The 94,262-nt window shown below is 63.5% G+C and carries 95 protein-coding genes and 1 tRNA gene; 43 read left to right on the top strand and 53 right to left on the bottom strand.

The features are described from left to right. Window positions 1-625: leucine efflux protein LeuE (leuE, locus tag M622_RS25870; RefSeq protein WP_021248490.1), on the bottom strand; the 625-nt coding region annotated here is incomplete at its 3' end. Window positions 626-799: 174 nt separating this feature from the next. Between leuE and guaD the strand changes: the two genes are divergently transcribed. The 11 genes from guaD to M622_RS25815 all read left to right on the top strand — a co-directional run bounded on the left by guaD (window position 800) and on the right by M622_RS25815 (window position 14,482). Further along, window positions 800-2,119 (top strand): guanine deaminase, encoded by a 1,320-nt coding sequence (gene guaD / locus M622_RS25865; RefSeq protein WP_021248489.1) that lies wholly within the window; start codon window positions 800-802, stop codon window positions 2,117-2,119. Between the two features lie 278 nt (window positions 2,120-2,397). Next, window positions 2,398-2,763 (top strand): response regulator, encoded by a 366-nt coding sequence (locus M622_RS25860; protein WP_021248488.1) that lies wholly within the window; start codon window positions 2,398-2,400, stop codon window positions 2,761-2,763. Between the two features lie 2 nt (window positions 2,764-2,765). Continuing rightward, on the top strand, window positions 2,766-4,037 hold the full coding sequence (locus M622_RS25855; protein WP_021248487.1) for a methyl-accepting chemotaxis protein: 1,272 nt from the start codon (window positions 2,766-2,768) through the stop codon (window positions 4,035-4,037). Between the two features lie 8 nt (window positions 4,038-4,045). After that, entirely contained in the window at window positions 4,046-4,363 is a 318-nt protein-coding gene (locus M622_RS25850) for an STAS domain-containing protein (protein WP_021248486.1), read from the top strand. 18 nt (window positions 4,364-4,381) lie between these two features. Further along, window positions 4,382-6,607, top strand: coding sequence for a chemotaxis protein CheA (locus M622_RS25845; RefSeq protein ID WP_021248485.1), 2,226 nt, complete (start codon window positions 4,382-4,384; stop codon window positions 6,605-6,607). A gap of 34 nt (window positions 6,608-6,641) precedes the next feature. Beyond that, a complete protein-coding gene (locus M622_RS25840; RefSeq protein WP_021248484.1) occupies window positions 6,642-8,840 on the top strand; it encodes a methyl-accepting chemotaxis protein in 2,199 nt (732 codons plus the stop codon). 28 nt (window positions 8,841-8,868) lie between these two features. Beyond that, on the top strand, window positions 8,869-9,411 hold the full coding sequence (locus tag M622_RS25835; protein WP_021248483.1) for a chemotaxis protein CheW: 543 nt from the start codon (window positions 8,869-8,871) through the stop codon (window positions 9,409-9,411). 28 nt (window positions 9,412-9,439) lie between these two features. Continuing rightward, the gene (locus M622_RS25830) at window positions 9,440-11,881 is read left to right on the top strand and encodes a nitrate- and nitrite sensing domain-containing protein (RefSeq protein ID WP_021248482.1); all 2,442 of its coding nucleotides are present in this window, start codon (window positions 9,440-9,442) and stop codon (window positions 11,879-11,881) included. 23 nt (window positions 11,882-11,904) lie between these two features. Beyond that, the gene (locus tag M622_RS25825) at window positions 11,905-12,495 is read left to right on the top strand and encodes a hypothetical protein (protein WP_021248481.1); all 591 of its coding nucleotides are present in this window, start codon (window positions 11,905-11,907) and stop codon (window positions 12,493-12,495) included. 20 nt (window positions 12,496-12,515) lie between these two features. Beyond that, a complete protein-coding gene (locus tag M622_RS25820; RefSeq protein WP_021248480.1) occupies window positions 12,516-13,403 on the top strand; it encodes a CheR family methyltransferase in 888 nt (295 codons plus the stop codon). After that, window positions 13,400-14,482 (top strand): protein-glutamate methylesterase/protein-glutamine glutaminase, encoded by a 1,083-nt coding sequence (locus M622_RS25815; RefSeq protein ID WP_021248479.1) that lies wholly within the window; start codon window positions 13,400-13,402, stop codon window positions 14,480-14,482. The genes M622_RS25820 and M622_RS25815 overlap by 4 nt, the downstream gene beginning before the upstream one ends. Window positions 14,483-14,525: 43 nt before the next feature. Here M622_RS25815 and M622_RS25810 read toward each other — a convergent pair whose 3' ends face one another. Continuing rightward, window positions 14,526-15,431 (bottom strand): DMT family transporter, encoded by a 906-nt coding sequence (locus M622_RS25810; RefSeq protein ID WP_021248478.1) that lies wholly within the window; start codon window positions 15,429-15,431, stop codon window positions 14,526-14,528. A gap of 275 nt (window positions 15,432-15,706) precedes the next feature. Here M622_RS25810 and M622_RS25805 point away from each other — a divergent pair, with 275 nt between their 5' ends. After that, the gene (locus M622_RS25805) at window positions 15,707-16,222 is read left to right on the top strand and encodes an AmiS/UreI family transporter (RefSeq protein ID WP_031346444.1); all 516 of its coding nucleotides are present in this window, start codon (window positions 15,707-15,709) and stop codon (window positions 16,220-16,222) included. 12 nt (window positions 16,223-16,234) lie between these two features. Here M622_RS25805 and M622_RS25800 read toward each other — a convergent pair whose 3' ends face one another. Further along, window positions 16,235-16,810, bottom strand: a complete 576-nt coding sequence (locus tag M622_RS25800; protein ID WP_021248476.1) for a DUF2478 domain-containing protein — start codon at window positions 16,808-16,810, stop codon at window positions 16,235-16,237. A 295-nt stretch (window positions 16,811-17,105) separates the two neighbouring features. On the opposite strand from M622_RS25800, the gene hyi reads away from it, so the two are divergent. From hyi to pyk, 4 genes are read left to right on the top strand one after another with little or no spacing between them, the layout of a single operon-like run. Next, on the top strand, window positions 17,106-17,885 hold the full coding sequence (hyi, locus tag M622_RS25795) for a hydroxypyruvate isomerase (RefSeq protein WP_021248475.1): 780 nt from the start codon (window positions 17,106-17,108) through the stop codon (window positions 17,883-17,885). A 51-nt stretch (window positions 17,886-17,936) separates the two neighbouring features. Further along, window positions 17,937-18,359, top strand: a complete 423-nt coding sequence (locus tag M622_RS25790) for a DUF3830 family protein (RefSeq protein WP_021248474.1) — start codon at window positions 17,937-17,939, stop codon at window positions 18,357-18,359. A gap of 2 nt (window positions 18,360-18,361) precedes the next feature. After that, window positions 18,362-18,805 carry a GlcG/HbpS family heme-binding protein gene (locus M622_RS25785; protein WP_021248473.1) on the top strand — a complete coding sequence of 148 codons (444 nt, stop codon included), beginning with the start codon at window positions 18,362-18,364 and terminating at the stop codon, window positions 18,803-18,805. Continuing rightward, window positions 18,802-20,220: a pyruvate kinase gene (gene pyk / locus M622_RS25780; protein ID WP_021248472.1), complete on the top strand. Its 1,419-nt coding sequence runs from the start codon at window positions 18,802-18,804 to the stop codon at window positions 20,218-20,220. The genes M622_RS25785 and pyk overlap by 4 nt, the downstream gene beginning before the upstream one ends. 83 nt (window positions 20,221-20,303) lie before the next feature. Here pyk and ppa read toward each other — a convergent pair whose 3' ends face one another. The 5 genes from ppa to hemN all read right to left on the bottom strand — a co-directional run bounded on the left by ppa (window position 20,304) and on the right by hemN (window position 25,806). Continuing rightward, window positions 20,304-20,831 carry an inorganic diphosphatase gene (gene ppa, locus M622_RS25775; RefSeq protein ID WP_021248471.1) on the bottom strand — a complete coding sequence of 176 codons (528 nt, stop codon included), beginning with the start codon at window positions 20,829-20,831 and terminating at the stop codon, window positions 20,304-20,306. Between the two features lie 92 nt (window positions 20,832-20,923). Then, complete coding sequence (locus M622_RS25770; RefSeq protein ID WP_021248470.1) at window positions 20,924-21,133, bottom strand: heavy-metal-associated domain-containing protein; 210 nt, start codon at window positions 21,131-21,133, stop codon at window positions 20,924-20,926. Window positions 21,134-21,179: 46 nt separating this feature from the next. Then, window positions 21,180-23,438, bottom strand: a complete 2,259-nt coding sequence (locus M622_RS25765) for a heavy metal translocating P-type ATPase (protein WP_052028684.1) — start codon at window positions 23,436-23,438, stop codon at window positions 21,180-21,182. 160 nt (window positions 23,439-23,598) lie between these two features. Further along, window positions 23,599-24,309, bottom strand: a complete 711-nt coding sequence (locus M622_RS25760; RefSeq protein WP_021248468.1) for a sulfite exporter TauE/SafE family protein — start codon at window positions 24,307-24,309, stop codon at window positions 23,599-23,601. Between the two features lie 105 nt (window positions 24,310-24,414). Further along, complete coding sequence (gene hemN / locus M622_RS25755; protein ID WP_021248467.1) at window positions 24,415-25,806, bottom strand: oxygen-independent coproporphyrinogen III oxidase; 1,392 nt, start codon at window positions 25,804-25,806, stop codon at window positions 24,415-24,417. Window positions 25,807-25,954: 148 nt separating this feature from the next. Here hemN and fnr point away from each other — a divergent pair, with 148 nt between their 5' ends. Beyond that, window positions 25,955-26,701 (top strand): fumarate/nitrate reduction transcriptional regulator Fnr, encoded by a 747-nt coding sequence (gene fnr / locus M622_RS25750; RefSeq protein WP_031346442.1) that lies wholly within the window; start codon window positions 25,955-25,957, stop codon window positions 26,699-26,701. Between the two features lie 46 nt (window positions 26,702-26,747). On the opposite strand, the gene M622_RS25745 is transcribed toward fnr, so the two are convergent. Continuing rightward, window positions 26,748-27,140 (bottom strand): SirB2 family protein, encoded by a 393-nt coding sequence (locus M622_RS25745; RefSeq protein ID WP_021248465.1) that lies wholly within the window; start codon window positions 27,138-27,140, stop codon window positions 26,748-26,750. A 104-nt stretch (window positions 27,141-27,244) separates the two neighbouring features. On the opposite strand from M622_RS25745, the gene M622_RS25740 reads away from it, so the two are divergent. Continuing rightward, window positions 27,245-27,925 (top strand): Crp/Fnr family transcriptional regulator, encoded by a 681-nt coding sequence (locus tag M622_RS25740; RefSeq protein WP_021248464.1) that lies wholly within the window; start codon window positions 27,245-27,247, stop codon window positions 27,923-27,925. A gap of 18 nt (window positions 27,926-27,943) precedes the next feature. On the opposite strand, the gene M622_RS25735 is transcribed toward M622_RS25740, so the two are convergent. Next, a complete protein-coding gene (locus tag M622_RS25735) occupies window positions 27,944-29,581 on the bottom strand; it encodes a PHA/PHB synthase family protein (RefSeq protein ID WP_052028685.1) in 1,638 nt (545 codons plus the stop codon). A gap of 151 nt (window positions 29,582-29,732) precedes the next feature. Beyond that, entirely contained in the window at window positions 29,733-31,142 is a 1,410-nt protein-coding gene (locus M622_RS25730; protein ID WP_021248462.1) for an MBL fold metallo-hydrolase RNA specificity domain-containing protein, read from the bottom strand. 128 nt (window positions 31,143-31,270) lie between these two features. On the opposite strand from M622_RS25730, the gene M622_RS25725 reads away from it, so the two are divergent. Next, window positions 31,271-31,714, top strand: coding sequence for a universal stress protein (locus M622_RS25725; protein WP_021248461.1), 444 nt, complete (start codon window positions 31,271-31,273; stop codon window positions 31,712-31,714). Window positions 31,715-31,773: 59 nt separating this feature from the next. Here the strand turns inward: M622_RS25725 and M622_RS0119955 are convergent, their stop codons facing one another. The 12 genes from M622_RS0119955 to M622_RS25675 form a co-directional block, all read right to left on the bottom strand. Further along, the gene (locus M622_RS0119955) at window positions 31,774-32,010 is read right to left on the bottom strand and encodes a hypothetical protein (protein ID WP_031346438.1); all 237 of its coding nucleotides are present in this window, start codon (window positions 32,008-32,010) and stop codon (window positions 31,774-31,776) included. Between the two features lie 43 nt (window positions 32,011-32,053). Continuing rightward, entirely contained in the window at window positions 32,054-32,197 is a 144-nt protein-coding gene (locus M622_RS39605) for a DUF3149 domain-containing protein (protein WP_021248460.1), read from the bottom strand. Between the two features lie 27 nt (window positions 32,198-32,224). After that, a complete protein-coding gene (locus M622_RS25720) occupies window positions 32,225-32,737 on the bottom strand; it encodes a FixH family protein (RefSeq protein ID WP_031346436.1) in 513 nt (170 codons plus the stop codon). Window position 32,738: 1 nt separating this feature from the next. Continuing rightward, entirely contained in the window at window positions 32,739-34,172 is a 1,434-nt protein-coding gene (gene ccoG / locus M622_RS25715) for a cytochrome c oxidase accessory protein CcoG (protein ID WP_021248458.1), read from the bottom strand. 95 nt (window positions 34,173-34,267) lie between these two features. Next, the gene (ccoP, locus tag M622_RS25710) at window positions 34,268-35,158 is read right to left on the bottom strand and encodes a cytochrome-c oxidase, cbb3-type subunit III (RefSeq protein WP_021248457.1); all 891 of its coding nucleotides are present in this window, start codon (window positions 35,156-35,158) and stop codon (window positions 34,268-34,270) included. Further along, window positions 35,151-35,339: a CcoQ/FixQ family Cbb3-type cytochrome c oxidase assembly chaperone gene (locus M622_RS25705; RefSeq protein WP_021248456.1), complete on the bottom strand. Its 189-nt coding sequence runs from the start codon at window positions 35,337-35,339 to the stop codon at window positions 35,151-35,153. The genes ccoP and M622_RS25705 overlap by 8 nt, the downstream gene beginning before the upstream one ends. A gap of 15 nt (window positions 35,340-35,354) precedes the next feature. Next, the gene (ccoO, locus tag M622_RS25700; protein WP_021248455.1) at window positions 35,355-35,990 is read right to left on the bottom strand and encodes a cytochrome-c oxidase, cbb3-type subunit II; all 636 of its coding nucleotides are present in this window, start codon (window positions 35,988-35,990) and stop codon (window positions 35,355-35,357) included. Between the two features lie 15 nt (window positions 35,991-36,005). Next, window positions 36,006-37,436: a cytochrome-c oxidase, cbb3-type subunit I gene (gene ccoN / locus M622_RS25695; RefSeq protein ID WP_031346435.1), complete on the bottom strand. Its 1,431-nt coding sequence runs from the start codon at window positions 37,434-37,436 to the stop codon at window positions 36,006-36,008. Between the two features lie 432 nt (window positions 37,437-37,868). Continuing rightward, window positions 37,869-38,084: a cbb3-type cytochrome oxidase assembly protein CcoS gene (gene ccoS, locus M622_RS25690; RefSeq protein ID WP_021248453.1), complete on the bottom strand. Its 216-nt coding sequence runs from the start codon at window positions 38,082-38,084 to the stop codon at window positions 37,869-37,871. A gap of 21 nt (window positions 38,085-38,105) precedes the next feature. Further along, window positions 38,106-40,595: a heavy metal translocating P-type ATPase gene (locus M622_RS25685; protein WP_021248452.1), complete on the bottom strand. Its 2,490-nt coding sequence runs from the start codon at window positions 40,593-40,595 to the stop codon at window positions 38,106-38,108. Window positions 40,596-40,757: 162 nt separating this feature from the next. After that, window positions 40,758-41,525, bottom strand: a complete 768-nt coding sequence (locus tag M622_RS25680) for a 3-hydroxyacyl-CoA dehydrogenase (protein WP_021248451.1) — start codon at window positions 41,523-41,525, stop codon at window positions 40,758-40,760. A 287-nt stretch (window positions 41,526-41,812) separates the two neighbouring features. Then, window positions 41,813-41,888, bottom strand: a tRNA-Thr gene (locus M622_RS25675). Between the two features lie 540 nt (window positions 41,889-42,428). Between M622_RS25675 and M622_RS25670 the strand changes: the two genes are divergently transcribed. From M622_RS25670 to M622_RS25640, 7 genes are all read left to right on the top strand, one after another. Continuing rightward, the gene (locus tag M622_RS25670; protein ID WP_021248450.1) at window positions 42,429-43,376 is read left to right on the top strand and encodes a DMT family transporter; all 948 of its coding nucleotides are present in this window, start codon (window positions 42,429-42,431) and stop codon (window positions 43,374-43,376) included. A gap of 113 nt (window positions 43,377-43,489) precedes the next feature. Then, on the top strand, window positions 43,490-44,431 hold the full coding sequence (locus M622_RS25665) for a phage tail tape measure protein (RefSeq protein WP_021248449.1): 942 nt from the start codon (window positions 43,490-43,492) through the stop codon (window positions 44,429-44,431). 47 nt (window positions 44,432-44,478) lie between these two features. Further along, the gene (locus M622_RS25660) at window positions 44,479-44,841 is read left to right on the top strand and encodes a CidA/LrgA family protein (RefSeq protein WP_021248448.1); all 363 of its coding nucleotides are present in this window, start codon (window positions 44,479-44,481) and stop codon (window positions 44,839-44,841) included. Next, entirely contained in the window at window positions 44,838-45,572 is a 735-nt protein-coding gene (locus M622_RS25655; RefSeq protein WP_021248447.1) for an LrgB family protein, read from the top strand. The genes M622_RS25660 and M622_RS25655 overlap by 4 nt, the downstream gene beginning before the upstream one ends. Before the next feature lie 84 nt (window positions 45,573-45,656). Beyond that, entirely contained in the window at window positions 45,657-47,282 is a 1,626-nt protein-coding gene (locus M622_RS25650) for an MFS transporter (RefSeq protein ID WP_021248446.1), read from the top strand. Between the two features lie 83 nt (window positions 47,283-47,365). Continuing rightward, window positions 47,366-49,417 carry an elongation factor G gene (fusA, locus tag M622_RS25645; protein ID WP_021248445.1) on the top strand — a complete coding sequence of 684 codons (2,052 nt, stop codon included), beginning with the start codon at window positions 47,366-47,368 and terminating at the stop codon, window positions 49,415-49,417. A 108-nt stretch (window positions 49,418-49,525) separates the two neighbouring features. After that, window positions 49,526-49,786 (top strand): DUF4212 domain-containing protein, encoded by a 261-nt coding sequence (locus M622_RS25640; RefSeq protein WP_021248444.1) that lies wholly within the window; start codon window positions 49,526-49,528, stop codon window positions 49,784-49,786. 61 nt (window positions 49,787-49,847) lie between these two features. Here M622_RS25640 and M622_RS25635 read toward each other — a convergent pair whose 3' ends face one another. The 12 genes from M622_RS25635 to M622_RS25580 form a co-directional block, all read right to left on the bottom strand. Further along, window positions 49,848-50,234, bottom strand: coding sequence for a hypothetical protein (locus tag M622_RS25635; protein WP_021248443.1), 387 nt, complete (start codon window positions 50,232-50,234; stop codon window positions 49,848-49,850). A 153-nt stretch (window positions 50,235-50,387) separates the two neighbouring features. Then, window positions 50,388-52,244, bottom strand: a complete 1,857-nt coding sequence (locus tag M622_RS25630; protein ID WP_021248442.1) for a sodium:solute symporter family protein — start codon at window positions 52,242-52,244, stop codon at window positions 50,388-50,390. A gap of 13 nt (window positions 52,245-52,257) precedes the next feature. Next, complete coding sequence (locus tag M622_RS25625) at window positions 52,258-52,512, bottom strand: DUF4212 domain-containing protein (RefSeq protein WP_021248441.1); 255 nt, start codon at window positions 52,510-52,512, stop codon at window positions 52,258-52,260. 264 nt (window positions 52,513-52,776) lie between these two features. After that, window positions 52,777-53,526, bottom strand: coding sequence for a PEP-CTERM sorting domain-containing protein (locus tag M622_RS25620; protein ID WP_021248440.1), 750 nt, complete (start codon window positions 53,524-53,526; stop codon window positions 52,777-52,779). A gap of 220 nt (window positions 53,527-53,746) precedes the next feature. Further along, window positions 53,747-55,471, bottom strand: coding sequence for a thiosulfohydrolase SoxB (gene soxB / locus M622_RS25615; protein ID WP_021248439.1), 1,725 nt, complete (start codon window positions 55,469-55,471; stop codon window positions 53,747-53,749). A gap of 147 nt (window positions 55,472-55,618) precedes the next feature. Then, a complete protein-coding gene (soxX, locus tag M622_RS25610) occupies window positions 55,619-56,218 on the bottom strand; it encodes a sulfur oxidation c-type cytochrome SoxX (protein WP_021248438.1) in 600 nt (199 codons plus the stop codon). 14 nt (window positions 56,219-56,232) lie between these two features. Beyond that, window positions 56,233-57,030 (bottom strand): sulfur oxidation c-type cytochrome SoxA, encoded by a 798-nt coding sequence (soxA, locus tag M622_RS25605; RefSeq protein ID WP_021248437.1) that lies wholly within the window; start codon window positions 57,028-57,030, stop codon window positions 56,233-56,235. A gap of 115 nt (window positions 57,031-57,145) precedes the next feature. Further along, the gene (soxZ, locus tag M622_RS25600; protein WP_021248436.1) at window positions 57,146-57,457 is read right to left on the bottom strand and encodes a thiosulfate oxidation carrier complex protein SoxZ; all 312 of its coding nucleotides are present in this window, start codon (window positions 57,455-57,457) and stop codon (window positions 57,146-57,148) included. Window positions 57,458-57,487: 30 nt separating this feature from the next. After that, entirely contained in the window at window positions 57,488-57,955 is a 468-nt protein-coding gene (gene soxY, locus M622_RS25595; protein WP_021248435.1) for a thiosulfate oxidation carrier protein SoxY, read from the bottom strand. 23 nt (window positions 57,956-57,978) lie between these two features. After that, the gene (locus tag M622_RS25590; RefSeq protein WP_031346432.1) at window positions 57,979-59,043 is read right to left on the bottom strand and encodes a c-type cytochrome; all 1,065 of its coding nucleotides are present in this window, start codon (window positions 59,041-59,043) and stop codon (window positions 57,979-57,981) included. Continuing rightward, window positions 59,027-60,364, bottom strand: a complete 1,338-nt coding sequence (gene soxC / locus M622_RS25585) for a sulfite dehydrogenase (RefSeq protein WP_021248433.1) — start codon at window positions 60,362-60,364, stop codon at window positions 59,027-59,029. Before soxC ends, M622_RS25590 begins: the two co-directional genes overlap by 17 nt. A 15-nt stretch (window positions 60,365-60,379) precedes the next feature. After that, on the bottom strand, window positions 60,380-60,781 hold the full coding sequence (locus M622_RS25580) for an ArsR/SmtB family transcription factor (protein WP_021248432.1): 402 nt from the start codon (window positions 60,779-60,781) through the stop codon (window positions 60,380-60,382). Between the two features lie 259 nt (window positions 60,782-61,040). On the opposite strand from M622_RS25580, the gene M622_RS0119950 reads away from it, so the two are divergent. Then, window positions 61,041-61,340 carry a c-type cytochrome gene (locus M622_RS0119950; protein ID WP_031346428.1) on the top strand — a complete coding sequence of 100 codons (300 nt, stop codon included), beginning with the start codon at window positions 61,041-61,043 and terminating at the stop codon, window positions 61,338-61,340. Between the two features lie 18 nt (window positions 61,341-61,358). After that, entirely contained in the window at window positions 61,359-62,639 is a 1,281-nt protein-coding gene (locus M622_RS25575; protein ID WP_021248430.1) for an NAD(P)/FAD-dependent oxidoreductase, read from the top strand. 71 nt (window positions 62,640-62,710) lie between these two features. Here M622_RS25575 and M622_RS0119945 read toward each other — a convergent pair whose 3' ends face one another. The 4 genes from M622_RS0119945 to coaBC all read right to left on the bottom strand — a co-directional run bounded on the left by M622_RS0119945 (window position 62,711) and on the right by coaBC (window position 65,657). Next, the gene (locus M622_RS0119945; protein WP_052028682.1) at window positions 62,711-63,289 is read right to left on the bottom strand and encodes a c-type cytochrome; all 579 of its coding nucleotides are present in this window, start codon (window positions 63,287-63,289) and stop codon (window positions 62,711-62,713) included. Between the two features lie 218 nt (window positions 63,290-63,507). After that, window positions 63,508-63,936, bottom strand: a complete 429-nt coding sequence (locus M622_RS25570) for an NUDIX domain-containing protein (protein WP_021248428.1) — start codon at window positions 63,934-63,936, stop codon at window positions 63,508-63,510. Continuing rightward, the gene (gene dut, locus M622_RS25565; RefSeq protein WP_021248427.1) at window positions 63,936-64,385 is read right to left on the bottom strand and encodes a dUTP diphosphatase; all 450 of its coding nucleotides are present in this window, start codon (window positions 64,383-64,385) and stop codon (window positions 63,936-63,938) included. Before dut ends, M622_RS25570 begins: the two co-directional genes overlap by 1 nt. Before the next feature lie 75 nt (window positions 64,386-64,460). After that, complete coding sequence (gene coaBC / locus M622_RS25560) at window positions 64,461-65,657, bottom strand: bifunctional phosphopantothenoylcysteine decarboxylase/phosphopantothenate--cysteine ligase CoaBC (protein ID WP_021248426.1); 1,197 nt, start codon at window positions 65,655-65,657, stop codon at window positions 64,461-64,463. A gap of 93 nt (window positions 65,658-65,750) precedes the next feature. Between coaBC and radC the strand changes: the two genes are divergently transcribed. The 3 genes from radC to rpmG all read left to right on the top strand — a co-directional run bounded on the left by radC (window position 65,751) and on the right by rpmG (window position 66,977). After that, entirely contained in the window at window positions 65,751-66,428 is a 678-nt protein-coding gene (gene radC, locus M622_RS25555; protein ID WP_021248425.1) for a RadC family protein, read from the top strand. 121 nt (window positions 66,429-66,549) lie between these two features. After that, window positions 66,550-66,786 carry a 50S ribosomal protein L28 gene (rpmB, locus tag M622_RS25550; RefSeq protein ID WP_021248424.1) on the top strand — a complete coding sequence of 79 codons (237 nt, stop codon included), beginning with the start codon at window positions 66,550-66,552 and terminating at the stop codon, window positions 66,784-66,786. Between the two features lie 23 nt (window positions 66,787-66,809). Next, complete coding sequence (gene rpmG / locus M622_RS25545) at window positions 66,810-66,977, top strand: 50S ribosomal protein L33 (RefSeq protein ID WP_021248423.1); 168 nt, start codon at window positions 66,810-66,812, stop codon at window positions 66,975-66,977. A gap of 150 nt (window positions 66,978-67,127) precedes the next feature. Here the strand turns inward: rpmG and M622_RS25540 are convergent, their stop codons facing one another. Beyond that, the gene (locus tag M622_RS25540) at window positions 67,128-67,331 is read right to left on the bottom strand and encodes a cold-shock protein (RefSeq protein ID WP_021248422.1); all 204 of its coding nucleotides are present in this window, start codon (window positions 67,329-67,331) and stop codon (window positions 67,128-67,130) included. A 392-nt stretch (window positions 67,332-67,723) separates the two neighbouring features. Here M622_RS25540 and clpS point away from each other — a divergent pair, with 392 nt between their 5' ends. The 4 genes from clpS (at window position 67,724) to aceA (ending at window position 72,605) form a co-directional block, all read left to right on the top strand. Beyond that, window positions 67,724-68,032 (top strand): ATP-dependent Clp protease adapter ClpS, encoded by a 309-nt coding sequence (clpS, locus tag M622_RS25535; RefSeq protein ID WP_021248421.1) that lies wholly within the window; start codon window positions 67,724-67,726, stop codon window positions 68,030-68,032. Beyond that, a complete protein-coding gene (clpA, locus tag M622_RS25530; protein ID WP_021248420.1) occupies window positions 68,033-70,309 on the top strand; it encodes an ATP-dependent Clp protease ATP-binding subunit ClpA in 2,277 nt (758 codons plus the stop codon). It begins immediately after the preceding gene. Between the two features lie 177 nt (window positions 70,310-70,486). After that, complete coding sequence (gene rraA, locus M622_RS25525; protein WP_021248419.1) at window positions 70,487-70,963, top strand: ribonuclease E activity regulator RraA; 477 nt, start codon at window positions 70,487-70,489, stop codon at window positions 70,961-70,963. Window positions 70,964-71,291: 328 nt separating this feature from the next. Continuing rightward, entirely contained in the window at window positions 71,292-72,605 is a 1,314-nt protein-coding gene (gene aceA / locus M622_RS25520) for an isocitrate lyase (RefSeq protein ID WP_021248418.1), read from the top strand. Between the two features lie 125 nt (window positions 72,606-72,730). On the opposite strand, the gene M622_RS25515 is transcribed toward aceA, so the two are convergent. Beyond that, window positions 72,731-73,294, bottom strand: coding sequence for a Spy/CpxP family protein refolding chaperone (locus M622_RS25515; RefSeq protein WP_021248417.1), 564 nt, complete (start codon window positions 73,292-73,294; stop codon window positions 72,731-72,733). Between the two features lie 196 nt (window positions 73,295-73,490). Between M622_RS25515 and M622_RS25510 the strand changes: the two genes are divergently transcribed. The 4 genes from M622_RS25510 to M622_RS25495 all read left to right on the top strand — a co-directional run bounded on the left by M622_RS25510 (window position 73,491) and on the right by M622_RS25495 (window position 77,040). Next, window positions 73,491-74,258 carry a response regulator gene (locus M622_RS25510; protein WP_021248416.1) on the top strand — a complete coding sequence of 256 codons (768 nt, stop codon included), beginning with the start codon at window positions 73,491-73,493 and terminating at the stop codon, window positions 74,256-74,258. After that, window positions 74,255-75,589, top strand: coding sequence for an ATP-binding protein (locus M622_RS25505; protein ID WP_021248415.1), 1,335 nt, complete (start codon window positions 74,255-74,257; stop codon window positions 75,587-75,589). The genes M622_RS25510 and M622_RS25505 overlap by 4 nt, the downstream gene beginning before the upstream one ends. Window positions 75,590-75,741: 152 nt before the next feature. Further along, window positions 75,742-76,584 carry a DMT family transporter gene (locus tag M622_RS25500; RefSeq protein ID WP_031346425.1) on the top strand — a complete coding sequence of 281 codons (843 nt, stop codon included), beginning with the start codon at window positions 75,742-75,744 and terminating at the stop codon, window positions 76,582-76,584. 93 nt (window positions 76,585-76,677) lie between these two features. Then, on the top strand, window positions 76,678-77,040 hold the full coding sequence (locus tag M622_RS25495; protein WP_021248413.1) for a SpoIIAA family protein: 363 nt from the start codon (window positions 76,678-76,680) through the stop codon (window positions 77,038-77,040). A 23-nt stretch (window positions 77,041-77,063) separates the two neighbouring features. Here the strand turns inward: M622_RS25495 and murI are convergent, their stop codons facing one another. Both murI and tyrS read right to left on the bottom strand, forming a co-directional pair. Further along, entirely contained in the window at window positions 77,064-77,897 is an 834-nt protein-coding gene (murI, locus tag M622_RS25490; RefSeq protein ID WP_021248412.1) for a glutamate racemase, read from the bottom strand. Window positions 77,898-77,907: 10 nt separating this feature from the next. Further along, the gene (gene tyrS, locus M622_RS25485; RefSeq protein WP_021248411.1) at window positions 77,908-79,107 is read right to left on the bottom strand and encodes a tyrosine--tRNA ligase; all 1,200 of its coding nucleotides are present in this window, start codon (window positions 79,105-79,107) and stop codon (window positions 77,908-77,910) included. An 88-nt stretch (window positions 79,108-79,195) separates the two neighbouring features. On the opposite strand from tyrS, the gene M622_RS25480 reads away from it, so the two are divergent. Then, on the top strand, window positions 79,196-80,521 hold the full coding sequence (locus M622_RS25480; protein WP_031346424.1) for a M23 family metallopeptidase: 1,326 nt from the start codon (window positions 79,196-79,198) through the stop codon (window positions 80,519-80,521). Between the two features lie 81 nt (window positions 80,522-80,602). On the opposite strand, the gene erpA is transcribed toward M622_RS25480, so the two are convergent. From erpA to rplM, 4 genes are all read right to left on the bottom strand, one after another. After that, window positions 80,603-80,953 carry an iron-sulfur cluster insertion protein ErpA gene (gene erpA, locus M622_RS25475; protein WP_021248409.1) on the bottom strand — a complete coding sequence of 117 codons (351 nt, stop codon included), beginning with the start codon at window positions 80,951-80,953 and terminating at the stop codon, window positions 80,603-80,605. A gap of 93 nt (window positions 80,954-81,046) precedes the next feature. Continuing rightward, window positions 81,047-82,084: an N-acetyl-gamma-glutamyl-phosphate reductase gene (gene argC, locus M622_RS25470; protein WP_021248408.1), complete on the bottom strand. Its 1,038-nt coding sequence runs from the start codon at window positions 82,082-82,084 to the stop codon at window positions 81,047-81,049. A gap of 164 nt (window positions 82,085-82,248) precedes the next feature. Beyond that, entirely contained in the window at window positions 82,249-82,641 is a 393-nt protein-coding gene (gene rpsI, locus M622_RS25465; RefSeq protein WP_021248407.1) for a 30S ribosomal protein S9, read from the bottom strand. Between the two features lie 13 nt (window positions 82,642-82,654). After that, a complete protein-coding gene (gene rplM, locus M622_RS25460) occupies window positions 82,655-83,083 on the bottom strand; it encodes a 50S ribosomal protein L13 (RefSeq protein WP_021248406.1) in 429 nt (142 codons plus the stop codon). A gap of 601 nt (window positions 83,084-83,684) precedes the next feature. Between rplM and M622_RS25455 the strand changes: the two genes are divergently transcribed. Beyond that, the gene (locus tag M622_RS25455) at window positions 83,685-84,104 is read left to right on the top strand and encodes an OsmC family protein (RefSeq protein ID WP_021248404.1); all 420 of its coding nucleotides are present in this window, start codon (window positions 83,685-83,687) and stop codon (window positions 84,102-84,104) included. Between the two features lie 62 nt (window positions 84,105-84,166). Here the strand turns inward: M622_RS25455 and coq7 are convergent, their stop codons facing one another. The 3 genes from coq7 to M622_RS25445 are packed head-to-tail and all read right to left on the bottom strand — an operon-like array spanning window position 84,167 to window position 85,918. Further along, complete coding sequence (gene coq7 / locus M622_RS25450; protein WP_021248403.1) at window positions 84,167-84,787, bottom strand: 2-polyprenyl-3-methyl-6-methoxy-1,4-benzoquinone monooxygenase; 621 nt, start codon at window positions 84,785-84,787, stop codon at window positions 84,167-84,169. Continuing rightward, a complete protein-coding gene (locus tag M622_RS0119940; RefSeq protein WP_031346423.1) occupies window positions 84,787-85,317 on the bottom strand; it encodes a CNP1-like family protein in 531 nt (176 codons plus the stop codon). Before M622_RS0119940 ends, coq7 begins: the two co-directional genes overlap by 1 nt. 43 nt (window positions 85,318-85,360) lie before the next feature. Next, the gene (locus M622_RS25445) at window positions 85,361-85,918 is read right to left on the bottom strand and encodes an RNA pyrophosphohydrolase (RefSeq protein ID WP_021248401.1); all 558 of its coding nucleotides are present in this window, start codon (window positions 85,916-85,918) and stop codon (window positions 85,361-85,363) included. Window positions 85,919-86,088: 170 nt separating this feature from the next. Here M622_RS25445 and M622_RS25440 point away from each other — a divergent pair, with 170 nt between their 5' ends. Then, on the top strand, window positions 86,089-87,837 hold the full coding sequence (locus tag M622_RS25440) for a proline--tRNA ligase (protein WP_021248400.1): 1,749 nt from the start codon (window positions 86,089-86,091) through the stop codon (window positions 87,835-87,837). 6 nt (window positions 87,838-87,843) lie between these two features. After that, the gene (locus M622_RS25435; protein ID WP_021248399.1) at window positions 87,844-88,494 is read left to right on the top strand and encodes a lytic transglycosylase domain-containing protein; all 651 of its coding nucleotides are present in this window, start codon (window positions 87,844-87,846) and stop codon (window positions 88,492-88,494) included. Between the two features lie 30 nt (window positions 88,495-88,524). On the opposite strand, the gene tldD is transcribed toward M622_RS25435, so the two are convergent. From tldD to M622_RS25420, 3 genes are all read right to left on the bottom strand, one after another. Further along, window positions 88,525-89,970 (bottom strand): metalloprotease TldD, encoded by a 1,446-nt coding sequence (gene tldD / locus M622_RS25430; RefSeq protein ID WP_021248398.1) that lies wholly within the window; start codon window positions 89,968-89,970, stop codon window positions 88,525-88,527. Window positions 89,971-90,047: 77 nt separating this feature from the next. Then, entirely contained in the window at window positions 90,048-90,908 is an 861-nt protein-coding gene (locus M622_RS25425) for a carbon-nitrogen hydrolase family protein (protein WP_031346422.1), read from the bottom strand. Between the two features lie 79 nt (window positions 90,909-90,987). Further along, a complete protein-coding gene (locus tag M622_RS25420; RefSeq protein ID WP_084520676.1) occupies window positions 90,988-94,191 on the bottom strand; it encodes a YhdP family protein in 3,204 nt (1,067 codons plus the stop codon). Window positions 94,192-94,262: the final 71 nt, after the last annotated feature.

Raw genomic sequence — 94,262 nt, 5'->3', positions numbered from 1 at the left:
CCCCCCCCCCCCCCGCCGTCCCCCCCGCCGCAAGGCGGCGGTGACGGCGGAACTGGGCGGCCAGGCGTACACCGGCAAAGATCAGCACCGACAGATAAAGCACGCTGCACACCTGCACGATGAGACCGAGGATGAGGAAGGACAGACCGGGATGGGCATAGCCGGGATCGACGAACTGGATGAAGAACGACACAAAGAACAAAATCGCCTTGGGATTCATCAGGCTGATCACAAGCGCGCTGCGAAAGGGGTGCGGCATGCCGCGCAGCGCCGGGTAGTGAGGGCGGCCGTCGCCGACCTGCGCGGCCGTTTCGTCTCCACGTCGCCAGGTCGTGAGCGCGCTACGCATGAGGCTCAAACCCATCCACGCCAGATAGCCTGCCCCAGCGTACTTGATCGCCATGAACAGTTCGGGCGTGGTGCGCAGCAGCGAGGCGGCGCCGGTGACCGCGAGCAGCATGAGGATGGTGTCGCCGACGACGATGCCCAGCGCACCGCGATAACCCGCACTCACCCCCCAGCGCGAGGCCGCAGCCATGACGTAAAGTGAATTGGGCCCGGGCAGCAAGACGATGAAGACGGTGCCGAGAATGAAGGTGGTGAGGTCGGTGATGCCGTAGAACATCGGAGTTTCCGCGCGCGCTGTTTGATCGGGTGCTCACTGTGCCATGCAGAGCACCCGCCTTCCAGCCCGAGGCCTCCGTTACCATGGCATCGAGCTTCGTCGCCAGACCTCGCCACGCTCTCGCGCGCCCGGCCACGAGCCCACCTGCCCACCCTCAAGCATGAGGCGACCGTCATGAACCCCAAGCCCTCCTTGCGTGCCGTGCGCGGCGAAATCCTGCACTTCCTGTCCGACCCTGCGGTTGCCGGCGCGGCAGCGCTGCAACACTTCAGCGACGGCATCCTCGCCATCCGCGACGGCCACGTCGTCGAGCTCGGCCCCGCCGACGACATGCTGGCCAAGCTGCCCTCCGACATCGTGCACGACGACTATCGCGGCCAGCTCATCCTGCCCGGCTTTGTCGACACCCACACCCACTACGCCCAGACCGACATCATCGCCAGCCACGGCGAGCAGCTGCTGGCCTGGCTGGAGAAATACACTTTCCCCGCCGAGGCGCGCTTTGCCGACCCCGCGCATGCGGCCACGGTGGCGAATTTCTTCTGCGACGAATTGCTCCGCAACGGCACCACGACGGTGATGGCCTTCGCCACCGTGCACGCAAGCTCGGTCGATGCGCTGTTCGAGGCTGCGCTGCAGCGGCGCATGCGCCTCATCACCGGCAAGGTGCTGATGGACCGCAACTGCCCACCCGAGCTGCGCGATTGCGCGGCAAGCGGCGAGGCCGAATCGCGCACCCTGATCGAGCGCTGGCATGGCCGCGAGCGTCTGCTCTACGCCGTGACACCGCGCTTTGCCTGCACCTCGACGCCGGCACAGATGGAGAGCGCCGCACGCCTGTTCGCCCAGCACCCAGGGCTTTACCTGCAGTCGCACCTGGCCGAGAGCCGCGGCGAAGTGGAGTGGACCGCCCGCCTCCACCCGACAGCACGCAGCTATCTCGATGTCTACGACGGCTTCGGACAGCTTGGCGCACGCAGCATGTACGCGCACTGCATCTGGCTCGATGACGTCGACCGCGCGCGCATGGCCACCACCGGCAGCGCGATGAGCTTTTGCCCCACTTCGAACCTGTTCCTGGGCTCCGGCCTGTTCGACCTGGAGCGCGCGCGCGCGCTCGGTGTACGTGTGGGACTGGGCACGGACGTGGGCGCCGGCACCAGCTTCTCCATGCTGCAGACGCTGAACGAGGCCTACAAGGTGTTGCAGCTCAAGGGCCAGCGCCTGTCAGCGCAGTCCGCCTTCCACCTCGCCACCCTGGGCGGCGCGCACAGCCTGTACCTGGATGATCGCATCGGCAACTTCCTGCCCGGCAAGGAGGCCGACCTGGTCGTCCTCGACCCCCAGGCCACGCCCTTGCTGGCGCGTCGGATGGCCTCATGCGCCAAGCTGAGCGAGCGCCTGTTCGTGATGATGATGCTGGGCGACGAGCGCATGGTGGCAGCCACCCATGTGATGGGCGAAGTCGCCTGGCGGCGCCCGCTCCGGCGCTGAACATACGTTCATATAAACAAAATTAATATTGCAAGAAATATATTTATATCAAATATAGCAATTTCATCACATTCATTTCAAGCCCGACCCACTAACATCAACTTTATCGCTCGATCGCCATCAAGTTACCCACAGACCGGCCGTTGGGTCTCGTGTGGACTGCAACAACGCGAACGCTTGCGGCCATTCACCCACAAGCAAGCTCCCGTGACCCATCACCAGCGCTGCTGCGTTAATGGCCTACGAAAAACCTCCAATCAGATCCAAGCCGAATTGCAATGAAAACCATCTTTCTCGTAGACGACTCCGCCACCATCCTGCTGTCGATCTCCGGCATCCTGAGCAAGGCCGGCTACGGCGTCGAAAAGGCGCCCAGCGCCCTGGATGCGCTGAAGAAATTCCAGGCTGGCGTGAAGGTGGATCTGCTCATCACCGACCTGAACATGCCCGGCATGAATGGCATCGAGTTCATCCGCGAAGTGCGCAAGCTGCCCAACTATCGCTTCATGCCCATTCTTTTCCTCACCACCGAATCGCAGCAATCGAAAAAGCTCGAGGCCAAGGCGGCGGGCGCCACGGGCTGGATCGTCAAGCCCGCCTCGGCCGATGAACTGCTCAACACCATCAAGCTCGTCATGCGCTGACCATGAACTCATCGACCTTCCTGCGCCGCTCGTTGATGATGCTCGCTGGCATTGCCCTGGCAACCGGCATCACCGTGTTCTTCCTCAACAGCTGGTTCAACGCGAGCTTGCTGCCTGCGCTGGGCACCCCCCAGCCGCTGGGCAACGCGATCGGTTCCATGCTGGTGGTGTTCGCCTCTTATGTGGGCGTGCGCATGGTCTCGCTCGCGTTCTTTCGCGACCACGCCTTCGGGCAGGAGATCAGGGTCGATGAACTCGCCGACCAGCGCGACCGCAAGGATCAGGTGTTCCAGGAAGTCGCACGCGAGCTGCGCACGGTGCCGGCCTTCAACGAAGTGTTGCGCAAGCAGCTCGGCAGCGTGGTGCAGCAAACCGAACGCGCCGCCAACGACATCAGCGCCCAGCTGCAGATCATCGACTCCGTCGTCGACAGGCTCAACACCTTCGTGGTCAATCGTTCAGTCGAATCCGCCGAGCTCGTACACGACTCCGAGCTGCGTATCGCCAACAAGCAGAAGATGATCGCGCAGATGCAGGACTACATCGAGTTCCGCATCAGTGAGGCACGCGCAGACCAGGTGCGGGTGGCGCAGGTGGTGAAGGAGGCGCGCTCGCTTGAGTCACTCACTCGCCTGGTGAAGGACATCGCCGGGCAGACCAACCTGCTCGCCCTCAATGCTGCCATCGAGGCTGCGCGCGCGGGCGAGGCCGGGCGCGGATTCGCCGTCGTCGCCGACGAGGTGCGCAAGCTGTCGAGCGAGACCGAAAAAGCCGTGCTCGCGATCAACCACGGCATACAGGGTGTCGCCAGCACGATAGAGACCCAGCTTGAGGAAAAGCTGAGCTCGACCGACCTTGACCGCGAACGCAAGGCGCTGGGCCTGTTCGCCGAACAGCTCGACGAGCTGGGCCAGGGCTACGAGGACATCCTGCGCAGCCAGGCGAGCACGATGGACACGGTGCGTGGCAGTAGCGAGGAGCTGGCGACGATGTTCATGGATGCCCTTGCCAGCGTGCAGTTCCAGGATGTCACCCGGCAGCAGATCGAGCACACCGCGGACGCCATGGTCCGCCTCGACGAACACATGAGCACGCTGGCCGCACGCATGGAGAGCAGCGATGGCCCCGATCTGGCTTATGCACCGCTCGCCGAGCATCTGGAGCAGATCTATTCACGCTATGTGATGGACCAGCAGCGCCAGTCGCACGACACGGCCATCGGCCGCGCAAGCTCGCCAGCAGACGGCGCCAACCCCAAGATCGAACTGTTCTGAGACCGAGCATGGCCGCACAAAAGGACCACGACGCCGATCGCATCACGATCGGCGAAGACATGACCATCTACCACGCCGCGACGCAGAAGCAGGCGCTCATCGACGCCCTCAAGGCCAGCACACGACTGGAAATCGACCTCTCCGCGGTGGGCGAGATCGACACCGCCGGCTTTCAGCTGCTGGTGCTGGTCAAGCGCGAGGCCCAGCGTCTGGGCAAGCAGGCACACATCGTCGCCCACAGCGAGGCAGTGCGCGAGCTGCTCGACTTCTACAACATGGCGGCGGAGTTCGGCGATCCCTTGCTGATCCCGGCCGCCGGCGCCTGAGCGAGGACGGCCCGCATCATGGATGAAATCACCTCCGTCTTCGTCACCGAGAGCCGCGAACAGCTGGCCGCCCTCGAGTCCGCCCTGCTGCAGCTGGAGCACAACCCCGGCGACGACGACACCCTCAATGCCATCTTTCGCAGCGCACACACCATCAAGGGCGGCGCCGGCGTCATCGAATGCACTTACATCGTCAGCTTCACCCATGTCGTCGAGAATGTGCTGGACACGCTGCGTAACCGAGAAATCACCCTCGACGCCGACCTCATCGCGCTGCTGCTGGCCTGCGGCGACCACATGGGCCAACTGCTCGGCGTGCTCGAGGCGGGAGCGAGCGCCCCTGACGAAGAACTCAGCGCCGAAGGCGAGGCCTTGCTGCAGCGCCTGCAGGCGGGCAAGGGCGCGAGCACCCAGGCGCCAAACACAAACCCGACCGCCGGCACGCCGGCCGCATTCGACGCCTTGATCGAGTCGAGCGGCGGTGGCGCGGTCGAAACCGACTGCTGGCACATCTCGCTGCGCTTCGGCCCGGATGTGCTGCGCAACGGTCTGGACCCGCTCAACTTCCTGCGCTATCTGGGCGAAATCGGCCACATCGAACGCCTGGAGACCGTGGCCGACGCCATGCCGGCAGCCGCCGAGATGGACGCCGAGCGCTGCTATCTGGGTTTTGAAATCAGCTTCTCGTCGACCGCGGACAAGGCCGCGATCGAACGCGTGTTCGACTTCGTGCGCGACGAATGCACCCTCCACATCCTGCCCCCGCACAGCCGGCTGAACGATTACTTCACGCTCATCAACGCCCTGCCCGAGGACCTCATGCGCCTGGGCGAGATCCTCGTCCGCGTGGGCGCGCTGACCCAGCACGAGCTCGACGAGGGCCTGAGCGCACAGCTCGCACCCCTCGCGGGCGCGGCGGCGACCGACGCAGCAGCGCCGACACAGGCGCCACAGATCGGCGAGATTCTCGTCGAGCACAAGGTGGTGCAGCCCGAGCTGGTCGCCGCTGCCGTCGCCAGGCAAAAGCAGGTCAGCGAAAACAAGGCCGCCGAAGCGCGCCTGATCCGCATCCCGGCCGACAAGCTCGACCGCCTCATCGACCTCGTCGGCGAGCTCGTGATCGCCGGCGCCAGCGTCAACCTGCTCGCCAGCAAGTCGGGCTCGGAGGCGCTGACCGAAGCCACCTCGCTCACCGGCCGCCTGGTGGAGAGCATCCGTGACGCTGCCCTGCAGCTGCGCATGGTGCAGATCGGCGACACCTTCAACCGCTTTCATCGCGTGGTGCGTGACACCTCACGCGACATGGGCAAGGAAATCGAGCTCGTCATCAGCGGTGGCGAGACCGAGCTCGACAAGTCGATGGTGGAGAAGCTCGGTGACCCCCTCATGCACCTGGTGCGCAACGCCATGGACCATGGCCTGGAGCTGCCCGCGGTGCGCGAAGCCAGCGGCAAGTCGGCGCGCGGCCGGCTCGAGCTCAATGCCTTTCACGACTCGGGCAGCATCGTCATCGAGGTGGTGGAAGATGGCGCCGGCCTCAATCGCGAGCGCATCCTCGCCAAGGCGATCGAGCGCGGCCTGGTGCAAGCTGGGCAGGCGCTGACCGACGCCGAGATCTACAACCTGATCTTCGAGCCAGGCTTTTCCACCGCAGCGCAGGTCACCAACATCTCGGGGCGCGGCGTCGGCATGGACGTCGTGCGCCGCAATATCCAGGGCCTGCGTGGCAGCATCGACGTCAGCTCGGAACCCGGCAAGGGCTCGCGCTTTGCGATCCGCCTGCCGCTCACCCTGGCCATCATCGACGGTTTCCTGGTCGGTGTGGGCGAAGCCGCCTACGTCATCCCGCTCGACAGCGTGGTCGAGTGCATCGAACTGAGCGCCGAAGGCAGCGAACGCGACTACGTCAATCTGCGCGGCGAAGTGCTGCCCCTGCTGCGTCTGCGCCAGTTGTTCGGCATGGAGGGCGAGCTGCCCTCACGCCAGAACGTGGTGGTCGTGCATTACGCCGGCAGCAAATCGGGCATCGTCGTTGATCAGCTGCTGGGCGAGTTCCAGACCGTGATCAAGCCCCTGGGCAGCATCTTCCGTCACATCAAGGGCATAGGCGGGTCGACGATTCTGGGCAGCGGTGAAGTCGCCCTCATCCTCGACGTTCAAGCCCTGGTGCAGCGCTGCGCAAGCAAGGAAGCACAGCACGTGCCCGGCGCCGCGCGCGCACTCCCCACCACCTCACGCAGCTGAAGCCAGCTCTTTTCGAATTTCCCTGGAGTTCATCATGAAGAACCTGAAAATAGGCCTGCGGCTCGGCATCGGTTTTGCCGTTGTCCTGCTGCTGCTGCTCGCGATTGCCGTCATCGGCAGCATGCGGCTCAACGCCCTGCAGGCTGAAATCACCGACCTCGTCGGTGACAAGAATTTCAAGGTCGCGACCTCGAACGACATGATCGACTCGATCGGCATGCTCGGCATGATGCACCGCAACATGCTGATCATGCGCGGCGACGCGGACCTGCGTGAATTCGCGCAGACCGCGAACGCAGAGCGCACCAAGCTGGCCAAGGACCTCGAAGCGCTAGACGGTCTGTCTTTCGGCGACGAGGGCGAGCGCCTGCTCAATGACATCAAATCCGCCCGGCAATCGTTCATGGATCTGCAGCAGGAATTCGAAGGTCTGATCCAGCAGCGCAATTTCGATCAGGCGACCACGATTTTTGCGACGACCTACCGCCCGGCTTTCCTGGTCTATCTCGACAGCTTGAAGAAGTTCATCGCCTACCAGACCGACTTGATGCAGAAAACCGGTCGCGATGCCGAGACGCTAGGCAAGGACTCGGTGACGCTGCTGATCGGGCTGGCGGTCGCGGCGCTGCTGACCGGAATCGGTTTTGCCATTTTCATCACGCGCTCGATCACGCGCCCGGTCGGCGAGGTGATGGATGCGGCCAGAAAGATGGCCGAAGGCGACTTCAAGTTCGAGCTAAGCTCGGATGCCCGCGACGAGGTCGGCGAAGTGGTGCGTGCCGTAGCCGGCGTGCAGACCAGCGTCGGGACCATGATTGCAGACGCGGGGACGCTGGTCGAAGCGGCGCTTGCCGGCCGGCTTGCCACCCGTGCCGACGCCAGCCGCCACCAGGGCGACTACCGCCGCATCGTGCAAGGCGTCAATGACACCCTGGATGCGGTGATCGGGCCCCTGAACGTTGCTGCCGACTATGTCGACCAGATCGCCCGCGGCGCCATCCCGGCCAAGATCACCGACACCTACAACGGTGATTTCAACACCCTCAAGAACAACCTCAACACCGCCATCGACGCCGTCAATGCGCTCGTCGCCGACGCCGTCATGCTCGCCCAGGCCGCGGTCGAAGGCCGCCTGGCCACGCGCGCCGACGCCAGCCGCCACCAGGGCGACTACCGTCGCATCGTCGATGGTGTCAATTCCACCCTCGATGCGGTCATCGCCCCCATCAACGAGGTCAAGCGCGTGATGGTGGCGCTGTCAGGTGGTGATCTGACGCAGAAGATCACCGACGACTACGCCGGCGATTTCCAGGTACTGCAAAACGCCGTCAATGACTCGATGGACAAGCTCGCCGAGATCATCGAGCAGGTGCGCGGCGCAGCCGATGCGCTCACCAACGCCGCCGGCCAGGTCTCGGCCACCGCGCAAAGTCTGAGCCAGTCGTCTTCCGAACAAGCGGCCAGCGTGGAAGAGACCTCGGCCTCCATCGAGCAGATGAGCGCCTCGATCAACCAGAACTCGGAGAACGCCAGAGTCACCGACGCCATGGCGAGCAAGTCCTCGGTCGAAGCGGGTGAAGGCGGTGGCGCGGTGAAGTCCACCGTGGAGGCGATGAAGAACATCGCCGGCAAGATCGGCATCATCGACGACATCGCCTATCAGACCAATCTGCTCGCCTTGAACGCCGCCATCGAAGCCGCGCGCGCCGGCGAGCACGGCAAGGGCTTTGCAGTGGTTGCAGCCGAAGTCAGGAAGCTCGCCGAGCGCAGCCAGGTCGCCGCCCAGGAGATCGGCGAGCTCGCCGGCACCTCGGTGCAGCTGGCCGAGCGTGCGGGCAAGCTGCTCGACGAGATGGTGCCCTCGATCAACAAGACCTCCGACCTGGTGCAGGAGATCGCCTCCGCCAGCCAGGAGCAGACCGCCGGCGTGGGCCAGATCAACAACGCCATGGGGCAATTGAACAAGGCCACCCAGCAAAACGCCTCCGCTTCCGAAGAGCTCGCCGCCACCGCCGAAGAGCTCGGCGGACAGGCCGGGCAGCTGCAGGAGCTGATGGGCTTCTTCAGCATCGACGCCGGGGCTGGGGTCGGGGCCGCACCCAAGCGCAGCCCGGCACGCAAGCCCGCATCCAGCGCGGATTCGGCAGCACGCCCCAGGGCCGCACGATCGGCGCCGCGCGCGGCAATCGGCAAGCCGGTGAGCTTCAGCACCAGCGACTTCGAAAAATTCTGAGCACACGCCAAGAAGCAGGAGCCAGGCCATGAGCCAGAGTCTTAGCATCAGCAAGCACGCCGCCGCCGACGCGGCGGACCACAGTCCGCAGCAATACCTCACCTTCAGCCTCGGGGGTGAGGTATTCGCCCTCGGCATCCTCAACGTCAAGGAGATCATCGAGTTCGGTCAGATCACCGAGATTCCGATGATGCCGGCCTTCATTCGCGGCGTGATCAACCTGCGCGGCGCAGTGGTGCCGGTGATCGACCTCTCCGCACGCTTCGGTGGCAGCGGCTCGACGGTTTCACGTCGTACCTGCATCGTCATCGTCGAACTCGGCGACGGCGAGGAGCGCCAGGATCTGGGTGTGATCGTCGATGCGGTCAATGAGGTGCTGGAGATCCCGCGCGCCGACATCGAGCCTCCACCCAGCTTTGGCGCCAGGATCCGCGCCGACTTCATTCAGGGCATGGGCAAGGTGGACGGCCATTTCGTCATCATCCTCAACGTCGAGCGCGTGCTGTCGACCGAAGAAATCACCCTGCTCGCGAGCATGAACGGCGACACCAGCGCCGGCGAAGAGCAATAGACGCCTGAGCGGCCCTGGAGCAAGCGCGATGAACACTCAATCCTACGGCTGGCGCTCGATCCGTCTGCGCCTGTTTGTCCTCTTTGCCGCCGTCATCGCCGCCGTGCTGTTCTATGCAGGCCGCGAGCTCGGCGCTCAGTGGCAGCTGCGTGGCGCCATGGAGCGCGGCATGCAATACAGCGAGCTCGCGGTGCACATCAATGGCGTGGTGCACGAACTGCAAAAGGAGCGCGGCCTGTCCGCCGGCTTCATCGCTTCGCGCGGCGCGCGCTTCAAGTCCGAACTCGGCACTCAGCACGCGGACACCAACACCGCACGCTCCGCGCTCGACAGCTGGCTGGCAAGCGGCGGTCGTGCGCGCCTGGAGGGCAGCAACAAGACCATCGAAGAAGCCAGATCCGAGCTTGCCAGACTGGACGCCACCCGCGCTCAAATCAGCGCCCTCGAGCTGGCCGGCGCCGACTCCTTCAACTACTACAGCGCCAGCATCGAGCGTCTGACACGGGTGCTCGAGATCGCCGTCGCGCAGGCCGCAGAGCTCGAGCTGGCACGCGGCATGAACGCCTACCTGATGTTCGTGCTCGCCAAGGAGCAAGCCGGGCGCGAGCGCGCCTCGATCAATGGCTTGTTCGCCGCCAATGCCGCAGCCGACGTCAAGCTGCACCGGCGCATCATCACCATCCTCACCGCGCAGGACACCTACCTCGCCAACTTCCGCACCCTCGCCCCGCCCACGTGGGTGGTGGGCCTGAACGCCGCGCTCGACAGCAGCTCGGGCCGCGACACCGCGCGGCTGCGGCAGATTGCGCTCGAGCGCATGGAGCTCGGTGACTTCGGCGTCGAGCCCACACAGTGGTTTGCCGCCATCACCCAGAAAATCAATCTGCTCAAGGCGGAGGAGGATCGCATCGCCGCCGCACTGCTCGAGCGCGCACGCACCTTGAGCGGCGAGGCGACGCAGCGACTTGCGCTTTCGGTCGCCATGGGTGCTGCCGTTGCCCTGGCTGCGTTGCTGTTCAGCCTGCAACTGAGCGGCCTGTTGCGCGGCCTGCGCGGCAATGCCGAAGCCGCACAACGCATCGCCCAGGGCAAGCTGGACGAACGCATCGAGGTCCGCCACCACAACGAACTCGGCGAGATCGAACACGCGCTGGCCGATGTGCAACAGAACCTGCATCTGATGATCGACGATGCCACGCAGCTGGTCGAAGCGGCCGTTGCCGGCCGGCTTGCCACCCGTGCCGACGCCAGCCGCCACCAGGGCGACTACCGCCGCATCGTGCAAGGCGTCAATGACACCCTGGATGCGGTGATCGGCCCCTTGAACGTCGCTGCCGACTATGTCGACCAGATCGCCCGCGGCGCCATCCCGGCCAGGATCACCGACACCTACAACGGTGACTTCAACACCCTCAAGAACAACCTCAACACCGCCATCGACGCCGTCAATGCGCTCGTCGCCGACGCCGCCATGCTCGCCCAGGCCGCGGTCGAAGGCCGCCTGGCCACGCGCGCCGATGCCAGCCGCCACCAGGGCGACTACCGTCGCATCGTGCAAGGCGTGAATGACACGCTCGATGCCGTGATCGCCCCCATCAACGAGGTCAAGCGCGTGATGGTGGCGCTCTCCAACGGCGATCTGACGCAGAAGATCACCGACGACTATGCCGGCGACTTTCTCGTGCTGGAGAACGCGGTCAATGAGTCGATGGACAAGCTCGCCGAGGTCATCGAGCAGGTGCGCGGCGCGGCCGACGCACTCACCAACGCCGCTGGCCAGGTCTCGGCCACCGCGCAAAGTCTGAGCCAGTCGTCTTCCGAGCAAGCCGCCAGCGTGGAAGAGACCTCGGCTTCGATCGAGCAGATGAGCGCTTCGATCAATCAGAACTCGGAGAACGCCAGGATCACCGACGCCATGGCGAGCAAGTCTTCCACCGAAGCGGGTGAAGGCGGCGGCGCGGTGAAGTCCACCGTGGAGGCGATGAAGAACATCGCCGGCAAGATCGGCATCATCGACGACATCGCCTACCAGACCAATCTGCTCGCCTTGAACGCCGCCATCGAAGCCGCGCGCGCCGGCGAACACGGCAAGGGCTTTGCGGTGGTTGCGGCCGAAGTCAGGAAGCTCGCCGAGCGCAGCCAGGTCGCCGCCCAGGAGATCGGCGAGCTCGCCGGCACCTCGGTGCAGCTGGCCGAACGTGCCGGCAAGCTGCTCGACGCAATGGTGCCCTCGATCAACAAGACCTCCGACCTGGTGCAGGAGATCGCCTCCGCCAGCCAGGAGCAGAGCGCCGGCGTGGGCCAGATCAACAACGCCATGGGCCAGCTCAACAGAGCCACCCAGCAAAACGCCTCCGCTTCCGAAGAGCTCGCCGCCACCGCCGAAGAGCTCGGCGGACAGGCCGGACAGCTGCAGGAGCTGATGGACTTCTTCTCCCTCAGTCACACAGACTCCGTGCGCAGGCACTGACCCACGACGACGAAGCCACACCCATGATCGACTGGCACACCCTGTCACCGCAGGAAATCGAACGCCGCGCGCAGAGCATCTCGCCCGGCGAGTGGGCGGTCGACATGCAACGCCCGATCGCCACCCTGCTCGGCTCCTGCGTGGCGGTGTGCCTGTACGACCCCGCAGTCGGCGTCGGCGGCATGAACCATTTCATGCTGCCCAACATGCGCAAGCGCGAGGGCGGCATCGACGTCGACTCGTTGCTGTCGGGCGACTATGCGATGGAGGTGCTGCTCAACGGCATCATCGCCCGTGGCGGCGCACGCCACCGCCTCAAGGCCAAGGCCTTTGGCGGCGGCACCATCATCAGCGGCATCGCGGCTTCGGGCATCGGCAAGCGCAACGCGGACTTCACCTGCGAGTGGCTGGCGCGCGAGGGCATAGAGCTGCTGGCTTCGGACTTTCTCGGCGCCTGCTCGCGCAAGGTCTTGTTCGTGCCCGCAACCGGCGATGCCTATTGCCGCCGCATGACGACGACGATGGCGAGCGCGCAGGAAGTGGCCAAAGCCGAGCTGGCCTATGCCGAAGCGCTCAAGCGTCCGCCACCGAAGTCGAGGGTGGAACTGTTCTGAACACGGAGATTTGACCCCACATGGACAACCACGGCGTCAGCGATCAGGAGTTCGCCCTCTTTCGCAAGCTGATCTATCGTCTGGCCGGCATCAACATGGCCGACAGCAAGAAGCCCCTGCTCGCCGGCCGCCTCACGCGCCGCCTGCGCCACCATGGGCTGGAGAGCTTTCGCGATTACTACACTCTGGTCACGCGCACCGAGCACAGCGACGAGCTGCAGCTGATGGTCGATCTGTTGACCACCAACGAGACCTATTTCTTTCGCGAAGCGGCGCATTTTGACTATCTGCAGACCTTCGCCGCCAGCCGCCGTGGTCGCCCCTTCCGGGTGTGGAGCGGGGCCTCGTCCAGCGGCGAAGAGCCTTATACGATCGCCATGGTGCTGGCTGAAACCCTGGGCATGGCAGCCAACTGGGAGATCGTCGCCTCCGACATCAGCTTGAGCATGCTGGAAAAGGCTCACGCCGGACTGTATCCGATGGAACGCGGCAAGGGCATTCCACCCGAGCTGCTCAAGAAATACTGCCTGAAGGGCGTGCGCGAGCAGGAGGGCAATTTTCTGGTCGACGCCAGACTGCGCGAGCGGGTGGACTTCCGCCACATCAACCTGATCTCACCCACAACCCGCGATCTGGGCCAGTTCGACCTCATCTTCCTGCGCAACGTGATGATCTACTTCGACAACGACACCAAGCGCAAGGTCGTCAGCAACATGCTGCCCCACCTGCGCGAGGACGGCACTTTCATCGTCGGACATTCGGAAACACTGACCGGCATCACCGACGCGCTCAGCGCGATGCGCCCCACGCTCTACTGTCAGCCCCACATGCGCGCACAACTCGAGCCCCTGAGCCGACTGGCGCCAAACCGCAGCCTGCGCACGCAAAGCGGGAGCGCCGGCCGATGAGCGGGCGCATCAAGGTCATGATCGTCGACGACTCGGCGGTGGTGCGCCAGAGCGTGCGCCAGATACTGGAGCGCGAGCCCGGCATCGAGGTCATCGGTGCCGCCTCCGACCCGGTGTTTGCACTTGGCCACATGCAGCGCCAGTGGCCGGACGTGATCGTGCTCGACATCGAGATGCCGCGCATGGACGGCCTCACCTTTCTGAAGAAGATCATGAGCGAGCGCCCCACGCCGGTGGTGATCTGCTCCTCACTCGCCGAATCCGGGGCAAGTGCCACCATGCAGGCGCTGGCCTCAGGTGCGGTCGCCATCATCACCAAGCCCAAGCTGGGGGTGAAACAGTTTCTCGAGGACAGCAGCAACGACGTGGTGCAGGCGGTCAAGGCCGCGGCACGGGCCAATGCCCGCCGCCTCGCACCACGCGCGCCCAGCGCTGCGCCCGCTCCAAGACTGAGCGCGGAGGCGGTCATTTCCGCCGCCGGCCTGGGCAGCGGCGCGAGCATGCTCAGGACCACCGAGCGTCTGGTGGCGATCGGCACTTCGACCGGCGGCACACAGGCGCTCGAGGCCGTGCTCAGGCGCATGCCGGCCACCGCGGCCGGCATCGTCATCGTGCAGCACATGCCGGAGCGCTTCACCGCGATGTTTGCCGAGCGCCTGAACTCGTTGTGCGAGATCGAAGTGCGCGAGGCGCGCCATGGCGACCGCGTCATTCCCGGCCTGGCCCTCATCGCCCCCGGTGGCAAGCACATGATGCTGGCGCGCAGCGGCGCGCAGTACCGGGTGGAGGTGGTCGATGGCCCCCTGATCAACCGTCACCGACCGTCGGTGGACGTGTTGTTTCGCTCCTGTGCGAAGTTCGCCGGCAAGAACGCGGTGGGCGTGATCATGACCGGCATGGGTGACGATGGCGCGCGCGGCCTGAAAGAGATGCACGACGCCGGCTCGGCCACCATCGCCGAGGACGAATCCACCTGCGTGGTGTTTGGCATGCCCAAGGAGGCGATCCGCCTGGGTGCGGTGGACCGTGTCCTGCCGCTGGACGAGATCGCTGCGGCCATCCTGCGCGCGAGCGTGTGACGCGAACTCGGGAGACGTGCGCTACCAGCGTTTGCTGGAGCGCTTAGGGCAAGCGCCTGTCCATGCGGCGCGACTGCCACACTGACCACAGGCTGCTCAACGCCAGTGCGCTGCCGATCAGCACCATGCCGCCCAGCTCGGTGCTCGACGGCTGTTCGCCGAGTTCGATCCAGCCCGCCAGCACGCTGATCATCGGAATGCCCAATGCGGACAGGCCGGCCATGCCCGCCGAGACGTGCTGCAGGATGTACAGCCACAGCAGCCACGCCAGCCCGGTGGCGAACACCGCGTTGAACACCAGCGCACCATAGAAATAAGGCGTGGGGTCGATGGCGCGCGAGGGCAGCACCAGCGCCAGCACGCACACCGCAAGCGCGCCGAACAGCATCTGCCACGCCGTCAGCGCGAGCAGGTCGAATTCATGGTCGCGGCGCATGCGTTTGGCGTGCACCGCCGCGGCCGCCCAGGTCAGACCACCGAGCAGGGCCAGCACATTGCTCAACGGGCTGCCACGCATGTTCCACGGCTCCAGCACCAGCACCAGGCCGCAGGCGGCAATGCCGATCGTCAGCCATTGCAGTCCGCGTATGCGCTCGCCCAGCACCCACCAGGCAATCGGAATGGTCCAGAACGGCATGGTGTACACCAGCACCGCGGTCTTGCCCGCGCCGCCCGCGACCAGCGCCCACTGGATGAGCGCGGTGAACGCGCCGGTCTGCAGCAGGCCGAGCACCAGCACCTGGCGCAGGGCGACGATCTTCATCGGTCGTCGCGTCAGGATCTGCACCAGAAACAGCACCATCGCCCCGAGCAGGGTGCGGATCGCCGCGAAGTCGAAGGGATCAACGTACTGGATGACCTGCTTCATCACCACCCAGTTGTAGCCCCAGATCAGCGACAGGACGACGAGGGCGAGGATGGCGAGCGGGGTCGGACGGGATGCGGGCATGGGTGACTCGGTTACAGGGGTTGGGCCGTGCTCGCAAGCACACAAGGGCTGGTCACGGCATCGGCTGCACGACGGGGACACCAGCGTCGATGGCGCGCCGACGAGGCCCGTGCAGTGTGCGCGAGGCCCGGATGATACGCCTGCCCCGGCCCGACAGATTGGCGCAGGATATGGACTTCGTGCTGGCAGCCATCAGGCGCACGCGCAAGTGCGAGCACAGGCGCCCGCTAGTCTATAAACTGCGCGCGGACTACAAGGCTCGAAGGGAGTGCGCAATGCTGCTCGGTTTGTCGCTGTTCTATGTGGGTGCGGTGCTGATCCTGAACGGGCTGTGGATGCTCGGTCGCATCGGCGAGCGCGAAATCGCCGTCATCAATCTGTTCACCGGGGGTCTGACCCTGCTGGTGTCGCTCAAGCTCGCCCTCGGCGAGGGCGCGGACGCCGAATCGATCAAGGCCGCGGCGCTGTCGCTGCTGTTCTCCCTGACCTATCTGTGGTTTGCTTTCAACCGCCTCAGCGCTGCCGATGGCCGCGGTCTGGGCTGGTTCAGCCTGTTCGTGGCGATCACTGCGGTGCCGGTGGCAATCGACACCTTGAGCACCGCCTCCACCCTGTGGGGGTGGTGGTCTGGCTTGTCGTGGGCGGCCTGGGCACTGCTGTGGTTGCTGTTTTTCGTGATGCTGGTGCTGAACAAGCCGGTCGTGCGCTTCACCGCCGCGATGGCGATCGCGCAGGGCGTGTTCACCGGCTGGTTGCCGGGCTATCTGCTGCTGACCGGGGCGATTGGCTGAGCGCTCAAGCACTCAAGCCCCTCTCCTGCCGTGCTGGATGCGGGCAAACCATTCGTCGAGCACCTGCCGGCTGGCTTGCAGCTCGACCCCATAGCCGCCGCTGAAGCTGCGCCACTGCGGCAGATAGGTGTGATTGACCACGGTCAGCAGCGGTACGCCCTCGCTCATCAGGGCGAGCATCTCGGCGGCCAGGCCACGTCCGCTGGCCTCCAGCGCACCGAAGCGGTTCGCCACCGCAAGGTCGGTGGTGGATTCAAACGCATCGCGCAGTGAGACACTGGCGGCAGTGACACCGGCCGGGTCGAGACTGCAGGAGGTCGATCCGGGGCCCAGTTGCTGGAAGAGCGCGAAGCGCTGCCCGCTATCGACATCGACGAGCGCAATGTCCGCCTTGTCCGGACCGCAGCTGCACTGCACCACGCCGCGCACCTGCCAGCCTGAGGCGCGCAGATCGAGCGCAAAGCGGGCGAGCAATTCATCGACTGCTTCGGCTCCGGAGTGCACGATTGCCGCCAGCGGAAACGCCTGCTGCAGCGTTCCGGTGTGATTGGGCGACGACACGGTCGGGGGCAACTCGGGCTGCGACATGGGACGATCTCGGCAACAGGGTTCGATATTGACAATGCGGGTGTGGCCGGGATCAGGCGCTCACTGCGGCAGCGCCCCGTTCACGCCTTGCCCCGGGCCCAAGGCTGCATCGTAATATACATTTGTATATCAATAAACCAGCTTCTGCCCGCAGCTACTGTCGCGCAGCCCAAGCTCCCCGAAATCCCGGTGCTGGTGAACAATACTGGTCCGGGCCCGATCCGCCAGGCGCCGTGCGCCGTGGACAGGGGCTTTTGCGCGCAGCCCGCGTGGACCGAACACAGGAGAAATCGACATGCCCAAGTTCAACGCCAACCTGACCCTGCTGTTCAATGAAGTGCCCTTCCTCGAGCGCTTTCAGGCGGCGGCGGAGGCGGGCTTCAAAGGGGTGGAGTTCCTCTTTCCCTATGGCTTCGACAAGAACGAGCTCGCCGAACGGCTCGCCAGCCACGGGCTGGTGCAAGTCTTGCACAACCTGCCCGCAGGCAACTGGGAAAGCGGCGAGCGCGGCATCGCCTGTCATCCGCAGCGCGTCGGCGAGTTCCAGGACGGCGTCGGGCGTGCGCTCGAGTACGCCACCGCGCTGGGCTGCAAGCAGCTCAACTGCCTCGCCGGCATCACGCCGCCCGCGGTGGATGCGGACACGGTGCACACGACCTTGGTCAGCAATCTGCGCTTCGCTGCCGCCGAGCTGGACAAGGCCGGCATCCGCCTGCTGGTGGAGCCGATCAACACCTTCGACATCCCCGGCTTCCATCTCCATGGCACGGCACAGGCGATCGCGCTCATCGACGAGGTGGGCGCGGACAATCTGTTCCTGCAGCACGACATCTATCACATGCAGCGCATGGAGGGCGAGCTGGCCAATACCATCGCCGCCCACTGGCCGCGCATTGCCCACATGCAGATTGCCGACAACCCGGGCCGCAACGAACCCGGCACGGGCGAAATCAACTACGCTTGGCTTTTCAATTTCATCGACCAGCTCGGCTACGACGGCTGGATCGGTTGCGAATACAAGCCGGTCGCCGGCACGCAGGCCGGACTGGGCTGGATCAAGACCCTTGTGCGCTGAATTCGGACTTTTTCACGACCACGCACCCCATCCCATCTCAAGGAGATCACGATGCGACACCTCGCTCTCGACGTCGGTTCGTTCCACTTTGTCGCCCGTCTGGAGGAAGCCGCTGCGCCCAAGACCTGCGCTGCCTTTCTCGAATTGCTGCCCTTTTCCAATCAGGTCATTCATTCGCGCTGGAGCGGCGAGGCGGTGTGGGTGCCGCTGGGCGAGTTCGATACCGGTCTGGGTTTCGAGAACCATACCAACCATCCTTCGCGCGGCGACGTCCTGCTCTATCCCGGCGGTTTTTCCGAGACCGAGATCCTGTTCGCCTATGGCAGCAGCAGCTTCGCCAGCAAGATGGGGCAGCTCGCCGGCAACCACTTCCTCACCGTGGTGGAAGGCGCCGAGCAGCTCATGGAGATGGGCCAGACCGTGTTGTGGAAGGGCGCACAGTGGATCCGCTTCACCGACCTTGGAGAGCGCTGAAAATGAAAACCACCCATGCCCTGACACTGGCCGATGCGAAGCTGATTGCCGCTGCGGCTGAAGCCGAGGCCATCGCCCACGGCTGGGCGGTGAGCATTGCCATCTGTGACGCCGGTGGCCACGCGCTGTGGCTGCAGCGCATGGACGGCGCGCCGCTGATGAGTGCGGCCGTCGCCCCCGAAAAGGCGCGCACCTGCGTACTGAGCGGCAAGCCGAGCAAGGTGTTCGAGGACATGGTCAACAACGGCAGATTTGCCGCGCTGGCCCTGCCCGTGGTGCCGCTTGAAGGCGGAGAGCCCGTCGTGGTCGATGGCAGCGTCATCGCCGGCGTCGGCGTTTCCGGCGTCAAGGCGGGCGAAGACGCCCAGGTCGCGCGCGCCGGGGTGGTCGCGCTCCTTGGCAGCGCAACAAGCTCCTCGTCCGCCGCCCCGGAGAACGCAGGATGAAACGCGAACGCAGCGCCCGCATCATCGCCACGCTCGGTCCATCGAGTTCCAGCCGCGAATGCATCCGCGCGCTGGTCGGCGCCGGCGCCGACGTCTTTCGCCTGAACTTCAGCCACGGCAAGCATGCTGACCACGCGGAAAGTGTGCAGCTGATCCGCGCGGTCGAACACGAGGTCGGCCGCCCGATCGGTGTACTGATGGACTTGCAAGGCCCCAAGCTGCGCGTGGGCCGATTTGCCGCAGGCGCGGTGGTGCTGGCGCAAGGCGCCCGCTTCCGCCTCGACCTCGAGCCCACGGCAGGCGATGCGGAGCGCGCCAACCTGCCCCACCCCGAGATCTTCGCCGCGCTCAAGGTCGGCACCGAGCTGCTGCTGGACGACGGCAAGCTGCGTCTGCGGGTGGACGCGTTCGGGGCCGACTTCGCCGAAACCACGGTGCTGGTCGGTGGCGTGCTGTCGGATCGCAAGGGCGTCAATGTGCCGGGCGCGGTGCTGCCGATCTCGCCGCTCACGGCCAAGGACCTGGCCGATCTCGACTTCGGTCTGACACTGGGCGTGGACTGGGTGGCGCTGTCTTTCGTGCAGCGCGCCGAAGACGTGCGCGAGGCGCGCGCGATCATCGGCGACCGTGCCTGGATCATGGCCAAGCTGGAAAAACCGGCCGCCATCGATCAACTCGAGCCCATCGTCGCGCTCGCCGATGGCGTCATGGTGGCGCGCGGCGACCTCGGCGTGGAGATGCCGCCACAGCAGGTGCCGGTGTTGCAGCGTCGCATCGTGCGCGCTGCCCGCGCCGCCGGCAAGCCCGTGGTGGTGGCGACGCAGATGCTGGAGTCGATGGTCAGCGCACCGGTGCCGACGCGCGCCGAGGCCTCGGACGTGGCCACCGCCATCTACGACGGCGCCGACGCGGTGATGCTGTCGGCGGAGTCGGCGTCCGGCCAATACCCGGTGGAGGCGGTGGATATCATGCACCGCATCATCGGCGAGGTGGAGCAGGACCCGGCCTGGCGCGCCGGGCTGGAAGCCAGCCACAGCCCTGCCGGGGCCAACACGCCCGACGCCATCTGCAGCGCGCTGCGGGGCGTGGCCGAGTTGCTCGAACCGGCGGCCACAGTGGCCTACACCTCATCGGGCTTCAGCGCCCTGCGTGCCAGCCGCGAGCGCCCGGTCACACCCATCCTGGCACTGACCTTGCAAATGACGACGGCACGCCGGCTGACACTGGCATGGGGCGTGCATCCAGTGCCCTTCGAGGAGGTGCACGATCTCGACGCGATGGTCGAGCATGCGGCGGCGGCCGCGCAGGCACATGGCTTTGCTCAGGCCGGGGACGCGGTCATCGTGATCGCCGGCCTGCCCTTCGGCCGCAGCGGCAGCACCAACCTGTTGCACGTGGCGCGCATTCCTGCCTGAGCTTTCAGGCGTGCAGCGCCACGCCGCCAGGCGCAGGCGAAAAAAAACCGCGGGGTCCCGCGGTTTTTCAATGCCTGAAGCGCTTACTTGCTGGCGGCAGCCAGACCGTTCACGATCTCCTGCCTGGCCTCTTCGACCGTGCCCCAGCCCTGCACTTTCACCCACTTGCCGGGTTCGAGATCCTTGTAGTGCTCGAAGAAATGCACGGTCTGCTTCATCAGCAACTCGGGCAGATCCTCAGTGCTCTGGACCTTGTCGTAGAGCGGGGTCAGCTTGGACACCGGCACGGCCACGACCTTGGCATCCAGACCACCGTCGTCTTCCATCTTCAGCACGCCCACCGGGCGGCAGCGGATGACAACGCCCGGTGCCAGCGGGAAAGGCGTCACCACCAGCACGTCCACCGGATCGCCGTCACCGGCAATGGTGTGCGGCACATAGCCGTAGTTGATGGGGTAACGCATGGAAGTGCCCATGAAGCGGTCGACGAAGACGGCACCGCTGTCCTTGTCCACTTCGAACTTGATCGGATCGCCCTGTGCGGAGATCTCGATGATGACGTTGATATCGTTCGGTACATCCCTGCCGGCGCTGACCAGATCAAAACCCATGCTGCCCTCCCGTCGAAAATTTGTGCGCGGATTATAGGGGGAAACCGTAGTGCATTGCACTGCGCCATGGCAATGGCAACAACTCTCAGAGCTCAGGCCGGCGCGTCAAAACCCGCATTTTCCACCGCTGCGCGCAGCGCTTCGACCGACACCGTGGCCGGGTCGTAGCGCACGGTGGCGGAGGCATCGGCGAGCGACACCTGGGCCTCACTCACGCCCGACAGCGCCTTCAGCACACCGGTCACGTTGGCCACGCAACCGCCGCAGCTCATGCCTTCAACCTTGATCGTCACTTCGTTCATTTCTATCACTCCCGACTGAAAAATGGAGGGTCCGCCGCGGGCCGCCTCAGCGCCCTGCACGCCAGCGCCGCAACAGCAAGGAGTTGCTCACCACCGACACCGAGCTCATCGCCATTGCCGCACCTGCAATCACCGGGTTGAGCATACCGGCTGCCGCCAGCGGGATGCCGAGCACGTTGTAAATGAAGGCGAAGAACAGATTCTGACGGATCTTGGACAGGGTGGCACGCGACAGGTCGATCGCATCAGCCACGCCGTGCAGACTGTTCTTGACGAGGGTGATGTCGGCGGCTTCGATGGCAACGTCTGCACCCACGCCAATGGCAAAGGAGACGTCGGCCGCGGCCAGCGCCGGCGCGTCATTGATGCCGTCGCCGACCATGCCCACACGCACCACCGCGCCGTGCGCATCGTGCCGCAGCTCGTCAATGGCGATGGCCTTCTCACCCGGCAACACGCCCGCACGCCAGTCGCTGATACCGGTCTGCAGGGCGATGGCCGCGGCAGTGGCGGGATGGTCTCCGGTGAGCATCACCACCCGTATGCCCCTGGCCTGGAGGCGGGCCACGGCTGCGGCCGAATCGGCACGCACGCGGTCAGCGACCCCCAGCAGTCCGGCAAAGACGCCTCCCACAGCAACCGCGACCAGCGTCTTGCCGGCTGCGGCGAGCTCGTCACTGAACGCATCGGGCAGGCTCACCCCGCGCTCCTGCAAGAACCGCGGTGAGCCGAGCAGCACGCTTTGCCAGCTACCGTCGTGCTGCACCTGGCCTTCCATGCCCATGCCGCCGACCGCCTGCACCGCCTCAGTGGGCGGCAGTTGGAGACCATCGGCCCTGGCCGCCGCAAGCACCGCGGTCGCGATCGGATGCCCGCTGCCCTGCTCCACGGCAGCGGCCACCGCCAGCACTTCAGCTCGCGTCCACCCCTGAGCGGGCAAGGTATCGGTCAGTGCAGGCAGGCCTTCGGTCAGCGTGCCGGTCTTGTCGACTGCCAGCACCCCAATGCGCTCGGCCAGCTCCAGCGCTTCGGCGTTCTTTACCAGCATGCCGGCGCGCGCGCCCTGGCCGGTGCCCACCATGATGGCGGTCGGGGTGGCCAGGCCGAGTGCGCACGGGCAGGCGATGACCAGCACCGCCACGGCGTTGATCAGCGCTTGCTGGAAATCGCCCACCGCAAACCACCAGCCGGCGAAGGTGAGCAGCGCAATCACCACCACGACCGGCACGAACACCGCCGCGATACGGTCGGCGAGACGCTGCACCGGCGCCTTCGAGCCCTGCGCCTGCTCGACCAGGCGAATGATGCCGGCGAGCAGGGTCTGCGCCCCGACCCCGGTGGCGCGGCAACGCAGGTTTCCGTTGCCGTTGAGGGTGGCGGCAAAGACGCTGTCACCGCTGCGCTTGTCGATGGGCAGACTCTCGCCGGTGAGCATAGCCTCATTGACCGCCGACTCGCCCTGCTCCACCACACCATCGACCGGCACCGCGTCGCCCGGCCGCAGCACGAAGAGGTCTCCGGGCTTGAGCGACTCCACTGCCACCTCGATGAGCTCGCCATCACGCTCGATCAGCGCCATCTTCGGCTGCAGGCGAAGCAAGGCGTCCAGTGCCGCCGTGGTGCGGGCCTTGGCGCGCGCCTCCATCAGCTTGCCGAGCAGCACGAGCGTGATGATCATCGCCGAGGCTTCGAAGTACACATGCAGGTCGTGGCGAGCGCTGAAGGTCACGACCACGCTGTAGAAGTAGGCCATCGAGGTGCCGAGCGCGACCAGCACGTCCATGTTGGCGCCGCCACCGCGCAGCGAGGCCCATGCGCCACGATAAAAGCGCGCACCGATCCAGAGTTGCACCGGGGTTGCGAGCAGCAATTGCCACCAGCGCGGCACCAGGTCGTGCACCACCTCGCCCCCTGGCCACCAGCCGAACATGGCCGGCATCTGCGCCGCCAGCGGCAGGCTGAGCAAGGCCGCGATCCAGAAATGGCGTAACTCGACTTGCCACTCGGCCTGGTGACGGGCGCGCTCGGCCTCACGTTCGAGGTGACGCGCGTCCCGGGCAACAAAGCCGGCACGCGCCACGGCAGCCATCGCCTCGTCCAGGCTCAAGGTGCCGGGCACGAAGCGCAGCTGTGCGCGTTCGGTGGCGAGGTTGACGCTGGCCTCCACACCCGGCAGACGGTTGAGCACCTTCTCGAGCCGGGTCGAGCAAGCGGCACAGGTCATGCCGGTGATGGCAAGCTCGAGCGACTCGGACGACGGCGCGGGGGGCGCCACAGGCGCGGTACTGGATGTATTTATGGACATGGGCTCTGCCGGCAGAAGGAATGAATTCGGGGGGAAGAGTCGAGTTGGACCCGCTTCGGCTCGGGAAAGCTCCCCGCAAGGTCCGCAGTCATGGCGGCGGGCGCCGCCTGCACATCACCCAGGCCGGCATCGAGCGCCGCAAGGCATGCCGGCCTGCGCTTCAGGTCACACAGACCACACCGCTCCAAAGCTCGCCGCCCAGGGTGGGTGCATGATAGAGCCCGAAAACACCGAAGCCGAGCACCAGCAGGCCAGAGGCGAAACGGACCTTGGGATTACGGGTGAAGTCCCGAAAGCGCTTGAACAACATGCCCGCGAGCAGCAAGTTGGGCAAAGTGCCGAGACCGAAAGCAAGCATCAGTCCGGCGCCGCGCGCGCCCGAACCGGTGACGAGCGCGGTGGCAAGAATGGAATACGTCAGACCACAGGGGATGAAGCCCCACAGCAGGCCCAGAGGCAAGGCCTGTTTGAGCGAGCGTGCCGGCAGGAAGCGTCGCGTCAAGGGCTGGATGCGCCGCCACAGGACGTGACCGCCGCGTTCCAGCGGTGCCAGCAGGCGGGTAAAGCCGGTGAGGTAGAGTCCGAGCGCGATCAGCATCAGGTTGGCCAGCACGTACAGGCTCATCTGCACCGGCAGCATGCCGTCGTACAGCATGCCAACCGAGCCCAGGGTGCCAACCACGCCACCGAGCGCGGTGTAGGTGGTGATGCGACCGAGGTTGTAGCCCAGATGCAGCGGCCACTGCGGCTTGCCGCCCGGCGTGTGCACCTGCACGGTGAGCGCGCCCACGATGCCACCGCACATCGACACGCAGTGCGTGCCGCCGAGCAGACCGATGAGGAAGACGGCGAGGTAACCGGTTTCGGGCATGGCGTGAGTGAGTTCTACGCAGGCAGAAGGCAGACCGCCATTCTACGCCGCAGCGCAGCAGACGGGTCGTGTCTGCTGCGCCTGGTGCACGCCCGTGCTGTGCGCTCAGATCACGCGTGAATAACGTGCGCGCTCACGATCGGCACGCAGATAGCGGTCGAACACCATCGCAATACCTCTTACCAGCAGGCGACCGCCGGGCTGGACGCTGATCCAGTCGCCGTCGATCTTGACCAGGCCGGCCTTTTCCATTTCCTCCAGGTCGCCGAGCTCCTGGGCAAAATACTCGCGGAAATTGATCAGGTGGGCGATCTCGATCGACTGCATCGACAGCTCGAAGTGGCACATCAGCGCCTGGATGATGGAGCGCCGCAGCAGATCGTCTGCGGTCAGCTCGACGCCACGCAGCACCGGCAGCTCGTCGCGATCGAGCGCGTCGTAGTACTCGTCGAGCGTCTTCACGTTTTGCACGTAGACCGGCCCGATCTTGCCGATCGCCGAAACGCCGAAGGACAGCATGTCGCATTCGGCCTGGGTCGAGTAACCCTGGAAGTTGCGCTGCAGCCGCCCCTGGCGCTGGGCGATGGTGAGTTCGTCGTCAGGCTTGGCGAAGTGGTCCATGCCGATGTAGACATAGCCCGCCTCCGTCAGGCGACGGATGCCGAGTTGCAGCAACTGCAGCTTGGTGTCGGGCGTGGGCATGTCGCCGATGAAGATGCGACGCTGGGGCTTGAACAGCCCCGGCAGATGGGCGTAGCTGTAGAGCGAGATGCGGTCGGGCGAGATCTCCAGCACCTGCTCGAGCGTGCGGTTGAAGCTGATCACGTTCTGCTTGGGCAGGCCGTAGATCAGGTCCATGCTGATCGACTTGAAGCCGGTGGCGCGCGCCGCGTCGATGACGAGCTTGGTCTCGTCGAAGCTCTGAATGCGGTTGACCGCCTGCTGCACGTCTGCGGCAAAGTCCTGCACGCCCACGCTCATGCGGTTGAAGCCGAGCTCGGAGAGCAGCTTGACGGTGTCGAAATCGACCTTGCGCGGGTCGACCTCGATCGAGTATTCGCCATTGGGGACGAGCGTGAAATGCTCGCGTACCGAGGCCATCAACTCGCGCAACTCGTCGTGCGACAGGAAGGTGGGAGTGCCACCACCCAGGTGCAACTGCGTGACCTGGCGTGAGCCCTCCAGGCATTGCGCCTGCATCGCGATCTCTTTGGCGAGGTATTTCAGATACTTGGCCGAGCGCCCGTGATCCTTGGTGATGATCTTGTTGCAGGCACAGTAGTAGCAGATCGTGTTACAGAAGGGGATGTGGAAGTATAATGAGAGCGGTTTGCTGACGCCGCCAATGGCTCTTTTTGCAAGCCAATCCTTGAGGGCGTCGGCATTGAAGGCCTCGACGAAGCGATCCGCCGTTGGATAAGAGGTGTACCGCGGACCGTTGATATCAAATTTACGGATCAGTTGCGGATCGAATATGAGTTCGTTCTGGTCGGTCATGGCCTAACTGCTTCAGTGTGTGCCAAACAATGACAGAACACCGGATTTTTTTGGTTGACATGGATCAACGGCGAAGAGTGGCCTGATCCAGAGAGGTCGCAATCCGGTGCCTGAAACTTTGTCTCAAAGGAACGGGATTATCGTGCAGATGAGGGCAAGTGTGCCAATTTCAGTGAATGGATTGAAAACGGCCTGTTCGCAGTGCAACCTCGTTGAGCTGTGCCTGCCCTTTGGCATGTCCGACAGCGACCTGGACCAGCTCGATGAACTGGTTGGCGCGCGCCGCAAGGTCAAGCGCCAGCAGAACCTGTACCGCGCAGGAGACCCGTTCGAGGCCATCTACGCGATCCGCGCCGGCTCGTTCAAGACCGACGTCGTGCTTGAGGATGGGCGCGACCAGGTGACCGGGTTCCAGATGACGGGCGAGATCCTCGGCCTTGACGGCATCAGTACCGGTACCCACAGCTGCAACGCCGTCGCACTCGAAGACAGCGAGGTGTGTGTCATCTCCTACGCCAAGCTCGAAGAGCTGTCGCACAAGGTCGAGGGGCTGCAGCTGCAGTTTCACAAGGTCATGAGCCGTGAGATCGTGCGCGACCATGGCGTGATGATGCTGCTGGGCTCGATGCGCGCCGAAGAGCGACTCGCGGCCTTCCTGCTCAACATGTCACAGCGCTTCACCGCGCGCGGCTTTTCGGCAGCGGAGTTCCATCTACGCATGACGCGCGAGGAGATCGGCTCCTACCTTGGCCTGAAGCTTGAAACCGTATCACGCGCGTTTTCACGCTTCCAGGAAGAGGGCCTGATCGGGGTGCAGCAAAAGCACATCCGGCTGCTTGACACCGCCGGCCTGCGCAAACTCATCCAGCATCAAACCGCAGGCGGCGGACGCTGAATCCGGCGTCAAGGCGTCAATTGCCTGGCGGGACAGCTTTCAGCTTTCAAGCCCCGAATGCAAGCAAAAAGCCAGCCACATTCTTCGTCAACGCCACCGACACGATCCAGGCGTACACCGCGATCGCACCAATGAAAGCCAACACCCGCGTCGACATCGTGCGGCCGCGCTTGAGCGCGACAGTGCCAAGCAGGATGTACGCAAGAAGACCGAAAACCTTGGCCGTCACCCAAGCGGCGGCAAAGGGATACTGCTCGATCATCACCGCCAGGGCAATCGCGCTGAGCAACAAGGTGGTGTCGATGATGTGAGGCATCACGCGCGCAGGCCGGCTCTGCAGCAGCCTGCTGCCGCTCAACATCCAGTAGCCCCGCAACAAGAACCCGGCCGCACTGAGCACCACGCAGGTGACGTGAAGATGCTTGATGGCGAAGTACATTTTTTTCCTTTTCTGAACCCCACCCCAATTTCCGCGGCAGGACCAGCCTCCATTAAAATTGCAGTCGATGAATGAGACCGCTTGCCGCTCAGGAACGCACATACATGGCCAACACCCCACTCGACATTCCTGCGCTGATCAAGCGCATTCCGCTTTTCAGCGAACTGGTCGCTGCAGACCTGGAACGCGTGGCACGCTACACCCGTGAGCGCAATATTGCCCGCGGCGAAGTGCTGTTCCAGCGCGGCGACCAGCCGCATGGTTTTTACTTTGTCGTCTCCGGCCAGGTCAAGCTCGCTTTCTCCTCGCCTCAGGGTACGGAGAAAGTGGTCGAGATCATCGGCTCGATGCAGAGCTTCGGCGAGGCGGTGATGTTCATGAACAAGCCCTACCCGGTCTTTGCCGAGGCGCTCACCGAAACGACGCTAATCCATATCGGTCAGGCCATCGTCACCGAGCTCATCGACCAGGACTCGACCTTCGCCCACAAGCTGTTGGCGGGCATGGCGATCCGCCTGCACGGCCTGATCGAGGATGTCGAGACCTACTCCCTGCGCTCGAGCATTCAGCGCGTCATCGGCTATCTGCTGCAGATCGCCGACAGCGATTCGCCGTGCGAGATCGACCTCCCCACCAGCAAGCAGGTGATCGCCTCGCGCCTTAACCTGACTCCGGAAACCCTGTCGCGCATCTTCCACGACCTCAGTAACTCGAGCCTGATCAGCGTACACGGCAAGCGCATCAAGCTGCACGACCCCGCACGTCTGGCGCGCTACCAGAGCTGAGCTCGTGCGCGCCAGGCCTCAGCTCTCCATGACGTAGGTCCCGGGCGCCGGGCTCAGCGCCGGGAAACGCTCATTGTCCATCGGGCGCGCTTCGACCTCTGCTCCGGCACGCGGCTTGAGCCACTGCATCCAGTCCACCCACCAGCTGCCGCTTTGTTCTTGCGCGCGCCGCTGCCAAGTGTCGACCGTGTCCGAACGCTGGGCATCGGCCACCCAGTAGCTGCGCTTTGGCGGCTCAACCACCGGATTGACGATACCGAAGATGTGGCCGGAGCTCGACAGCACGAAACGCTTGTTGCCGACGACGTGGTTATTGACGGCAAAGGTCTGGCGCCACGGGGCGATGTGATCGTCCTCGGCAGACACCGCATACAAGGGCTGGCGAATGGATGACAGATCGATCGACTCGCCAGCGACCTCCAGTGCGTTTTGCTGGATCAGGCGGTTGTGCAGGTAAAGCTCGCGCAAGTACCACGCATGCATGGTGTAAGGCATGCGCGTGGTGTCCATGTTCCAGTACAGCACATCGAAGGGGGCTGGCATCTCTCCGTACAGCCAGCCATTGACGACGTAGTTCCAGATCAGGCTGTTGGAACGCAGCAGGCGAAAGGACGACGCCATGTCGCCACCGTCCAGATAGCCGGTACGCTTCATCTTGTCGCACAGGTAGTTGATGCTGCTCTCGTCGATGAAGACTTCGATATCGCCCGGCTTGTGGAAGTCGACCAGGGTGGCGAGCAAGGTCCAGTCGACAATCGGCATCGCGGCTTCGCCATAGCGACGATTGGCCCACGCCATGTACATGGTCAATGCCGTGCCGCCGATGCAGTAGCCCACTGCATGCACCTTTTCCGCTCCGGTGAATTCGCGCGCGACGCGGACAATGGTGTCGACACCGTCGAGCAGGTAGTCGTCAAAGCCGACGTCTCGCATCGAAGCATCGGGATTCTTCCAGCTCGTGATGAAGACATCCAGCCCCTGATCGAGCAGGAAGCGGATCATACTCTTCCTCGGCACCAGATCGAGCACGTAGAACTTGTTGATCCAGGGGGTGACGATGACCACCGGTTCGGCATGGACGCGGGGCTGGGTGGGGGAATAGTGGATGATCTCCAGCAACCGGTTGCGGAAGATCACCGCCCCCGGCGTGGTGGCCAGATTCTCCCCAACCTCGAAATCCTTAGGGTCGGTCATCCTGACGTGCCCCGCCCTCATGTCATCAAGAAAAATCTGATAACCACGCCGCAGGCTGTCGCCACGCGTGTCGATCGCCTTGCGCATGGCGACCGGGTTGGTGAGCAGGAAGTTGGTCGGGGCCATCGCATTGAGCCCCTGGCGCCACCAGAACGCGGCGCGGCGGCGCTCCTTGCTCGACAACGCCGGCGTGTCGTAGAGCATGTCCTGGGTGTGGCGCGTGAACGCGAGGTACCACTCTTTCACCAGATCCCAGGTCGGCGACTCGGTCCAGATAGGGTCGACGAATCGCTTGTCATCCTCGTGCGGCGTGATCGGATCCGCGCTGGGCAGACCCATACTGCGGTTCAGGGTGTGCAACTGCAGCCGCCACAGGTCCGACGACAGGCACATCGCCCGCTCCGCCAGCTCTTGCGGGTGTGCGAGCCATGCGAGCTGAGCGTGCACGATGGGTGCAGCCATGCCGAGTGGGTCGATCGCATTGGTAACCCCTTCGCGCAGACGCTTGAAGTTCTTGTGAAACTCCGGGCCCACTGGCCTTTCCGCCACAACCGGCTCGTGCTCTGCCCCGTTCCGGTTCTTTCTGCAGTCAGTCATCATCATTCTCCCGCTTTCAAGGTATTTCGTAGCCCAGCCCAGGCTCAGGCACAATCGGCTGCGTCCAACCCAGCCGTTGATGGATGGCATCGGCCAGCGCCTGAGCACCCAGGGGCTCACCGTGGACGACAAAGGTATGCTTGGGGGCTTGTTTGAAATGCGCCATCCAGTCGAGCAGCGCTGGCTGGTCGGCATGTGCGGACAAGCCACCGATGGTGTGGATTTTCGCGCGTACCGGGACGCGTTCGCCAAACAGGGTGACCTGACGCGCACCATCGACCAGTCGCCGCCCCAGCGTTCCCGCAGCCTGGAAGCCGACAATCAGGATGGCGCATTCACTGCGCCCCAGGTTGTGGCGCAGATGGTGGCGGATGCGTCCAGCATCGCACATGCCGCTGGCGGAAATGATCACCAGACCGCCGCGTACCTCGTTCAGCGCCATCGACTCTTCAAGGTCCTGCACGAAGCGTACATCGAAACGCCCTGGATTGGCCTCGGACCAGGCATGCAGCGCGCGCGTTTCGTCGTCCCAGAGCTCACGATGGCGTAGCGTCAGCGCGGTCACGGCAGAGGCCATCGGCGAGTCGATGACGACCTTGAGCGGATCCAGCCGGCCACAACGCACCAGATCGCATAGTACGAAGAGGATCTCCTGAGTGCGGCCGACTGCAAATGAAGGAATGATGACATTGCCGCCGCGCTCGATGAGCGTATGCCGGATCGCACCCACCAACTCGGCAAGGGTGGCATCCAGAGCACGGTGGGCGCGATTGCCGTAGGTTGACTCCACGCACAGCACGTCGGCGCGCTCGACGTATGCCGGGTCACGCAGCAAGGGCCGCAGCGGCTGGCCAATGTCGCCTGACACCACCAGACGGCGCGCGCGCGCGCCCTCACCCACGTCGATCTCGATCACCGCCGAACCAAGGATATGCCCAGCTTCGCGAAAGCGACAGCTCACTCCCGGCCCGGGCCGAAAATCGGTTTCGTAGGGGACCGCCCGCAGCCGGCCAAGGCTGACGCGCGCCTGCTCGACGGTGTACAGCGGCATCATCTCCGCGCCCTTGCGGGCTCTGCGGTTGCGCGCCTTGCGCAAGGCCCACTCGGCCTCTTTTTCCTGGATGTGGCCCGCATCCAGCAACAGGATGCCAAGCAGATCGAGCGTGGCGGGCGTGGCCAGAATGGGCCCCTTGTAGCCCAAAGCGACAAGACGCGGCACAAGCCCGCAATGATCGAGATGGGCGTGCGTGAGCAGGACGAAGTCAATGCCCGTGAGGTCAAAGTCGAGCGCACGACGATTCTTGATGTCTGCTGCACTGCCACCCTGAAACATGCCGCAATCGACCAGGAAGGCGCCCTGATCATGGTCGACCCGCAGACAGGAGCCCGTCACCTCACCCGCCGCCCCCAGAAAGCTGAGCTTCATCGTGCAACCTTCCTTGCGTGAAACCATGTGCCGCCTCCGTTGCAGGACAATTGCCCCTCATCAGGCCCGATGATGATACTCAGGTCGCTATAATCAAAACTGTCACCATCGCCAGGAGATTTCCCAACATGTTCAAGCACATTCTCGTTCCGACCGACGGTTCTGCCTTGTCGGAGAGTGCGGTGTCCCGCGCCGTCACCTTCGCGCGCGCATCCGGCGCGCGCATCACTTTCTTCTACGCCCAGCCCGATTTCCCGATGCCGATCTACGGCGAGGGTGCTCTGATTGACCCCACCACGCCCGAACAGTTCGCCAAGTCGGCAGCAGCAGAGGCTCAGTCGATTCTGGCCAAGGCCAAGGCCATCGCAGATGCCGATGGCGTTGTGGCAGCAACCGACACGGTAGTGAATGAAGTGCCTTATCAAGCCGTCATCGATGCGGCGGATCGCCATGGCTGCGATCTGATTTTCATGGCCTCGCATGGCCGTCGCGGCATAGCAGGCTTCTTGCTGGGCAGTGAAACCCAGAAGGTTCTGACTCACAGCAAGACGCCGGTGCTTGTGTATCGCTGATCAACTGTCGCGCTGAAATGAAAATCGGCCCTGAACGGGCCGATTTTCATTCCTGACAGTCAGTTTCTTCGATTGATATCGGCTGCGCTACGCTGCAGGAATAGCGTACTCAGACTGGATGCAGCACAAACCAACCAAAAGCCAAGAAATGCGATTGAATAGGTGGCGAGCGCACCGTAATGAACTACTTGCCCGAACAGGTAGAGTTCTTGCGGGTCGATCACGGTAAAAAAAACCGCCTCGGCAAGCGCAGCTACCGCAAATGATGGCCACAACACCTGTATCAGTTTAAGCATTTAACATACCTCATTGCCCGTGACGCCCCCTATGCGGCGGCTACTATCCCTGCTTCGCCCTTTTCTCGTCCGCAATCATGTTGCGCCTGGCATAACGCCACAGATAAATGGCCATGCCGATAATGAATAAAATCGTGAACAGACTCAGCAAACCGATATCACTACTGAACAGAAGATTCCAGGCCATGAGATACCCCCTTTTAAAATTGACGGCTTACGAATTTGATGGATCAATCCTGATTTCCGTCTCTGTCGGAAGGTAAGCGGCCCCGTTCATTCTCCAACTGCGGGACTCGTCTTCTATTTGAAACAGCCATCTTCCAGTGCTCAGCGGCGCAAGCGGCCCGGCAAAGACACCTTGCACGGAATCAAGCACCAGTTCCTGGTCCGCCCCATCGCGTGTTGGATGAATCACGGTCAGGATGATGCGCGCAGGCAGGCTCTGAACACTGGCGGCCGACAACTCGACGCGAATGAAGTCGCTGCGAATGCTCAACTGAGCGGCCAAACCAAGCTCGTGGGCACGCTCGACGCGGCCCAACGTCTGCACGATCGCCTTGCCCTCCTTGTAATAGTCATCCACCACCATGCCGTCGAAGGTGCGCACCGCGATGATCGCCGTGATCGTCCCGGCGATGACGGCGGTCGCCGGCAGCGCGATAAGAAACCAGGGCCAACCCTGGCGATACCAGGGGGCAGGAGGCTTGTCATTCAATGTAATGCTCACTTTAGCGCGGCAACAGGAAGGTGGTTTCTTCACGCAGACTCAGGGAAGGATCGTCCTCTGCCGTGATAAGGAACTCGATCTCGTTCGAGCCCGGCTTGCCTGCGTCATAAGGCACAAGGACCTGCAGGGTGACCGACTGAGTAGAGGCCGGTCCGACTTCAATGCGCGGTGGCCCTCCCGCAATCTTCACGCCCGGCAAGCCCGACACTTCGAACGTGAAGGTACGTGTCGACTCCGCCATGTTCATCACATGCAGACGATAGACGTTCTCGATCTGACCACCCTCGACTTCACGCGCGAGCGAGGCACGGTCACGAATGACGTCGACACGAAGCGGGTCCCGCGACGCCAGACCCCATACAAAGGCCAGACAGACGACTGCGAGCACGGTGCCGTAGATCAAGGTGCGCGGACGGAACACGTGCGCCACGATCTCCTTGTTGCCCCAATTCTTCTTCAGCGCGTTCTCTGTCGTGTAACGAATCAGACCACGCGGGTAATTCATCTTGTCCATCACCTGGTCGCAGGCATCGATGCACGCCGCACAACCGATGCACTCATATTGCAGACCATCGCGAATGTCGATGCCCGTCGGGCAGACCTGAACGCAGATCCCGCAATCGATGCAGTCTCCCTTGCCAAGCGAGCGTGGATCGACGCCCTTCTTGCGCACGCCGCGCGGCTCGCCACGCGCCTCGTCATAGGTGATCACCAGCGTGTCGGGATCGAACATCACCGCCTGGAAGCGGGCATAGGGGCACATGTACTTGCACACCTGCTCACGCAAGACGCCCGCAAACAAAAACGTGAAGGCGCCGTAGAACAGGATCCAGAACAGCTCCCAGGGACCAAAACTGAAGGTCCTGGCTGCTTCCAGCAACTCGGAGGTCGGCGAAAAATAGGCGACGAAGGTGAAGCCCGTCCATAGCGCCACCAGTCCCCAGACGAGAAACTTTGCGCTCCGTCGGAACAGTTTGTTGGCACTCATCGGGGCCTGATCGAGCTTCTGGCGCCTGATGTGGTCGCCCTCGATCTTCTGCTCTATCCACATGAAGATTTCGGTGTAGACCGTCTGCGGACAGGCGTAACCGCACCACAAACGGCCGGCGATTGCGGTGAAGAAGAACAGCGCGTAGGCGGAGATGATCAGGAGGATGGCGAGAAAGAACACATCCTGCGGCCAGAACACCGTGCCAAAAATGTAGAACTTACGCTCGGCGAGATGAAACAGAACGGCCTGGCGGTCATTCCAGCTCAGCCACGGCAAACCATAGAAGAGGATCTGCGTGATCCAGACCAGCGCCCAGCGCCAGTTGGCGAAGACTCCGGTAACCGCGCGCACGTAGAGTTTCTTGCGCGACTCGTAGAGAGTGTCACTCGATTGCGGCGCCTTCGACTTTTGCGCCTGCTGCGGCTTTGGGGATGGGCTGCTCATGATCGCTTTACCGATGAATTCTTGTTCTTATTTTATTGATGACCCCGGGAGGGCCCCTCCCCCCGGGGATGGAACGGCAGTACGGCTCTGGATTCTTACTTCTTGCTCAGACTCATCACGTAAGCGGTCAACAGATGCACCTTGTCTTCGCCGAGAAACTCGCCAAAGACCGGCATCTGATTGCTACGGCCCTTGGTGATGGTTTCGATGATGGTGGCTTCAGAGGATCCATACAGCCACGACTTGTTGGTCAGATTGGGCGCGCCCAGCATGGTGTTGCCCGTGCCATCCTCAGCATGGCAAACCGCGCAGTTGGCGACGAACATGTCCTTTCCGCGCTGAGCACGCAGCGAGTCATGCGCCAGACCGGATAGCGAACGCACGTAGTTGGCGACGTCCTTGACACCCTCGCCACCGAGCGCGGGACCAAAGGGCGGCATCACTCCGTGACGACCCTCGGTGATCGTGGTCTTGATCGCCTCAGGCTCTCCACCCCACAACCATTCATCGTCGGTCAGATTCGGGAAGCTCTTCCCACCCTGTGCAGCCGATCCATGGCACTGCGAGCAGTAGGTCAGGAACATGCGCTCACCCATGGCATTGGCCTCGGGGTCGGCCGCAACCGCCGCCAGTTCCATGTTGCGGTACTTGGCAAAGATCGGACCGTACTTCTCGTCCGCGGCCTGCATCTCCGCCTGGTACTGGCTCACCTGCCCACGCCCCTCGTTGACGTTGCCAAAACCCGGATAAATCACCAGATACACGATGGAAAACACGATCGTGATCCAGAACAGATACATCCACCAGTTCGGCAAGGGGTTGTTGTACTCGGTCAGCGTCTCGTCCCACACGTGCCCGTGCAGTTCAACCGGCCCGCTCTCGCGCTTGGTCATGTTCGACGCCAGCACAAACACACAGAACAGGATGGAGAGAGCCACGAAGACCATCACATACATGTTCCAGAAACCGCTGGTAAAGTCAGCCATTTTTGTTTACCTCTTTTTCGTGCCAGCCGCTTCCGGCTGGCAGGTCGTCATCGGTCAGGGGCAGGCGCGCCGCCTCATCGAAACCCGCTTTGGAATGCTTGCTGTAGGCCCAGGCACAGATGCCAAGAAAGCACAGAAACCCCGCGACGGTGATCAGACTTCTGAAAACGTTGATATCCACGGCGCGTCCTCTCCCTTACCTCACGTTCTGCAGAGCTTTGCCCAGTTCCTGCAGGTAAGCGACGACGGTATCGAGTTCGGTCTTGCCCTCGAGCGCAGCGGGTGCGGCGGCAATGTCCTCCTCGCTGTACTTGTGCAGACCCACCTTGTTCAACGCGCGCATCCTGTCCTGGATGTCATCGGCCACTACAGGCCGGTCGAGCCACGGAAAGGCTGGCATGTTGGACTCGGGCACCACGTCACGAGGATTGAGCAGATGCACGCGCTGCCATTCATCCGAATAGCGTCCGCCCACGCGGGCCAGATCCGGCCCGGTACGCTTGGAGCCCCAGAGGAAGGGGTGGTCATAAATCGACTCCCCCGCCACCGAATAGTGGCCGTAGCGCTCGGTTTCCGCGCGGAAGGGACGAATCATCTGCGAGTGGCAATTGCTGCAGCCTTCGCGGATGTAGATGTCACGACCGACCAGACGCACCGCATCGTAAGGCTTGACGTCCAGCTGCTTGCCACCCGGCCCGATGGGCGAGGTGGTGGAGTGCTGGAAGAACAAGGGCACGATTTCCACCAGACCGCCCACGCTCACGGTGAGTAGCGTGAGGACGATCATGAGAAATACGTTGCGTTCGATCTTTTCGTGTTTCGATTGAGCCATGTTCCTGTTCTCCCCTTAGGCGTGAGCAACCGACGGTGCAAGCACCGGGGCGTCGTAGGCCTTCTGGCCGGCAATGGTCTTCACCATGTTGTAGAACATCAACAACATGCCGACGAGGAAGAGCGAACCGCCGATGAAGCGGATGGTCCAGAACGGGTAGCTGGCCTTGACGCTCTCCACAAAGGAGTAGGTCAGGGTGCCGTCCGGGTTGGTCGCACGCCACATCAGACCCTGCATCACGCCGGCAATCCACAGCGAAGCGATGTAGAGCACGACGCCGATGGTGGCGATCCAGAAGTGGGCGTTGATCAGCTTGACGCTATACATCTCGGTCTTGCCATACAGACGCGGAATCATGTAGTAGAGCGAACCGATCGAGATCATCGCCACCCAGCCCAGAGCGCCGGAGTGCACGTGGCCCACGGTCCAGTCGGTGTAGTGCGACAGCGCGTTCACCGTCTTCACCGCCATCATCGGACCTTCGAAGGTCGACATGCCGTAGAAGGACAGCGAGGTGATGAGGAACTTCAGGATCGGGTCGGTGCGCAGCTTGTGCCAAGCGCCCGACAGGGTCATCACGCCGTTGATCATGCCGCCCCAGGACGGTGCCAGCAGGATCAGCGAGAACACCATGCCCACCGACTGGGTCCAGTCGGGCAGCGCGGTGTAGTGCAGGTGGTGCGGACCCGCCCACATGTAAGTGAAGATCAGCGCCCAGAAGTGGACGACGGACAGGCGATAGGAGTAGATCGGGCGCTCAGCCTGCTTCGGCACGAAGTAGTACATCATGCCGAGGAAGCCCGCAGTCAGGAAAAAGCCCACCGCGTTGTGGCCATACCACCACTGCACCATCGCATCCTGAACACCGGCATAGGCCGAGTAGGACTTCATGCCGGTGAACGAAACCGGGATTGCAGCGCTATTGACGATGTGCAACAGGGCCACGGTGAGGATGAAACCACCGAAGAACCAGTTCGCCACATATATGTGCGACACCTTGCGCTTGGCGATGGTGCCGAAGAACACGATGGCGTAGGAAACCCACACCACCGCAATCAGGATGTCGATCGGCCACTCGAGCTCGGCGTATTCCTTCGAGGTCGTGTAACCGAGCGGCAGCGTGATTGCTGCCAGCACGATCACGAGTTGCCAGCCCCAGAACGTGAATGCGGCCAGTCCGGGCGCAAACAGCTTGGTGTGACAGGTGCGCTGAACCACGTAGTAGGACGTGGCGAACAGGGCGCAACCGCCAAACGCGAAGATCACCGCGTTGGTGTGAAGCGGACGTAGCCTGCCGAAGTGCAGGAATTCGTGAACGTTCAGTTCAGGCCACACGAGCTGTGCTGCGACGATGACGCCGACCAGCATGCCCACGATGCCCCACACCACCGTCATGATGGAGAACTGCCGCACGACTTTATAGTTATAAGTCGCTTGCGATTGCATGTGAGTTACCTCTTAGTTGAAAACCCCAATTTTGAGCAACGCTACCCGAGCCAACGCGCACTCCCTGGCCAATCTGGCGCGAAGGGCACGCTGAGGCCGGAACCTCAAATTGATACACATCAACATTGTATTGCAGTGCAGGAACGGGAGGAAGCCGTAGCGCTTCAAACTACCCTGATTTACCCGGATGGGAAGGGAGAGCGTGCGACAGGGGAATGGTTTGCCGGGCGGGCAGGTCACGCACAGACAAAAAAAAGGGTGCGAATCAACGCACCCCAACCCCAACAGAGAGACAAAACACCCTGGTTTCGAGACGACTGAAAAGCCGCCGCATGAAACGCACTGAGCGGATTATGGGCTTACGGCAAGCGACCATGTTGACCTGGATCAACAGGCGTCGACTCCAGAGCTCACCGCGCGGGCATCGGCCCTTCACGGCGGCGACTCTTCATCCACCTTGGCCTGCGTATCACGCCGTCGTCCTGTCTCCATTTCCGCTGGAAGCTCGTCGCGATCGTCCATCAGCAGCCTGTAAGCGGGCCCCTCCAGATCATCGTACTGACCGTTGCGCAAAGACCACCAGAACAACACACCGATGACGAACACCAGGATCACCGAGATCGGAATGAGGAGATAAAGACTTTCCATGCTGAATCCTGCCAGAGTCCGCTATTTGACGCGCGGCACACGCTGCAGCCGCATCGCGTTGAGCACCACCAGCAAGGAACTTCCCGCCATGCCGATGCCCGCCATCCAGGGTGTGACCAGGCCGGCCATCGCCAGTGGCACCGAAATGAAGTTATAGGTGAACGACCACCACAGGTTCTGGCGAATGATGCGCAGCGTCTTGCGTGCGAGAGCTACGGCGCGCCCCAGACTGACGAGGTTCTCATTGAGCAGCACGATGTCGGCCTGATTGCGCGCGAGGTCCGTGCCTCCGCCCATCGCGACCGAGACGTGCGCCTGCGCCAGCACAGGCGCGTCATTGACGCCATCACCAACCATTGCCACCACCGCTTGCGGATCGCGCTGCAACTGCGCGATCCACTCCTGCTTGCCCTGCGGGCTCATGCCGCCCTGCGCCTGTGCAATACCCAACTCAGCCGCAATGGTCGCGACCACGCGCGGCGAGTCGCCGGACAGTACGCCCAGTCGCACGCCCTCGGCTGACAGCTGCTGCACCAGCGTTCCAGCCTCGGCACGCACCGTATCGGCCAGCCGGAACACGCCCAGCCAGCCGCTTTCAGCCGCCAGCGCCACAACCGTACCGCCCTGCCGAGCAAACACGTCCAGCGCCGCCGGCATGACTAAGCCTGCGGCATCGGCGACATACTGTGGCCGGCCTATCCATAGCAGCTGGCCGTCAATGCGCCCCTGCATGCCCTGGCCGGTCTGCGCGCGCAATTCAGTCACCTGCGGCAAGCTCATCGTCGCCGCGGCTTCACTCAGACCGGCCGCCACCGGGTGCTCAGAGCCCTGCTCAATCGCCGCAGCCAGCGCGATCAACTCAGCCGCAGCCTGGGGGCCGAGCGGCAGCACCTCCTCAAGCCGCATGCGCCCGTAGGTCAGCGTGCCGGTCTTGTCGAACACGAAATGGTTGGCATGCGCCAGCGTTTCGATCGCATGACCGCGAGTGACCAGCACCCCCATGCGCGCCATCGCATCGGTGCCCACCGTCAGCGCGGTCGGCGTGGCGAGCGAGAGCGCACACGGACAAGCGACCACCAGCACCGAAACGAACACCCACAGGGCACGCTCGCTGTCGATGAAATACCAGGCAACGCCGGTGAGCACAGCCAGCACCAGCAAGGTCAGGATGAACCAGCCCGCCACCTGATCCGACAGCGTGGCAACCCGTGGCTTCTCCATGGCTGCGCGCTCCATCAAGCGCCGGATCGCCGCCAGCCGGGTCGAATCACCGACCTGTTCGACACGGAACACCAGGGGTGAGGAGACGTTGATGCTACCGCCCGTGAGACGATCACCCGCCTGTTTCGCGACCGGCAGGCTCTCGCCTGTCAGCAAGGCCTCATTGACCTCACCGACACCGTCGACAACCAGACCATCGGCTGCGATCACCTCGCCGGGGCGCACGCGCAGGATGTCGCCCACCTCGAGCTGAGACGCGGGCACACGCTCGCCCTGCGCCTGATCGGGCCAGGCCGCGAGGCGCTCGGCGAAGGACGGCAGCACCTTGCCCAGTTCCTCCACTCCGCGCACCGCTTTCTGGCGCGCCAGCATCTCCAGGTATCGACCACCGAGAAGGAAGAACACGAACATCGTCACCGAGTCGAAATACACCTCCGGACCATCGCTGAGCGTGGCCCACAGGCTGGCGAGGAAGGCGCTGCCCACCCCCAGCGCTACCGGCACATCCATGCCCAGCCGACGCAGGCGGATGTCGCGCACCGCGCGCTGAAAGAAAGGCGCGGCCGAGTACAGCACCACCGGCAAGGTCAGCAGCAGACTGGCCCAGCGCAGCAGCAACTCCACATCCCAGCTCATGTCGCCTTCGGCCGCGACATAGACGGGGAAGGCATACATCATCACCTGCATCATGCCGAAACCAGCGACGAACACCCGCCACAGCATCGAGCGCCGCTCACGCTCGGCAAGCTGCTCCGAACGCTGGGCATCATAGGGATAGGCACGGTAGCCAATCGCCTGGATGGCGCCGAGGATGTCCGACAGCTTGATCCTGCGCTCATCCCAGCGCACCCGGGCACGCCGGGTCGCGTAGTTGATCTCGACCGCAGACACGCCGTCCTGGTGCGCCACATGCCTCTCGTTGAGCCACACGCAGGCCGCGCAGGTGATGCCTTCGAGAATCAGCGATGCCTCGCGCTCGTGCTCGCCCACCGGGCGCACAAAGCTCTTCTGGAAATCGGGATGATCGAAAAGACCGAGCTCCTGCAGTTCGACCGGCATCGCCTCGCGTCGCGTCTCCGGCATTGCATCGCGATGGCGGTAATAATCGATCAGGCCGTTGTCCACGATGGACTGCGCTACTGCCTCACAGCCGATGCAGCACATGCGCCGCTCGCGACCGTCGATGCGTACGTAGTGCCGCGTGTTCGACGGCGTCGGCAAGCCGCAGTGATAACAATCGACATCGCCCCCTTCTTGGGTCGGGGCAGCACTCAGGTCAGCAGCAGTCATCGGCATCAATGCAAAGCGCCCCGAAGGGACAATCCATTCGGGGCGGTCGAAACGGGAAGGCTGTTTTTAGCACATTTCCCCAGCTGCGGCTATTGCACTGCAGCACGCCACGCCCGAGGGCCAGGGCGCGCCGGCAGTCCATCAGCCGCAGCGGTGCTGTACTTACTTCGCAGACATGCGAATTGCACCATCGAGACGGATGACCTCGCCGTTGAGATAGGCGTTTTCGATGATGTGCCGCACCAGCGCCGCAAACTCGGCCGGCTTGCCCATCCGCGACGGGAACGGAACCGTCTTGCCCAGAGAGTCCTGCACCTCCTGCGGCATGCCCATCAGCATCGGCGTCTCCATGATGCCCGGCGCGATCGTCATCACGCGGATGCCAAAGCGCGACAGTTCGCGCGCCACCGGCAGCGTCAGCCCGACCACGCCCGCCTTGGACGAGGCATAAGCGGCCTGCCCGACCTGGCCATCAAACGCGGCCACCGACGCGGTGTTGACGATGACGCCGCGCTCACCGCCTGCATCGGGCGCCGCCTTGCTCATGACATCGGCCGCAAGGCGGATCATGTTGAAGGTGCCGATCAGATTGATCGACACGGTGCGCGCAAAGGACTCCAGACGATGCGGTGCCTCACGCCCCACGACCTTCTCCGCCGGCGCCACGCCCGCGCAGCTGATGAGACCATTCAGACCGCCGAAGCCAGTTACAGCGCGCTCGATCGCGGCCTTGGCGCTGGCCTCGTCAGTGACGTCGGTAGCGACAAAGGCCGCCACCGCGCCCAGCTCGGCCGCAATCGCCTCGCCTGCTTCGCGGTTCACGTCCGCCAGCACCACGCGCCCACCCGCCTCGACCAGCATGCGTGCAGTCGCCGCACCCAGACCCGAACCGCCACCGGTCACCACAAACACGCCGTTTTCGATCTGCATTGCCGCTCTCCCCGTCCTGTCGATTGATTGAAGCTCAATTTCGAAACATAGTTCACGTTAACGTTAACGTCAATAAAGAAAGCACGCATGGAAGCCATGACCCGCCAGGGCGCGACATTGACATCCAGTGTTTCTCCAAGCTGCCGTCACGACCGTATTGAGCGTCAGCCCCGCGCCACTCGCCGCAAGGAAAGATATCAGACCGGCAAAGTGGTGGCGCCTCCCTCGGGGGCACCAGTAGCAAGCAAAAAGGCCAACCCCGAAGGATTGGCCTTTTTGCTTGCTACTGGTGCCGGAGAGAGGAGTCGAACCCCCGACCTTCGCATTACGAATGCGCTGCTCTACCAACTGAGCTACACCGGCTGAGGGCGCGGACTATAACCCATCGCGATCCTCGCTTCAAGCGCTACGGCGTGTTTTTTCAGCCGACATGCTTCAGGCAAATCACGCCCCTGTCACAGAATGGCGACGCAGCCCTTGTCGCACCTGAGGTTGCGATAAGGACTCAAACAAGATCACCAATGAAATTAACTTTTCCGATCATATTTATTTTCTGGGATTAGTGCACTACACTGCGCGCCAATCAGGGGCGGAGGAGACAAGCTCCAATCAGAACGCGACGCCGGGGGCCTGCCCCCGGCAGCCGCGCCTCACAAGTCCGGCGGCCGTTCAGTGCCATCAAGCCAACACACTCCGCCGCGTCTCCCGCCACGTCTCCCCATGGCAGGCCCTGACTTCCTTGCATTCACACTCATTGGCAAGACTGCGTTCAAAGCGCGCGATCGATCTGCTCGCAGGCAACGGCAGCTTCCTTTCCGTGTCGAATTTGCTCACCCGCCGCACAGCGGCAGTGCCGCGCAGTCGCGCCCAGGCCTTCGCCCTGCCGCCCAACACCCCGAGACCATGGCCTCAGGCCTGATCGCGGCACTCGGCGCAGGCCTGCTGTGGGGGCTGGTCTTCCTCGCGCCCCTGGTGCTGGGCGACTACCCAGGGCTCATGCTCGCTGTCGGCCGCTACCTTGCGTTCGGTCTACTCGCGCTCGGCCTGGCCTGGTTCGACCGCCGCGCATTGGCGAAATTGTCTCGCGCCGACTGGATGGAGGCCGCAAAGCTCGCGCTCATCGGCAACCTGCTCTATTACGCCAGCCTCGCCAGCGCCATCCAGCTTGCGGGCGCCGCCCTGCCCACCCTGATCATCGGCACCCTGCCGGTCGTGATCGCGCTCTGCGCCAATGTGCTCAATCGCCGCAGCGGCGACGAAGACGTGGTGCGCTGGTCGCGCCTGCTGCTGCCACTGCTGCTGATCCTCACCGGTTTGTTGATCGTGCATGGCAACAGTGGCGTGGGCTCGGACAGCGCCATGCACAGCGAGTACGCGCTCGGCCTGGGCCTTGCCCTGTGCGCCCTTGCCTGCTGGACCTGGTATCCGCTGCGCAACAGCCGCTGGCTGCGCGCTCGACCGCCCGGCCTGTCACGCGCGTGGGCGACGGCGCAGGGGCTGGCCACGCTGCCGATCGCAGTGCTCGCGGGCATCGCCTACGCAGCCTGGGATGCTGCCGGCTCCGGACCCGGCTTCGGCTGGCCACTCGGTCCACAGCCGCTGCTCTTCGTCGGCATCTGCCTGCTGCTAGGGCTGGCCGCATCCTGGCTGGGCACCCTGTTGTGGAACCGCGCCAGTCAACTGCTGCCCGCCGCCCTGCTGGGCCAGCTCATCGTGTTCGAAACCCTCGCAGCGCTGCTCTATGCCTTCATCTGGTACCAGCGTGGCCCCACCGCCGCCGAGGCAGTCGGCATTGCGCTGCTGCTGGCCGGCGTGAGCTTCGGCGTAAGCGTGTTTCGCCCACAGCGCTGACACTGCAGCGCGCGCCCTTGTCGACCACCGCAGCGCCAGCACTTATCATTCGCCCACTCCTACTGCACCGCCGCATTTGCGCTGGCCCCGTGCTCGCCCCCCGCCTCCCGACCATGGACCACCTTACCCAAATCATTCTCCAGGCGGGTCGCTCCGCGATCGAGCTGGCGCTGTTCGTGCTGCTGCCCGTCATGGTGGTCATGCTGTCCTTGATGCGCCTGCTCGAGGCGCGTGGCGTGCTCGACTGGCTGGTCGCACGCCTCGCCCCCTTGCTGCGGCCCGCGGGCCTGACCGGGCTGGGGGTGTTTGCTGCGCTGCAGATCAACTTTGTCAGCTTCGCCGCCCCCATCGCCACGCTGACGGTGATGGAAAGCCGCGGCGCCTCCGATCGCCACCTCGCCGCCACGCTGGCGATGGTGATGGCGATGGCACAGGCCAACGTCAGCTTCCCGATGGCGGCGATGGGGCTGAGCTTCGCGCCCACGCTGCTGCTGTCGCTGGCGGGCGGAATTGCCGCAGCGGCAATCACCTATCACGGCTTCGGCCGCCAGCTCTCGGCCACAGAAGGCGTCATCGCCGAGACCCTGCAGCACCGTGTCGCCGACGATGCCAAGGGCGTGCTCGACGTCATCAATCACGCCGGCGCCGAGGCCTTCAAGATTTCCGTAGGGGCGATCCCGATGCTGGTGCTGGCGCTGGTGGCGGTGATGGCCTTGCGCGCAAGCGGTGCGATCGACGCCCTGACAAGCCTGGTCGCACCCTTGCTCACCCTGCTCGGCATCGACCCTGCCCTGGTGCTGCTGACCCTCACCAAGGTCATCGCCGGGGGCACGGCGATGATGGGGGTGATGGACGAACTGCTCAAGGCCGGCAGCAGCAGCGTGGCCACGCTCAATCTGAGCGCCGGCTTTCTCATTCACCCGCTGGACGTGCCCGGGGTCGCGGTGCTGATCTCGGCCGGCCCTCGCGTCGCCCGGGTGTGGAAGCCGGCCGCGCTCGGTGGCGCCTGCGGCATCGCGCTGCGCACCCTTGGCCATGCGCTGCTGCCGCTCTGACGCCTGTTATCCTGCGCTCTGCGCCAAGCCCTGTTTCAACAGCCACCATGATCTCTGCCATCACCTTGTTGCTCGCGTTCCAGCTCGCGGGCGAAGTCATCGCCCGCGGGCTTGGCCTGCAGATCCCCGGCCCCGTGATCGGCATGGCGCTGCTGTTCGGCACGCTGCTGCTGCGCGGCGGCCCCGGCGATGAGCTGCGCCAGACGGCGGGCACACTGCTCCAGCACCTGTCCTTGCTGTTCATTCCTGCCGGCACCGGCATCGTCATGTATGGCGAACTCATCGCCGCCGAGTGGTTGCCGCTGACCGCCGCGTTGCTGGGCAGCACATTCCTCGCCATCAGCGTCACCATGCTGGTGCTCAAGGCCTTGAGCAAGCGCACGAAGGGCGAGCAGGGCACGCAGCCATGACGCCACAGCTCACCGAACTCTGGGTTTATCTCTCGGCCTCGCCGCTGCTGGGCCTGACCCTTACCCTGGTCGCCTATCAGGCCGCCTTCTGGCTCTACCGGCGCAGCGGCTTCCATCCCCTTGCCAACCCGGTGATGCTCGCCATCGCCATGCTCGCGATCGTGCTGTGGCTGGGCAACATCGACTACCGCCGCTACTTCGACGGCGCGCAGTTCGTGCACTTCCTGCTCGGCCCGGCAACGGTCGCGCTGGCCATTCCGCTCTACGCCGAGTGGCCCAGGCTGAAGGCGATGGCCGGCCCCCTGCTGATTGCGCTGGTGGTCGGCTCGCTCACCGCCGTCCTCTCCGCCTACACGATTGGCGCCCTGCTCGGCGCCAGCCGGGCCTCGCTGATATCGCTCGCGCCCAAGAGCGTGACCACGCCGATCGCCATGGCGGTGGCCGAACCCTTGGGCGGTCTGCCTGCGCTGGCGGCAGCGCTGGTGATGCTGACCGGCGTGATCGGCGCCGTCAGCGCACCCTATCTCTACCGCTGGCTACGCATCAACGACGATGCCGTGCGCGGTTTTGCCATTGGTCTCGCGGCGCACGGCATCGGTACCGCGCGCGCCTTCCAGATCAGCGCGCAGGCGGGCGCCTTTGCCGCGCTGGCGATGGGGCTCAACGGTATCCTCACCGCGCTGTGCCTGCCCTGGATCCTGCCCTGGCTGGAGCGCCTTGGCGGGCGCTGAAACCACCGCTCACCGCTGCTCACCCCTTACGTCCTACCTGCCGCCACCGTTGTCCGATAACCCATCGAAGTCGAGGAATGACGCGTGCTGACTGCCCTGTACCGCTGGATCGACCGCAACATCCTCGAGCTTGGCCGTGAGCTGCGGCTGTCCTACCTGCCGCCGCTGATGGTGTACTGCGCGGCTGGCGTATCCGGGCTGACCGGCATCGTCGGCACCTTCTTCGTCAAGGACTACCTCGGTCTGTCGGCCGCCTTTCTCGCCGCACTTGGCTTCTGGGCGGGCATTCCGTGGGCGCTCAAGATGCCGATCGGACACCTCGTCGACCTGCTGTGGCGCTACAAGGCGGGCCTTGTCTACCTGGGCGCCACCCTCATCGCGGCCAGCCTGTTGATCATGATCGGCCTCATCGGCAAGCCCGACGCCATGCGCGCGCTGATGCCGATCGAAGCCTGGTTTGTGCTTTCGGTGCTGCTGTCACCGGTCGGCTACGTGATGCAGGATGCGGTCGCGGATGCCATGACGGTGGAGGCGGTGCCGCGCATCGACGCCCAAGGCCAGCCGATCGCCGCCGACACGCTGCGCCTGATGCACACCACCATGCAGATGCTCGGACGCGTGGCCATCATTGGCGGCACGGTGCTGGTCTCGCTCGCCAATGTCGCCATGTTCCAGGACTCCGAGGGTTTGCCCGAGGCGGAGAAGGTGGCGATCTACCTGCGCATCTACGAACTGGCGCTGATCATCCCCTTGCTCTCGATCAGCGGTGTGCTGCTGGCCGGCATGCTCAAGCGCCGTGAGGCGCGGCGCCTGGCGACCCTCGGACGCAGCCGCAAGGAAATAGACCGCCTGCTGCATCAGGCCGAAGAACAAACCACGCCCAACTGGTGGATCCTCGGCGGCAGCGCGGTGTTCATCACACTCACCATCAGCGTCGGGCTGTCGGGCATCACCTACGGGCAGGAGATCATCTTCATCACCTCCTTCGCCATCATCGGCTTCATGATCAGCCGCCTGCTGCGCGAGCTCTCGCCCGAGGCCGCCCGCACCCTGCTCGGCACCGTGATCATCATCTTCGTGTTTCGCGCCATGCCCGGCCCCGGCGCCGGCGCCAGCTGGTGGATGATCGACGAACTGGGTTTCGACCAGAGCTTCCTGTCGCGCCTAGACCTCATCACCAGCGTGCTGACGCTGAGCGGACTGTTCCTGTTCCGCCGCTTCATGGCCGAGAAATCAATCGCCCAGATCGTGATCTTCCTGACCCTGGCAGCCACGCTGCTGTCTCTGCCCATCATCGGCATGTTCCATGGTCTGCACCAATGGACCGCCGCCGCCACCGGCGGCTTCGTCGATGCGCGCTTCATCGCCATTGCCAACACCGCACTCGAGTCCCCGCTCGGGCAGGTGTCCATGGTGCCGATGCTGGCCTGGATCGCCAACTCCGCGCCACCGCACCTCAAGGCGACCTTCTTCGCGGTGATGGCCTCCTTCACCAACCTGGCCCTGTCGGCTTCTCAGCTGGGCACCAAGTACCTCAACGAGATCTTCGCGGTCGCGCGCGAGATCAGGGATGCAGCCACCGCCGTGGTGAGCACGCCAGCCGACTACAGCCAGCTTGGCAGCCTGCTGCTGACCGTCACCTTGATCGGCTTGCTCGCACCGCTGGGCGCCATCCTGCTCACCCGTATTGCCGGCCTGCGCAGCGCCTGAACCGGCGGATTGCCTTCGTGCCGCAGCAGGCGGACACTTGAGCCCAATGCACGCGCACCAATTTGACATGACGGGAGCTCTCGATGACACCCAGCTCGGTTCACGACATCCGTAACCTGGCCCTGTTCGGCCACACCGGCAGCGGCAAGACCACCCTGATCGAGGCCTTGCTCGCTGCCGCCGGTGAAATCAGCACCGCGGGCAGCGTTGAGCGCGGCGACACCGTGGCGGACCACAACCCGCAGGAAAAAGCGATGGGGCACTCGCTGCACGCGGCGCTGGTGCATCTGGAATGGGCTGATCACTGGATCAACCTGCTCGACACCCCGGGCCTGCCCGACCTCGCCGGTCGTGCCTTGGTCGCCCTGCCCGCGGTCGATACCGCGGTCATCGTCATCAATGCGGCGGCAGGCGTGGAGAGCGTGACGCGACGCATGATGAGCGCGGCGAAGGACAAGTGCCGCATGATCGTGGTGAACCGGATCGACGCGAATGGCGTCGACTTCGCAGCCCTGATGGCCGCGATCAGCACGGAGTTCGGCGATGAATGTCTGCCGATCAATCTGCCCGTACCCGACGGCAGCCAGGTCATCGACTGCTTCTTCGCGCCGCCCAAGGATGCGATCACCGCCTTCTCCAGCGTCGGCGCAGCCCATGACGCGCTCGTCGACCAGATCGTCGAACTCGACGAAGAGCTGATGACGAAGTATCTAGAGCAGGGTGAAGCGCTCGACCCCGAACAGCTGCACGCCCCCTTCGAACAAGCCTTGCGCGAAGGCCATCTGTTGCCGGTGTGCTTCGTGTCAGCGCGCACAGGTGCGGGGGTGCGCGAACTGCTCGACATTCTCGGCAAGCTCGCACCCGACCCCACCGAGGGCAATCCCCCCCAGTTCGTGAAGGGTGAAGGCGCCAGCGCCACTGCGGTCAGCGTAGAACTCGATCCCAGGCGTCACGTCATCGCTCACGTCTTCCAGATCGCCAATGACCTCTATCGCGGCAAGCTCGGGCTGTTCCGCGTCCACCAGGGCAGCATCACACCCAACTCACAACTCTTCGTCGGTGACGGACGCAAGCCCTTCAAGGTGGCGCATCTGCTGCGCATGCAGGGCAAGACTGCGGTCGAGACCTCCAAGGCCGTGCCGGGCGACTTGTGCGCGGTGTCCCGCGTCGACGAGATCACGCGCGACGCCGTGCTGCACGACTCGCACGACGAGGACTTCTTTCACCTCGCGCCCACGCCCCTTCCGCAGCCGGTGTTTGGCCTTGCGCTGATGACGCGCAAGCCGGCCGACGAACAGAAGCTGGCCGAGGCACTGGCTCGCCTCACCGAGGAGGACCCCTGTCTTGAGGTGACTTTCGATCAGCGCGAACGCCGCACGGTGGTGCGTGGTCTGGGCGAGCAACACCTCAAGATCGTGCTCGATGAGCTGACAACGCGCTGGAACCTGCAGCTCGACACCGCGCCGCCCAGTATCGCGTATCGGGAGACGATCACCCTCGTCGCCGAGGCGCGCTATCGGCACAAGAAGCAAAGCGGAGGCTCCGGCCAGTTCGGCGAGGTCGCCTTGCGCGTCGAGCCACTGGAACGCGGCGCCGGCCTTGAACTGGCGGACGAAGTCAAAGGCGGCGCAATTCCGACTCACTTCATGCCGGCGGTGGAGAAAGGTGTGCGCCAGGCACTGCTAGAGGGCGCGTTCGCGGGCTTCCCCATCCACGACCTGCGCGTGATCGTCACCGATGGCAAGCATCATGCGGTGGACTCGAACGAGATCTCCTTCAGCACGGCGGCACGGCACGCCCTCATCGAAGCCGTGCAAGCCGCGCGGCCGCTGGTGCTGGAGCCCTTGCTCGACCTCCAGGTGAAAGTGGCAGACCATTTGTTCGGCGACGTCAGCGCCGAGCTCGCCAGCCGTCGTGGCCGCCTTACCCACACCGACAGTCCGGGGGCAGGCTGGACCTTGCTGTCGGCACGCGTCCCCACCGCCAGTCTGGATGGGTTCGAGAGTCGGCTGAAGGCGATCTGCGCCGGCGACAGCGAGTTCATGCTCAGCGCCGGAGGTTACGAAGCAGCGCCAGCCGAGGTTCAGAGCGAGCTCGCTCAAGCCTATCGTGAGTCGGGCAAGGGCGCACACTGAAATCCCGCCCCGATCCCGATGCCTGAGCCCCTCTCCTGAAATCACCGCGCCGCCGCTCGTTGGCAAGGCCTGCGGGCGGCGCGACGCACTGAGCTAGCAAGCGCAGCGATGAAACTGACCGATGCCCAGCGCAGATATTGGCGCCTCAACCTGCTGCTCACCTTCGGGCTGCTCGCCCTGTGGTTCGGCGTGACCTTTGTCATCGGCTATTACGCCAATGAATTCAACACCATCAGCTTCCTCGGCTTTCCACTCGGCTTCTACATGTTTGCCCAGGGTTCGCTGGTGGTCTACCTGCTGATCATCGTGGTTTATGTGGTCGTGATGAACCGCCTCGATCGCCGCTACGGCGTGGCTGAACGCCGCTAAGCTGGGTAGTGCGTGCGCTCAGGTGCGCCTGCACACCCCTCCACGCCGCCTGTCATCCACGTCACTTGCCGGCGTCGCCCGCGGCCCTGTCCTGCTGCGCGTGCTTCTTGCCGATGATCGGATGGGCCTGGCGGCTGAGGATGAAGTCGAAGATGAACTTCATCCAGATCGTGCTGCCCGCAATCGCGCTCCAGGTCTCGTAATCCAGCCGTGCACTCACCACACCCAGAATGACGAACAGGACGATCCCTGCGCCGATGAGGTTGATCGCGGCGGCAAACGGCGCATAACGTGCCGGATTTGCGGGTGACTCGCCACGCCTGAGCGCGACCTCGGAGAAGTCCCGCTTCACAACGATGCGCCACGCCCTGCGCAGCCAGAAGAACGCGATCGGAAACAGCGCGAGGAAAAGAATCCAGGTAAGGGCGACGCTGACATCAAAAACCATGACTTGCTCCATCTGGGCGCGGCGCGCCAACGGGTGGGTACACGCTACACGCGCCTGCTGCCAAAAAGCAAAGAACCCCGCCAGCCAAGCGAGCGGGGTTCTTCTTCGAGGCGATCCGTGCTCGGACCGCCTCGCCTTTACTACACGCCCGGATCAGTGGGCGCCGCTGACTGCCTTCGAACCACGCGGGATGCGCACGGCTTCGACCATGTGCTGGATGTGCTCCGGCGGCTCCTTGGTCACCTTATCGACGGCGAAGGCGACGATGAAGTTCACCACCGCACCGATGGCACCGAAGGCTTCAGGCGTGATGCCGAAGAAGCTGTTCGGGCCGCCGATGAGATCGACGAAGTCAGTGCCCTTGATGAAGAAGATGCCCTTGTGTGCGAACACATAGAACAGGGTCACGAACAAGCCGGCCAGCATGCCTGCGACTGCGCCTTCCTTGTTCATCTTCTTCGAGAAGATGCCCATCATGATCGCCGGGAACAGCGATGAAGCGGCGATACCGAAGGCCAGCGCAACCGTACCAGCAGCGAAGCCCGGCGGGTTCAGGCCAAGGTAGCCGGCAATCACGATCGCCACCGCCATCGACACCTTGCCTGCCATCAGCTCGTTCTTCTCGCTGATGTTCGGGTTGAAGATGCCCTTGATCAGGTCATGCGACACCGCGGACGAAATTGCCATCAGCAGGCCGGCAGCGGTCGACAGCGCCGCAGCAAGACCACCGGCAGCCACCAGCGCGATCACCCAGTTCGGCAACAGTGCGATTTCCGGGTTTGCCATCACCATGATGTCGGGGTTGACCGTCAGCTCGTTACCCTTCCAGCCCGCCGCCTCAGCCTTGGCCTTCGCCTCGGCGTTCTTGGTCTTGTCGTTGTAGTACTGGATGCGGCCGTCGCCGTTCTTGTCCTCGAACTTCAGCAGACCGGTCTTTTCCCAGCGCTTCATCCACTCCGGCCGCTTCTCGTAGACCAGGCTGGCTTCAGCCGCGTACAGGTCGGCGTTGGCCTTGATCTTTTCCGGATTGACGTTCAAGTGACCCATCGGGCCGGTCTCGAGTCCGACTGCGGAATTGACCGTGGCATGCAGATTGAACTTGGCCATCGCGCCCACAGCCGGAGCGGTGGTGTACAGCAGAGCGATGAAGACCAGTGCCCAACCCGCCGAGCTACGTGCGTCCTTCACCGTCGGGACGGTGAAGAATCGCATGATGACGTGCGGCAGACCCGCGGTACCGATCATCAGCGACAGGGTGTACACGAACATGTTGAGCGTGCTACCCGGCAGCGAGGTGGTGTATTGATCGAAGCCGAGATCCTTGACCACCATGTCGAGCTTGGACAGCAGGGTCGTATCCACGCCGATGATGTCCGAACCCAGGCCGAGCTGCGGCAAGGGGTTGCCGGTGAGCTGCAACGAGATGAAGATCGTCGGCACGATGTAGGCCGAGATCAGCACGATGTACTGTGCGACCTGAGTGTAGGTGATGCCCTTCATGCCGCCAAACACGGCGTACATGAACACGATCCCCATACCCAGGTAGATGCCGGTATCGCTGGACACACCAAGGAAGCGCGAGAAGGCAACGCCCACACCCGTCATCTGGCCGATGATGTAGGTCAGCGAAGCCGTCAGCAAGCACACCACCGCCACGGTCGCCGCCCACTTGGAGTAGAAGCGATCGCCGATGAACTGCGGCACGGTGAACTTGCCGAACTTGCGCAGATACGGCGCCAGCAACATCGCCAGCAACACGTAACCACCGGTCCAGCCCATCAGGAACAGACCACCGCCGTAGCCCATGTTGGCGATCAGACCCGCCATGGAGATGAAGGATGCGGCCGACATCCAGTCCGCCGCCGTTGCCATGCCGTTGGTGATCGGGTGCACGCTGCCGCCCGCGGCGTAGAACTCACTGGTGCTACCGGCACGCGCCCAGATGGCGATAGCGATGTACAGCGCGAATGACGCGCCGACCACCAGATAGGTGATTGTTTGAAGATCCATGTGTCTCCCCTCGTTATTCTTCGTGGACGTCGAACAGACGGTCGATGTCACCCATCTTCTTCGCGTAGTAGAAAATGAGCACGATGAAGGTGTAAATCGACCCCTGTTGCGCAAACCAGAAACCGAGCGGGTAGCCACCCAATGAAATGCTGTTGAGTGCCGGTGCAAACAGGATGCCTGCGCCAAACGAAACCAGGAACCAGATAATCAGGATCTTGGTCAGCAGGCTCAGTACCGTTGCCCAGTACGTCTTGCCGTTATGTTCCATCTCGTCTCCTCTTTAAGAGTTATGTTTGCTTTGCTGTGAGACCGGCCAGGAGCAGGCCGTCTTCGAGACTGCAGGCGAATTATAGGTCGATCGATCTTACTTATTGCTTACAACACCTGACGAAGTCTGAACGCGGAAGAAGAAAATCCGGGACAGGTTTGCACCATTGTCCTGTCCAAATCCGCCAGGCCAGTTTCAGAAAACGACGAAGCCGCCGCGTGGCTCCCCACGCGGCGGCTTCGTCGGACGCACAAAGGGTCTGCGTCAGGCTTTGCGACGCTTGCCTGCGCCCACCGCCGCGAGCAGGCCCAGACCCACCAGCGCGAGCGAGGCCGGCTCGGGCACCGTGCCCGTCGGCGGCGGCGCAACGCTCTGTTCAAGAGCGGAATAGCGCACCCGCTCCTGCGAATAGTTATAGAAGCCGAAGCTGCCGTCAGCGAAGGTGCCGGCCACATTGAGCTCGGTCACGCCGTTCACCTTGACCTGGATGTTGGTCGCGGTGAACACGAGATCGAAAGTGTATTCGGTGTTGTCCAGCCAGCCCGTGCTACCCAGATTGCTTGCGCGCGCGAGTTCTTGAACGCTACCGGTGTGACACCAGGTCGCGGCCGAGTCAGGCAGGCCAGCCGTGGCGCGCGAGATGGCCAAGCCCGCGGCTCCACTACATCCGAGGTGACTCTGGGTTCCTTGCTTCCAGTCGATGAGGATGAAATCGGTCGCCAATGCAGCCGCATTGCCCGACTGGTAGCCGAGCACGAAGCCGATGAAATCATCATCACCGGTGGTCTCGACCTTGATCTTCCCGGACAAGGCCTTGCCTTGATCGTTACTGCCAGAGAAAAAGACCGTCGGGGAGCCATTGACCGACTGGAACACGGAGTTCTTGTCGGCAGCGACAGCCCAGTTCGACGAACCACCCTGAGCAGTCCATCCGGACAGATCGACGAGGGCGGCGGCGGCGCTGGTACTCATTGCGGCCAGCGCAAGAGGAAGAGCGAGTTTGGCAAAAGACATTTTGTTCTCCTGATTTCTTGATGAGTACAGGTCAAAAGCAAAAGTCGTGCCAAATTGCAATTACTTGATTTTAAACAATAATTCCACAAAACAAAGAAAAGTGAAAAACGGAATGTAAAGATTTTCGACAACATCGAGCCATCGCTTGCAGCGGCGCCCGGCCAGGCGCCTGCTCAGCGTTGCGACAGCCCGCACAAGGGTGAGCAGGCGCCTGGCAAGCTCAGAGCACCAGACCCGGATTGCCGTCCACGCCCTTGAGTGTGGGCAGGTTCAGCTCGCGCTGGGTGATGACCTTCTGGTTACGCAGATAGTTGGCCACCACGTCCCATACGGCAGGGCCGGAGTCCTTCGCCTCCTCCGACACCGGCGCCCAGCCGGCGACGCGATAGGTCTTGCCGGGTTCGATGCGCTTGCCCTTGAGCATCATGTTGTCGATGCGCTTGCCCATCGCGGCCGTCGGGTCGCAGCTGTACTGCAGGCCACCGACGCGCACCATGTCGCCCCCCTGCTGGTAGTAAGGGTCAGGGTTGAAGAGGTTGTCAGCCACATCCTCGAGCACGGTCTTGATCATCTCGCCGCTCATTTCAGTGAGAGTGGTCCACGGATAGGTGATCGCGGTCTGGTCGAGCAGGTGTTCCATGGTGATGGTGTCGCCCGGCAGCAGCGAAGTGCCCCAGCGGAAGCCCGGCGAAAAGGCGAGTTCGGCATCCTTCTCGGCAATCAGGGCATCGACGATGAGTTGATCCCATGAACCGTTGAAGTTGCCGCGGCGGTACAACATGCCTTCGGTGACGGCGAGCTTCTCGTTGAGTTTTTCGAGGAAGGGCGCACGCATGTTGTCGATGAAGGCTGCCATCTCGGGGTCTGCCGGCAGCAGGTTGGCGAACACCGGCAGCAGCTTGTAGCGGAAATCGACGACCTTGCCGTTCTTGACGTCGAAATCCATCACGCCCAGAAACTTGCCGTTGGAGCCGGCGTTGGTGACCAGGGTCTTGCCCCCGGCGTTCTCGACGACGGTAGGTGCAGGCATGCCGTCATGGGTATGACCGCCGAGAATGGCGTCGATGCCGGTGACGCGGCTAGCCATCTTGAGGTCGACGTCCATGCCGTTATGCGACAGCACGACGACGACTTGAGCGCCCTCAGCGCGCGCCGCGTCCACCGCCAGTTGCATCTCATCGTCACGGATGCCGAAGCTCCAGTCCGGCGTCTGCCAGCGTGGATTCGCGATCGGAGTATAGGGAAAGGCCTGACCGACGATGGCCACCGGCACGCCATTGATGATCTTGATCACATAGGGCTTGAACACCGGATCCTCGAAATCGGTGGTCTTCACGTTCTGGGCAACGATATCGATCTGCCCGGCGAAGTCCTTCTCTTCGATTTCCTTCACGCGCTCGGCACCGTAGCTCGACTCCCAGTGCAGGGTCATCACATCGACACCGAGCAGCTTGCACGCATCGACCATGTCCTGCGCATTGGTCCACAGCGCCGTGCCCGAGCCCTGCCAGGTGTCGCCGCCGTCGAGCAGGAGCGCACCAGGGCGACTCGCCTTCATCTTCTTCACCAAGGTAGCCAGGTGCGCAAAGCCCCCGACCTTGCCATAAGTGCGCGCCGCCTCGACGAAATCCAGGTAGGTGAAGGCATGGGCCTCGAGGCTGCCCGGCTTGATGCCGAAGTGCTTGAGGAACTGATCGCCAACGAGGTGGGGTGCCTGGCCGAACATGCTGCCCAAACCCAGATTGACGCTGGGCTCACGAAAATGGATGGGGAGCAGCTGGGCGTGACAGTCTGTCATGTGCAGCAGGCTGACATTGCCGAATTTCGGCATGTCGTAAAGTGCGCCCGCAGCCTGCTCGGCACGGGCAAAGCTCGAGTGCAAGCTCATGCCGCCAGCCGCGGCGATCGCAAGCATCTGCATGAATTCACGACGATTCATCGACATGGGTAATCCCTATGAAGTGTCTTGAGGCGGGCACGCTGCGCTCGGCGTGCGCCTTTCTGTAGATAAAAGAAGGGCCCGGGACCGAAGCCGCGGGCCCTGCTCCGAAGCGCCAGATGAGGTGCTTGCGGGAACGCTTGCTGAGGACGCCTACTGATTGACCGGTGAGGCCGGGTCGAACAGATAAGCCATCACATGGCGGATCTGGACTTCAGTCAGGATGCCGCCGAAACCGTTACGCGGCATGTCGCTGCACGCGTTGTAAGCCTTCGAGTTCCACAGTTTGCCCCAGGTGTACTTGATCACCTCTTCGGAATTGCCACGCGTCTTGCCGTAACCTTCGAGGCTCACTCCGATCGTGCCTGCGGACACCTCCTTCGGATCCATCGCGTGACAGTTGTAGCAACCGCCACCGTTGTTATCAGGCGTCTTGTCGGTCCAGGTCAGGCCACGACCGCTCAATGCGATCTTCTGCCCTTCCTTCCAGTCGCCATCGATGTAGTGACCATCGGCAGGCCACTTGATCGTCGCCATCTCGGCGGCCTCGAGGCGCTTCATGGTGTCGGCGTCGGGGGGAGTCGGACTGGAACAAGCCTTCTGCACTTCGTCCTGCTTCTGCCGCTCAAGCGTGGCAATGCCGTTGGCCTGGAAAGACTTCAGCATCATGTCCTCGACCTTGGCCTGCAGTTCGTCGGCCATTGCCACCGAGGCGCACAGCGCCAGCGGCGCAACAATGAACAGTTTCTTCATGGCGTTCCCTCCCCTTAGCGCTTCACACCAGGCCACACGGCCTCGGCACCATTGCCCTTGCCCGCCATGAACACCGACAGCGCGATCGTCACGTCCGAGGCGAAGATGGGCTCGGCAGTGCGCTGCTGACGGAAGCAGTCCCACAGGCGATGCTGCATGGTCCAGAACTGCGAGTTCGACACGCGGTAAGCCGGCCATGAGCCCCAGCCCGCCGCTGCGCCTTCTGGCTTGGTGATGTTGGGCAACTGGGTGGCCCGAATCCGCTTGCCATCCTGGCTATGGCAGGACGAACAGGCAAAGTCCATGGCCCCTGTACGGTAGTAGAAGGCCTTCTCACCGAGCGCGTACATCTCCTTCATCTTGGGGTGAGACAGGTCGATGGCGATCTTCTCGCCATTGGAGTGCGTCACCACATAGGCCACCAGGGCAGCAAGCTTGGCGCGCTCATCCTTCAGGAACTTGCCCTTGATGATCTGCTCGGACGGGATTCCCTGCAGGGTCTCCATGCAGTACATCAAACGCGACTCCAGGTCCTGCACCCTGTCGGTGTCGGCAAAATGGCGCGGCAACTGCGCCGCTGCACCCGGCACGACGCCGGCCCCGAGACCAAGGTCACACTGCTCGAGCGTGGCGTTCTTGGGCCCACGCGCGGTGCGCCACAACTCCTCGCCTTCCATCTCGTACAGTTCGGCGGGGTTGCCATCGGCGAGCATTTCACGATATGCGTCGAAATTAAGCTCATCCTGCGCGAAGGCCGGCGCGGCAAATGCCAGCGCAAGGCTCAGCGCGACCGCCTTGAATTGTTTTCTCATCGTCTCTCCTCCGAGGTCCATATCCTCGTTGCCCGTTCTTGACTGGCAGCTGCAAGCGCGCGGCGCGCGCTCGTCCGCCTGTGGCCCACCCGCCGGCAGCAGGGGCCGACAGGTCTCAGGCGATCTGCACTTCGTCGCTGCGGGTGTCGCCCTTGTTGTCGACCCAGGTCACCGCCAGCTTGTCACCCTTGGCGCCGCCGTTGAACTTGAAGGCGAGGTAGGGGTTGGTGGATACAGAGGGGCCAAACTGGGCACTCAGCACCAGCTTGTCGTTGTGCCTGGCGCTCAACTCAGTGATGAAATGGGCCGGAATCAGGGCGCCGGACGAGTCCTTGCGCTGACCGGTTTCCATGACGTGTGCCATCAGCACGCGAACTTCAGTAACGCCATCCTTGGCGGCGGCGCGAATACGCATCGGGCTTGCCATATCGATATCTCTCCTGAACCTGTTCGTTGATCAGCCGCCGCAGCCGCCGAGCGTGACCTTGATTTCCTTCTTCGACATGTAGAATTTGCCATCGGCCTTGACCACGGCATACACGTCCGAGGTCTGACCCATCTTCACCCGCGTCTGCACGTCGGCCAGAGTGCCTTCGGGAAGGGTGAAGCTGGCGGCGAGCATGTTCGGGTTCTTCTCGATCATGATCGCGATGTATTCAGTCTTGGGAATATTGCTGAGCACGCCCACCGGCACGACGGCACCGTTCTCGGCGATGTCCGGTGCGGTAATGACGACATCCGCGCTCTCCACCGGCTTTCCGGCATCGACCGCGGCCAGAGCCGCATCCAGCGTCTTGGCCTCGAAGGCGGTCTTGTTCCAGGCCGCCTGCGCCATTTCTGGCTTGATCATGCCGGCTGCAAGCAGCAGGCTGAAAACGCCCAGACCACTGCCAGTCTTCAGGGCACCCCTGCGTTGATGATTCATCCCGTCTCTCCTTTTTTGAGGTGTTACTGCGCTTTCGCACCTTGCAGAACCCACTGCACGAGCAGTCTTATGTCCTCGTCCGCAACATGCGCCTGGGGCGGCATCGGAATTGCGCCCCAGTTTCCCTGGCCACCCAGCTTCACTTTGGCAACCAACATCTCTTCGGCATCGGCCTGAGCTTGATACTTTTGAGCAATTTCATTGTACCCGGGGCCAACCAGCTTGCTCGCCACCCCATGACAGGCCATGCAGCCCTTCGCATTCGCCAGCGCCAGGGCTGCCGCCGCCACCGACGGCTCGCCCTGCTCGGCAGGCTCGCCCGGAGCGCTGGTCCGCTTGCCGCGGGTTTGCCCCACCAGACGGTTCTGCTCGGCGAGGTTGCCATGGGCATCCTGAGCGTAATCGGGCAAAGCCGAAACGATCTCGACTTCCTTCTTGCAGTCCTTCATGCACGCCACGTTGCTGACATCAGGCTTGCCGCCGTTGCCCATCCCAGCCTTCGCGGCCGCTACCCCGGGCCACATGCCGTGGTCGGTAGTCATGCCGTTGCGGTTGGGCATGCGCTCCTGCACTTCGCGGATGTTCGCATCGCTGAGCACAAAATCGGCGGGCACGATGTCGGCCAGATTCAACAGATAAGCCAGGATCGCGTACACCTCATCGGGCTTGAGCGACTTCGGTGCCGTCCATGGCATCGCACGCTGGATGTAGTCGAACAGCGTTGACACCGTGGCGACCTTCATCAGCGTGGTGCGCTGCGGCGAAGAACCGCTGATGAGCGACTTTACGTGCCCGGTCTTGATGTCATCCGCGCTCGTGCCGCCGACGATCGGCGTGAACACCTCGTTTGATTCGCCGAAGGAGCCATGGCAACTGGTGCAATGAGTTTCCCACAGCTCGATGCCGTCGTCGACCGTGCCCGAACCCTTGGGCAGACCCTTGAAATCCGGGCGCACGTCGATGTCCCAGGCGGCTACTTCAGCCTCGGTTGCCACGCGGCCGATACCCTTATAGCGCTCGAAAGCGATCGCCGAGGTCGTCACTCCGGCGAGGAGCAGCGCCATCAGCGTCTTAGAGAACCTGGACATTGCTCACCTCCCCGGATTCGACCACCTTCCAGGACTGGATGGCGTTGTTGTGATAGATCGACCTGGTCCCGCGCGCTGCGCGCAGCTGGCCATAGCCGGGCTGCACATAGCCGGAGTCGTCGACCGCGCGCGACTGGAGGATGGCGGGCTTGCCGTCCCACACCCAGTCGATGTTGAAGCGGGTGCTGGCCTTGGACAGTACCGGCGTCTCCAGCCGCGCCTGGCGCCAGTTGATGCCGCCGTCGGTGGACACGTCAACGCGGGTCACCTTGCCACGGCCCGACCAGGCAAGGCCGGAGATGTTGTAGAAGCCCTTGTCGAGCAGCAACTGGCCACCCGAGGGCGTGGTGATGACCGACTTGCACTCCTGAATGGAGCTGTACTGGCGATGCTGACCATCGGGCATCAGGTCGATGTAATGCACCGCTTCGTCCTTGCTTGCCCAGGGCTGGTCGCCAACCTCGATACGGCGCAGCCACTTCACCCAGCTCACGCCCTGCACACCCGGCACCACCAGGCGCAGCGGATAGCCGTTTTCAGGGCGCAACATCTCGCCGTTCATGCCGTAGGCAACCAGCACTTCGCCCGACTCGATGAGCTCCATCGGGATCGTGCGTGTCATCGACGAGCCATCGGCGCCTTCTGCCAGCACGTAACGGCCCTTCTTGTAGTCGGCGCCGCACATGTCGAGTATCTCCTTCAGCGGCACGCCGGTGAACTCGGAGCAGGACAACATGCCATGCGAATACTGTACGGTCGGCACGGCGACGTTGCCCCACTCCATGCCGGTGTTGGCGCCACACTCGATGAAGTGGATGCGCGACACCGAGGGCAGGCGCATGATGTCGTCCATGGTGAACACGGCCTGAGTCTTGACCAGACCGTTGATCATCAAGCGATGCCTGGCCGGATCGACATCGTGCCAACCTTGGTGATGACGCTCGAAATGCAGGCCGGACGGTGTGATGATGCCGAACAGACCCTGCAGCGGCGTAAACGACACCGACGAGCCGCCCACACGCGTCAGGCCCGGACTCTCGCGACGTTGCAGGGCACGCTCATAGCGTGAGGGCAAGCCATAGGGATTCGCGGCCACCGGCATGCCGAGTGTGGTGCTCCATGACGGCAGTTCAAGAATCGCCGGATCGCCCTGCACCGCTGCCTGCACCACCGCAGGAGCCGCCATCGCGGCGGAAGCCGCCACAAAGGCAGTGCGCAGGAAACCCCGTCTCCCCTCCTTGACCGCGACAATCTGTTCATGGGTGAGAAAATTTTCCGGTGCAGGCCTGATCCGACCAGGTCTGGCATCGATATTTGCCATGCTCACACTCCCCTCTTATTGTTGTGCGTCTGAATCACGGCCAGTACCCGGCGTTCGGCGCTTCGGCTTCAGTTCGCGCTCCAGGCGCAACAGCGACTCACGCTGCGCAGCCCTGGGCTGCACCTCATCGCGCGCGGCGATGCTGATGCACACGGTGCGACACAGCTCAGCGAAATTCGGATCTATCAGGCGATAAAAGACCTGATTTCCATCCCTGCGGCGCGCCACCACACCCGCCCGATACAACAGACTGAGGTGTCGCGATGCATTGGCCTGGGTCAGGCCCGCCGCCTGCACCACGGCATTCACCGACTCTTCGCCGCTGCACAGGCAGTGCATGATCTTCAGCCGCGACGGTTCGGAAAGCAGACTGAAATAGTCGGCCACGCTCTCGAACACCTTGTTCAGCTCTTCCACATCAGCCTCGCTTATGCGGACATTTTTTGATCTGGATCAAATCTAAAATTATATTGCTATATAGTCAAGCGCTCATATTGATGCGATGCAGCATCACCCTGACGCGGGGAGTCATCGGCTTGAAGGGCACGCGCGGGGGCGCATTCATGTCGCTATACTCAGCTTCACCGGCATGCGCCGGCTACCCGAAATCACGCTCTGGCTGCCTTTGCTGGCTACGACCAAGCTTCACGACATACAGGAACGGAGGGACATCGACGTGAATCTCAAGCACGCTCTGGCCATGCTCGGCCTCATTGGACTCAGCGCAAGCGCGCAGGCACAGGACCCCAACCTGGCCCGAAATCTCGCCGCAACCTGTGCCAACTGTCACGGCACCAACGGCCACAGCCTGGGTGGCATGGAGTCGCTGGCGGGCGAAGCGAAGGACAAGCTCATGCAAAAGCTGATGGACTACAAGTCGGGCGAAAAGCCGGCAACGATCATGCATCAGATCGTCAAGGGCTACAGCGACACTCAGCTCGAGCTCATCACCGCCTGGTATGCAGCGCAAAAATAAGACAGAGGACGGACGACAATGATCAACAGACGCGATTTTCTGAAGACCTCCGCCCTCGCTGCGGCAGCAAGCACGACGCTGGCGGGTCTCGCCGGCTGCGCCAGCACACCGAGTGCCAGGAGCCGCGCTCATGTGGTGGTGGTGGGAGGCGGCTACGGCGGCGCCACCGCCGCGAAATACCTGCGCATGTGGAGCGAAGGCACGGTCGATGTGACGCTGATCGAGCGCAACCCCAGCTTCGTCTCCTGCCCGGTGTCGAACCTCGTCATCGGTGGCCTCAAGGAGATGGCGGACATCACCGTCAGCTACGACAACCTGAAGTCGAAATGGGGTGTACGCCTGATCACCGACGAGGTCACCGCAGTGGATACGGCCAAGCGCAGCGTGAGCACGGCCAACAACGGCACCCTGAGCTACGATCGTCTGGTGCTGTCACCCGGCATCGACTTCATGACCGACGCAATCGCGGGCCTGACCGGCAATGAGGAGCGCATCCCCCACGCCTGGAAGGCCGGTGCGCAGACCGTGCTGCTGCGCAAGCAACTCGAGGACATGGCCGACGGCGGCGTCTATGCGCTGCACATCCCCAGGGCGCCCTTCCGCTGCCCGCCGGGCCCTTACGAACGTGCCTGCCTGGTGGCCAATTACCTGCGTCAGGCAAAACCCAGGTCCAAGGTTCTGGTGCTCGACGCCAATGGCGAAATCCAGTCGAAAAAGGCCTTGTTCGCCAAAGCCTTCGAGGGCTACAAAGGCCTGCTCGAGTACGTTCCCAATAGCGAGTTGCGCAGCGTGAATGCGTCCACCCTCACTGCCGAGCTCGATTTCGAGAAAGTCAGGGCCAACGTGCTCAACGTCATTCCGCCGATGCGGGCGGGCAACATCGCCGTCCACGCCGGTTTGCCGCTGATCAATGAGCGCTGGGTCGATGTCGATTGGCTGACCCTCGAGGCCAAGGGCGTGCCCGGTGTCCATGTGCTCGGCGACGCTCTGTTCCCCGCCCCCGTCATGCCCAAGTCGGGGCACATGGCCAACCAGCACGCCAAGGTTGCGGTGGCGGCGATCCTCAACCTGATCGACGGCATTGCACCCAATCCAGCCCCGGTGGTGATGAACACCTGCTACAGCTTCGTGGACAGCAAGAACGTCATTCACGTGGCCTCGGTGCACCAGTACGACGCGGAAAAGAAGCAGCCGATGCCGGTGCAGGGTGCGGGGGGAGTGTCGATGGCCGCCAACGAACTCGAGGCCAAGACCGCCGCGGCGTGGGCGAAGAACATCTGGGCAGACATGCTGGCCTGAAATCCTGGTCGCTGCAGGCCGAGGGCAACAAAGTCAAACGGGGCCAATAGGCCCCGTTTCTTGTCCAGCGCTCAGTTGAGTGTGCTGATGTAGGCCGCCACCGCCTTGACCTCGAGCTCGGACAGGCGTGAGGCGATCGAATGCATGATGGCATTGTCATTGGTGCGTTCGCGCTGCTCGAAGGATTTGAGCTGACTCTCGATGTATTTCGGCACCTGCCCGGCAAGTCGTGGCAGCTGGTCGGTTCCCAGGCCGCGCTCACCATGACAGGACGCACAGGCGGCGACCCCGGAGAACTCATTGCCGCGGTGGAACACGAAGCGCCCCACGGCGACCAGATCGGCGTCGAGGGCCGTGCGCGCCTTGGTCGGCTTCTGTTCGAAGAACACCCCGAGTGCGAGCATTTCCTCTGGCGTCAGGTCTGCAGCCATGCTGCTCATGGTGTCGCTCTTGCGCCGGCCGGACTGAAAGTCACCCAACTGCTTGGCGATGTACTGGTGATGCTGACCCGCCAGGCGTGGATAGAGAGCCGAAGCACTCTCCCCGTCCACCCCGTGGCACAGCGAACACCGTCCCGCGCTGATCTCCTGCGCCCGTGTCAGATCGACATCAGGTGGCTCTGACGCCCCCACGGCGAAGGACGCAAGCATGGCAATGGCAGCGCCAAGTGCATTCCGTGTCAATACCGACCGGGCTGATTCAAGCCCACTCGGCGCCCCTGCTGTCCTACTGAACATGACCTTCCCCCTGTCGACGTGCCATCCAGGACTCACAACTCAGCCCGGCCTTGCGAAGGAGAGAAAGATTATCAGAAGGCGTTAATATGCGGCATCCGTCTCTCTGCCCCATCCCTTTCCAGGCCAGCAGCTCAAGCCCAGCCGAGCTCAAGCATCCATGGCGCACAGGTCTGACGCAGCGCAGCCTCGACGTAGGCGACCATGGGCACGGGCAGTTCATCGCGCGCGTGCCACTCGAGGCGATCACACTTGTCCGGCTCGCAAATCCGCGGCTCGCCAGTCCAGCGCTTGGCGCGGACGAAGAAATCGATGCGATTGGTGTCCGAGCGCCGGTGTACCACACCCAACCATTCAAGCTCGGCCGCAGTGAGCAGCAAGCCGGTTTCCTCGCGCAGCTCTCGCACCGCTGCGGCGCCGACCGCCTCTCCGGCTTCGACGTGCCCGCCGGGCAGGCTGTAAAGGCCATCGAAAAAGCCGGTCCCGGCGCGGCGCATCAACAACACCTCGCCTCCGCGCTCACACAGGACATGAACGGCGGTCGGAATTCCGTACTGAGGCATCAATGCTTGCCCGTGCTGCCGAAGCCGTCCGCGCCGCGCGCGCTGGCGGCAAAATCGTCAACGATGTTGAATCCGACCTGCAGCACCGGTACCACCACCAATTGCGCAATGCGCTCCATGGGTTGGATGGTGAAGCTCGCGCGCCCCCGGTTCCACACCGACACGAAGATCTGTCCCTGGTAATCGGAATCGATCAGGCCCACAAGATTGCCCAGCACGATGCCGTGCTTGTGCCCCAGGCCAGAGCGCGGCAACACCATTGCGGCGAGGCCTGGATCGACGAGGTGAATGGCCAGCCCGCTCGGAATCAGGGTCGTCTCCCCGGGATGCAGGGTGATCGCTGCAGGCAGGCAGGCACGCAGGTCGAGGCCGGCGGCGCCGTCGGAGGCATAGGCCGGCGGGTGCGACTTGAGTCGTTCATCGAGCAGCTTGACGTCGATATGATGCATGTTCCACCTCGTTCGCTACGGGGGCTGCGCCAGCGCAAGGACCCCTTGTTCAGTTCAATGCGGCACGCCCTGAGCTCAGCGCACCACTGTCGCCAGCATGCTGGCCAGATGTTCGACAACGCTGCGCGCGAGCTCGGACTTGGATGCACGCGGCAAAGGATGACGGCCAGCATCGTCGTACAGCACGATCAGGTTGTCCTCCGCCCCCATGCCATCCTGCACCAGGTTGCCCACCAGCAGCGGCAGCCGCTTCTTGCTCCGCTTGTTTTCGGCATAGGCGTCGAGATCCTGGCTTTCCGCCGCAAAACCGACACAGAAGGGGGCGTCCGGCAAGGCCGCCACCTCCGCCAGGATGTCGGGATTCTGAGTCAGCGCCAGGGTCAGGACGTCGTCCTTTTTCTTCATCTTGTGAGGCGCCACTTCGAGCGGCCGATAATCCGCCACCGCGGCGACGCTGATGAACACCTGCGCTCCAGGCAAGGCCGCGAGCACCGCAGCGCGCATGTCGCGCGCGCCCGCAACCGGCACGCAGCGCACCCCAACCGGCACCGGCAAGGCCACCGGCCCGCTGACCAGCACCACCTCTGCGCCCGCCTGCGCGCAAGCACGGGCGAGTGCGTAACCCATCTTGCCCGAGCTGATGTTGGTGATACCGCGCACCGGGTCGATGGCTTCGAAGGTCGGCCCCGCGGTCAGCACCACCTTGCACCCGGCGAGACGCTTGGCAACGAAATGGCCTTCGAGCCGCTCGAGCAGCTCTTCCGGCTCGAGCATCCGCCCCATGCCGGTCTCGCCACACGCCTGCTCACCCGCACCGGGACCGAACACGGTGACGCCGTCTGCACGCACCAGGCTCACATTGCGTTGCGTGGCCGGCGCCTCCCACATCTGACGGTTCATCGCCGGGGCCACGATGAGCGGCACATCGCGTGCAAGACACAGCGTCGTCAGCAGGTCATCCGCGCGCCCGTGGGCGAGCCGGGCGATGAAATCAGCGGTTGCCGGCGCCACGAAGATGGCATCGGCATCGCGACCAAGATCGATATGCGCCATGTTGTTCGGCATGCGAGGGTCCCACAGGTCCGTCCACACCGGATTGCCGGACAGCGCCTGGAAGGTGACGGCCGTGACGAAGCGCGCGCCGGCCTCACTGAGCACGACATGAACTTCGGCTCCGGCCTTGCCCAGCAGACGCACGAGCTCGGCCGCCTTGTATGCGGCGACGCCGCCGGTCACACCCACCACGATCTTCCTGTGCTGCAGAGTATTCATGACATTCGCTTATAATGCTGCAGCACAGGCTGCATCCATTGAGACATCCCCGGGCAGGGAGCCCACCCCTCCTCGCGCCACGAAGGAACACCCATGGCAATCACCGACTGGCCGGCCGCGGAACGACCACGCGAAAAACTGCTCGCACGGGGCGCCGGCGCCCTGTCGGACGCGGAACTGCTTGCACTCTTCCTGCGCGTCGGCATCCGTGGCCACACCGCAGTCGACCTGGCGCGCCAGCTGATCGCCCATTTCGGCAGCCTGACACGCCTGTGCGCAGCCAGCGCGAGCGATTTTTCTGCCTTGCCCGGCATGGGGCTGGCAAAGTATGCCCAACTGCAGGCGGTCATGGAACTGGCCCGACGCGCGCTGGGAGAGACGCTGGTCGAGCGTACGTTGTTCGACTCACCTCAGATCGTGCGCGATTGGCTGCGATTGCGCCTTGGCCACCTCCCGCACGAAACCTTTTGCGTCCTGCTGCTCGACGCCCGCCACTGCCTGATCGATGCGGTCGACCTGTTTCGCGGCACCCTCACGCAAACAAGCGTCTACCCGCGCGAAGTCGTCAAACTCTGCCTTGCGCGCAATGCAGCAGCAGTGATTTTCGCCCACAATCACCCCTCCGGCGCAGCCGAGCCGAGCACCGCCGACGAACTACTCACCCGCACACTGAAGGACGCGCTCGCTCTGGTCGATGTGCGCGTCCTCGACCATTTTGTCGTCCCCGCGCATGGTGCGCCGGTCTCATTTGCAGAACGCGGCTTGCTGTAACGCACAAAACAGGGTCTAATCCTCTCCCACCGAGCAAGATCCACTTACGACACTTGCCTTCCTTGCCGAGGATGCAGTATTCTCGTGCGCTTTCCGAAATCAGAATTCCCTGGAGCATCGAATGGCTCGCGTCTGCCAAGTGACCGGTAAAGCACCGATGGTGGGAAACCACGTTTCCCACGCCAATAACAAAACCAAGCGCCGCTTTCTGCCGAACCTGCAAAATCGCCGGTTCTGGAGCGAAGGCGAAAACCGCTGGATCCGCCTGCGCGTTTCCAATGCAGGTCTGCGCACCATCGACAAGAAAGGCATCGACGTCGTCGTTGCCGAGCTTCGCGCCCGTGGCGAGAAGCTGTAAGCACACACTGAACGGAGAAGGCCATGGCCAAGGGCGTCCGCGAGAAAATCAAGCTGGAATCGACTGCCGGTACGGGTCATTTCTACACCACGTCGAAGAACAAGCGCACCTCCTCGGGAAAGCTTGAATTCAACAAGTATGACCCGGTCGTACGCAAGCACGTGCCGTACAAGGAAGTAAAGCTGAAGTAAGCTTCGTCGGCTGGCGCATGACATTACGTATACGCCGGGCGATGTGTAAGCTCTGACTTCAGAAAGCAGAAGGGCCATCGATCACTCGATGGCCCTTCTGCTTTCCGGCACCGGCACGACGGGTGCCGGGCATACCGCAAACGGTCGGAATCAGGCGCGCTGGATGTTGGAAGCCTGCTTGCCCTTGGGACCTTGCGTGACGTCGAAACTGACTTTCTCGCCCTCTTTCAGAGTCTTGAAACCACCCATGGTGATGGCGGAGAAATGCGCGAACAGGTCTTCACTGCCGTCGTCGGGCGTAATGAAGCCGAAACCCTTGGAATCGTTGAACCACTTCACGGTACCAGTTGCCATATTGCTTCTTTCCTTCAAGGTTGCTTGATCCGATCGGAACCCCGACCATCAATTTGGCGCCACGAGCAACTTGAAGAAGTACGAAACGCACCCCATATCAAGCTCAAGCCTGCGCACGGCCTAGCTTTTACGCAGTTGACTTAAGGCCGTCAACGGTTTGCTGGACACATTTTCTTGCGGCAACGCAACAAGAAAACCCGGCCCACCCGCCTTTGAAAAGGCTGATTTTTCATCATTCACGCGCACTTGCAACTTATGCCGCGGCGCACGATCAGTGTTGCGTATACACCGCGGCACCCGTGCATGTCGGCGACGAGTGTGCGGCACGCCGACAAGGAGCGGTGGAAATCTCCTGTGTTGCACTCGGCGACGACTCCATTAGAATGAAATTCATGGGTATCCGGAAACAAGACGAACTCGTCCTCGAGGCGAAGCGGACGCGCACCCGTCCGCCGCCCCTGTACAAGGTGCTTCTGCTCAACGATGACTTCACACCCATGGACTTCGTGATCATCGTTCTGCAGAAATTTTTCAGCATGGATCGCGAACGTGCCACGCGAGTCATGCTCCAAGTCCACAGAGAGGGCATCGGGGTGTGCGGCGTCTTTCCGCGAGACATCGCAACGACCAAGGTTGAACAGGTCGCCTCATTTGCTCGTCAGCATCAACATCCGCTGGCATGCGTGATGGAGGAAAACTGAATGATCGCGCAAGAGCTTGAAGTCAGCCTGCACATGGCTTTCGTGGAGGCACGTCAGAAGCGTCACGAGTTCATCACCGTCGAGCACCTGTTGCTCGCGTTGCTGGATAACCCCTCGGCGGCAGAGGTGCTGCGCGCCTGCGCCGCCAACATCGAGGAATTGCGGCGGGAACTGACCAATTTCATCAACGAACATACGCCGCGCCTCGAAGGCAGCGATGAGATCGACACGCAACCGACGCTCGGCTTTCAGCGCGTCATCCAGCGCGCCATCCTGCACGTGCAGTCGTCGGGCAAGAAAGAGGTGACGGGCGCGAACGTGCTGGTCGCGATCTTTGGCGAGAAGGATTCGCACGCGGTGTACTACCTGCAGCGACAGAACATCTCGCGTCTGGACGTCGTCAACTTCATCTCCCACGGCATCGCCAAGGTGCCTCCGCAAGGCGCAGGCACGCCCGGCCGCAGCGACGGCGAACAGGGGGGCGAACAGGAGCAGGAGGACAAGCCGGCTGGCGGCGCACTCGAGAGCTACACCCTGAACCTGAACCAGCAGGCCCTGGTCGGCAAGATCGACCCGCTCATCGGGCGCGAGAAGGAAGTCGAGCGCGTCATCCAGACCCTTTGCCGCCGCCGCAAGAACAATCCGCTGCTGGTGGGCGAGGCGGGCGTGGGCAAGACCGCCATCGCCGAAGGGCTCGCGCATCGCATCGTCGAAGGCCGTGTGCCCGAGATCCTCAACAACGCGCAAGTGTACTCACTCGACATGGGTGCGCTCCTGGCCGGCACCAAGTACCGGGGCGACTTCGAGCAACGTCTGAAGGCGGTGCTCAAGCAACTCACCGAGAACCCCAACGCCATCTTGTTCATCGACGAGATCCACACCTTGATCGGTGCAGGCGCGGCGTCGGGCGGCACGCTTGATGCCTCCAACCTGCTCAAGCCGGCGCTGTCCTCGGGCCAGCTCAAGTGCATCGGGGCGACCACTTACAACGAGTTCCGCCAGATCTTCGAGAAGGACCACGCGCTCTCGCGTCGCTTCCAGAAGATCGACGTGGTCGAACCTTCGGTCGCCGAGACGATTGAAATCCTGAAGGGTCTCAAGAGTCGCTTCGAGGAACACCACGGCATCAAGTATTCCAGCTCGGCGCTGTCGAGTGCGGCAGAGCTGTCGGCCAAGTACATCAATGACCGCCACCTGCCTGACAAGGCCATCGACGTCATCGACGAGGCCGGTGCTGCCCAGCGCATCCTGCCGAAGTCGAAGCAGAAGAAGACCATAGGCAAGAATGAGATCGAGGAGATCGTCGCCAAGATCGCACGCATCCCGCCGCGCACCGTGTCCAATGACGACAAGGCTGCACTGAAGACGCTGGAACGCGACCTCAAGAACGTGGTGTTCGGCCAGGGCGCCGCCATCGAGGCGCTCGCAAAAGCGATCAAGATGTCGCGCTCCGGACTGGGCAATCCGCAAAAGCCGATCGGCTCCTTCCTCTTCTCCGGGCCTACCGGTGTCGGCAAGACTGAAGTCGCACGTCAGCTCGCCTACACGCTGGGCATCGAACTGGTGCGCTTTGACATGTCCGAGTACATGGAGCGCCACGCGGTGAGCCGGCTGATCGGTGCGCCACCGGGCTACGTCGGCTTTGACCAGGGAGGCCTGCTCACCGAGCAGATCAGCAAGAAGCCCCACTGCGTGCTGCTGCTGGACGAGATCGAAAAGGCGCACCCCGACATCTACAACATCCTGCTGCAGGTCATGGACCATGGCACGCTCACGGACAACAATGGTCGACAGGCGGATTTCCGCAATGTGATCATCATCATGACCACCAACGCAGGCGCCGAGGCGATGCACAAGTCGGTGATCGGCTTCTCCACCAAGCGTGAAGCCGGTGACGAGATGGCCGACATCAAGCGCTTGTTCACACCGGAGTTCCGCAACCGGCTGGATGCGATGATCTCGTTCAAGGCGCTTGATCACGAGGTGATTCTGCGCGTGGTGGAGAAGTTCATCATGCAGCTCGAAGCTCAGCTGCACGAGAAGAAGGTGGATGCGCACTTCACCGACGAGCTCAAGGCCTGGCTGGCCGAGAGGGGCTTCGACCCGCTGATGGGCGCGCGCCCGATGGCGCGGCTGATTCAGGACACGATCCGTTCCGCGCTGGCCGACGAACTACTCTTCGGCCGCCTGGTGAACGGCGGCAAGGTGACGATCGACCTCGACGAGGAAGAAAAGGTCAAGCTGGTGTTCGAGGAAGCGGAGACCGCAACCGCCTGAGCTCCTTTGCGCGCGGCCAGCACAAACGGCGTGCCCTTCGCGGGGCGCGCCGTTTTTTTGCCTGCAAGCTCGCGTCGCCGACGGGGCGCTGAATTATCATGCGCGCTGCCTGAAGGGCGCCCTGCCTGAGGGGCGCCCTGCCTCATTCATTCACCTCGCCATCGACAAGGAGCGATCATGGACATTCACACCGCCGACCTCTGCGACACCCACGACCAGCTGAGCGTCGTCAGCCCGATGTTCAAGAGCTACGGTGGGCACAGCGCATTCGGTGGGCGCATCAGCACCCTGAAGATCCACGAGGACAACTCCTACGTGCGCAAGGCCGTCGAGTCGACCGGCGAGGGCCGTGTGCTCGTCATCGACGGCGGCGCCTCGATGCGCTGCGCCCTGCTCGGCGACCAGCTTGCCGAGCTCGCGGTCAAGAATGCTTGGGCGGGGATTATCGTCTACGGCTGCATTCGGGACTCGAAAGCCATCGGTGCGATGGAGATTGGCGTATTCGCGCTCGGCACCCACCCGTGCAAGACAGTCAAGCGCAATGTCGGCGAAGCCGACGTGCCGGTCAGCTTTGGCGGCGTCACTTTCACGCCCGGTCACTACCTGTATGCCGACGAGGACGGAGTCATCCTGTCAGCACGCGCCCTGATCTGAACGAGCTCACTTTTTCTGATCGCGGACGAGACACCCCCTGCGCGTCCAGCACGATGCAGTGCAGCACGGCCGCAGGCAAATCTCATTTCACAGCGATCACTTCCGTTTCACTGATTGAAACGGAAGACATAATTCACTGTTTTAATTACGCAAACTTTTTTCTTATGTCTTATATAAGACATATTGCTGCTACGCGGAATGCCTCTTATACTTCACACCATCGGTGATGCACTCCGCTTTTCAGCAAGCTCACCCCAGGAACACCGCGGTCCACGCTCGAACTGACCGCAAACCTTGACCCCTCCTGCTCTTTTCATAAGGAAACATCATGACCATGACCCGCGAACAGCAAATTGCAGCCCTGGAAAAAGACTGGGCCGAAAACCCGCGCTGGAAGAGCGTCAAGCGCGGCTACTCCGCGGCTGACGTCGTCCGCCTGCGTGGCAGCCTGCAGCCCGAGCACACCTTCGCCCAGCGCGGCGCCAAGCTGCTGTGGGAGCGCGTCAACGGCAGCGCCAAGAAAGGCTATGTGAACGCCTTTGGCGCCATCACCGCCGGCCAGGCCATGCAGCAGGCCAAGGCGGGTCTGGAAGCCGTGTATCTGTCCGGCTGGCAGGTTGCCGCCGACGGCAACACCTCCGAGACCATGTACCCCGACCAGTCGCTGTACGCCTACGACTCGGTGCCGACCATGGTTCGCCGCATCAACAACACCTTCAAGCGCGCCGACGAGATCCAGTGGTCGCGCGACATCAACCCGGGCGACAAGGACTACATCGACTACTTCCTGCCCATCGTCGCCGACGCTGAGGCCGGTTTCGGCGGCGTGCTCAACGCTTTCGAGCTGATGAAGAACATGATCACCGCCGGCGCGGCCGGTGTGCACTTCGAAGATCAGCTCGCTGCGGTGAAGAAGTGCGGCCACATGGGTGGCAAGGTGCTGGTGCCGACCCAGGAAGCCATCGAGAAGCTGCTCGCGGCCCGCTTTGCCGCCGACGTCATGGGCGTGCCGACGCTGATCCTGGCGCGCACCGACGCTGAAGCGGCGAACCTGATCACCTCCGATCACGACGCCAACGACAAGCCCTTCCTCACCGGTGAGCGCACCCAGGAAGGCTTCTACCGCGTCAAGAACGGCCTCGAGCAAGCCATCAGCCGCGGCGTCGCCTACGCCCCCTACGCCGACCTGGTGTGGTGCGAGACCGGCACGCCCGATCTGGGCTTCGCCCGCGAGTTCGCGCAGGCCGTGCATGCCGCCTGCCCGGGCAAGCTGCTGTCCTACAACTGCTCGCCGTCCTTCAACTGGAAGAAGAACCTGGACGACACCACCATCGCCAAGTTCCAGGACGAGTTGTCCGCGCTGGGCTACAAGTATCAGTTCATCACCCTGGCCGGCATCCACATCAACTGGTTCAACACCTTCCAGTTCGCCCACGCCTATGCGCGCGGCGAAGGCATGAAGCACTACGTGCAGATGGTTCAGGAGCCGGAATTCGCCGCGCGCGAGCAGGGCTACACCTTCGTGTCGCACCAGCAGGAAGTGGGCGCAGGCTACTTCGACGACGTCACCACCGTGATTCAGGGCGGCACCTCCTCGGTGAAGGCGCTGACCGGCTCGACCGAAGAAGAGCAGTTCCACTAAGCTGAACCGTGCCCCGCCCGAGAGCGGGAATATTGAAAAAGGCCATCCCCCGGGATGGCCTTTTGTGTTCAGCACCTCATGAGCGCAGGCGGCCTTCGCCCTCTTTCAATCAGTGCATGCTGCGCTTAGCCGCGGCCGGATCGCATTCCAGCACCACCGCCGCCGCCGGCACCACTACCGTCACGCAGGCCGCGCTCACCCATGCCATCCCTGGGCCCCATCTTCTGGAACTCCGCATCAAACACGATCTTCTGTGCCTCGCCCAGAGTCGCATAGAAAGTCTCGACGGTCTTGCGGGCCTCAGCCATCTCGCTCTGACGCAGCTTGCCCATTTCTTCCATGCGCTGCATGCGCTCGACCGCAGTCGCCGGTCGCGTGCCCGTGCGACGCTCGGCCATGGCGCTCGCCATGCGTTCGGCACGTGCCTTCATCTCCGCCTTGAAGGTGTCGAAAGCCGGCTTCTGCGCAGGGCTCAGCACGAGTGCCAACTCGAGACGCGCGAAGTGCAGATCAATACGCTGCGCCATCCTTTCTTCCATCTGCTCCGGTTCCATCTGCGACCAGCCGCCCATGCCGCCGCGCGGGCCGCTGCCATCACAGTGCCCACCCCAGGCCAGTGCGGCAGAAGCGCCCAGGGCACCGGTGGCGATGATGGCGACGGCGATCGAAGTCTTGATTGAATTCTTCATGATGTCTCTCCTTGCAGGTTGGTATCGGCTGCGCCCCAAGCTTTGGGCGACGAGACCATTGGAACATCCCGATGTGTGCGGCGTTTGTCAGGATGGGACAGATTTGCAGCCTTCTGTCTCTGAGGCCCGGTTTGATACGCTGGGATACAAAGCCAGCCCGCCACGGGCTTACCATTGGTCTCAAGGAGAGCCTGCAATGAGCCAACAAGACCACATCCTGATCGTCGATGACGATCGTGACATTCGCGGGCTGCTCGCCGATTATCTCGAAAAGCAGGGGCTGCGCTGCACCACGGCGGCCGACGGGCGCGAGATGAAGGCGGCGCTGGAGCAGCACCGCATCGACCTCATCGTACTCGACATCATGATGCCGGGCGAGGACGGCCTCACCCTGTGCCGCAACCTGCGCGCAGCCGGCGGCCCGCCCGCGAACACACCCATCCTGATGCTCACCGCACGCGGCGACGACATGGACCGCATCCTCGGCCTTGAAATGGGCGCTGACGACTACCTCACCAAGCCCTTTGTGCCGCGCGAGCTGTTCGCCCGCATCCGTGCCGTGCTGCGTCGCACCCGTTCGCTGCCACCCAACCTCGACACCGCAGCACCTTCCAATGCGCGCGAACTGCACTTCGCGCAGTGGCGTCTGGACACCGTCAACCGCCACCTGATCGACGCAGATGGCACGGTGGTCGCGCTGTCGGGTGCGGAATACCGCATGTTGACGATCTTTCTGTCGCACCCGCAGCGCGTGTTGTCGCGCGACCAGTTGATGGAACTGACGCAGGGGCGCGAAGCCGAGCTCTTCGACCGCTCGATCGACCTCCAGATCAGCCGCCTGCGCCAGCGTCTGGGCGACAACGCGCGCGAACCCACCATCATCAAGACCATACGCAACGAGGGCTACGTGCTCGCCGTCGAAGTCAGCACCGTAGCGCCCGATAGCACACGGAACAGTCCATGAAGCTGCCCTGGCTCCACAGCCTGTTTGCGCGCCTGATGCTGATCCTGATCGTCGGCATCATGATCGTGCTCGCCGTCAGCTTCACCCTCTTCGTCGGCGAGCGCGAGCGCCTCGGACGCGCCGCGCTGTTCGAGAGCGTGGCGCAGGAAATTGCCACCAAGGTGGAGGTGCTCGACCGCCTTAGCACCGCCGAGCGCGAGCAGTGGATAGATCAGCTTGGCCGCCGACGCCTGCGTCTTGCGCTGCGCCAGCCCTCGGAGCCGCTACGCCCCCTGCCTGACGGACACCCCCTGCCGGCGGCCTTGCGCGCGGCCATGCCCGAGCGCACCAGCGCCGCCTATGCACACGAGCGCCCGGGCATGAAACACCCCATCATCATCGCCGTGGTGCATCTGGCCGACGGCACCCCCTTGCAGGTACGTCTGCCCGGAATCCCGCCCGGCCCCCACCTCCGCAACCCCGAGCCCGCCCGTCTGTTCGCCGCGCTCGCCGCCCTGATCGGCGGCGTCGGCCTGCTGACCTGGTTCGCTGTGCGCCTCGCGACCCGTCCGCTGTCTCGCATGGCCGAAGCCGCGCGCGCCCTCGGCGAAGACCCTGAGCGCGCACCCATGGATATCCGTGGCCCAACCGAAGTCAGCCAGGCCGCGCAAGCCTTCAACCAGATGCAGCAACGCATGCGCGAGCACGTCAGTGAGCGCACCCGCATCCTCGCCGCCATCTCGCACGACCTGCAAACCCCGATCACACGCCTACGCCTGCGCGCGGAACTGCTCGATGACGAGCCATTGCGCACTCGTGTCCAGGCCGACCTCGACAGCATGCAGGCGCTGATCAAGGAAGGCCTGGTCTATGCGCGCAGCCTGGACGACGCCGCCCCCGCGCAGGCGGTCGATGTCGACAGCCTGCTCGAGGCCTTGCGCGAAGACGCGCTCGACATGGGTTGGAAGATAAGCCTCAGCGGTAGCGTCGGTGTGCCCGTGCTCGCACGCCCGACTGCCGTTCGCCGCGCGTTGTGGAATCTGATCGAGAACGGGGCGAAGTTCGGTGGCGCGGTCGAGATTCAGGTCTCCTCCACGCCCCAGATGATAGAGATCCGCATCCGTGACCACGGCCCCGGCCTCCCGGAATCCGAGCTGGAAAAGGTATTCGAGCCCTTTTACCGCCTGGAAACCTCGCGCAACCGCGACACCGGCGGCACCGGCCTGGGGCTTGCGATCGCACGCAACCTGCTGCGCCGCCAGCAAGGCCAGGTCCACCTCCATAATCATCCTGCGGGGGGATTGGAAGCCGTCGTGGTGCTGCCACGCAAGCCCGGCTCGAGCGCGGCCTGAGCCCGGCATCCGTCACCCCCGCAGGGGTGCCGCGCACGGCATCGGGCTGAGCCGCCCGCCTTCATCGCGCCTGCGCTGCCCGGCTACCGCTCACGCAGGGCCGCAGTGTGATTCAATACCTGCCCGTATCGCTGCACTGCAAGGTGCGCTTCATGCCCGCTCTCTGGATGCTCGTCTCCTGCCTGTTGTTCGCCTGCATGGGCGTATGCGTCAAGCTGGCTGCGGACAGCTTCTCGACCGGCGAAGTCGTGTTCTATCGTGGCCTCATCAGCATGCTGATGATGGTCGGGCTCGCCCGCAGCCAGGGCATCCGCTTACGCACCCCGCACTGGCGCATGCACGTTTCGCGCAGCGTTTCAGGCTCGATCGCCTTGAGCTGCTACTTTTTCGCCATCGGCGCGCTGCCCCTGGCCACCGCGGTCACACTCAACTACACCTCGCCCCTCTTCGTTGCCCTGCTGCTGGCTGTCGTCTTTCGTGAACGCCTGGGATGGGCTGGACTGCTGTCGATCGGGGTCGGTTTTGCAGGTGTCGTGCTGCTGCTGCGCCCTAGCCTGACGTCCGAGCAATGGCTGGGGGCGCTTGTTGGTCTGAGCTCGGGGGCGATCGCAAGCGTGGCCTACATCAGCGTGCGCGAATTGGGTCGGGTCGGTGAATCCGAGGTCCGCACCGTGTTCTGGTTCTCACTGGTCACGCTGCTGTTCGGTCTTGCCGCGGCCCTGCATGCGGGCCCGCATCTGCCCGATGTGCAGGAGTTCTTCATCGTGTTGGGTGTGGGCGTCTTCGGCGGTCTCGCGCAACTGGCAATGACGCGCTCCTACCGCTACGGCCATACGCTGGTATCGGCCAACCTCAGTTACGCCACAGTGGTGTTCGCAAGCCTGTTCGGCGCCGTACTGTGGGATGAACGCATGCCGTGGTCGAGTTGGGTGGCGGTCGCGCTGATCGTCTCCAGCGCGGTCATGATCTCCCTGCGCGCGCGCCGCAAGGCGTGATTTGCCGGGGACGGAAGGCAAGCGGGCTGATTGAGCCAAAGCGGGCCGGGGGCTATAGTAGAGGCCAGCCAGTCAGGCGTCACGGAGACCATGATGATCAACATCGAACACCACGACAAGCTCGTCGCCATCACCATATTTGGTGAATTCGCGCTGGCCGATTACAAGGAGTTCGAGGAGCTGGTCACTTACAAGATCCAGTTCGGCGGGCCGATCGATCTGCTTCTTGACCTGCGCCAGATGGCAGGCTTCACCCTGGATGTAGCTTGGGAAGAGATCAAGTTTTCGCGTCGTCATGCGCGCGACTTCCGCCGCATCGCGGTGCTGACCGATGACCAGTGGTTGACCTGGAGCGCCTGGGTGACGCAACTCTTCGTTGATGCCGAAGTGCAGGTCTTTGAACGCGAGATCGACGCGCGGGACTGGCTAGACACAGCGGCTGAAGCCGCCTCCTGAGCGTCGCCCCCCAACTCGCAGGCCTACCAGTCGACCTTTTCCACCTCACCCAGCGAGCGCCCGAGAAAGCGCTCGCCAATCGTCTGGAAACGCAGCGGCACATCACTGACCACGAAGTGGTAGACCGCTGGCCCGCCACCCGCGCGCGTCAGCCCCGACTGCTGCAGGCACTGCGCCGCCAGCTCGGCCGTGGTGAGCGCTGAATCAATGAGACGCACCTGCGGCCCCGCCACGTCGCGCAGCAGCGGTTTGAGCAGCGGGTAGTGCGTGCAACCGAGCACCAGGCTGTCGACCTCTTCGGCGAGCACCGGACGCAGATACTCCTGCGCCGTCAGGCGCGTCACCGCATGGTCCAGCCAGCCCTCCTCCACCAGCGGCACAAGCAAGGGACAGGCCTGGGAATAGACCCGGACCGTGGGATCGAGCTCGTGCATGCGACGCGCGTAGGCGTTGCTGTTGATGGTGGTGGGAGTGCCGATCACACCGATGCGCCGCCCGCTCGAGCCCGACACCGCAGCGCGTGCACCGGCCTCGATCACGTCCAGCACCGGGATGTCACGCGCCAGCCGACGAACGACGTGGGCTGCCACCGCCGCCATCGTGTTGCAGGCAATGATGAGCATCTTCACGTCGCGACGCAGCAGGTAGTCGGTGATCTGCGCGCTGAACTGCTCTATCGTGGCCACCGACTTCACGCCGTAGGGCACGCGCGCAGTGTCGCCAAAATAGACGATGCTCTCCAGCGGCAGGCGCTCCATGAGCGCACGCACGACGGTAAGACCCCCCACCCCGGAGTCGAACACGCCGATCGGACGGGCCGCGTCGGCTGCGCTCACCACAGCACGCCAGCGAGGCATGGCACCCGGTTCACGACAGCACCACCGCGGCAAATTTACGCTTGCCCACCTGCAGCACCACCTTCTCACCGGCGCACAAGCGCAAGCCCTTGTCGTCGGCACGCTCACCATTGAGGCGCACCGCGCCTTGTTCGATCATGCGCATCGCCTCGGAAGTGCTGCCGGTCAAACCCGCCTGCTTGAGCACCTGGAACAGCGCCAGGCCCTCGCTGCCTGCCACGATCGTGACCTCCGGAAGGTCTTCAGGAATGGCATTGCGCTGAAAACGCGCCTCGAAGTCGGCAAGCGCCTCTTCTGCTGCACGTGCGCCATGGAAGCGTGCGACCAGCTCCTGCGCCAGCATCACCTTGACGTCGCGCGGATTGCGCCCGTCCTCGACCGCGCGCTTCAGTGCTGTAATTTCCGTGCTGGAGCGAAAGGACAGCAAGTCGTAATAGCGCCACATCAGGATGTCCGACACCGACATGGTCTTGCCGAAGATCTCCTTGGGCGCCTCGGAAATGCCGATGTAGTTGCCCAGTGACTTGGACATCTTGTTGACGCCGTCAAGCCCTTCGAGCAAGGGCATCATCACCACGCATTGCGGTGGCTGACCATAGTGCTTCTGCAGTTCACGCCCCATCAGCAGGTTGAAGCGCTGATCGGTTCCGCCCAGCTCGACGTCGGCCTTCATCGCCACCGAGTCGTAGCCCTGAACAAGCGGGTAGAGGAACTCGTGAATGGCGATGGGCTGATTACTGCCATAACGCTTGGCAAAGTCGTCCCGCTCCAGCATGCGCGCCACCGTCTGATGCGAGGCGAGGCGAATCATGTCGGCGGCGCCGAGCTTGTCCATCCAGGTCGAGTTGAAGCAGATCTCGGTCTTGTCCGGATCGAGGATCTTGAACACCTGATCCTCGTAGGTGCGGGCGTTGTCCATGATCTGTTCGCGCGACAGGGGCGGGCGCGTGGTGTTCTTGCCGCTCGGATCACCGATCATGCCGGTGAAATCGCCGATCAGGAACTGGACCCGATGGCCGAGTTCCTGGAAATGCCGCAGCTTGTTGATCAACACCGTGTGACCGAGATGAAGGTCGGGCGCGGTCGGGTCGAAGCCCGCCTTCACGCGCAAGGGGCGGCCGCTCTTGAGGCGTTCGATCAGCTCGACCTCGAGCAAGAGCGCATCGGTGCCACGTTTGATCAGCTCGATGGCCGCCGAAACATCAGTCATTCAATTTCTCCAAAAATACCTTTCCGACCGCGTGGATAACTTTGTTAAACTCGCAAAAGTTTTTTGGCCATCCAGACCCAGTGAGCTTATGCAGGCAAGAAAAACCCGAATTCTAGCCGAACTGCCGGCACAACTCCTCACCCGTCCGCGCCCCTGGCTGCTGACGCTTGTCGTTGGCACCTCCTTGATGGGCGTGGTTGCGGCCACCGCCGTTGCCCCAGACAGCGACACCGCGGGGGTCATCGTGCGCCCGGTCATCGAAACCCTGCCCGCACCCAGCATCGCCATCGAAACCGACAACGAACTGCCCTTCGTATACAACGAACGCATCCAGCCTGGCGACACCCTGCAGTCCCTGTTCCTGCGCCTGGGCATAGAGGATGACGAGGCGCTCGCCTTCCTGTCCGGCGCGGATGAAGGCAAGCAGGCCATTCGCCAGCTGCGCGCCGGGCGCTCGGTGATGGCGATGGTGCGCAGCGACGGACAGCTCGTTTCCTTCAGCTTGCCGGTGGGCAACAGCGGACGGAACCTGCTGCTCGAGCGCGACGACAAGCTCGCGCTGCAGCTGCGCCAGTCCGATGGCGCGGCCCAGAGCACCCTGGTTGAAATGCGCTCGGGCGTGATCCGTAGCTCGCTCTACGGCGCCACTGATGAGGCCGGCGTTCCCGACAGCGTCGCCACGCAGATGGCCGAAATTTTTGGCACCGAGATCGATTTTCATACCGATCTGCGCAAGGACGACCGCTTCAATGTGGTCTACGAAGCGATCTACGAAGACGGCAACGCCGTGCGTGCGGGCCGCATCCTGGCGGCCGAGTTCATCAATGACGGCAAGCGCCACGCCGTCGTGCTGCATCGCAGCCCGAGCGGCAAGGAGCAGTACTACACCGACGACGGCCGCAGCCTGCGCCAGGGTTTCCTGCGCTCGCCGCTGGAGTTCTCACGCATCAGTTCCAGCTTCGGTCGTCGCCTGCATCCGATCAAGAACAACTGGCGCGACCACAAGGGAACCGATTTTGCAGCGCCGACCGGCACCCCGATCAAGGCCAGCTCGGACGGCGTGGTCGATCTGGCTGCCGTGCAGAACGGCTACGGCAATATCGTCATCCTCAAGCACCGCGGCAACATCTCCACCGCCTATGCGCACCTCAACGCCTTTGCCAAGGGCATTCGCAAGGGCCAGAGCGTCAGCCAGGGCGACATCATTGGTTACGTCGGCAGCACCGGATGGGCGACCGGTCCGCACCTGCACTACGAGGTCCGCATCAACAACGTGGCGCAAAACCCGATGACGGTCGAACTGCCCATGGCAGACGCACTCAGCCCCAAGGAGCTGATCGCCTTTCGCCGCGACACTGCCGATCTACGCAATCGCTTTGCACTGCTGAACTACGAGCTGGCGAGCGCGGACTGAGCTGCTCACGCCGCATCCCGGCGTGTCAGGGCAAAAAAAACGGGGCGCCGCAGCGCCCCATTTTTTTGTGTGCTCAAGACCTCATGCGCTGAATGACGAGCCGCAGCCGCAGGTGCTGGTGGCACCGGGGTTGCGGATCACGAACTGCGAACCCTCCAGACCCTCGGTGTAGTCGATCTCGGCGCCCAGCAGATACTGGTAGCTCATCGGATCGATCAGCAGCATGACCCCGTTCTTCTCATAGGTCGTATCGTCTTCGCTCACCTCTTCGTCAAAGGTGAAGCCATATTGAAAGCCCGAGCATCCGCCACCGCTGACGAACACACGCAGCTTCAGCTCGGGGTTGCCTTCTTCCTCGATCAGTTCGCGCACCTTGTTGGCCGCGTTGTCGGTGAAGATCAGGATGTCGGGGGTTGCGACTTCTGCGCTCATGATTTCTCCTCTGTGGGGCTGTGCCGCGAATGATGCTTCATCCGCGCGGCAATCGTCAAAGTCTCGGATCGTGTTTCACGCGGGAGGTTCCCGTCACGGACTCACCGGCACGATATCCAGTCCCGCCTCTTCGTCGAAGCCGAACATGATGTTGAGGTTCTGCACGGCCTGCCCAGCTGCCCCCTTGACCAGATTGTCGATGACCGATAGCACGACAAGGGTATCGCCCCCCTGAGGACGATGCACGGCGATACGGCACAGATTGGATGCCCGCACCGAACGCGTCTCCGGATGGCTGCCTGCCGGCATCACGTCAACGAAAGCCTCGCCCTCGTAACGCTTCTCGAATAGCGCCTGCAGGTCAGGCAGGTCGACACCAGGCTTGATGCGTCCGTACAGCGTTGCATGGATGCCACGAATCATCGGCGTCAGATGAGGCACGAAGGTCAGGCCAACGCACTCACCCGCCACCAGGGACAGGCCCTGGCTGATTTCAGGCAGATGGCGGTGGCCGGCCACACCATAGGCCTTGAAGCTGTCGGCGGCCTCGGGCAGCAAGGTGTGGATCTCGGCCTTGCGCCCTGCACCGGACACGCCCGACTTTGCGTCAGCGATCAGGTGCGCGTTATCGATCAGGCCGGCCTCGATCAAGGGCAGGAAGCCGAGCTGAACGGCGGTCGGATAACAACCCGGGTTGGCCAGCACACGTGCGCCACGAATCTGTTCGCGATTGAGCTCGGGCAGGCCATAAACCGCTTCTGCCACGAGTTCGGGCGCGGCATGCTCCAAGCCATACCACTTCTGCCACTCGGCAATATCGCGGATGCGGAAGTCGGCTGCCAGATCGATCACACGCACACCGGCCGCCACAAGCTGTGCCGCCTGCTGCATCGCGATGCCGTTGGGCGTGGCAAAGAAAACCACATCGCAGGCCTCGAGACGCGCTTCCTGAGGCGTGACGAACTTCAGCCCGACACGCCGCCGCAGACTGGGGAACATGTCCGCAACCGCCATGCCGGCATCGCCACGCGACGTGATCGCCACCAACTCGACCTCAGGGTGACGTGACAGCAGGCGCAACAACTCCACGCCCGTGTACCCGGTACCCCCGACAACACCCACCTTGATCATCTCGCTTCCTTTATTGCGCTCAGGACACGGCGACAATTATCGCACTCTCACACCTCAAACGGCAGCGAGGACGCAGGGACCGCACAACGCCGGCCGCTCGCAGCCCCGCCAGGAAAAGCAAAAAGCCGCCCCTGAGGACGGCTTCTGCATGCAGCACCAGAGGCTTAACGCTTGGAGAACTGCTTGGCCCGACGCGCTTTGCGCAGACCCACTTTCTTCCGTTCAACTTCACGTGCATCGCGCGTGATGAAGCCAGCGCCACGCAGTTCACCCTTCAGTTCGACGTTGTAATCGACCAGCGCACGGGTGATGCCGTGACGCAGGGCGCCGGCCTGGCCTGATTCGCCACCACCGGTCACGTTTGCCATGATGTCGAACTTGTCGACATTACCGGTCAGAACCAGCGGCTGGCGTACGATCATGCGACCGGTTTCACGCGAGAAAAATTCGTCTACCGGCTTGCCATTGACGACGATGTTACCGGTACCCGGTTTCATGAACACGCGCGCAACCGCTGTCTTGCGACGACCGGTTCCGTAGTTGTAAGTCACAGCCATTTATCGGCTCCTGTCAGATCTCGAGAATTTGCGGCTGCTGAGCGGTGTGCGGATGCGACGGCCCCGCGTAGCACTTCAGCTTCTTAAGCATGGCGTAGCCCAGCGGGCCCTTTGGCAGCATGCCCTTCACCGCCTTCTCGAGCACGCGTTCGGGAAAGCGCTGCTGGAGCTTGGTGAAGTTGGTTTCGTAGATACCGCCCGGGTAACCCGAGTGACGGTAGTACTTCTTGTCCTGCGCCTTGTTACCGGTCACACGCAGCTTCTCTACGTTGACCACGACGATGAAATCGCCGGTATCAACGTGAGGGGTGTAGATGGCCTTATGCTTGCCGCGCAGGCGACGAGCCACTTGGGCAGCAAGACGGCCAAGCACCTTGTCCGTGCCGTCGACAACGAACCAGTCGCGCTTGACCTCGTGCGGCTTGGCAGAAAACGTCTTCATTTGAAACCTCGATTTTTGTCAGGCCGGATATGCGGGCCGTCAAACGGAAAGCTCGCAATCTTAATGAGATCAGGGCCTGCCTGTCAATGATTAAGACACGCAAGCCGCACAGATAAAAAAAACGCAGTCCGCGAGGACTGCGTTAAATCCACACCAAAGGAGGAGGGTGGAGGAGACACTGTTTGGATCGGCGCGTCAATGTAGCCGCGTCAGCGATCCGACTGAGATGAATTATCCACACCACGCACGCTTCACGCAAGAGCATTTTGTGCATTGCACGATAATTGTTCTGATCCTGCTATAAGCCATCTTTATTTAATCGCAAAATATTGTTTTATATCAATTTTCAACCATAGGCCAGCCGCCTGAAAGCGCGTCACAAGGCTGACAAGACACGCCTCCCGACTGTCTTTTGTGCACCGCATGAATACCATGCCGTATTGTTGCGACAGCGCGGCCAGAGCCACCGCATCCCCCGCCTGCACCACCCAGCAAGGCCGGCGCCTTGTGCCGGCAGCCGGTCCGGTAGAATTCGTGCCCACGCACGCACCCACTCAACGGGTGCGTGCCAAAGCACCACTTACTAAAGGAGAAGGCAAATATGGAATGCACCATCAAATGGCTCGATGGCATGAGCTTCGTCGCTGAAACGGGAAGCGGTCACTTGCTCGCGATGGATGGCGCGCCTGAGGCTGGCGGCCGCAACCTGGCGCCACGCCCGATGGAGCTGATGCTGGCAGGCGCAGGTGGTTGCACCGCTTTCGACGTCGTGCTCATCCTCAAGCGTGGCCGTCATGACATACGTGGCTGCAGCGTCCGACTCGAGGCCGAGCGCGCCGACACCGATCCGAAGGTCTTCACCCGCGTGCGTTTCATCTACACCCTTAGCGGACGCAAACTCAAGCGCGACGCGGTAGAGCGCGCCATCCATCTGTCCGCCGAAAAATACTGCTCGGCATCGATCATGCTCGGCAAGACGGCAGAGATCTCGCATGAATTCGAGATCGTTGAAGCCGACTGAGCACGGAGCAACTGCGCATCGCGGGCCAGCCTGCCCTCACCCGCCCCACCATGAACTGTGGTTCAGATGCGGTAAGTCAGCGTCGTCATCAGCTTGGCCGCCATCCGCATCACCCCCTTGACGGGGGCAGGCAACTCATGCGCACCCAGCCTCAGCGCGGTCTCCGCGTGCTCGATCTCATCACTTTTCATCTGCTCCACGATCGCACGCGACTTCCGATCGTCTGCTGGCAGCGTGTCGAGGTGTGTCTTGAGGTGATTCTCCACCTGACGCTCGGTCTCGGCGAGAAAACCCAGATTCCAGCGATCGCCGAAGCGCCCGGCAAACAGACCCAGGGCGAGCGCGCCGCCGTACCACAGCGGATTGAGCAGGCTCTTGCGCCCGCCAAGCTCGGCGATACGGCGCTCGGTCCACGCAAGATGCTCGGTCTCCTCCCGCGAGGCCTGGCGCAGCGCATCGCGGATCGCGGGGTCTTGCGACATCATCGCCTGCCCCTGATACAGGGCCTGGGCGCAAATCTCGCCGACATGATTCACCCGCATCAGGGCGGCGGCGTGGAGGCGCTCTTCCTGCGCCAGATCGGCCTCGGGCAGATCCGCCCCCGGCACCTGACGCACGCTTTGGGCAGGCGCGAACACGGTGCGCAGGGCGCGGTCGAATTCGGTGATGGCGTTGTCAATCATCATCGGGCTCCGAAAGGTTGGAACACGTCACGCGGCGAGCGCAGCAAGCGCAGGGCGTGCTCGCGATCGCGCGGCGGCGCCGGGCCGTCACAGAAGTAGTCGTAGGCCAGCGCTGCGCGCGGACGGTTGTAGGCGTTGTCGTTGATAGCTTGCCACGCGCTGTTCTTCAGCGGTGTCCACTCGCCGTCCCGACGTGCGCTGGCATAGATGCGCCGCTCACCTGTTGCGCAGCGCAAACCTTCGAAGGTGATGTTCTCGGCGCCGCCGGGCGTGCGCACCACCAGCGTGTAACGCACGACCTGGTCCGCCCCGACGCTGACGCTGCCTTCATCGATGAAAAAGCTGTTGGGCGAGGCACTGCTGACGAAGAAAGGCCGCAGACGCGACTCCTCCACCGCCGGCGGCAAGCTGAGCTCGCCCTCCGTCCAGTCCGAATCGGTCTCGACCAGCCAAGCACCGAAGGCGGCGCCAGACCAGCACGCGAAGGCGACACAAGCGCCGCCAAAACTACGTCTTAAACGGGAATGCAAGCGCGTGAATCTCCACAGGAAAAACGTCTCATCCGCACCGCACTCAAGGCGGCGACCTGCCCAGCACCACCTTGAGCGGCGCTTCCGGCTCAGCTACACGGTAACTCTCAGGCATGTCAAACGCCCGTGAACGGAACAGGATGCGGGCCAGTTCCACCAACGCCATCTGGTACACCAGACGCTTGAAATCGATCACCGCATCGAGCGGCACCCAATAATTACTCCACCGCCAGGCATCGAATTCCGGATGTGAGCTCGCGCGCAGACTGACGTCAGAATCTCGCCCCACCAGCCGCAACAGATACCAGATCTGTTTCTGTCCGCGGTAGGAGTTGCGCCATTCGCGCCGTATCCAGTTCCTTGGAACCTCATAGCGCAGCCAGCCGCGCGTGCGACCGAGGATCTTGACGTGCTCAGGACGCAGACCGACTTCCTCGAACAGTTCCCGATACATGGCCTGCTCCGGCGACTCACCGTGCTTGATGCCACCTTGCGGGAACTGCCAGGAATGCTCGCGTATGCGCTTGCCCCAGAAAACCTCGTTGCGCGCATTTACCAGAATGATGCCGACGTTAGGGCGAAAGCCTTCACGATCAAGCATGTTTAACCTTCAAATTCGGTTTGTTAGCACCGATTTTTCCACACTTGCGGTCGGTTTGAAAGCGCACCATTGCTGTGCATGGGCTACTCTGGCCCGTGCAAGCGCCTGTTGCAGTGATGCCTTGCGCTAGAATTCCGCGCTCGACAACGCCTTTCAAGCCAAAGACTCCCATGCGCGCCAGCCAGTTCCATCTCTTCACTCTCAAGGAAGCCCCCTCCGACGCCGAGGTCGTCAGCCAGAAGCTGATGCTGCGCGCCGGCATGATCCGCAAGGCCGCAGCCGGCATCTACAGTTACATGCCCCTGGGCCTGCGCTCGATCCGCAAGGTTGAGACCATCATCCGCGAAGAGATGGACCGCGCCGGCGCCATGGAGCTGACCATGCCGCTGGTGCAGCCTGCCGAGCTGTGGCAGGAGACCGGGCGCTGGGACACCATGGGCCCGGAGATGCTGCGCCTGCAGGACAGGCACGATCGCGACTTCGCGCTGCAGCCGACCTCGGAGGAGGTCGTCACCGACATCGCGCGCCAGGAAATCAAGAGCTACCGCCAGCTGCCGAAGAACTTCTACCAGATCCAGACCAAATTCCGTGACGAGCGCCGGCCGCGCTTTGGCGTCATGCGCGGGCGCGAATTCACCATGAAGGACGCCTACTCCTTCGACCGCAGCAAAGAAGCCGCCGGCCACAGCTACGCGCTCATGTTCGCCACCTACACACGCATCTTCGACCGCATCGGCCTCGACTACCGCGCGGTGGCGGCTGACACCGGCGCCATCGGCGGCGACCGCTCGCACGAATTCCAGGTCATCGCCGACACCGGCGAGGACGCCATCGTGTACTGCCCTGACTCCGACTATGCCGCCAACATCGAGCTGGCCGAGGCCGTGTCGCTGCTCGAGCATCGCGCCGAACCAGGCCAGGCGCTGGAAAAAACCCCGACCCCGGGCAGCGCCACCTGCGCCGACGTCGCCGCCCTGCTCCAGGTGCCGCTCGCCACCACGGTGAAGTCACTCGTACTCGCCACCGACGATGTCGACGCCAAGGGCGAGCCCGCCGGAGTCACGCTGTGGCTGCTGCTGGTGCGCGGCGACCACAGCCTCAACGAGATCAAGACAAGCAAGCTCGACGGTCTGAAGACGGGTTTCCGCTTCGCCACCGAAGCCGAGATCGACGAGCACTTCGGCTGCAAGCCAGGCTACCTCGGCCCCATCGGACTGCAAAAACCGGTCAAGCTCATTGCCGATCGCACGGTCGCGCACATGTCCGACTTCATCTGTGGCGCCAACGATGCCGACTTCCACTTCACCGGGGTGAATTGGGGCCGCGATCTGCCCGAGCCTGACGTGGTCGCCGACATCCGCAACGTCGTCGAGGGCAACCCCAGCCCGGACGGCAAGGGCACACTCGCCATCCAGCGCGGCATTGAGGTCGGCCACGTGTTCTACCTTGGCGACAAATACTCCAAGGTGATGAACGCCACCTTCCTCGATGAGGACGGCAAGCCCAAGCACTTCGAGATGGGCTGCTACGGCATCGGCGTGACCCGCATCCTGGGCGCCGCGATCGAGCAGAACCACGACGCCCGCGGCATCATCTGGCCGACGGCGATCGCGCCCTTCGAAGTGGTGATCTGCCCGGTGGGCTGGGGCAAGTCGCAAGCAGTGCGCGATGAAGCACAAAAGCTCTACGAAGCGCTGCGCGCGCAAGGCGTGGACGTCATTCTCGACGACCGCGACGAGCGCCCGGGGGTGATGTTCGCCGACTGGGAACTCATCGGCGTGCCCCATCGCGTCACCATCGGCGAGCGCGGTCTGAAGGAAGGCGTGGTGGAATATCAGGGCCGGCGCGAGGCCGAAGTCAGCAAGCTCGCGCTCGACACCATCGCCGCCCACCTCCTGGGCGCACTCGGCCAGGCCTGAGCCATCATGCCCGCCCACAGCTCCGGTTTGCGCGCGCTGATCGCAGGACTTGCGCTCACGCTGTGCAGTGGCGCAGCGCAGGCCGGGGCGCAGCAATATGAGCCGCTTGCCGCCAGCGTGCGCGCCGCCCTGCATGAAGCAGTCAGTGACGCGGTGGCGCCGACCTTGCCCATCCCGGACGCGGGCGAGCGCAGCCTGTGGCTGACGGAGATGTCACGCCGCCTGCAAAAGCGCATTCCGGACGAAAACTACCGCAAGGCCTTGCTCACCAGCATCCACTACGAAGCCACCCGCGCCGGGCTGGACCCGCAACTGGTGCTCGGCCTGATTCAGGTCGAGAGCAATTTCCGCAAATACGCGATTTCTTCAGCCAGCGCGCGCGGCTACATGCAGGTGATGCCGTTCTGGCTCAAGGTCATGAACCGCCCGGACGACAACCTCTTCCACCTGCGCACCAACCTGCGTTACGGCTGCACCATCCTGCGCCACTACCTCGACATCGAAAAGGGCGACCTCTTTCGCGCGCTGGGGCGCTACAACGGCAGCCTGGGCAAGGCCGAATACCCCAACCTGGTCCGCACTGCGTGGGAAAAGCACTGGAGCTGGCAGCCGCAGCAAGTCGCCAGCGCCACGGCCACCAAGCCGCCTTCAAACTAGGCGCCGGCCTCAGCCACCCGACCCAGGGCCTCAGGCCGTGCCGCCCACCGTCAGCCCGTCGATACGCAGCGTCGGCTGGCCCACACCCACGGGCACACTCTGGCCTTCCTTGCCGCAGGTGCCCACACCCGGATCGAGCATCATGTCATTGCCGATCATCTTTACTTTGGTCAGCGCATCCGGGCCGTTGCCGATCAAGGTTGCGCCCTTCACCGGCCGCGTGACCTTGCCGTTTTCGATCAGATAGGCCTCGGAGGTGGAGAACACGAACTTGCCCGAGGTGATGTCGACCTGACCGCCGCCGAAGTTCACCGCGTACAAGCCCTTCTTCACCGACTTGATGATCTCTTCCGGGTGCTTGTCGCCATTGAGCATGTAGGTGTTGGTCATGCGCGGCAACGGCAGATGGGCGAAAGACTCGCGCCGGCCGTTGCCGGTCGCCGCCATGCCCATCAGGCGCGCGTTCATCATGTCCTGCATGTAAGCGGTCAGCACCCCATCCTCGATCAGCACCGTGCGCTCGCTCGGGTTGCCCTCGTCATCGATCGACAGTGAGCCCCGCCTGTCCTGCAGCGTGCCGTCATCGACCACGGTGACACCCTTGGCCGCGACCTGCTGGCCGATGCGGCCCGAAAACGCCGAACTGCCCTTGCGGTTGAAGTCGCCCTCCAGGCCGTGACCGATGGCCTCGTGGAGCAGGATGCCCGGCCAGCCCGGGCCCAGCACCACCGGCATGGTGCCGGCCGGCGCCGGATCGGCACCCAGATTGACGCTGGCCTGATGCACGGCAGCGCGCGCGTATTCCTGCAGGCGCTCATCACTGAAGTAGCCGTAATCGTAACGCCCGCCGCCGCCTGCGCTGCCTTGCTCGCGGCGCTCACCTTCTTCCATGATCACCGTGATCGACACCCGCACCAGCGGGCGCACATCCGCCGCCAGATGGCCGTCGCTACGCGCCACCATCACCACCTCCCACGACCCGGCGATGTGCGCCATGACCTGGGTGACGCGCGCGTCCTCGCCGCGGGCGAAGCCCTCCAGGCGCTCGAGCAGCTTGACTTTGGCGGTGTCGTCGAGCGAATCGAGCGGGTCATCGGCACGATAGAGACGCGACTTGAGCTTGTGCGGCACGATGCCCACACGGCGGCGCTCACCGGCAGCGGCGATCGCCCGCGTCGCCGTCGCCGCGCTCAGGAGCGCGTCGAGCGAGATGTCGTCGGAATAGGCGAAGGCGGTCTTCTCACCGCTGATCGCACGCACACCAACGCCTTGTTCGATGTCGAAGCTGCCCGACTTGACGATGCCCTCTTCCAGACTCCAGGCCTCGGAGCGCTGGTACTGAAAATAGAGATCGGCAAAATCGATGTCATGGCGCATCAGCTTGCGGAAAGTCTTCTCCAGCTCGGCCTCCCCCAGACCATGGGGCGAAAGCAGATAACGATCGGCGACGTGCAGCGGGTTTTGGCTCTTGCTCATGCGTAGTCCTTGGGTTTCTTGCCGGCTTGGACCGGCTGGGCGCGCAAACGATCAGCGCCCCGATGAATTCTGCGTGTTCAGCCCATGCGGCGATGACTGAGCGCCGGCAGGCTGGCGCGCACGCCGGCGATGCGTTCGGGCCGGATCTCGGCCAGCACCACGCCCGCCCCTTCCTCACGGCAGGCCAGCACCTCGCCCCAGGGGTCGATGATCATGCTGTGGCCCCAGGTCACGCGACCACTCGCATGGCGCCCACCCTGTGCCGGCGCCATCACGTAGCACTGATTCTCGATCGCACGCGCGCGCAACAACACCTCCCAGTGCGCGCGCCCGGTGGTGTAGGTGAAGGCCGCCGGTACGATGATGAGATCCACCGTGCCCATCGCACGGTAGAGCTCAGGGAAGCGCAGGTCATAACACACCGACAGGCCGATACGGCCCAGCGGCGAATCGAAGGCACACACCGTGCTGCCCGGCTCGATGGTGGCCGCCTCCTCGTAACGCTCTCCACCGCGCTGGAAACTGAACAGATGAACCTTGTCGTAACGCGCCACACGTTCGCCTTGCGCATCGAACACCAGCGTCGTGTTGCGCACCTTGCCCTCGGCATCGGCCATGAGCGGAATCGTGCCGCCCACCAGCCAAACTTCATGGCGCTGCGCGAGTTCGGCGAGAAAGTCCTGCTGCGGTCCACTGCCGTCCGCTTCGCGCACGCGCACCTTGGCCTGCTCGTCGGCGGTGATCAGCGAGAAGTACTCCGGCAAGGCCACCAGGCGCGCACCCGCAGCCGCAGCCTCGGCCACCAGACGGGCGACGGTTTGCAGATTTTGCTCCACATCCGGCCCGGACACGGTCTGGATCGCGGCAATGCGCGTGCTTGCAGGTGTGTCTGACGAGGAGACGGCAGGCGAAAGTGGCGGTGCGGGCGATAGGCTCATGCAGGCTTGGAGGTCCAGGTTGGAGGTTGAAGTGCGGCGGAACTGGCGTGCTCAGCGCTGGCCACAGCGGGCTCCCGCTTCATGGCACGGGGGCGGATTTCCCTGCGCCCAGACGCCTGACTTCGGGATCATCCCAGGTGCCGCGGATTTCGTATTCGTAGGCAAAGAACTTTTCGATTGGATCGCTGAGCGCCTTTTGCGCCAGGTAGGTCAGCACGCCCGCGACCGGATTGAGCAGGCCTGCGGCCGCGCCGATCGCAACCGATTCCGACAGCGTAGGCTGCACCGCCACACGCAGATCCTGGGTTTCCGCCTCGACATCCGCCGTACCACGCATGCGCACCCGCGCCGCCGGCCCACGGATGGAAAGATCTTCGGTGTGCATCACGCCGTCAGCCACGTCGATGCTACCGGAAATGCCATCGAAGGCGAATCCCTCCGAAAACACATCACGAAAGTCGAGCGTGATCCGGCGCGGCAGCGACTGCAGGCTGAGAATGCCCAGCAAGCGCCCGACTCCCGGTTCGAGCTTGTTGAACTGGCCCGCCTCGGCGGCGAGATCCATCCTGCCGGCCAGGCTTGGATAGTCGATACGGGTGGGCGCTCCTTGCCAGCGCACTTGTCCTCCCAGCGTCGCCTTGCCGCCGCGCACGACGTCGTCGTAGCCCAGACGCCTGGAAAAATGGCCGATATCGGCCACCTGCAGGCTGAAGTCGAGCCGGGTCGATTGCTGGCCACGGGTGCGCCACTCGCCGCTGCCCTTGAGCTGGCCGTCGGCGCTGCTCAGCCCGAAGCGCTCGAGCTGCCACACGCCCGCGCGGTTGCGCGCAAACAACTCCAGCCGCCCGAGCTCCTTGCCTCTGAGCAAGAAGCGCTCGGCCACCACGTCGAGCGCGGGCAATTGTCGGGGCGGCGTCTCATCGTGCTCGTGCGCCGAAGCGGACTTGCTCACCGGCTCGTTTCCGTCTTCCTCGCCACCCTCCTCGCCACCGCCCAGGCTCAGGCGCTCGAGGCGGGCGCGCAAGGCGCCCGCGCCGGCATCACGCCAGTCGAGCTCACCGAGCACGCGATCACTCGCGATCTGTGCCCTCCAGCCCCCCTGATCGGCCACGCCGCGCAGGGCGAAGTCATTCACGAGCTGGCCGAAGACCTGCAACTTCTTGACCTCGAGCGAGACCCCCGCCAGCGCAGGGAGCGCAGCGCCACTGCTGCGCGTGGCCTCAAGGCCTGAGCCGTCCGCTGCGGACTCATCGGCCACCGCAGCGGGCACCGCGCGATCGAGCACCCGGCGCCAGGCGTCGGCATCGAAGGCATCGAAACGGGCTGTGACCAGCACGCCCTCCGCCGCACGTGGCAGCACCTCTCCCGCGCGCGCATTGAGCGCGAGCCCCCCACGCAGGGGAGCGCCCGCGCCCGGCCACTCGAGCTCGGCGCGCAGCCACTGCGCCAGTTCCAGCTTGAGCTGCATCGATGACTGCGCGGTGGGCGCATCAAGATCGACGCGCAGCGGCCAGGCCTGAGCTGCGCTCTTGTTGAGTGGTGCGGGCAGACTGGAGGTGAGGCCGAGCAGGTCGGACTCCAGCTTGAGCCGGGTGGCGCCGCGTGCGATGTCAATCCGTGCCTTCCACTCCGCACTACCGGAAACATGATCGAGGAGCGGTGCATCCCACGCTGCCGACAGCGCCGATACGCTGGCCGCGCCGCTGGCCTCGAAGCGCACCGTGCCGTCATCGAGCGTCTGTGCACTGACTCGTGCCGGCGCGCCGAGGAACTGCGCACGCGCCTCGGGCAGGGACAGCGTGTCGGCGGTAAAGCGCAGGCGCCCGCCCGCGTCCTCGAGCACGGGCAGCCCCTCCACCAACCACAGGCGGTTGGCAGCGAAGCGATACTCGCCCTCGACCGTGCTGTCCTCCAGCTGTCGCAGCGGCATCACCAGGCGCAGGTCCAGACGGCCCCTGCCCTGCGCACGCATCGCGTCGGTGAAGCCACCGATGCGCGCGGACACAGGACTGGCCGAGACGAAGCGCAGGAACTCGGCGCTCGGCCCCGCTGCCTTGCCGGTGATGGTCATGACTTCGGAGGGCTGCACATCAAGATCGGGCACGTCAGCGACGACATCGGTCAGCGCAGCACCGAAGATGCGCGCGCGCGCCGCCTCGATACGCATCCCCGGTCCCTCGAAGCGCACCTCCCCGAAGATGCCTTCGATCACCGGCCAACCGGTGGCGTAATCCAGGGTCGCGTTCGCCACCCGGATGACGACGCGAAACTCGCCCTCGCCATCGCGAAAGGGAAACGCGTTGAGCGCGCCGCGCAGGCGCAGGCTGGCCTCGGGCACCTCGGCCTGGCGAATGGAGGTACGCACCCAGTCCTGGGTATGGCTGCCGACAACACGCGGCAGGTAGCGCCACACCGCCGTCCCCTCGGCCCGCGTGAGCTTGGCCTGGAGGTCGATCTCGCCGGCACTGCCCGCTTGCGGCCGGTACACGCCGGACGCATGGCCAGCGGCATCCGGATTCTCGAACTGCGCGCTGTCGAGCGTGATCTCGAGCTGCGCTGCGCGCCGCTGCCAGCCCCCGTCCGCCCGCAGTTGGTCAAACTGCAGGCGGGTGGAATCGAATATCTCGGGCACGTCGACATGCGCGCCACGGCTATCGAGGCGGAAACGCCCGCCACCCTGATCGCCTTCCAGCGTGCCGCTCAGCCCGCCCAGACCCGGCAGTCCGGCGTCCGCGGCAAAGCCAAGATCAGCAAAGCGAGCCGACACCTCCCAGGCTGTTGGCACCACCAGCGCGCCCTCCCAGCGCAGACGCAAGGCGTCCAGCCGGCCGCTGGGCGCAAGCGTGGCAAGTTGCGCGCGCAGCACAGCGTCAAGCGGAAGAAAGGCGGCAAGCCGCGCCAGCGCATCGAAGTCGAGCCGGTTGACGTCGAGACGTCCGCTGCGCCCGAGCATGCCGCCTTCGCCCTCGAACCCGATCGCATCTCCTTCCTCATGACCGGACTGTGCCCGCGCTGCCGCGCCCAGCTGCAGTTCAAGATCGGTCGGCAACAGTGCCAGGCCATCCGCGGCGCGCAGCGTCAGCCCCCGTGTGTGCAACCGGTAGCCTTCGTCATCGCGTTCGACACCGAGGCGACCATCGAGGCGGTCGAGCACCAGCTCGGGCAGGTCTGCATCGAGTTGGGTGCGCACCTGGGCGAGCGCGAGATCGGCCGTCACTGCCCAGGCCGGCGCCGCAGCGCGACCGAATTTCAGCGCACGCGCCAACTCGAAGCCAGCCCCCAAGCCTGACCCTGACCCTGACCCTGACCCTGACCCTGACCCCGAACCCGAACCCCCCCCCGAGCCGGCGTGCG

The sequence above is a fragment of the Thauera terpenica 58Eu genome, from assembly GCF_000443165.1.
In the GTDB taxonomy this organism is placed as follows: domain Bacteria; phylum Pseudomonadota; class Gammaproteobacteria; order Burkholderiales; family Rhodocyclaceae; genus Thauera; species Thauera terpenica.
The sequence above is the reverse complement of the archived record's forward strand: the minus strand, read 5'-3'. Positions and strand labels throughout refer to the sequence as shown.

What these genes read in the sequence shown, in the direction of transcription:
- guaD (WP_021248489.1), top strand. Translation starts at nt 800, where the DNA reads ATGAACCCCAAGCCCTCCTTGCGTGCCGTGCGCGGCGAAATCCTGCAC.
- M622_RS25860 (WP_021248488.1), top strand. Translation starts at nt 2,398, where the DNA reads ATGAAAACCATCTTTCTCGTAGACGACTCCGCCACCATCCTGCTGTCG.
- M622_RS25855 (WP_021248487.1), top strand. Translation starts at nt 2,766, where the DNA reads ATGAACTCATCGACCTTCCTGCGCCGCTCGTTGATGATGCTCGCTGGC.
- M622_RS25850 (WP_021248486.1), top strand. Translation starts at nt 4,046, where the DNA reads ATGGCCGCACAAAAGGACCACGACGCCGATCGCATCACGATCGGCGAA.
- M622_RS25845 (WP_021248485.1), top strand. Translation starts at nt 4,382, where the DNA reads ATGGATGAAATCACCTCCGTCTTCGTCACCGAGAGCCGCGAACAGCTG.
- M622_RS25840 (WP_021248484.1), top strand. Translation starts at nt 6,642, where the DNA reads ATGAAGAACCTGAAAATAGGCCTGCGGCTCGGCATCGGTTTTGCCGTT.
- M622_RS25835 (WP_021248483.1), top strand. Translation starts at nt 8,869, where the DNA reads ATGAGCCAGAGTCTTAGCATCAGCAAGCACGCCGCCGCCGACGCGGCG.
- M622_RS25830 (WP_021248482.1), top strand. Translation starts at nt 9,440, where the DNA reads ATGAACACTCAATCCTACGGCTGGCGCTCGATCCGTCTGCGCCTGTTT.
- M622_RS25825 (WP_021248481.1), top strand. Translation starts at nt 11,905, where the DNA reads ATGATCGACTGGCACACCCTGTCACCGCAGGAAATCGAACGCCGCGCG.
- M622_RS25820 (WP_021248480.1), top strand. Translation starts at nt 12,516, where the DNA reads ATGGACAACCACGGCGTCAGCGATCAGGAGTTCGCCCTCTTTCGCAAG.
- M622_RS25815 (WP_021248479.1), top strand. Translation starts at nt 13,400, where the DNA reads ATGAGCGGGCGCATCAAGGTCATGATCGTCGACGACTCGGCGGTGGTG.
- M622_RS25810 (WP_021248478.1), bottom strand. Translation starts at nt 15,431, where the DNA reads ATGCCCGCATCCCGTCCGACCCCGCTCGCCATCCTCGCCCTCGTCGTC.
- M622_RS25805 (WP_031346444.1), top strand. Translation starts at nt 15,707, where the DNA reads ATGCTGCTCGGTTTGTCGCTGTTCTATGTGGGTGCGGTGCTGATCCTG.
- M622_RS25800 (WP_021248476.1), bottom strand. Translation starts at nt 16,810, where the DNA reads ATGTCGCAGCCCGAGTTGCCCCCGACCGTGTCGTCGCCCAATCACACC.
- hyi (WP_021248475.1), top strand. Translation starts at nt 17,106, where the DNA reads ATGCCCAAGTTCAACGCCAACCTGACCCTGCTGTTCAATGAAGTGCCC.
- M622_RS25790 (WP_021248474.1), top strand. Translation starts at nt 17,937, where the DNA reads ATGCGACACCTCGCTCTCGACGTCGGTTCGTTCCACTTTGTCGCCCGT.
- M622_RS25785 (WP_021248473.1), top strand. Translation starts at nt 18,362, where the DNA reads ATGAAAACCACCCATGCCCTGACACTGGCCGATGCGAAGCTGATTGCC.
- pyk (WP_021248472.1), top strand. Translation starts at nt 18,802, where the DNA reads ATGAAACGCGAACGCAGCGCCCGCATCATCGCCACGCTCGGTCCATCG.
- ppa (WP_021248471.1), bottom strand. Translation starts at nt 20,831, where the DNA reads ATGGGTTTTGATCTGGTCAGCGCCGGCAGGGATGTACCGAACGATATC.
- M622_RS25770 (WP_021248470.1), bottom strand. Translation starts at nt 21,133, where the DNA reads ATGAACGAAGTGACGATCAAGGTTGAAGGCATGAGCTGCGGCGGTTGC.
- M622_RS25765 (WP_052028684.1), bottom strand. Translation starts at nt 23,438, where the DNA reads ATGTCCATAAATACATCCAGTACCGCGCCTGTGGCGCCCCCCGCGCCG.
- M622_RS25760 (WP_021248468.1), bottom strand. Translation starts at nt 24,309, where the DNA reads ATGCCCGAAACCGGTTACCTCGCCGTCTTCCTCATCGGTCTGCTCGGC.
- hemN (WP_021248467.1), bottom strand. Translation starts at nt 25,806, where the DNA reads ATGACCGACCAGAACGAACTCATATTCGATCCGCAACTGATCCGTAAA.
- fnr (WP_031346442.1), top strand. Translation starts at nt 25,955, where the DNA reads ATGAGGGCAAGTGTGCCAATTTCAGTGAATGGATTGAAAACGGCCTGT.
- M622_RS25745 (WP_021248465.1), bottom strand. Translation starts at nt 27,140, where the DNA reads ATGTACTTCGCCATCAAGCATCTTCACGTCACCTGCGTGGTGCTCAGT.
- M622_RS25740 (WP_021248464.1), top strand. Translation starts at nt 27,245, where the DNA reads ATGGCCAACACCCCACTCGACATTCCTGCGCTGATCAAGCGCATTCCG.
- M622_RS25735 (WP_052028685.1), bottom strand. Translation starts at nt 29,581, where the DNA reads ATGGCTGCACCCATCGTGCACGCTCAGCTCGCATGGCTCGCACACCCG.
- M622_RS25730 (WP_021248462.1), bottom strand. Translation starts at nt 31,142, where the DNA reads ATGAAGCTCAGCTTTCTGGGGGCGGCGGGTGAGGTGACGGGCTCCTGT.
- M622_RS25725 (WP_021248461.1), top strand. Translation starts at nt 31,271, where the DNA reads ATGTTCAAGCACATTCTCGTTCCGACCGACGGTTCTGCCTTGTCGGAG.
- M622_RS0119955 (WP_031346438.1), bottom strand. Translation starts at nt 32,010, where the DNA reads ATGCTTAAACTGATACAGGTGTTGTGGCCATCATTTGCGGTAGCTGCG.
- M622_RS39605 (WP_021248460.1), bottom strand. Translation starts at nt 32,197, where the DNA reads ATGGCCTGGAATCTTCTGTTCAGTAGTGATATCGGTTTGCTGAGTCTG.
- ccoG (WP_021248458.1), bottom strand. Translation starts at nt 34,172, where the DNA reads ATGAGCAGCCCATCCCCAAAGCCGCAGCAGGCGCAAAAGTCGAAGGCG.
- ccoP (WP_021248457.1), bottom strand. Translation starts at nt 35,158, where the DNA reads ATGGCTGACTTTACCAGCGGTTTCTGGAACATGTATGTGATGGTCTTC.
- ccoO (WP_021248455.1), bottom strand. Translation starts at nt 35,990, where the DNA reads ATGGCTCAATCGAAACACGAAAAGATCGAACGCAACGTATTTCTCATG.
- ccoN (WP_031346435.1), bottom strand. Translation starts at nt 37,436, where the DNA reads ATGCAATCGCAAGCGACTTATAACTATAAAGTCGTGCGGCAGTTCTCC.
- ccoS (WP_021248453.1), bottom strand. Translation starts at nt 38,084, where the DNA reads ATGGAAAGTCTTTATCTCCTCATTCCGATCTCGGTGATCCTGGTGTTC.
- M622_RS25685 (WP_021248452.1), bottom strand. Translation starts at nt 40,595, where the DNA reads ATGACTGCTGCTGACCTGAGTGCTGCCCCGACCCAAGAAGGGGGCGAT.
- M622_RS25680 (WP_021248451.1), bottom strand. Translation starts at nt 41,525, where the DNA reads ATGCAGATCGAAAACGGCGTGTTTGTGGTGACCGGTGGCGGTTCGGGT.
- M622_RS25670 (WP_021248450.1), top strand. Translation starts at nt 42,429, where the DNA reads ATGGCCTCAGGCCTGATCGCGGCACTCGGCGCAGGCCTGCTGTGGGGG.
- M622_RS25665 (WP_021248449.1), top strand. Translation starts at nt 43,490, where the DNA reads ATGGACCACCTTACCCAAATCATTCTCCAGGCGGGTCGCTCCGCGATC.
- M622_RS25660 (WP_021248448.1), top strand. Translation starts at nt 44,479, where the DNA reads ATGATCTCTGCCATCACCTTGTTGCTCGCGTTCCAGCTCGCGGGCGAA.
- M622_RS25655 (WP_021248447.1), top strand. Translation starts at nt 44,838, where the DNA reads ATGACGCCACAGCTCACCGAACTCTGGGTTTATCTCTCGGCCTCGCCG.
- fusA (WP_021248445.1), top strand. Translation starts at nt 47,366, where the DNA reads ATGACACCCAGCTCGGTTCACGACATCCGTAACCTGGCCCTGTTCGGC.
- M622_RS25640 (WP_021248444.1), top strand. Translation starts at nt 49,526, where the DNA reads ATGAAACTGACCGATGCCCAGCGCAGATATTGGCGCCTCAACCTGCTG.
- M622_RS25635 (WP_021248443.1), bottom strand. Translation starts at nt 50,234, where the DNA reads ATGGTTTTTGATGTCAGCGTCGCCCTTACCTGGATTCTTTTCCTCGCG.
- M622_RS25630 (WP_021248442.1), bottom strand. Translation starts at nt 52,244, where the DNA reads ATGGATCTTCAAACAATCACCTATCTGGTGGTCGGCGCGTCATTCGCG.
- M622_RS25625 (WP_021248441.1), bottom strand. Translation starts at nt 52,512, where the DNA reads ATGGAACATAACGGCAAGACGTACTGGGCAACGGTACTGAGCCTGCTG.
- M622_RS25620 (WP_021248440.1), bottom strand. Translation starts at nt 53,526, where the DNA reads ATGTCTTTTGCCAAACTCGCTCTTCCTCTTGCGCTGGCCGCAATGAGT.
- soxB (WP_021248439.1), bottom strand. Translation starts at nt 55,471, where the DNA reads ATGTCGATGAATCGTCGTGAATTCATGCAGATGCTTGCGATCGCCGCG.
- soxX (WP_021248438.1), bottom strand. Translation starts at nt 56,218, where the DNA reads ATGAAGAAACTGTTCATTGTTGCGCCGCTGGCGCTGTGCGCCTCGGTG.
- soxA (WP_021248437.1), bottom strand. Translation starts at nt 57,030, where the DNA reads ATGAGAAAACAATTCAAGGCGGTCGCGCTGAGCCTTGCGCTGGCATTT.
- soxZ (WP_021248436.1), bottom strand. Translation starts at nt 57,457, where the DNA reads ATGGCAAGCCCGATGCGTATTCGCGCCGCCGCCAAGGATGGCGTTACT.
- soxY (WP_021248435.1), bottom strand. Translation starts at nt 57,955, where the DNA reads ATGAATCATCAACGCAGGGGTGCCCTGAAGACTGGCAGTGGTCTGGGC.
- M622_RS25590 (WP_031346432.1), bottom strand. Translation starts at nt 59,043, where the DNA reads ATGTCCAGGTTCTCTAAGACGCTGATGGCGCTGCTCCTCGCCGGAGTG.
- soxC (WP_021248433.1), bottom strand. Translation starts at nt 60,364, where the DNA reads ATGGCAAATATCGATGCCAGACCTGGTCGGATCAGGCCTGCACCGGAA.
- M622_RS25575 (WP_021248430.1), top strand. Translation starts at nt 61,359, where the DNA reads ATGATCAACAGACGCGATTTTCTGAAGACCTCCGCCCTCGCTGCGGCA.
- M622_RS0119945 (WP_052028682.1), bottom strand. Translation starts at nt 63,289, where the DNA reads ATGCTTGCGTCCTTCGCCGTGGGGGCGTCAGAGCCACCTGATGTCGAT.
- M622_RS25570 (WP_021248428.1), bottom strand. Translation starts at nt 63,936, where the DNA reads ATGCCTCAGTACGGAATTCCGACCGCCGTTCATGTCCTGTGTGAGCGC.
- dut (WP_021248427.1), bottom strand. Translation starts at nt 64,385, where the DNA reads ATGCATCATATCGACGTCAAGCTGCTCGATGAACGACTCAAGTCGCAC.
- coaBC (WP_021248426.1), bottom strand. Translation starts at nt 65,657, where the DNA reads ATGAATACTCTGCAGCACAGGAAGATCGTGGTGGGTGTGACCGGCGGC.
- radC (WP_021248425.1), top strand. Translation starts at nt 65,751, where the DNA reads ATGGCAATCACCGACTGGCCGGCCGCGGAACGACCACGCGAAAAACTG.
- rpmB (WP_021248424.1), top strand. Translation starts at nt 66,550, where the DNA reads ATGGCTCGCGTCTGCCAAGTGACCGGTAAAGCACCGATGGTGGGAAAC.
- rpmG (WP_021248423.1), top strand. Translation starts at nt 66,810, where the DNA reads ATGGCCAAGGGCGTCCGCGAGAAAATCAAGCTGGAATCGACTGCCGGT.
- M622_RS25540 (WP_021248422.1), bottom strand. Translation starts at nt 67,331, where the DNA reads ATGGCAACTGGTACCGTGAAGTGGTTCAACGATTCCAAGGGTTTCGGC.
- clpS (WP_021248421.1), top strand. Translation starts at nt 67,724, where the DNA reads ATGGGTATCCGGAAACAAGACGAACTCGTCCTCGAGGCGAAGCGGACG.
- clpA (WP_021248420.1), top strand. Translation starts at nt 68,033, where the DNA reads ATGATCGCGCAAGAGCTTGAAGTCAGCCTGCACATGGCTTTCGTGGAG.
- rraA (WP_021248419.1), top strand. Translation starts at nt 70,487, where the DNA reads ATGGACATTCACACCGCCGACCTCTGCGACACCCACGACCAGCTGAGC.
- aceA (WP_021248418.1), top strand. Translation starts at nt 71,292, where the DNA reads ATGACCATGACCCGCGAACAGCAAATTGCAGCCCTGGAAAAAGACTGG.
- M622_RS25515 (WP_021248417.1), bottom strand. Translation starts at nt 73,294, where the DNA reads ATGAAGAATTCAATCAAGACTTCGATCGCCGTCGCCATCATCGCCACC.
- M622_RS25510 (WP_021248416.1), top strand. Translation starts at nt 73,491, where the DNA reads ATGAGCCAACAAGACCACATCCTGATCGTCGATGACGATCGTGACATT.
- M622_RS25505 (WP_021248415.1), top strand. Translation starts at nt 74,255, where the DNA reads ATGAAGCTGCCCTGGCTCCACAGCCTGTTTGCGCGCCTGATGCTGATC.
- M622_RS25500 (WP_031346425.1), top strand. Translation starts at nt 75,742, where the DNA reads ATGCCCGCTCTCTGGATGCTCGTCTCCTGCCTGTTGTTCGCCTGCATG.
- M622_RS25495 (WP_021248413.1), top strand. Translation starts at nt 76,678, where the DNA reads ATGATCAACATCGAACACCACGACAAGCTCGTCGCCATCACCATATTT.
- murI (WP_021248412.1), bottom strand. Translation starts at nt 77,897, where the DNA reads ATGCCTCGCTGGCGTGCTGTGGTGAGCGCAGCCGACGCGGCCCGTCCG.
- tyrS (WP_021248411.1), bottom strand. Translation starts at nt 79,107, where the DNA reads ATGACTGATGTTTCGGCGGCCATCGAGCTGATCAAACGTGGCACCGAT.
- M622_RS25480 (WP_031346424.1), top strand. Translation starts at nt 79,196, where the DNA reads ATGCAGGCAAGAAAAACCCGAATTCTAGCCGAACTGCCGGCACAACTC.
- erpA (WP_021248409.1), bottom strand. Translation starts at nt 80,953, where the DNA reads ATGAGCGCAGAAGTCGCAACCCCCGACATCCTGATCTTCACCGACAAC.
- argC (WP_021248408.1), bottom strand. Translation starts at nt 82,084, where the DNA reads ATGATCAAGGTGGGTGTTGTCGGGGGTACCGGGTACACGGGCGTGGAG.
- rpsI (WP_021248407.1), bottom strand. Translation starts at nt 82,641, where the DNA reads ATGGCTGTGACTTACAACTACGGAACCGGTCGTCGCAAGACAGCGGTT.
- rplM (WP_021248406.1), bottom strand. Translation starts at nt 83,083, where the DNA reads ATGAAGACGTTTTCTGCCAAGCCGCACGAGGTCAAGCGCGACTGGTTC.
- M622_RS25455 (WP_021248404.1), top strand. Translation starts at nt 83,685, where the DNA reads ATGGAATGCACCATCAAATGGCTCGATGGCATGAGCTTCGTCGCTGAA.
- coq7 (WP_021248403.1), bottom strand. Translation starts at nt 84,787, where the DNA reads ATGATTGACAACGCCATCACCGAATTCGACCGCGCCCTGCGCACCGTG.
- M622_RS25445 (WP_021248401.1), bottom strand. Translation starts at nt 85,918, where the DNA reads ATGCTTGATCGTGAAGGCTTTCGCCCTAACGTCGGCATCATTCTGGTA.
- M622_RS25440 (WP_021248400.1), top strand. Translation starts at nt 86,089, where the DNA reads ATGCGCGCCAGCCAGTTCCATCTCTTCACTCTCAAGGAAGCCCCCTCC.
- M622_RS25435 (WP_021248399.1), top strand. Translation starts at nt 87,844, where the DNA reads ATGCCCGCCCACAGCTCCGGTTTGCGCGCGCTGATCGCAGGACTTGCG.
- tldD (WP_021248398.1), bottom strand. Translation starts at nt 89,970, where the DNA reads ATGAGCAAGAGCCAAAACCCGCTGCACGTCGCCGATCGTTATCTGCTT.
- M622_RS25425 (WP_031346422.1), bottom strand. Translation starts at nt 90,908, where the DNA reads ATGAGCCTATCGCCCGCACCGCCACTTTCGCCTGCCGTCTCCTCGTCA.